The following is a 113,056-nucleotide window of genomic DNA, read 5'->3' on the forward strand; positions in this document are numbered from 1 at the left end:
GTGCGAATACATGCATGGACAGGGTTAGCTACCCAAATAGAGTCCGAATATACGCACGCATCAAACTTTTTACTGGGTCACAAACGTGTTGCTTAACAGGAGGAGTCCATATACGGGATGACGGGGGTGGTGGGTGCCGGGTTATGGTCTACATGAACACCTATTAAGTCCTCGCGGCCCCTTCCCGGTCATCGCGGCGCAGGCCGCGATCTCCCACTATGACTGACTCGGGTAGCATTTGCGCACCAAGGCGGTAGCCCAGGGAGATCCCGACTTTCGTCGGGACGACGGGGGGCATCATTGGCGCAGCCAACGGTTGCTCACCGCTTTAATTTCCCTGCGTTGCTCAAAATTTGATAGGGTGGCAAAAAAACACAAGGGAACTCACAAATGAAAAAAACACTGATTGGACTGGCGTTGGGGCTGGTATGGGGTACTGCTGCGGCAGCGCAGGATGTTGAATCACTGGTCTCTGAGGTGGAGCCCAAGGTGATTGAATGGCGTCATCATTTTCACGAATTTCCAGAGCTGTCTAACCGCGAATACGATACCGCCAAATACATCACCGAATTTTTGCAGACACTGGATGTGGAAATCACCACCGGCGTGGCCAAGACCGGCGTAGTGGCTGTGCTTGATAGCGGCCGTCCGGGTCCGGTAGTGGCGTTGCGCGCTGATATGGATGGCCTGCCGGTAGAAGAGCGTAACGACCTACCGTACAAGTCCACCCAAACCGGTGAGTTTGACGGCAATACCGTGCCGGTCATGCATGCCTGTGGGCATGACACCCACATGGCCATGCTGATGGGCGCGGCCAAGGTGCTCTCGCAGATGAAAGATAAACTGCACGGCAAAGTGAAGTTTATCTTCCAGCCAGCCGAAGAAGGCGCACCGCCAGGAGAAAAAGGTGGCGCGGAAGTGATGGTTAAAGAAGGCGTGTTGAAAAACCCAGATGTGGATGTGATTTTTGGTTTGCACATCAATGCCAACACCGATATCGGCAAAGTACGCTACACACCCAAAGGGGCCATGGCCGCGGTCGACCCGTTTAAAATCGTGATCAAAGGTAAACAGGCCCACGGTGCCTATCCATGGAAAAGTGTCGACCCTATCGTGACTGCTGCCCAGATGGTGATGTCACTGCAAACCATTGTCAGCCGGGAAATTAAGGTGATCGATAGCGCTGCGGTGGTCAGTGTGGGCTCGATCCATGGCGGCAACCGTTCCAACATCATTCCTGAAGAAGTGGAGTTGGTGGGCACCATTCGCACCTTAAGTAAAGAAGCCCGTGAGCATATCTACGAAGCCATGGAGCGCAAAGTGCAGGGGATTGCCAATAGCATGGGCGCTAAAGCCGAGCTGACCCTGCCGCTGGATTACAGCTATCCCATTACCTTTAACGATCCGGCACTCACCGCGCAGATGCTGCCCACATTAAAACGCACTGCGGGCCAGCAAAATGTACTGCTGTCTAAGCCGGTCACCGGTGCCGAAGACTTTTCATTTTTCCAAGAGCAGGTGCCCGGGTTGTATCTGTGGGTCGGCGGCAAGCCGTTGGATGTGTCGGTGGAAGATTCTCCGGCGCACCATACGCCGGAATTTTATGTGGATGACAAAGGCATGAAACTGGGGGTCAAATTGTTGACCAACATGACCCTGGATTACATGCAACAGGCTCAAAACTAGTTCGACGAGTCTTCTTTTTGTTCGCCTGCCGGTGTCACGGTGGGAGCATCCTGATGCACTTCGGGGCTCTCACCATACTGCTCACCGGTATGGCGATGCCGGCCAATCACATACAACACCAGGTAACCGGCAATGGCCGATACCAGTGAGCCGGCTAAGATCCCCACCCGTTCATCAAACATCCGGTTGACCCCGGACTCTTCAAACGCCAGCGCGCCGATAAACAAACTCATGGTAAAGCCCACGCCACATAGCAGTGAGCAGCCGTAGATATGCTTAAAGTTTATGTCCTCCGGCAATTTGGCCAGGCCCAGCTTGACCACCAGCCAGCAAAAGGCAAACACCCCAATCTGCTTGCCCACCACCAGGCCTAAAAAGATCCCAAAAGTGACCGGGTGAAAAATCCCCTCGGGGCGGATCTCACCAAAATTGATACCGGCATTGGCAAAGGCAAAGATCGGTAAGATGGCAAAACTGACCGACGCATTAAGCTCATGTTCCAGTTTAGTCACCGGGGAATGAGATGGGTCGTGTTTGGCCCGCATGGGGATAAAGGCGGCCAGCACCACACCGGCGAGGGTCGCGTGCACGCCGGACTTAAGTAGCGCAACCCACAACACCAGCCCAACCAGAATATACGCCGGCAAATCCACTACATTACGCCGGTTCATCAGCCATAACACCACCAGACAGCCGGCCGCGATTAATAGCGCGGTTTCGGTGATATTGTTGGTGTAGAACAACGCAATAATTAAGATGGCACCGATGTCATCGATGATGGCCAGGGTGACCAGAAAAACTTTTAAACTGGCTGGTACCCGGCTGCCCAACAAGGCCAGAATACCCAACGCAAAGGCGATATCGGTGGCTGCCGGTATCGCCCAGCCAGACATGGCTTCGCTATCCCCCCAGTTGATCCACACATACACCAGCGCCGGGATGGCCATGCCGCCTATGGCACCAGCCGTAGGCAGCACAATTTCTTTGGGATTGGCCAGCTCGCCTTCACACACTTCACGTTTAAGTTCTAAGCCTACGTGAAAAAAGAAAATGGCCATCAGGCCATCATTGATCCACAACAGTAAGGGTTTTTCGATACCCCAGCTGCCGGCGGCAATGATCACCGGTACTTCAATAAGTTGGTTGTACCAGTACTCGAGTGGCGAATTGGCCACAATCAGGGCCAGTACCGTGGCCGCCATTAATACAATACCCGCCGAGGATTCGCGTTTTAAAAATTCGGTTACCGCCTCGTTAAGCTGTTGGACTTCTTCTTTCAAACTCATGCTTCACTCTCAGTCTTAAAATCGAGGCCGCCGGGTGGCGGCAAGTAGCCGGAACGATGTCACCTGTTAGTGATTGTTCAGCAAAAACAATGATTGATTAGTACTCTTACGAAAATTTGCCGCGATGGTGCGCTTAAGCTGCGGAAAAATACCAAAAATACTGGTTTTGATATGATGATCGCGGCAGGTAGGCAGGGCTGGCCGGCACTGGGCAGACGCAACATCGCTGGCCATTTTGTGGGCTTCGCCGGCATTTTGCGCTACAATCGGGCGCCTTCACGCACACCGGGTGTCAGCGCCTGGCGACTGCGGCTTATTCTTGATTTTGATTGTTACGGGGACGCACAAAAAATGGCAAAAGTTGCAATTGTGATGGGGTCGACCTCCGACTGGCCGACTATGCAGCAGGCAGCGCGCATGCTCAAAGATTTTGGGGTTGAATACCACGCCCAGGTGGTCTCAGCGCACCGCACACCTAACTTGCTGGTGGAGTTTGCCGAAACGGCCGAAGAGCAGGGGTACAGCTGTATCATTGCTGGTGCCGGCGGGGCAGCGCACTTGCCAGGTATGCTGGCAGCGCACACCCATCTGCCGGTATTTGGCTGCCCGGTCAAATCAAAAGCGTTAAACGGGCTGGACTCACTGTTATCCATCGTGCAAATGCCTAAAGGCGTAGCGGTAGGGACGCTGGCCATCGGCGAAGCTGGTGCCGCCAATGCCGGGCTGTTGGCAGCGCAGGTTGTGGCGCTGCAGGAGCCGGCGGTACGCGACGCCATCAAAGCCTTTCGGGCCAAACAAACCGAGACAGTGCTGGCCAGCAGCACACTGGAGCTGGACTGATGCGTATTTTGGTATATGGCGCCGGCCAGTTGGCGCAGATGATGTATCTGGCCGGCGCACCACTTGGCATTGATGTGCAGGCGGTGGAAGTTAAAAATGATAGTGTGGTCCACCCGGTCAGCAAACGGCCGCTGGATCAAACGTTGATCCAGGCCATCGAGTCAGCCGATGCGTTAACCGTAGAATTTGAGCATGTGCCAGAGCGGCTGCTTGAACAGGCCGCCAAAACCGACAAGCTGATGCCCTCCATGGATGCCATTTTGGTAGGAGCCGACCGCGTCCGCGAAAAGCAACTTCTCGAATCGCTGCATATTCCAAACTGTGCTCATCGCATTGTTACTGACCTGGCCCAACTGGATGAGTGCGTCAGCGCGCTGGGTGAGCGCCTGATCATCAAAGCCAGCCGTGATGGCTATGATGGCTATGGCCAATGGCGATTGCACGCTGCCAAAGACCTGCCCGCACTGAAGCAGGATCTGGCCGGTCTGGATTTGAAAACAGTGCCGCTGGTGGTGGAGCAAATGCAGGCCTTTGAGCGTGAAATATCGCTGATTGGCGTGCGCAGCCAAACCGGTGATATCAAAGTGTACCCGCTGGCAGAGAATCTGCACCATAAAGGCCAGCTGCATGTGTCGGTGGCCCCAGCGACACATACCAGTGCGGCAGTGCAACAGCAGGCCGAAGCCATCTTCACCAAGTTGGCCGAAGGCATGCAGTATGTCGGTGTACTGGCAGTGGAGCTGTTTCAAACCGGTGATGACTTGCTGGTCAACGAGCTGGCGCCGCGGGTGCACAACTCAGGTCACTGGACATTGAGCGGTGCCACCACTAGCCAGTTTGAAAACCATCTGCGCGCGCTGGTGGGCCTGCCGCTGGGAGATACCCAGGCGCGTGAGCCGGCAGCCATGGTTAATATCATCGGCTGCGGGTCGTTTTCCCGTGAGCTATTGAGTATCCCAGGGTGCCATTTGCATTGGTACGGCAAATCGGTGCGCAAAAAACGCAAAATGGGCCACATCAATCTGACCGCGCCCAGCTATCGTGAACTGGGTCAAAAGCTGGCGCAGCTGGCCGACTACGTGCCTACCGAAGCCTTTCCGCATCTGGCCGACGAAGCCCGCCGTTTAAGCGCGATAAAATAGTCGCCGGCATAATACTTGACAGCGACCATTTGGCCGCTACAATACGCCCCGCTGCTCGCCACTCAAGGCATGCGGGTAGCGTCTTTTCTTAGTGTGCCGACTTAGCTCAGTTGGTAGAGCAACTGACTTGTAATCAGTAGGTCGCCAGTTCGATTCCGGCAGTCGGCACCATTTTCTTTGCAAATATCTTGTCACCCGCCGCATCCGCGCTAGTATAGACATAAGGTCTTATTGGAGCGCTTCAAATGCGTGCTATCTCTCTGTTTTTATTAAGTGTTACACTGTTTAGCCAGGTTGTCTTTGCGGCCGCCACGGTAACGGTCGACGATCCCTATATTGCCGCCACTTTTACCAAAGCCACCTCGGCGGCCGGCTATGGCACATTGCATAACAATGGTAGCGAGTCGGTGGTGCTGATTGGGGTCAAGGTAGCCAGGTCGGTGGCCGCCGCGGCCAGTTTGCACCGCACCACCATCGAAGATGACATGACCAGCATGCGGGCATTGCCGCAGGTGGAAATCGCCGCTGGTGACCAGGTGGTGTTTGAGCCGGGTGCCCGACATATTATGCTGACCGGCTTAGTCGGTCCTTTGCAGGCGGGCCAGACTATCCCGCTGACTCTGATATTTAAAGATGGTACTACCCAGCCGGTGGACTTTGCCGTGCGAGCAGCAGACGCTCATGCGCATCGGCACCATGAAGATCATTGAGGCCGGCTAAACCAAAACCAGATGCCTGGTGTACTATCTACTCACAATGATTTATCTAAAAAAATCATCGCAAAAACACAAGGAGCGCATGATGAGCAAAATTGATATCGGTATTTCAGAAGCTGACCGCAACACAGTGGCAGAAGGCTTAAAACATCTGCTGGCAGATACCTACACCCTGTATTTGCAAACGCACAATTTTCACTGGAATGTATCCGGCCCGCAATTTCGTACATTGCACCTGATGTTTGAAGAACATTATACCGAGCTGGCCACTGCTGTGGATGATATTGCCGAGCGGATCCGGACCCTGGGCGTAGTGGCGCCAGGCACTTATAAAGCATTTGCCGAGTTAAGTTCCATCACAGAAGTTGAAGGGGTACCGGAAGCCACCGAAATGGTGCGTCTGCTGTGCCATGGCCATGAACAGGTGGTTAAAACCAGCCGCGACGCGCTTAAGCAGGCTCAGGAAGCTGAAGATGAATCATCGATTGCATTGATCTCGGATCGCATGCGCATTCACGAGAAAACCGCCTGGATGCTGCGCGCGACGCTGCCTAACTAAGACCGGAAACCACGATACCATGATGAAAAAAATGACGTACATCGCCCGTGTGGCAGCGCTGAGCACTGTAGTCTGCAGTGCCAGCGGCTGGGCGGCCGATAGCGAACTGCAGGTAAAAGAACTGGCCACCGGATTGAAAAATCCCTGGGGCATGGCATTTTTACCCTCTGGTGACCTGCTGCTGACCGAGCGCGCCGGCCAGGTTCGCAAATATTCGTTTGATGAGGGCTTGAGTGATCCATTGGCCAATGCACCTGCTGTGCAGGCGGTGAACCAGGGCGGCATGCTGGATGTGGCCATTGACCCGGAATTTGCCAGCAACCAGACCATTTATCTGTGTTACACCAAGCAGGGCAGTAACGGTAACAGCAGTGCGGTGATGCGCGCCAAGCTGGACGGTAATAGCCTGACCGACAATCAGACCATCTTTGTGGCCAAGCCTCTGGTGGATAACGGGTTTCACTTTGGCTGCCGACTAACGTTTGATGCGCAGAACAATCTGTATGTGGCCATGGGCGACCGCTATAAGTACATGGATGAAGCGCAAAACACCGATAACCATTTTGGTAAAATTGTGCGCATTCGCCGTGACGGCAGCGTGCCGGAGGACAACCCGTTTGCCGACGGCGAGGCACCTGAGGTGTTCACGTACGGCCACCGCAATGTGCAGGGTCTGACCACCCACCCGCAAACCGGTGCGATTTGGGCCATGGAGCACGGGCCTAAAGGCGGTGATGAAGTGAACCTGCTGGCAAAGGGCAATAACTATGGCTGGCCGGCTATCACCTATGGGGTGGATTACGATGGGACAGTGATTTCAGATAAAACCCATCAGGAAGGCATGGAACAGCCGGTTCTGTACTGGGATCCGTCTATCGCGCCCAGCGGCATGGCCTTTTACGATGCTGACACCTTTGCTGACTGGCAGGGTGATTTATTAGTCGGTGCGTTAAAATTCACCCATCTGCGCCGGATCGAAATGAACGATGGCCAGCCGGGCGAGCAGCACGAATATTTGCGCGATCGTAATGAACGGATCCGCGATGTGGAAGTGGGCCCCGACGGTTTGATTTATGTATTGACCGATGCCCCCAAAGGTAAGTTGCTGCAGCTGTCGCCAGCCAACTAGCTAATTAATTTCTGATGTTCAAAACCGCGCTTTTTCAGCGCGGTTTTTTTATGGCTTTATGGCCACTGCGCCCCCGCGTCTGCGGTACAGCGGTGATCTGGCCACGCTGGCCTGACAGTACCAACCTGTGATACCCGGCCTGGCGAGCCACCACGGCCAGCCAGGCTCTTAAACTTCCCATGCAAGGCGGCCGGGTCGCGCTGTTTATTATTCTCTTCCGGCCAGATGGGTTAACCCAAGGAGATTGATATGCTGCGTTCAGGTTTAGCCGTACTTCCCCTGGCCTTATTGAGCTTAGGCTGCCAGGCCGATAACCATGCTACTGATCACGCCACCGACCATGCTAGCGCCTCACTGACAGTAGAGATGACCAATGTGCAAACCGGCCAGTCGGCCGGCAGCGTGAAATTACACGATCATGAGCATGGTCTTGTGCTGACGCCCGACTTGCAAGGGCTCGATACCGGTGGCCACGGTTTTCATGTGCATGAAAACCCCAGCTGTGACACTGCGATGAAAGACGGCGAAAAGGTGCCCGGTGGTGCGGCTGGCAGCCATTATGATCCGCATAATACCGACAGTCACGGCGTTCCCTGGTCTAAAGACAGCCACTTAGGCGACTTGCCGTTACTGTATGTCGGTGAAGAGGGGCAGGCCACCCATCCGGTAATTGCTACCCGTTTAAGTGTGGCAGATGTCAAAGGCCGGGCATTGATGGTGCATGCCGACGGTGATAATTATGCTGATGAGCCGGAAAAACTGGGCGGCGGCGGTGCACGGGTTGCCTGTGGGGTGATCCGCTAAGCCGGCTGGCTGTGAGGTTAGCCTTGAACGGGCAGGCCAGCCGGCCTGCCCTTAATAATGAGAATTACTGATTAGTGCTGGTTTGCTCGCTGTCCTGATAGCGCTCAAACCAGGCCACAATGTTGCCAACCTTTTCAATCAGGTGAGACGGGCGTGCCGCAATGCCATGCGAGGCACCCGGGATCCGCACCATGGCTGCATCCACCCCTTGCAGGCGCAGTGCCTGATAAAACTGCTCTGATTCGCTGATGGGAGTGCGGTAATCCGCTTCGCCGGTTAGCAGCAGCGTTGGGGTAGTGACATTGCCCACCAGTGACAGCGGCGAATGTTCCCACAGATGATCAGCCACTTCCCACGGTTTGCCCGGCATCCAGTATTGAGAAAAATACGGGTAGGCATCAGCAGTCAGGGCAAAGCTCATCCAGTTGATCACAGGCTTGGCAACCACGGCCGCAGCAAAGCGGTCAGTTTTACCGATGGACCAGGCGGTCAGCACACCACCACCGGAGCCGCCGGTGATAAATAGCTTGTCTTTATCCACATTGCCTTTGGCCACCACCGCATCAACCACATCCATCAGATCCTGATAATCATCCGACGGATAATTGTGGTGGATCATGTTGCCAAATGCTTCACCGTACGACGAGCTGCCCCGAGGGTTGGACCATACCACCACATAACCCTGCGCCGCCATCAGTTGCACTTCCATGGCAAAGTGCGGGCCATACGCGGCATGTGGGCCACCATGAATTTCCAGGATCATGGGGTATTGTTTGCTGGCATCAAATTCAGGCGGGTAGGCCACCCAGGCATCAATGGGGGTGTCGTCGCCGCTGGCTTTGATCGGCAGATGTTCCACCCGCGCCAGTTGCAGATGCCCCAGCGCGTCTTCGTTTAACTGCGTGACCACCCGTTGCTTACCCTTGGCAGAGACCAGGGCAATATCGGCCGGGCGTTGCGGATTGGCGGTAGTGATGGCCAGAGTACCGTCACTGGCCAGCGCGAACTGGCCGGACGTGTAAGGACGGCCCAATGACTGCCCGCCTAAGCTCACATCCAGTTTGCGTATGTCACCCTGCAGGCTGGCCCGCGCCAGGCGGGTATGGCCTTTGTCATCATAAGCAAATACCAGTGACTTGCTGTCTTTGGCCCAGACAAAATCGCCTAAGGAGCGGTCCAACTCACTGGTCAGCCGCGTGTGTTTGCCACTGTCTAAATTCATGACCACCAGATCGCTGTTTTGATACGACTTTTTGCGATCGTTTAGCTGAGTAAACGCCAGATATTTGCCGTTTGGACTCAACTTAGGATTGCCTTCCGGGCCTTCCATACTGGTGACCTGTTCCACCTGACGGCTGGCAGTATCAACCTTAAATAGGTCGGCGCGCAGCGGATGCAGAGCAAAATCGGCCTGGCGATCTGCCGCAAAATACACCGCTTTGCCATCGGACGAAAAGCTTAAAGTGCCGCTATTGGGATACTCCCCGGTGGTCAGCTGGCGCGGGGTACCGCCGGCCAGGGGCAGCAAATAAATCTGGTTGTGACCATTTTGCAAATAACCGGCCCCATCCGCCCGATAATTGGTTTTTTCGATATATTTGGCTGATTCGGCCCATTTGGCGCCATCGGGTTTGCCGGGCATGTCGGTGAACAAACGGGCCGGCTGACTGGGGGTAAACGCGGTAAAAGCCAGTTCGGTGCTATCGGGCGACCACACCACATTGGCCGGGCTGTGCTGCAGATTGGTCAGGCGTGCCTGTAGGCCAGAGTCCAGATAATGTACATACAGCTGGGCACTGCCGCTCTGGTCACTGACAAACGCCAGCTTCATGCCATCAGGAGACAATACCGGTTCGCGGATATTGCCAGCGTCGGCCAAAAAGGGCCGGTGCTCAGCACTGTCGATATCAATCTGCCACAAAGCCGAGGTGGTGCGATCCTGCATGATGTCCATGCTGCGGCGCACATAGTACAGGGTGCTGGCATCTTCGCTGAAAAATGGCGAGGCCGCATATTCGATGTTAAACACATCGGCATACTGCAAGGTGGTTGGCAGTTGATGATCATCCGCCACAGCCAGGCTGCTTAGCAAGGTGGCGCTAAGCCCCAGGCAGGTTGCTTTTAAACCCATAATAGATCCTTGTTGTTGATGTTATTTATCCGCCGCCGGGCGCGGCGCATCATAGGCGCGGCCTTTGAGTGACACCCGGCCACGCAATATATCCTTGAACATCACCCAGTCGCCCAACAGGCTATAACCGGGATAAGTGAATGTTGCCGGGCGGTTTTTTTCAAAAAAGAAATGGCCCACCCAGGCACAGCCATAGCCTATTACGGGCACCAGTAGCAATCCAGCCCACTGTTGACTCAGCATTACCCAGGCCAGCACCGCCAGTACCAGCCAGGAGCCAATAAAATGCAGCCAGCGGCAGGTGGGGTGGGTGTGCTCCGACAAATAATACGGATAAAAATCGCGAAAACGCGAAAAGTGCGGTACAGCAGCCATGAGCATTACCTGACATGTGAACAGATTGTTAATCGTAAAAGGTCGCGGGGCCTAATGCAACGGCGCATCGGCTTGTTTTTTGATGCAATTACCCCATATCATCAGGCAACTTTACGCAATTGATAGGCACTCTTTTATGGACACATTCGGGCAAACAAATGTGGTAGATATCACGCCGGAAAATTTTCAACAGGTGATCCTGCAGCAATCCCAGGAAAAACTGGTGCTGGTGGACTTTTGGGCAAGTTGGTGTGAACCCTGTAAAGATCTGATGCCGATGCTGGAAAAGATAGCCGGTGAATATACCGAGCATATGATCCTGGCGCGGGTAGATTGTGAAGCCCAGCAGGAGATCGCGGCGCAATTTGGGATCCGAAATCTGCCCACGGTAATGGTGGTGCAAAATGGTCAGCCGGTGGACGGCTTTGCAGGAATGCAAGGCGAAGCGCAGATCCGTGAGATGCTGAGCAAATATCTGCCGCAACCTGGCGATGCCGAATTGCAGCAAGCCCTACAACTGGTGCAAGCCGGCGATTACCAACAAGCATTTCCACTGGCTAAACAGGCTGTGGATGTGAATCCGGACAACATTGACGCGCGCTATACCTACATCGATTGTTTGATTGAAACCGGCTCGCTAGCCCAGGCTAAAAGTGAGCTGAGTGAAATTCGCATGGTAGATCAGGACCAGCGCTACCAGGCGCTTAACGGCAAGATTGAACTGGCCGAGCAGGCCGCTGACTCGCCCGAGCTGCGCCAGCTGGAAGAAGCCGTGGCGGCCAACCCGGATGATTTGCAGTTAAAGATTGATTTAGCCGTGCAGTTGCAACAGGCGCATAAGGTCGATGAAGCCTTGCCATTACTGCACAAGGTGTTGCTGACCGATTTGAATTTTGGTGATGGCAAAAAAGTGATGCTGGATATGATCAATGCGCTGCCCGATGGTGACCCGCAAAAATCACTTTACCGGCGTAAAGTCTACAGCCTGCTGTATTAAGCGTAGGGCTAGCGGGCGTTAGGGATTGAAGCCTTCCGCCCGCAGCCATTTGAGCGCGGAAAAATAACTGTCGAAATACTGGCGCTGATAGTTGGCCAGCGGGCCATCAGCCTGGTGGTCAGGATGAGTACGCTCGATTTGCGCACGCTTGACCATGCCCATGTCCAGCACATAGGCTGAACGCTGCAGCCCGCGCTCAATGCAGCGGTTGATTGCGCTGGCCAGCAGCTTTTGACATTCCGGGGTGGTTAATACCCAGCGGCGCCCGTCCAGTAACGCCGCCCAGGGCGCATTATCAAAACTGCGGATAACCACTGTCAGCTCCTCTACCAATGCCTCGGTGGTGGCCAAATTCCACGCCCCGGTGGCATACACTTCCAGCATATTGCCTGACTTATCCAGTGTGTACTGACCATAACTTGGAAATCGCATCCTGCCTCGCTAATTTTAGCCAACCCAACTCACTTGCTACTGATTACAGTGTATGCTTTTTTTGCCGGGCTACCATTGTTCCTTAGGCTACTTTGTTAAACCATTTTTTGCTAAGGTTAAAAAAATGTTTACAGAGCGCCCTTATGTACCAGCAGTATTATCAGCATTTTCTCGACGCCCACCCCGGTCAGCAGCATTTTGCCTGCCACAGTCATTATTATTGGCCAGATGTTACCCGCCAGGCCATGCTGGATTACTGGGACGACAGCGCCCGTTACGCGGATGACAAGTGGAGCCACTTTTTTAGCCATGCGGTACCGGCGGTACAACAGGCCATCAGTAGTCACCTAAACACCGGCCAGCCTGAGCAAATTGTGTTTGCCCCCAACACCCATGAACTAGTGATGCGACTGTTCAGTTGCTTAGATACCAAGAGTACGCCGGCGGTGTTATCCACCGACAGTGAATTTCACAGCTTTACCCGCCAGGCGCAGCGGCTGGTCGAAGACGATGCTATCGCGCTGACCCAGATCCCCACCTTGCCGCTGGCCAGTTTTGCCGAACGCTTTGGCGAGGCAATCCGCTCGCGCCGCTGGGATATGATCTTTATCAGTCAGGTATTTTTTAATACCGGCTTCGGCGGCCATGATTTGGTTGAGCTGGTGCGCCAGGTGGAGGATCCTGAGACTCTGATTGTGATCGACGGCTACCATGGTTTTATGGCGCTGCCTACCGATTTGGCGCCTATCGCTGACCGGGTATTTTATTTGGCCGGTGGCTACAAATATGCGCAGGCCGGCGAGGGTGTGTGCTTTGCTCATATACCGCCTTCTTGCCGTGCGCGGCCGGTGTATACCGGCTGGTTTGCTGAATTTGGCGCGCTGGACCAGCCGCGCCGGCAGGCCGTCAGTTATGCTGACAACGGTATGCGCTTTGCCGGTGCCACCATGGATTATTGCGCCTTGTACCGGCAGCGTGCGGTGTTTGCCTGGCTCGACAGCCTGCAGCTGGATGTGTCGGCCATCGATGCCCACGTCAAACAGGTGCAGGCAGCCTTTTTGTCGCAGCTGGAGACGCTCGATCATCGCCACCTGCAGCGTGCTAATCTGGTAGTCGAGGCGCCTGCGCAGCGCGGCCACTTTTTAACCTTCACGCTACCTGATACGCAAACTTGTGCCGACCTGGCCGGGCGCTTACACCAGCACGGGATCCTGACTGATTACAGGGATGCACGCCTGCGCTTTGGGTTTGCGCTGTATCATAGCCCTGATAAGCTGGATCTTGATCCCATCAGACATTGCTAAGGACGCCAATGGACGCATTTTGGATCGCACTGGCCCTGGTGCTGGTCATCGAAGGCATCGGGCCGCTGTTATTTCCCAACCGCTGGCAACGATTGTTACGCCATATCAGTGAGTTGCCCAGCCAAGAGTTGCGCCAGGCTGGCGCAGTGCTGGTCACCGTCGGCGTACTGTGCGTATTTTTACTGACCGCTTGAAGGTTATCGCTTTTTTTGAAGCAAATTATAGCGGCTAATATTGGCTGCCTATCAAGCTAGTGGCTGCGCGTGATTGCGCATAAAATACACACAAAACAGATGATCCCTGCGACCGATCTCTGGTAGAATCCCCGCCTAATTTTTTTACACATTCGATTCATGGCAAAGAACGTAGTGGTACTTGGCACCCAATGGGGTGACGAGGGTAAAGGTAAGGTTGTAGATCTTCTCACAGACCGGGCAAAATATGTGGTGCGCTATCAAGGTGGCCATAACGCCGGTCATACTCTGGTAATCAACGGTGAAAAAACAGTATTGCACCTGATCCCATCGGGTATCTTGCGCGATAATGTGACCTGTATCATCGGCAACGGCGTGGTACTCAGCCCGGAAGCCTTGATGACCGAAATCGCCATGCTGGAAGAGCGTGGGGTACCGGTACGCGATCGTTTGAAGATCAGCGAAGCCTGCCCGCTAATCCTGCCTTATCATATTGCGCTGGATGTGGCGCGTGAAAAAGCCCGTGGCGCCAAAGCCATCGGCACCACCGGCCGTGGTATCGGACCTGCTTACGAAGACAAGGTGTCGCGCCGTGGTCTGCGCGTAGGCGATCTGTTCAATGCTGAAGATTTTGCCACCAAGCTCAAAGAAGTGCTGGATGTGCACAATTTCACTCTGACCCAGTACTACCACGAAGAGCCGGTCGATTTTGATAAGACCTACCAAGAAGCCATGGCCGTGGCGGATATTCTAAAATCCATGGTGGTTGATGTCACCGATACCCTGGATAAAGCCCATAAAGCCGGCACGCCTATTATGTTTGAAGGCGCGCAGGGCACGTTGCTGGATATCGATCACGGCACCTATCCGTATGTTACCTCGTCGAATACCACGGTGGGTGGTGTTGCTACCGGTGCCGGCTTTGGCCCGCTGAACCTGGACTATGTGCTGGGTATCGTTAAAGCCTATACCACGCGTGTCGGTTCTGGCCCGTTTCCTACTGAGCTGGCCTGTGATGTGGGTCAGCATCTGGGCGAAAAAGGCCATGAATTTGGTGCCACTACCGGACGTAAGCGCCGTACCGGCTGGTTTGATGCGGTCGCCATGAAACGTGCGGTACAGATCAACTCGATCACCGGCTTGTGCCTGACCAAACTGGATGTGCTGGATGGCCTGGATACCCTGCAAATCTGTGTGGGCTACAAAGATGCCGACGGCAATGTGAAAGATGTACCGCCGATGGCTGCCGACGGTTATGACGCAGTCACCCCGGTATATGAGAGCATGCCTGGCTGGTCAGAAAACACCTTTGGTGTGCAGGACTATGACGGTCTGCCAGAAGCGGCTAAAAAATACATCAGCCGGATCGAACAGATCACCGGCGTGCCGGTAGATATCATTTCGACCGGCCCGGATCGCAACGAAACGATCGTTTTGCGTCATCCCTACGACGCGTGATCACACTTTATCCATAAAGTTATCCACAGCCTGCCCCCGGTAGGCTGTGGTTTTTTTTAGCTGGTGGATTTTGCTTGCTTTTCCCCCGCAAACCCGCTTTGATATGACTTCGGTTTAGTTTTTGTTCAACCACCATGATGCAATCTGTACCTACCCCCGCGGCTGTCGAGCCGGCATTACCCGTCCCTGAACTTGATGCGTTGCTGACGCCACTAACCACCAGTTTTGCCAGTGGTAAAACCCGCGATATCGAATGGCGAAAAGGCCAGTTAAAAGCGCTCAAAACCCTGTTGCAGCAAGAAGAGGAAACTCTGCAGGCCGCTCTGCAAGAGGACTTGGGCAAGTCTGCAGTAGAAAGCTGGGCCACTGAAATTGGCTTTTTGTTGGGTGATATTAAACATACTGTCAAACACCTCAAACGCTGGGCAAAACCGCGTAAGGTGGCGACCCCGTTAGTTGCGCAGCCAGCCCAAAGTTATGTGCTGCCAGCGCCGCTGGGCTGTGTGTTAGTACTCGGTGCATGGAATTATCCGTTGCAGTTATCCCTGGCGCCATGCATTGCTGCGTTGGCTGCCGGTAACTGCGTGGTGTTGAAACCGTCGGAGCTGGCACCGGCCACTTCCGCCGCGCTGAAAAAACTTATCCCCAGGTATCTTGACAATGGCGCGATCGCTGTGATCGAAGGTGGCAAGGCGATCAGTAGCGATCTGTTGGCGCAGCGCTGGGATCATATTTTTTATACCGGCGGCGAAGCGGTGGGCAAAATTGTCATGCGCGCCGCCGCACAACACCTGACCCCGGTGACCCTGGAACTTGGCGGTAAAAGCCCCTGTCTGGTGGACCGTTCGGCCGATATTGCCATCACTGCCCGGCGAATTGTGTGGGGTAAGTGGCTCAATTGCGGGCAGACCTGTGTGGCCCCCGATTATGTGATTGTGGAAGAATGTGTCAAAGACGCGCTGCTTAAGGCGATCAAAGCCGAGATCCGTGCTCAGTATGGCAAGCAGCCATTGCACAGCGCAGACTACGGCAATATTGTGAATGCCCGCCATCTGGCGCGATTGCAGGGTTATCTTACGGATCAGAATGTCTGGCTGGGTGGCGAGGTGGACGAAACACGCCCGGCCATGGCCCCCACAGTGGTGCTGGATCCGTCCTTAGATGCTCCCCTTATGCAGGAAGAAATCTTTGGCCCAATTTTACCGATCATCGGTACTTGCCGTATCAGCGACAGCCTGGCTCTTATCAATGCCCGGCCAAAGCCGCTGGCCCTGTATTTATTTTGCGCCGATTCCAAGGTGCAGCAGCAAGTGCTCAACCAAACCAGCGCCGGCAGTGTCTGTGTCAATGACACCATGCTGTTTATGACCAACCCGGACCTGCCATTTGGCGGCGTAGGAAACAGCGGCATGGGGCGCTATCATGGCCAGGCCGGCTTTGATAACTTAAGCCATCTGAAAGCGGTAATGCATCGCCGCTTCTGGCCGGACATCAAATTACGCTACGCGCCGTTCAGTCAGCTGAAACAGGCGTTGCTGCGCAAAATTTTATAAGGAGTTTTTATGCCTGCCCCGTTTCACTTAGCCATTCCGGTGGATGATCTTGATGCTGCGCGTGCTTTTTACGGCGACACATTAGGCTGTGCCCAAGGGCGCAGTGATAAGCAGTGGATTGACTGGAATTTTTACGGCCATCAACTGGTCACCCATCAGGTGGCGCAGATGCCAGACTGGGCCGGTCAGAACGGGGTCGACAGCCATGCAGTGCCAGTGCCGCATTTTGGCGTGGTGCTGGACATGGCACAGTGGCAGGCACTGGCTACCCGCTTAGAACAGGCTGCCATCGAGTTCATCATCGCGCCCTACATTCGCTTTGCCGGCCAGCCCGGCGAACAAGCCACCATGTTTTTTTGCGACCCGGCCGGCAATGCGCTGGAATTTAAAGCCTTCGCCCAGCCGGATCAGCTATTTGCCAGCTAACCAATCATAATCATGCTGGCCACCAAATAGGCGACCAGGGTCAGCCCGCCGCCAAGCAGGGCATAGGGTAACTGCGTGCGCACATGGGTCAAAAGGTCGCAGCCAGCGGCAATGGATGAGACCGCCGAGGTATCTGAGATGGGCGAGCAGTGATCACCAAAGATCCCGCCGCCCAAAATCGCCGCAATCACCAGCGACGGTGGCAGGCCCAGTGCCTGGATCAGCGGCACGCCGATGGGAATAAGGATGGCAAAGGTGCCCCAAGAGGTGCCGGTGGTAAAGCTCATGACCGCCCCGGCCAGGAACAACATGGGCACAATCAGCACCACGGGCAGATATTCACCCACTACACCAGACACAAATACGCCGGTGCCCAACACCTTCAAACTGGAGCCTAAGGTAAGCGACAGCAGCACGATAGTGACCAGCGGCAGCAGTTCGCCCATGCCTTTAAAGCCGACCTTCACCGCTTCCTGATGACTGAAACGACCATGCCCCAGCAAAAGCAGATAGGCCACCGCGGTGGCCAGCATGGTGGCATACAACACTGATTTACTGCCACTGCCTTGCGCCAGCGAGCCGTCACCGGTCCAGAACATAAAGCCCACCATGCTGGTCACCATCACCAACAGTGGCACCACCATAAAGCGCGCCAGGGTAGCCGGCTGGCTTTCCAGCGTGGTTTCTTCCTGCTGACGGCGCTGCTCTTCCACCGCCATGGGGCCATGCACCTTGTCACGCACAATGGTGTACACCACGATGGCCAGGGTAAACAGGGCATAAAAGTTCAACGGTACGGTGCCCCACAGCACGCTGACCGCTGACTGCTCCAGCTCGTAGGTTTCCAGCATACCCAGCACAAAGGCACCCCAGCCGTTAAGCAGGATTAGGATACACACCGGCGCACTGGTACTGTCGATGATGTAAGCCAGCCGGGCCCGGCTCATCTTGTATTTGTCGAACAGACCACGGGCGAAGATCCCCGACGTCAACACACTTAAATTGGACTCGATAAACACCGCTATCCCGGTGGCCATGGTCAGGCCACCCACCTGACGACGGCTGCGCGCCACCCCTTTACCGGTCAGCCAGTTAACCATGGCCGAAACCCCGCCAGAATCGCGGATATAGGCCAGTAGCGCGCCCACCAGTACCGAGAACAACAAAATACGGGTGTTGCCAGGACTGGCGGCCACTTCAATCACCCGCTCCATCGAGGTGATGGGGGCCAGCCACACTGCACCGCTTTGTTGGACCAGCAGCAAGGCTTCGGCGCATAATACCGCCAGCAGCAAGGCCATGATCACTTCTTTTTTCCAAAACACGACAGCAATGGCCACAAGAGGCGGGATTACCGACAGCCAGTCCATAATGAGATCCTGCATTTATATTGGGATGGCAGCGATGCACGGGCCGGCTGGGCGGCACATCGCCAAAACGAAGGCGGTATGATACCCGAGCCGGTGCCATTTCGCGATGACTGTAGGCGGTTTGCCGGTCAGGCTGTATTTCTTTTAACGCGCGGCTTGCGTAAGATTGGCCGCAATGCTGTTGCCGGAGCCTCTATTGTGCGTACTGTGTTTTTTTGTTTATTGATGCTGATTACCGGTGTGACGCAGGCGCAAAGCCCCACACCCGCCCAGCAGATTGGTCAGAAGTTGATCCTGGACTTTCGTTATTTTTGTGCCCAGGGCACCTCTTCGGCCGCCTGTCGCACCCCGGTCACTACCTTACCCGACCAGCTCAAAACGCTGTTACAGGACTACCAGATTGGCGGGGTCATTTTATTTGGCCAGAATATCGAATCTCGCGAACAGGTGCTGAGCTTAAACTATGCGATGCAACAAGCCATGGCAGGCAATGGCCGGCCGCCGCTGTTTATCGCCATCGACCAGGAAGGCGGCCGGGTGGCACGCCTGCCTGATAGCATTACCAGCCGTTTTGTGGGCAACATGGCCATTGGCGCCAGCGCACCAGCCCGGCAGGCCTATTTTGCCCGCCAGGTGGCCGGGCGCACCGCCAGTGCCCTGAAACTGCTGGGCTTTAATACCAATTTCGCCCCCTCAGTGGATATCAACAGCAACCCGGCCAACCCGGTGATCAATGTGCGCAGCTATGGCGAGTCGCCGGCGCTGGTAGCTGAACTTGGCCAGCTGACCGTGGCACAGATGCAGCAACATGGCATTTTAAGCGCCATCAAACATTTTCCCGGCCATGGTGATACCCATGTGGACAGCCACAGCGGCTTACCGGTGGTGACCCACGCGCAAGAACGCATCGAGCAGGTAGAGTTGTTGCCGTTTAAACAAATTCTGGCCAGTGAGACCCCGCCGGCGATGGTAATGACCGCGCATATTCAGTATCCGGCGCTGGATGACAGCACCCTGACCAGCCGCGATGGTGAGCAAATCATTGTACCGGCGACGCTGTCACAGCCGATTCTGACCGGCGTACTGCGTGAGCAGCTCGGCTATACCGGCCTGGTGGTCACCGATGCCATGGACATGGCGGGGATTGCACAGTTTTTTACCCCTGAGCAGGCCCTGACCCAAACGTTTTCTGCCGGCGCGGATTTGGCGCTGATGCCGATGCCAGTGCGCACCCCGGCTGATATTGAGGCACTGACAGCGGTAATAAAGCGGCTGGCGGCAAAACTGGACAGTGGAGAACTTGACCCGGCAGCCACTCAAGCCTCACTGGCCCGCATCGCGCGCACCAAGGCACAGTTTAAGATTGGCCAGTGGGTGAATGAAACATTATCTACCCGGTTAAGCCAGGCCGCGGTATTGCCCCGCCCGGCGGATGCCAAAATCGAGCAGGCCCTGGCCCGGGCTGCGCTAACCGCAGTCAAGACTACCCCAGACACCATACCCCTTAACACCGCCGGGCGCTGGCAGGTACTGATGCCGGATACAGCGCGCTGCGACGCATTTGTTCAGGCGGTGTTACAGCGACAGCCCAAGCTGCCAATACAGTGTCATGCGCTAACCAGCCTGCCGGCCACCGCGCTGCCAGCGCTGGATGCACAGGATGTGGTGATCATAGGCGATATCAGCCCGCAGCACAGTGTGGCAGAAATGGGCGGGTTGGACAGTAACAAAGAAGTTTCCGGGCGGCTGTCGGTCAGCGAGAGCCAGGCCTATGCCCGGCGCCTGCTGCGGCATGCCCGGCAACAGGGCGCGACCGGGGTATTTGTGGCAATGCGGGCACCGTATGCTGCAGCGGATTTTGCACCCGTGAGTACACTTAGCCTGGCCACCTTTGGCTATAATGTGACAGTCAATGAACGCGGCCAGGCCAGTGGCGCGGTGTACGAAGCGCTGGCCGATGCGTTATTAGGCAGGCAGGCGCTTACCGGCGCGGCACCGGTGAGTCTGGCGCGCTAAGCTGCCCCTGTACAAGGTCCACCACCGTGGTTCCCAATACTGCCCGGCTTGGTTGCTGAGCGCGGGCCATCACAAAAACTGCGGGGGTGGCGGGCAGAAGCGTATTTGCCAGCGGCGTACTGAGTTGCAGCACCGGCCAGTCAGTCTCGATGGTAAGTAAGTTCTCACTATCTATAAAATAACTGATCCCCTGGCGCAGATAGGCCAGATAGCTGGCGGTGGTCAGGGTTTCAGGCTGTTGCACCTGATGCCCGCGTCGCACCAACAACTGCTCGCCCTGGCCATCCAGATCGATAAAGCCGCCTTGCTCCTGTAAATCTCCCAGCGCCATAATCTGCGGCCAGTCGGCCTGGGTGTTGATGCCAATATCGGCAAACCAGCGTGCGCCGTCATCCTCTACTGCCACATGGCGCAGCAATACATCGTAAAGACCATTTTCGATATTGGGCGGCAGCGCGGTATACCCGCTGACCGGGGGCAGCGCGGCAGCACCCGGTAGCAATGCCAGTAAGGCGCGGTGTAAAGCAGTGACAGCCATCTGACGGGCGGTGCATCGGGCCGGATCATTATAGGCAGCGCCACATTCTATTAAAATGGTGGGGCACAGAGCGGCACACTGGTCACCAAAACAGCGCGCTGAATAGCTATCCACATAGCGGGCCAGCGCCGCATCAAAATGGTTACGCAGTGTTTCAGCCAGTGCTGCAATGAGCTGCTGGGCATGGTGTTCATGGGCGGTGGCTGTGTGGGCGTCATTTGCTGGTGGCGCATAAAACGCCAGGGTCGAGGGCGCTTTGCTGTACGCGCCGGCCCGGTAATAGCGGCTCTGGTCATGCAGGTTAAACGCCAGCTGGGGGCGATGACGCTTGAATTGTTGCCATAAGATGGCCGCTTCGGGGCTTTGTACCGCGCGGGCATCGCGGTTGATATCAATGCCCTGGGCATTTTCGCGGGTGTGCGCAGCCGCGCCGTCGGGGTTGAGCATTACCAGCATCACGATTTTGCACTGGGTTTGCCAGCCGGCCGGGGCCACTTCACCAGGCTGGCTGGCCAGCAGATGCAGCCAGTCCAGCACCGCCGCGGTGGTGGTGGGCTCATCACCGTGCATTTGGGTCCAGCCAAACAGGCAACGCGGGCCGTGGCCGATACTTAAACAATGAATAGGCCGGCCCTGATGCGAGTGGCCCACCAGCGTCATCTGCATCGCATCACACTGACTCAGCCGGGCCAGCACCGGCTCAATATCAGCATACTGGAGCGTCGGCTTATCCAGTTCCGGCCAGCGATAGTGTGCATAATGGTGCTGCAGCGCGGTTAGATAATCAGTCATGTGCTTGCTTTGTGGGTAAAGGCTTACTTACCTCATTCATCAGGTAAACAATATGGTTGTAAGGAATGCCGGCAGCGCGGGATAGGCCCAGTTCGCAGGTGCGGCTGGTACTAAACCCGCGGCGACACTCGGCCGGCAGCTGTTCTGCCAGACCATGTAGCGCCGCTTGATTCAGCTCAGGCAGAGTAAAGCCTTTATCTCCGGCAAAGCCGCAACAGGCAATATCGTCCGGCACCACCACTTGCTTAGCCAGCTGCCGGGCCAGTTGCAGCAGCGCTGGCGCCTGGCCGCTACGCTGGCTGGCACAGGTGATATGTAATGCCACCGGTTCCCTGGCCGGGGTGATGGCCAGCCGCGGCAAAACAGTGTGCAATAAAAAGCTGCTTAGCTCCTGCACCGCCGGCGAACTGCTGCCCTGCAGTGCCAGGGCGCAGGCACTGGTATCGGCCACCACTGGCCAGCGCCCCTGCTCACTGGCCGCGGTCAGTGCAGCACGCACATCCTGCTGACATCGCTGATGCGCCGCCAGGTTGCCCTGGCTGGCAAATGGCTGGCCGCAGCACAGCGCCGATTGATTATCCGGATACACCACTTCGATACCGGCCTTATTACACACCGACACCACCGCCTGGGTTAGCGGCGGTAAGGCGTTATTGCCCAGCATGCGATTGGGGCAGCCCACTAGATACACCACTTTGTCGGTAAAAAGCTGGCTGGGTGCCGGCCGTGCTGGGGCTGGTGGCGGCAGCACAGCCAGAGGCGCTGGAAGCTGTGGCTGCCAGCGGCTGGGGGTAAGTTGCTTCACCGTATGGCCGGCGCGTACCGCCCAGCGGCCGATGGCCAGACTGCCGGCAATATGCTGGCTGGCCCACTGCCGCGCCTGAGGCTGACGGCGCGCCCGGCGGGCTTTGATCCACGCCCCGGTGTCGATATTTACCGGGCAGCGGCTGGCGCACATGCCGGTGGCCGCGCAGGACTCGTCACCCAGATAGGCAAAATCATCCTCGATACGCGCCCGCTGCGGCGCGGTCAGGCTCACCGCACGCCGCTGCAAAGCAATGCGCTGGCGCGGGGTCAGGGTCAAATCCCGTGACGGGCAGGCCGGTTCACAAAAGCCGCATTCGATGCAGGCATCCACCATGGGGTCCACCGCCGGCAGATGCTTAAGATGGGACAGATGTGTCTGCGGATCGGCGTTAAGGATCACGCCGGGATTAAGAATGTCGGCCGGGTCGAGCATTTGTTTAAGCCGTTTCATGATGGCTACCGCCGGTTTGCCCCATTGTTGCTCTAAAAAGGGCGCCATGTTGCGGCCGGTTCCGTGTTCGGCTTTTAAGGTGCCGTTGAGCTCATCGCTGACCAGCGTGCTGACCGCCTGCATAAACTGTGCGTAGCGCTGAATATCGGCTGGCTGGGTAAACGCCTGGGTAAACACAAAATGTAGATTGCCGTCCAGTGCATGGCCAAAAATGATCGCTTCGTGATAGCCATGGGTTTGCAGTAAGCGGGTGAGCGCAGCGATGCCGCTGGCCAGATCGGGCCGGTCAAAGGCCACATCTTCGATGATCACGGTTGTGCCGGCTTCGCGTACTGCGCCCACTGCCGGAAACAGCCCCTTGCGAATAGCCCACAGATGTTCAACCACGTCAGCATCGTGGCTAAAAGGCTGCAGCGCCTGGCAGGTGGGGGAGTCGGTTAACAAATCGGTAAGCTGCTGTGACTGGCTAGACAGCTGCCGGCCACCCTCGGCGCTGATTTCCACCAGCAAGGCCACCGCCGTATCGGTGATAGGCTGCTGCGTGTAATCATGCAGCAGCGGTTGCACCGCGCGCAAGGCCCGGCTGTCCATCAGTTCAATGGCCTGAGCACCCTGGCTGGCCAGCGTATCGAGCACAGCACAGGCGGCATCAGCACTATCAAACAAAAACAGCCCGGTGGCGCGATGGGCGGGCACCGGCACCGTGTTAAGCACCACTTCGCCGATAAAGCCTAAGGTTCCTTCTGAGCCCACCAGCAGATGACTGATAATGTCTACCGGCTCATCAAAATCCAGCAGCGCCTGCAGACCATAGCCCATGGTATTTTTAAGCCGGAACTGATGACGGATATGCGCGCACAGTGCAGCATCAGCCCGCACAGAATCGCGTAATTTTTGCAGATTACGTATTAAATCCCGGTGTTGGGCATAAAAATTGGCTACCGAGGCGGGCTGGCGGGTATCCACCAGGGTGCCGTCGGCCAGCACAAACTGCATGGCCGCCAGCGTATGATAGCTGTTGTGGCGCACCCCACAGCACATGCCCGAGGCATTATTGGCCACGATCCCACCGATTTTGCAGGTATTGATAGACGCCGGATCCGGGCCAATTTTGCGCTGATACGGGGCCAGCAAACGGTTGGCCTGCGCACCAATCAGCCCTGGCTGCATAGCAATACGCTGGCCGTTGTCCAGCACGGTGGCTTTTCGCCAGTGATGAGACAATAAAATCAGCACCGAATCGCTGACCGCCTGGCCGGACAAGCTGGTGCCGGCAGCACGAAAAGTGACCGGCACCAAAAAGCGGCAGGCCAGCTGCAATACCTGGCAGACCTGGGAAAGGGAATCGAGTACCAGCACCCGGCGTGGGGTCAGATGATAAAAGCTGGCATCGGTGCTGTAGGCCAGCCGGCGGGGCAAATCATCGACGATCTGCTCATGGCGCAGTATGGCGGTGAGCTGCTCACTAAAGGCTGCCCAGTGCTCCCCGACAGAATAGGTTGGTGCCACGTACTTAACATCCCGACTGTTATGATGTGACCATTTAAAGAAACTTTTGCTGCGCAGGCAACCGTTTTTATTCGGTGTCCGGGTACAACAGATACGGCCGGCGCTGCTGTTTAAACGCGGCTAAGCCGGGTTGCCAGCTGGCTTTCAGGGTGGCCAAATCAGTGCCATTTTGCAGGGCTTTGCGAATAGCATCGGTTCCGGCCAGCTTGTCAAAAAAGTCCGGCCGAGTGATTAGCGCGGTATCATTGGCGGCAAACTGGGCATATACCTGGTAGAGCGGTCGCAAGTCGAACCCTTGGATAGCACTGTTGCGTAAATCCAGCGCCATCAGCTCCTGACCGGCCAGTTTGGGATCTGGCGCACCCTCGGTGGGGGCCGGGGTAAGGGTTAAATCCCCCAGTCGGATCTCAGGATGGCCCAGTAGTTGAAACGGGTAGGGCGTACCACGTCCGACACTGACGGTGGTGGCTTCAAACAGGCACAAAGACGGGTACAAGCGCACCGCGGTGGCGTTGGGTAAATTGGGGCTGGGGTCGATAGGCAGCGCATACGGCTGGGTGCGGGTGTACCCGGGCATGGTGATGGTTGTCAGATCCAGCTCATCGGCGGCGTTGATCCAGCCTTCTCCGCGCATCATCAAAGCCAGCTCGGCCACCGTCATACCGTGCAACAAGGGAATGGGATCCACCCCCACAAACGATTCAAAACCTGGCTGGCGCACCGGCCCGGCTACATAGGCCCCATTCGGGTTGGGCCGATCCAGTACCACCACCGCCGTGTCCCGTTCGGCGGCAGCTTCAAGCACATAATGCAGGGTACTGATATAGGTATAAAAGCGGGCGCCCACATCCTGGATATCAAACACGATAGTATCTACATCGCTGAGCATATCCGCCGACGGTTTTTTATGCGGGCCGTACAGTGACACCACCGGCAAACCGGTCTGGGTATCGATATTATCTATCACCGCCTGGCCGGCTCCCAGTTTGCCACGAAAACCGTGTTCCGGCGCCATCACCTTGATCACATTGATTTCTTCGGCCAGTAAAAAGTCCACCAGATGTTGCTCACCCACCCGGGAGGTGTGATTGACCACCAGCGCCACCCGTTTATTTTGAAGTAGTGGCAGGTATTGCTCTGGTTGCTCGGCACCCACGGTCACTGCGCCGGCTGGGGAAGGCAGGCTGGCGGTGATGCCCACCAATAGCAGCATCAAAAATCCGCACAAAGAAAAACGCTGAGGTCGCATAGATCACTCCGGTTGATGGCGGGCCAGTGCCGGGCTTAACCGGCCGGCGCTGGCGTCTAAAATAGCCTGGGCCTCCTCGGCGCTGCTGTGGGTCAGCAGCATCAAGATGGCCGCCTTAGTTTGCTGACCGGCTGCGTGCAAAGCCTGCTCAGCCTGTTCGCGGCCACAGCCGGTGGCCTGCATCACAATACGCAGCGCCCGGGCTTTTAGTTTTTGATTGCTGGCCTGCACATCCACCATCAGATTTTGATAGGTTTTGCCCAAACGGATCATGGTAGCGGTGGACAGCATATTTAATAGCAGTTTTTGCGCGGTACCGGCTTTTAAGCGGGTGGACCCGGTCAAGGCTTCAGGGCCCACCACCGGGCACAGCGCCAGCTGCGCGTCGGTGAACACTGGCGAGTCGGGCGTGCAGGCAATGGCGATAGTAGCCGCACCGTGCTGGCGAGCGTGGCTAAGCGCACCGCACACATAAGGAGTGCGGCCGCTGGCAGTCAGGCCCACCACCACATCGTCCGGCTGCAGCGCAATGGCATCAAGATCTGCTGCGCCTTGCTGTTCATTATCTTCGGCGCCTTCCACCGCATGTTCAATGGCAGTGCGGCCACCGGCAATCAGGCCCACCACCAGCCCATCGGGCACCGAAAAGGTGGGCCGGCATTCAGCAGCATCTAAGATCCCTAACCGGCCGCTGGTACCGGCGCCGGTATAAATCAGCCGGCCGCCGCGTTCTAACCGCGCCACAATCACATCCACCGCGGCTGCTACCTGCGGCAGAATGGCGGCAATGGCCGGCGCCACTTTGTGATCCTCGGCGTTAAGCAAGGTGACAATATCCAACGCCGAACCCTCATCGATATGCAGGGTATCCGGGTTGCGTCCTTCTGAAATAATGGTGTCGAGCTGGCTAAGCAGGTCGGAAGAAGTGGTGGGCATAAGCAAGGCTCATCGGGTTGTGGGTAATCAGGTAGCGGCAGTATCCGCTGCCCGCGCTCGGGTTGCAAGAGGGGCGCGGATTGCCGGCAGCCAGGGCCTCCCTGAACCGTCGAATCATGCTACTATGAGCGCCATCAATGAGCCAGATGCAGGTTACGGTGAGCAGACAAACACAGGCAATCATTCACGCTGACGCCATACTTCATAATTTTACCCAGTTGCAGCAACTGGCGCCGCACAGCCAGACCATGGCGGTGGTTAAAGCCGATGCCTATGGCCATGGCGCGGTGAATGTGGCGCGCATTCTGCGCGGCCGGGCACCGGCGTTTGCGGTGGCCATTACCGAAGAAGCGGTCAAATTGCGCGAAGCCGGCGTCACCGAGCCCATTGTGGTGCTGGAAGGTCCACATCAGGAACATGAATGCCTGCTGGCGCGTCAGCAACACCTGATTTTAGTGCTCCACGATGCCAGTCAGCTGGCGTGGGTGCGCCGGCAATGTGCCGCTACACCGCCAACCTTGTGGCTTAAAGTGGATACCGGTATGCATCGATTGGGCTTTAGCCCGGATGCTGCCCGGCAGGTGTGGGCAGACAATCAGGATCTGTTTGGTCAGGATTGTGTGCTGGTTACTCACATGGCATGCGCCGATGACCCCAGCCATGCCATGACGAGTGAGCAATTAAGCCGCTTCGCTGCGCTGGTGGATAGCACTGGCTTGCCGGTCAGCGTGGCCAATTCACCGGCGGCTTTAGGCTGGCCGCAAACCCATGGGCGCTGGAACCGGGTGGGGCTGGGCATGTTCGGCAGCAACCCGCTGCAACAGGCACACACCATTGAATTGCAACCGGCCATGACCTTACGAGCCGCTGTCATTGGACTGCGTCAGGTGCCAGTGGGCGGCGCGGTGGGCTATGGCCAGGCCTGGCAGGCGCAGCGCCCCTCGTTAATTGCTACCGTGGGGATAGGCTATGCAGATGGCTACCCGCGCCATTGCGGCAATGGCACCCCGGTAGTTATCCGTGGTCAGCGCGCACCGCTGGCCGGGCGGGTGTCGATGGACATGCTCACGGTGGATGTAACTGATGTGCCGCAGGTGGCCATCGGCGATAGCGTGGAGTTGTGGGGGGAGCAACTGCCCATTGATGAAGTGGCCGGCCATGCCCAGACCATTTCTTATGAATTAATGACCCGGGTTTCGCCGCGGGTACCTCGGGTTGTACGCTACCGGTAATCCGGCTGGCACGCTGGCCGGTATCTATTTGTTTGATATTGGGCTGTTATGCAACCAAGTGACATTATCTCGATGGGCTTTATCGCCAGCCTGTGTGCCAGCCTGGGCACGGCGGTGGGCTCATTGGGCGTGTTTGCCATTCGCCGTTTATCCCGGCAGATGGAAGATGGCTTATTAAGCCTGGCCGCCGGCATTATGTTAGCCGCCACCTTTTTTTCGCTGTTGCTGCCTGCTCTGGAACATGCGGCCAATGATTATCAATCTTCACTGGGCGGTGCGCTGGCGGTAGCCGGCGGGACCTTTTTAGGCGCGGCTATCTTATTTGCCATTCACCAGTATGTGCCCCACGAGCATTTTTTATCCGGCCGTGAAGGCGGCGATACTTACAAGCTGGGCCGTATCTGGCTGTTTGTCACCGCCATTACCTTGCATAATTTTCCTGAAGGACTGGCGGTAGGCGTGGGCTTTGCCGGCGGCGAAGTAAAAAATGGCGTGACCCTGGCTATTGGTATCGGTCTGCAAAATATTCCCGAAGGCCTGGCGGTGGCGGTGGCCCTGATGTCGGTCGGCTATTCTGCCGGTCGCTCGGCCGGGGTAGGGATCGCGTCAGGGCTGGTGGAGCCAGTGGGCGGCTTATTAGGCGCCGTGGCGGTATCCAGCGCAGCGGTGATTATGCCCTGGGCACTGGCATTTGCTGCCGGCGCCATGCTGTTTATCATCAGTGATGAAATCATTCCCGAAACGCATAACAACGGCAATCAAAACCTGGCTACCTTTACCTTATTGGGCGGCTTTATCGGCATGATGGTGCTGGATAACGCGCTGTAGCGCACCGGATCGGTAAATTCACCGTTTAAAGCTAACCGACTGAAAATTAGCCAAAAGGATAAGGGCGCTTCAGCCTGTCCTTGGGTATAGTAAAGATGATTGTGGTGCCTCGGGCACGCTGGCTTTGGTAAGGATGCTAAAAGTCATCAAGGATAACCGTTCATTCTGTGGTTTTCACAGTGTTGCATCTGCAAGACAGTTTCCTGTTTCGAATATCAGCCCCCAATCATCCTCATATTCCTTCCCGGCTTCGGCCGGGTTTTTCATTTTTGCGCATAAAAAAACTGCCCGCAGGCAGCTTTTTGTATTGATGAATATAGCCGCTTAATTTTGCGGCTGCGCATTATCTGGCATCGAGACCGATTCCGCCGGCGCTTTAGGCCCGTAGCGGTCGGGGCGATGATTTAACGATAACACCATATTCAGGCACACCGCCGCCAGCACTGAAATCACCACCAGATGCCAGTCGATAAACAGCAAGGCTGCCAGCAGGATAGTGGTGTCTACGCTCAGCTGAAAGGTTCCGGCTTTGAGGTTGTATTTGGCCTGAAGAAAAAACGCCAGAATGCCCACTCCGCCAAGGCTGGAGGTATGCCGAAACATGATAAGCATGCCCACACCAATCAGCATGCCGCCAAATACTGCGGCAAATAACGGATTGACCTGGGAGATATCCACATAGCGGGGCACCAGGTCGGATAACACCGACACCGTGGTCACCGAAATAAAGGTGTTGATGGTGAAGCGCTTACCAATTTGCGTCCAGGCCAGCGCGTAAAACGGCAGGTTGATGATAAAAAACAACTGCCCGAATTCCAGGTCAAACACATGCGTGCCTAACAACGCCAGCCCGGCTGCGCCGCCAACCATCAGGTCCTGGGCCTGAAACAGGTGCACGCCAAAGGCCACAAATAGTCCTGCGCAGACAAGCGCAAAAAGGTCTTCAACAAAACCATGATGTGTTTTCTGCATATGACTAGATACCGAAGTTGAGCAAATCGGCGGCAATTATACGTGACTGGCCAGGGTATGTGAGCCTGCCCGGCGATGTTCAAAATGGTGCAATCCACCGCACCGGTAGGTTAACTTTACAAGTTATGATGGTGCGGTTACGTAACTGTAGCCAGAATGTGAAAATGACCGATTTCGGAGGCTAAGCGTCTACCAGTACATCGCCGATAAACTCGGCTTGAGGAAACAGCGCCTGGGCGTAACTGGCGTTGGAGGATAGATAACGCCGGGTTAGCCAAATTTCCACACTGTCATTGGCTTCGGTAAACAAAGTCAGACATTCGGTGGATACCTGAATGCGACAAATATGCTGTTTGGGCACCAGGGTGGCAAACCCGGACGACAGCCGGGATAAACTGTTGTGCCGCACACCCACAAACCGATCCAGGTCGGTTAACACGTAAGCCGGCTGGTTCAGGCGGGTCGAGCGCATCGCCCACAGGTTAATCAGAATGTACAGGCAAAAAACACTACAACTGATACTTAAATAGACAGACATAGGCTTGTCCTCTTCATCGTGAAGAAAACCCTGCGCCTTTGTATTACCACAAGTGCGCCAGCACATTCTCATAATGCGCGTTAACAAATTATATACAAGATGTGGCGACCTGAATATACCGCTTTGGTCTAATAGCGATAAAAGGCGCGCAGCGTGGCTAAAAAATTAGCGCGATCAGGCGGCCACCTGGCACAGCTGGGCGGCAGGTTCGGCACTAGCCGCAGTGGGCTGGCAGGTAAACGGGATATCAGCCAGGCGCAGGCTGAAAAACGCTTCTACAGCTGGCGCATACACCGGGTCAAAGCGTAAGCAAGGTAAGGCGGTGATGCCATGGGCGGTATGGTGCACCATTAACACTCCTGCGTCACGACACATCACCACTTGCTGGATGGCAGGAATAGGGATATCGACCTGACTAACGCGTAGCCTGCCTTTGCTCATCGCCAGATGATTCCAGGGACTGTTCTGACGGCTTTCGGGACCGGGGCCGGCCATCTGCCGGCTGACCAGGCCGTAGGCAAAACCCACTAACAGCAGCGCAGCGCACCAGGGGCTAGCCAGCCCGCAACACAATAGCCCCACGGTGAGCAGGGCCACCAGATACGGACGCTGTCGCTGCAGGGTCCCGCACAGCTGGGTAGATTGGGTGAAAAAGGTAGTCTGTGTCATGCTCTGCTCCCTGGCGCAGGGCGGCATATGCACACTGTTGGCCTCGACTCTAGCCACTGCTACCCTTAAGACACTGATACAGTAACCTGTTGACCTGGCGCCGGATACTGTACTTTAGACCAAGTTTTTACCGTGCGATTATTTTGACCGGCGGCGGTGCAGCTCGTACAGCTTGGCAGTTTTTAAAAATGCATACATGGCATCAACCGTGGCTTGTACCAGGCCGCGATGGCCGGATAAAAAGCGCTTGCGCAACACATATTCTTTAAACCACATCAGCGGGAACACTGTGTACAGCTTAACCAGCGAGGCGCGTTTACCCTGGTCAAATTTTTGTTGGGCGCCCAGCGACGAATAGCTATTTTGTTTTTGCATGTAGGTGGCCAGATCATCATAGCCATGATGCACAATGCAGCCGGGGATCTTTTGCACCGGGCCGTCCACTGTAACATTTTCATGCACCAGGCGGTCGGTGGGATAGCGGGTCAGACTTTTTTTGAATACTCGCACAATCGAGCGTTTGTGTGAGGCCGGGTGCATCCTCCCCCCCATAAACAGATCGTCAAAATACACCCGCAAGCCAGCCGCCTGGCCATCATCCACCGCTGTCTGAATGGCTCTAGCCACCGCTGCTGGCACTATTTCATCGCCATCTAAGTTAAAGCACCACTCATTGGAGCACTGCTCCATGGCAAACGCTTTTTGCCGGGCAAAGCCGAGCCAGGGTTGATGAATCACCCGGGCGCCATGACGCTTGGCAATGGCCACTGTGTCATCGGTGGAGCCGGAATCCACCACAATGATTTCATCGAACTGCTGCACCGACGCCAGCACATCAGGCAGATGGTCTGCCTCGTTGCAGGTGACTAAAAAAACACTGACCGGCGTGCTCATGACTTGGAAGACTCTTGACCGGTCGGCACGCCCTGCAGACTAAGCGCGTGCAAGGCGGCGTATTTGTGAAAGGCATATTGGCCTAGCACCACAGCCATAAAAAACCCCTGGCGGCCGTCCAAAAAGCCGCCGCGCAACAGATACTGCTGTAAAAAGTCAGTGCCAAAGCGCAGGCAGGCATACGCCAGCGAGCTGCGTTTACCACGGGCGTATTTTTCCGCCGCCAGAATGCAGGCATATTTTAAATGCTTTTCCTGCAAATGCTGGTAGGTACGCCAGCTAAAATGCTGTAAGGGCTGGCTGAGAGTGCGGACCTTGGGATTGGCAATTTGCAACACTTCGTGCACCTGCGAGTTTTTAAACTGCGCACCGTCGCGGTTTAAAAACAATTTGCCTTGCGGGGTCGAATAACGGCCATGGTTGAGCGGTTTGCCAAACAAAAAGGTTTGCCAGGGCAGGCGGATGATATTGCAATCCAGCTCGGGCTCGCTCAGCACAGCATCAATCTCATCTTTAAGCGCCTGAGTGATATTTTCATCGGCATCCAGATTTAACACCCACTCATGCCGGCATTTTTTTAATGCCCGGTTGCGCTGTGGGCCATAGCCTGGCCAGTCTGTCACATACACTTCATCGGTGAAGCGGCGACACAATTCGGCGGTACCATCGGTACTGCCCGAGTCCAGGATCACCAGCTGATCGACCCAGCCGGCCAGCCCTTCCAGGCAGGCTTCGATACGGTCAGCTTCGTTACGTACAATCAAAAAACAAGAAAGAGGGCGTCGTGTCATGTTGGTTCAGTGTGCAGCAGAGCCACCGCCAAACAGCAGCCCGGATTGGTAATGGGCGTAAGTGTGGCACAGCTTGAACCTGTGGATCAATCAGCTAGCCGGCGTTTTGTGCAGGGTATTTCAACGCCTTACGCTGTGCTTTGGTTAATATTTGCGGGCTGGCCACCGGTTTACCCTGTTTATCAAAAAAGGGCGAATGGGTGTGAGTACCGGTCAGTCGTGCCGGCACCACCATTTTGGCGAACCGCCACATGGTGCTCAGTAAGCCATGGCTGTGGGGCTTCGGCGAGCCCAGCGCTGACTCTGTGTGTACTACCGCCAGACGCTGTGGAAAATCCTCCGCGAGGCGGGATTTATCCATAAATGCATCTATCAGCCCGACAAATGCCAGTGCCTGGGTGGGGAGGGTATTGCCAATGGGGGTCTGGCAGCAGCGGGTATACCAGCGAAAAAGCCCACGCTCGCTCAAGCGCATCAGTGCAATGTGCTCATGGCCCTGGCTGATGGTGACCCGGCTGGACGCCACCTGCACAATCCGGGTACCGCCCTGGGCATCCAACACAGTTTCCCCAGCATTGAGAAAGCGGGCAAAGGCCTGGCAGTCTTTGCAATAACACAACACGCGACTGGCCGTGCCGCTGCCACTGATATGGCCCTGGACAGCCTGGCAGCGGCAGGCGAGCGGGTGGTGCATCAAGTTACTCCATTAATGGTGGTTGCCATCTGGCTAGTCTTTAGGCTCCCACAGTTCAATGGGGTTACCTTCCGGATCGTTGAGCCGGGCAAAGCGGCCATTGGGATACTGTTCGGGATCTACGGTCACCTTTATACCCTGCTCTTGCAGTTGTGCGATCATGGCATCTAAATCATCGACCCGAAAATTCAGCATCCACACTTTATCGTGGTCACCAAAATACTCTGAATCTTGTTTAAACGGCGCAAAAACTGTCGGGCCAGCATTCTGCTGCCAGACCGGCGCTTCATAACTGTCTGGCACCAGGTTGATCCCCAGATGTTGTTCGTACCATTTTGCCAGCGATTTGGTGTTTTTGGCGCGAAAGAAAAAACCGCCAATGCCGGATACTTTTTGCATAATTTTGCCTTCTATATAATTTAGCCTAATGACCCGTTGAATATGAGTAATAGGTGCGGTTTGACGTCAGTCGGGCCAGGCCTTTGACAATACGGTAAACTGACCAGATAGCCACAGCGATAAGCATCAGGTAACCGATTAAAATCACCGCCAGCAGGATACTGAGCAGAGTGAGTGCCAGGCCCACCCAAAAGACTTTGATGATATTGGCATAATGATCTTCAAAGCCGGTTCCGGCGGCATCACTTTTTTTGACCATGGCCCAGATAGCGCCGGCAATCCAAAAAATTCCTGTAAATAAGCCCAGAAGCATTAATACATATGCCACCATGGCGTGGGTTTTGGCTGCTTCCTGCTGCGGGCTGAGCGCCAGGCCGGACGGTTGCTGTGACGATGGCGAGGGTACCTCTGACATAGATAAATTCCTTTATTCTTCAGTAAGTAACAAAATTGCTGCTAAACAGATTTACTAAGATAGAGGATCTGACGGGCAGACGCCAGTATAACTTTTGACCACCTGAGCTGCCGCGGAAGGCGGACTGACGATCAGGGTTTAGGGTTGTCTTTCAGATCGGCCCGCGCCAGCGCTAATACCTTGGGATCCATCGGCGGCGGGGTAGGGTCGATATAGGTCGCCAGCTGGTCTGCCAGATAGGTGAGCGCGGCGATCCGGGCGCTGGGTTTATGGTCACACGCCACAATGTGCCAGGGGCAGACCGGGGTATCGGTGCGGCTAAACATATCATCGATGGCCAGCTGATAGTCGGCGCGCTGACGACGGTGGTAAAAATCTGCTTCGGTCAGTTTCCAGCGCTTGTGCGGGTCGGCCAGTCGGGCGGCAAATCGCGCAGCTTGTTCATCGGCACTGATATGCAAAAACAGTTTGATCAGAATGAGGCCGTCGTCGACCCACATGCGCTCGGTATGCTGAATTTCATGATAGGCGCGCTGCCAGGCATGCTCGTTGGCAAGGCTGCTCACCCGCTCTACCAGCACCCGGCCATAATAGGAGCGATCGAATACCGCCCAGCAACCAGGTGGGGGTAAATTGCGCCAGAATCGGTACAAATAATGCCGACCCTGCTCAGTGGCGGTAGGCGGGCCGTAACTGTGCACCCGCACTCCCCGTGGGTCGAGCATGGAGGTCAGGCGCCGGATAGTGCCGCCTTTGCCAGCGGCATCCCAGCCTTCCAATACAATCAGTACCCGGCGGGCTTGTAGAAAACAGGCCTGGTGTAAATGGCTCAAGCGGCGCTGGCACACCTGCAGCGCGCGGCTGGCCGCCTCGCCCTGATAATGCTTGGGTGCGGGTGCCTGGTCTAGCTGGACCGGTGGTTTACGCTGGGTTGCACACATTGATCGCTCCCCCTGCCGATTAGCCGACAAAAAACTCCCGCTGGGTATTCGCCTGAGTGCTGTTGGCCAGATACAGGGTCTGGCGGGCCAGTGCACAAAGATACTGTTCATACCCGTGAGGATTAAAGTTATCCGAGTGAATGTTCATAAACCCATGCTGCATGGTGGTTTGCAGTAACCGCACATTGGGGGTGGCTTGCAAGGTGGATAGCAGGGCGCTGACCGGAAAGGCTTCTTCGTGCTCGGGAAAAATCAGGGTCATCGGAAAGGCTGGCGTGATGGTGGTGTAGTGGCGTATTTGCGAGCCGTAAAACCCCACCGCCGCCCGCACCCGGGCCAGTGAACCATGGTAAGATGCCCTCCAGATGGCCGCTGCACCGACACTAAAGCCGATTAAAAATATGGGTTCGCTGAGCGCCTGGACATCCATGCATAATTGCTGGGAATAGCGGGCCAGCCCGCCGCGATCGCAAAAGGTAGTGTAGGCCTGGGCTTCATTGCGAAAGCGCATAAATTCACCCTGGTACGGGTCGATAATCTTAACTGGCCCAGCCAGGCGCGAGGCCAGCCGCTGTAGCGCCGGGGTACAGCCAAAAATGTCACTGGCAAGAAGAGTCAGCATAGCAGGTTATTGCGCCATCATAGCAGTCGGTGGATCCGGCAGGCAGCGCTGCCGGACAGGATATTTTTAGCATAGCCAATCCTGGGCGATTGTGAAAAGTTCTATGCTGAAGGAGCGGTCAGGCTGCGTTCGGCCCGTATTTCGCCAATGTGGTAATAGGCTATCACTGCATCAATAAGCCCATTTTTTGGGTAATACCATTCGCTGACCGCCAGCGAAAAATCCTGTTGGGTGGCGGTGTAGCGCACGCAAGAGTGGGTGGGGGTGTAAATTTCATCGTGCAGTTCAAACTGCTGGCCTAAAAATTTATCCCGGTTGGCGTTAACCAGCGCCAGATAGGCCTCTTTGCCTTTGATTTCACCAAACGGGCTGGTGTGACAAAAGGTAGGAGTAATAGGCAGCGATTCAGGTTCGCCACGCTGCCAGCAGTCAAACCACTGCTGAACCAGTTGCTGCATCTTTATCGCCTCACAAAGTTGCCGGGTTACTCAGAGTGTAGCGCAATCCGGTTGCCTTCTGAGTCAATTACGATGGCACGTTGACCAAAGGGACCAATTTCATGCGGTGGTTGCTCGATACTACCGCCAAACTGACGAACATTGGCTACCGCCTCGGCCAGCCGACCATTCACATTCAGATAGATCAGCGGGCCCTGGGTGGAAGGCTTGTGCTCGTCGCTTTCAAACAGGCAGCCGGCCACATCGGTGTCGCCGTGGGCAAAAACCGCCACGCCGGGAAATTCTTCTTTGACGTCCATTGCCAGCACAGCCTGATAAAAAGCGATGGCACGGTTTAACTGCTCTACCGGTAAATCAAACCACACAACGGTATGCGACATCATGGCCTCCTTAGAGTGAAAATAAGGTGAAAAATGCCAGCATAGCAAGACTGGACAAAACTACCAGTGGCCTTGAGCGACCTAGTGCTGTTTGGTGTAAAGATGGCCTGCTACTGACACGCCTTGGCGCTGCAAGGTACACGCCTCGGTATACACAAAGCCGAGCTTACCTAACACCCGGGCCGAGCCGGTATTGCCGCTAAATATCTGGGCCACTAATTGCCGCGCTGGTGGAAAGTCTGGCTGGTTGAGCATCAGCTGCAAAGCCGCAGTGGCAATCCCCTGGCCCCAATACGCCTGGCCTACCCAGTAGCCGATTTCATAGCAGGCAAGCGTGGTGGGCTGGTTGTCCGGACAATATGGCCAGTAGCACACACAGGCCACAATGAGCTGATCGCGCACCACAGCATACACATGCTTGCCAGGCAGCAGGGCAAAATTGCTGATCCAGCTGCGGGCTTCTTCAACGGAGCAGGGGTGGGGAATACTGGTGGTCCAGCGCGAAACCGCTTCATCGCCTATCAGGTCAGCAACGCGCGCGGCATCCTGCAGAGTAAATTTTTGTAGCTGCATTACCACATCCTTGTTTATAAATGCGCTGAGTTTGGATGGCGAGGCTAGCGACTAAAGGCCAGCCAGCACTGCACCAGCGCAATGGCCGCCACCGCAATCAGGTTGAGTGCTTTAAAGCGTTTAAACCGTTGTACCTTAGGGTCATTTAAGGTGGCAAACACACCGCTGTGCAGTGCTTGTTGCAAATTGGCGTTAGTTGACAGTGAAGCCTTGCCCTGAATATCTGTCCGGGTAGCCTGGGCCCATTCTTCTGGGTATTGCTTGGCCAGATAGGTACACAGGCGGCTAAACAAACTAAGCTGCAGGATCAGCAACAGCAGGATCAGCCCCACAAAAATGGCAGAGACCATAGGTTTGTCCTTCAAAGTGGCCGTCCCGGCCGATTTAAACAGTCAATTCAGTATGCCAGCAATGCCGGCAGGCGCATACCAGAATCCGTGTGCGCGGGTGGCGCGACCCGCAAAAACTTAATCAATGCCCCACCGCATTAGAAAAGGCGTTGATAATCACCACCCCGGCAATAATCAGCACAATGCCGATAATAGCCGCAACATCGGGGATTTGCTTAAACCATAACGCGCCGGCGACCGTGATCAGCACAATGCCGGCGCCGGCCCAAATCGCATAGGCGATGCCCACCGGAATGGATTTTACCACCACCGATAAATAATAAAATGCGATGCCATAGGCAATCACACAGACCGTACTGGCAGTGGCATTATTAAACCCGTCGGAGGCTTTAAGTGCCAGGGTACCAATGACTTCAGAGACGATAGCAATTGCCAGATACATCCAGGCCATATCGATTCCAGAAAAGGTGAACAGGGTAGTAGGTCAATATACCCAATCCAGCGACTTTTGGCATCTTTGTCACGCCCTGGACATCGATGGCGTAGGCTTGTCTGTCTGGCTGGTTGGACTGACCAATCCAGTCAATAGCATGCTGCCGGCGATACGGTGGGGGATGCGGGTGGTCCAGCGCGACACTTCACGATCGCCGGCCAGCGCTAAAACAGCGTCAGCATCAGTGAGCGCGAACGGGCGCAAGTGTAGCAGCTGATGCTTACACAACAGGTTGTCGGATCTTGATATTGGCCATCTTCTTAACCTGAATGCGGGTTTAAGAATACGACTTATTGATAGCTTCGTCGCGGTCAATAAAATCAATCTGGGTGCGGCTGGCTTTGCCTTCGACCAGAATATGTTTGTCGTTGAAAAATACCAGAGGTGACACCCCGTATCTATGATGCAGCTGGCGTGCTACCTGCGGGTGCAGGGTGACGGTAAATGACGCGGTAGCGTCATCTGCTGCCCTGGCGGTTAACGCTACCCTGCCATCCTGGTAAATGCTGGTGGAAATAACCTTGAACCTGTATGTCTGAGATTTTACATCAGACTTGCTTTGCTTCATGCGTAGATGATTGCCTGCTTTGGATGTTACAGGTTGGGTCGGTGCCAGCACCGGCGGCGTAAGCACCACAGCGGCAGAAGGCGCTGACGCCTGTGGCTGAGTGGGATGAGATGTACAGCCACTTAGTATCACTACCAGAAACAAACGCGCATTTTCATCAGATGATCCTTACTTGGCTTAAAATAGTCGGGTGAGGATAGAAAAGAGGGCCCGTAGTGCAGTCATCACTATGCCATAGCCCACCCGAGTAACAGCGTGGCGGCGCCGGATTGGCAGTAACTCGGCGATAACGGCCTGGCCTTGATGGTGTAGGCTGGCTCGCCACAATACACAGGCGTTGGTTTTCAACTGGTAGCGGCTGTTGCCGATGGTAAAACGGGGCCGGTGCCACGGCCAGAACCACAAGCAGCGGCTTAACCAGACCTGCTGAGCGCTGCTGATTCTCAAGCGTGTGGTCAGGCGATCGTACGACGCAGTAATCAGTGTATCGTCTAGCTGATGCTGACAGGTCTGGAGGCGACTAAAAGCCATTACGACACCATGTAGGAGACCACACTGCTGGTCAGGCACAACATCCCGGCCACTTCGATTTTAACGCGGCGCCGCGGTGCCGGACGACCAGAACGCGGTGCAGCGGCCGTTGGTTCGTTGGTATCGGGTAAAAACGCGAAGCCCATCAAGCCAAAACCTGCGGCCGACAGTGCAAACATCACATCCGGCACAACTGTCAGACCGAGTAAACTGATTGCTGTGAGGATCGCCAGGCTCATGCTTGGCAGATAGTGTTCAGAGGTAGTCATAAATTCGCCTTTTCCCTGGCTATGGTGGTGAACAACCCGCCTGCCATCCTGGCAGCTTTTGCTGTTGCTCGATATTTGTGCTTTACCTTACAGGGTATGGAGTAGAACGCAACCTTTTGTATCGTCAGTGAATAAAGCCATTATCCCGGCTAGGGGGCGGGATTACTTTCCCACACCGTCACCCCGGTGTAGGCCGGGGTCTCCTTTTCACACCGTCACCCCGGTGTAGGCCGGGGTCTCCTTGGAACACTGTGATGTTTCAACCACCGCGCTATCTTGCTCTTACTTTTTCTTTTTCAGCACCATAAACAACACGGCTGCAAAGACAATAAAAAAGATAACGCCAATATCCAGCAGTAGCTCAATCACGCTGTCCATCAATTCCCCCGTTGCTACCTGTAAAGTGCATTATGACCTGTTTACGATAGTCATCCCGCCGTGATCAAACTATGCTCAAGGACCATAACGCGGTGGCGGCGGTTTGAGTGGGGCCAGCAATAAATATATGAGCCAGGAAAACCAGGAGATAAAAAGCACCGCCAGGATCCAGGCTGCTTTTTCGGCGCCTGCGTTGCGTTTGGATAGTGCAATGCCAACAATCGGCACAGCCCACAACACTAGAAGGATGAGCATCTCTAGACCACCTACCTGCATACATAACTCCTTGTTATCTTATCGTTTTCCATAAGCCGCAGAGCCCTCGGCGAGGATTACACTGCCTTGCCATCATCTTCCCCGGCTACTTGACGAGAATTCTCAGCATCCATCCCATCAGGCACTGCCCGGGCGTAAAACGCGATACTTCCGGCATAGACATCCATCAGAATATGAAACGCCATCGCCACCAAAATGCTGTCAAAATAGATATACACCGCGCACAAAAATGCGCCGACACATACGGTTCTACACGCATATTTCCAACCAAGATACACATGCCAGGTGCCAAACAAAAGACTGCTGACGGCCACTGCGACAAGCGAATGAGCGTGCTGGTCAATAAAGCTGTACACATACCAGCGAAAGATCAGTTCCTCGCAAATTCCGGCAGTAACAGACACCAGCCCAGTAAACAGCAGATATTCTTTACGCGTACCGGGCAACAATCGAATAAGCGCAGGCCCGCCACTGCGAAAAGACTCTGCCACCTGACGTTGCAAGGTGTCATTACGTTTTATGGAGGCAACGGCATAGATCAGGTAGGAAATAAAGGCGATGCCAATCAAAAGCGCGAATATCGCTTTGCCGCCAGAGTCAGGCAGCATAGCCGGCGCGCCGACCGTTAGCGCGCCTTGCCAAAAACACACCACTAACAGCGCGGTGGCCTGCCATAACACCGCGGCAAGCTGAATATAGTCGGTGCTTTTGGGTCTAGGCTTGCCGCTGTCCAGTAGTCGATCGGCCACCGGTACCAGCACTATCACTGCTAGCAGTATCATCTCCATAATATGCATATATCGACTCCTGAATGGCAGCAGGCTGGATAGCCCCAAAGAACAAGCTGTTGATTTAATATACAGGGAGCGGGGCAGGATACAAATAAGGCAGGTCTTGTGTGACAACACCTGTAAATACAATGAGGTTGAGCCCGGAAAAGAGTTAGCCAGAGTGCGCTGAAGATTTTGCCGGATATCAAAACAGAGTGATTATTCAACAGCCAAAAGCCAGGTGAGCGTCATTACAATCAGAATAGCGGCTCAGGCCTGCTGTTTAGCCCAAGCAAAAATAGGGATAGCACACAAAGCGACAAACAAGCCGAATAGCATCGCCTGTCCCTTATCAATATGAACAAAAAAGCCAATTAAATTAAACACTACAGCCGTGGCAACAACAAAGATTGTAAATATCAGTAAAAATATTCGGTATTGCGGTGTACCCGAAGCGATTGTCATGTAAGCCTCAACCTTATTGTGCGGCTTTTTAAATATGGCTTACAGCATGCGGCCAATCAGTCGGCAGCCAACTATGTTCAAGGTCTGTTTTTATGACTTATTGCTATTTACAGGTAAATGCTGATGACTTGCCACAGCGCAGCAACCAATTAGGCGATATTGAGCCTGTTAACATCTTTTTTTACCACCAGCACAAGCAAGAATATCAGTGCCAGTGGCGGCACCAGAGCGGTAAAAAAGCCGATTATTGCAGTCAGCACCGGGCGCTGGGTTTTACGCTTGCCCAGGTAATAGCCCAGCGCAGCCATAATAATTGCCAGTACAGCAATTACCTGGCCAAACAACGTGGCATTAATTTCCATAAGATAAATTCCTTTTTAGATAATTAAACAACAAGTTTCCGCCAGTATTCAATCGCATTGAACCACAGCAAACCGGAGTAACTGAAAGTTACTCGACGTTATTTGGCCGGCCAGGCCGAGGCCGCCGAGCACGCCAGCGCTCATACTGTCCATAAAAACGATCTTTAACGATAAACGCTTGAAACTACCAACACGCAGTAAAGCACCGTATTTTCTTACGCACCTGCCATCTTAAACAAAAACAACACAAACCCGGCGCCAGACAGCACAGCCAACACAAGCATGATCTGCAGTGTTTTTGATTGTCGCGCTGATTGTAAAAAAGCCAGGTCGTTTAACAGCCCCAGTGCGATGAGCAAACTGGTTATTTTTTCATTGGGTTGCTGGTCTTTCATGTCACATCCTTTTGTTTCGGTAAGTTCCCTGCACAGCCAGGATAGTTACCCCCTTGCTGCGACTTCTGGTGATCGTCAACTGTTAGGTAAATGATTATCCCTAACCCGCTACCTGCCTAACGAGAAATAACAGCATCCCGCTCCAACACCCAGCAGCGCGGATGGTGGGTAAAGCCAATCTTTTGGTAATACTCATTAGCTGCCGGGGCTGCCAGCAAAATCAGTTTACACTGCGGCCCCAATTGCTGCTGTGTCACAGTTTGCAGCATTTTGCCAATGCCTTGATGCTGGTGGGTTTCAAGCACCGCTAAGTCCGATAAATAACAGGCATAGTGAAAGTCTGTCACACTACGGGCGATGCCTACCAGGGTGTCATGCTCCCAGGCGGTGACCAGTAAATTGCTGTTCTCCAGCATGCCGCGGATACACGCAGCATCCTCGGTAGGGCGGCGCTGGCCCAGGCTTGAGCCTTTAAGTACCGCCAAAAATTGTGCGGTACTGATGGGTTGATTAACCTTATACTGGATGCTCATGAATCGCTCTGGTTATCTTCACTGCAGGTCCGATAGATTGTTGTACCGCTTTTTGCCGGATAATACACCGGCTCCAGAAAAAATAGGGACCGAACAGCGTAACTCAAGAGTTACTGATACAACACCGACACCACTTTATTGTGCTGATCGAGATCGATGGTACAGCTGACCAGATGAAACGTCAGTTTGCTGGAGTGCACAATGCGGGCCCCCCGGCCGGATTGCTCCACGGTAAATTGTGACAAATTGGCTGTGCTGAGCTGGCGCACCACAGTGCTATAGGCATGGCCTTCATCAAAATTGCTGCACAAAAAATAAATTTCTTTTCTGGCTTCGTTGGCATAAAAGGCAAAAAACGCGATCACCATCAGGCACACCACCCCGACACGGGTTCTGGTACCGACCGAAGAAGCGTGAGCGTCTGTTTGACGGGCGGCGCTCATACCAACACGCCGTTAAACAGCATCCCAGGTAAGAAGAAGCTGACGGCTAGGGCGCCTGATCCGGCCAGCGCCAGGGGCAGTACACAGAATCCCGCCTGTAGAGCAAATACCGCCGGGGTGGCTGACGCACTTTGCCGCAAAGCAAGACTGGCCAGCACCATGGCCTGTTTGAGCTTTTGCAGCTTGTCCATCACCCATAAGAGCAGCGGGGTGCAACTGGCAGCCACCAGTGCAAACGCGATTTCCATACCACCAAAATTGATCAAAAATGCAATTTCCAGAAGGATGCCTGCGCCGATTAGCATACACAGGCCCACCGCAAAACGCTGAAGAGGGGTTAAATCATTCCATGATTTCATTATTGTCTTCCTTTAAATAAAAATTTTCAGCCCGGCAAGCCGCTACCCTGCGAAGCTAACCGGCCTGACTCTTACCTTTTAGTAATAAGTCGTGCAGCACGCTCGCTACCCCTTGGCGAGCTGCGCAACAGTATCTTTTTAGCCAGCATATTGGCTGGTGTGTTCAATCCAGCGCATCACCGGGGTCACCCACTGCGGCCTGGGCAGATAAAAGGCCCCGTGGGACTTGCCGGTACTGATGGCTATTTCTGTGAAAGAACGAACCTGGTCACTGCGCTGGTGCAAAAACTCACACGAACCGACCTGGTCAGACGTTTCAAACACCGACAACACATCGCCATAGAGCTGAAGATCAGCGGTATCTTTTACTAGCCCGGCACACCCGGCCAGGATCACGGTTTTGAGGTTGTCCAGTTTCAGTTCATTGGCCGCCATAATGCTAATGGCACCGCCCCGGGAAAAGCCCATCAGAGTAATGTTTTGCGGCTTTACCCCGGCGGCAATCAGTTGCTGCACATCCTGCGCTAACTGCTGAGCAGCGGCGAATGGGTCGGTCTGCGCTGGTCGGTGATAAGCGATCAGGTTTCCCTCAGCACCGGCTAGTGTTTTGGTGATAAGCGGAAAATCGTAAATGCCCCACACCGCATGTTCGGGCTTGGGATTGGTGCCCTCGACAATGTAGCCATGTGAATAGAACACATATTTTTCATCCGGGTGGATGTGAGTCGGAAATGCATCAAAAAGCATACCTGCGAAGCTTTGTGCGCTTAGCAGCAGACACACCAACCCAAGAAGAAATTTTTTATCCATGGTGCCCTTTGGTTTCCTTCGCACGAGATGAATAGTCTGAACGAAATTAGTTCTTGCCCAGAGATGTCGTCTATATAGTCTAGGATGACTCCAGCCCTTCATACCATTGTTGGTAAGGCGTGTTTTTGGCCAGGTAGCGATTGTAGTCTTTTGCGCCATCCTGCCACCATACCGGCCCGCGCTCACCCAGTGCCACCTTGGCCTTATCGACCGCTTGTCGTGCGGCGGCTAGACGCTCTTCATCGTCTGCCGCCTTGGCGGCTTTGACCTCACGGCGGGCATCCATTAATTCTTTAACCAGTGCTTCACGCTTGGCTTCTGGCAGGTTCGGGTTGGTCATGCGCCATAAGCGCCCCTTAACCACCATATAGCGCCCATCAGGCGTCACCGGGTGCTTCATCGTGAGTCGGCCTTTGCATGGCGCCCGATAATCGGATCTTTCACGAGCGACCGCGGGCGACCCGGGAATGCTCTTCCATCGAGATAAGCAGTGCTAGAATCCCGGAAATACCGATAACCACAATCGGCGCTACCGCAAACGAGGCAATAGCCAGATTTGTCTCCATGCCCTTGTTGTAAAATTCTACGCCGATGCCGACTAACACCACGAATAGCAAAACATAGCCGATAGCGGCAAAAAATCGGGTATAGGATAATAAAGTTTTAAAATTTTCGGTTTGCACATTTTTGTACGGTATCACTGGGAACTCCTTGTCTAAAATACCGGGCGGTAAGTAGGAATTAACTTACCGCAATTTATGCTTTGTGGCTATTGATCAGCGATGCCATCCGCATCCTCACTGGTAACCCTATACGAAAGAAGCGTAGAAAGAAGCGCCAAGATTCAGGCAACTGTCTGGTAACCAGATATCACAAATTTTGGGAAAACTTACAAACCGGTACTACGCCCCCGCCATCTTATACAGAAAGTAAAAAAAATCCGGCAAAACCACTCAGGCCGACAATCAGCATGATGGTTAGGGCTTTTGATTGTGCCATTGATTCAACCAATGCCACTTCTGTTTGCATTTTTACCAGATCGGCGGCGTCAGAAGACTCATTCAGGCGGGGTTTGTTGTGCTTTTTCATATGACTTCCTTATACAAACAATCCAATTACAGACAGGAGGGCAGCCCTTACTGCCGGGCCTTTATTGTTATGCCTCTTGTTTAGCATGTGACTTTTTGGGCCCACACACCAAGGTTTCTTCGCCAAGATGATAAACATTGTTGATGGCCACATAGGTACCCGACACCACGCCGGAAACGGGTAGCAAAATCAGCCCGCTGATGGAGTAAAAGGTATTGGTATCTTCGAACCCATTGATCACCTTCAATGTTTTACGGTCCGAGGAAATTTCGCATCGATTAACCTTGGCGGTATCGATTTCTGGCACCACCATGCAACCGCTTAACAGCAGAGCAAGACAAAGCAGAGAAAATTTCATAAAAAATTCTTTTTTTTTAGTGGCTGTGAGATTAGCACACAATGCAAAATCAACCGCCGGGTAAAATGTTTCAAAACATAAAAAGTGCGCAGTAATGAGAGGATAAACAGAAGGAAGAAAGCAGTATGAAATGCATTAAATTATTGGGGTAACGTGCGAATCAACAGTTTTGATAATATGAAAACCACTATGCCAATCGCAATCGTCCAAATGGGAATGAAAATAAAGGCGAGTGCAGATGTCGAAGATCCGGTTGCCGATTTACCAATGTCGAAATACATCACCATGTGAAAAAAGCAGTGAATGATTAATATGGCAAGTACCGCATGAAAACTACTATCTGTGGTAAGTCGATTTTCAACTCGCTTGTTGAATATCGCTGCAGCGAAAATGATAGGAAGGATATTCCAAAACACGAAAATATCGAGATCAAAATCCATAGCAGCAAAGGTAAGGATAGACAGTAGCGCAAGTATGAAATTCATGTTCTTCCTCGATGAAATAGTCAGATTCCTTGTAGTTGTAGTGCTAGAATTAACAGATACGATCTATGCACGTGTTGCAATTCAACTTAAAGAGGTTCGCTACACACCTTTAGCTAGTAACGGCGAAGAGGCAGACGTGGTGTGCTGTGAATATCGATATACAACATCGAAAACTTCACATACCACCAGCATATTTTTGGTCGGCACCAAATCAAATTCACCAAGCTCACGTTTATAGTATTCCCAGTGAACCCTGCGCCAATAGTCAAGGCTTTTATCGCCTTCTCCCTCTATCGCAGCGTATTCTTGTGTAATGTTAATATAAGGGACCACCTCTACACTTCTGGTTTGGATAATACAAACCGCTTGCCCTGACCAGTCTGTGATTACATTTAAATCCTCAACGCTTGGCAAAGCTGCTTTGCGTTGTTCGTACCATGCAAGAGAAGGCGTGGTCGCTCTCTTGATACCTTCCAGAACTAACTTTGCACAGGCATTTGCGTCAGTTTTGTTGTCACAAAAATACCAGTAAGGCAAAATTTTATATTTACTATTTATACTTTTAAAATAAGCCTTGCATATTTCTGTAATAGATTTGTGCATAATATTTTTTATCGTTGCATTGGCCGATGATTCCATACTGCACTAGCCGAAATATTCGGGTTATCTGAGTTTGGTCAATCTTAAATTTGTAGCGCTTTGAGAATTCTATTCAATAAACCTTAGTTCGAGTTAAAGCATGTAACTTTTAAATAAGGGGCGCAAGCACTTAGAATATAATGGCGAAGCCGCCCCCGAAAACGGTATGGGTTTAAAACACCCTGCGAGATAAAGAATGATTATGCGTAATAAATGTTGCACTTGGGAGTTGATACTAAGCATTCGGTTCTTCACATTCGCTGCCAATGAGCTGGATACTGACTTTTGAAAACAATATTGAAATAATCTTCCGACTCTAGATTCCTACTTTTTTACCATAGTAAAAAAATAGATTGCTGCGAAAAGCGAACAGCATAAATATACGCAGAAAAACAGTAACAGGATGCCAAAAGCGAAAACTGAGTACACGATTTGGTCGCTATACTCCTTCAATGGAATCTCAAGGTCTACCCCGAACAATGGTAGAGCGTTCATAAACAATAAATAAGTTATGAATGCTCCCAAAATACCTCCGGAAGTACCAACTTTCGCTGACTTCTCATATAAATGTGGTTTCAGGTTAAGTTGGCTCTTTATCGCTTTAATAAAAATAACCTATACCTCGAGAATGTATAACGCCCGCATAACGGGCAAAAATACGTAGGCTACAATACCAAGCGAAGCGCAGGGAGCCTACGTATTTTTGTCCCCAGCGAGCGCAGCGAGTGGTTAATGCGTTTGTTATACGCAATATGCTTAGATTCTAAAATGCCGAAATACAGTTTTTGCTATTTTTAGCATTAGAAGCGTTAACAACACAATTGAGAATAGAAAGGCAGCTATAAATTGCAATGTTTGCGAAAGCGGAATATTTGCTTCTCTGATTGGGGTATTCATATCTATCCCAAGATAACTACCCAAAACATGAGAAAATACTACCAGCACAGAAACAAATAGCATAACAAGCAAAAGATAAATGAAAGTTCTGGCGCATTGACCAAACTTTGTCTGTGCGGCATCAATCCGATAATTAAAACTCATTATCTCTAGTTAACCTTGATTGCGTATAACTTTTAAATAAGGGGCGCAGGCATGTGGGGCATAATGGCGAAGCCGCCCCGCATGTATGCGTCCCAGCGAACGTAGTGAGTGACTTGATTTTTTTGTTAGGTGCGAATTACAAACAAACATACGTACTGTCATTTATTACTTTGCCATCAGGGTTTGTCCACATTAACTTAGCGTTATAAGCCAGCGGGGTTCCATCATGTATTGCTGCAAGAAGACTAATACTGTTTCCAGGTGGAAGTTTAGGTGCTGGAAGCTTTTCATCGACGTCTGACGCTATTAAAGGACTGGAATCATTTGGCGACAATAATAGTTGAAAGTTTACATTAAGAGCATCAACCGAGCTAATGTTTGTGACAACAAAATTATGGCTGCGACCTGATGAAATTAAGTCTAATTTAAGCCTAGCCGATGATTTAGCATTATCTTCTTTAACTAGAACCTCAAGCTGCTTCTTTGCCAGTTCAGAAGTGGCTTTTTGTAGTTCGTTACTTTCTTTTTGCAGCTTTCTCTGTCCATTCCAAACAACCAAGCTAATAAAAGCAGCGATACATGCGACTCCGACTGATAACATTTCATAATAGGTCATTGATACGTCCTTGTTGTTTTCTTTAGCACTAGCACCTAACAATTTACTAGATCCCCAATCGGTCTGATTCCGCAAACCGAAACGGGGCTTTTAATTTTTGTAGTGGCCACAGATTACGCCATAACCTCCCAATGCAAAAGTGAAAATCCACTGTGGGGTAGTTTGCTCATGAATTAAAAGCACCAAACCGCCTAAAAAATTTTGGTGGTGTACTTTGCTCATGGTATGGACCAAAACCCGTCCAATGGCCAGTATGTTTTGTGAAATGTAGCCGGTAAGCTATTTTTATTTTTCGCTGCCAATGAAGTCCAAGTTTATCGCTGCTCTCTACAAATACATGGTTATGAAGCGTTATGCTAAGCGTACCATCGAAACCTATCTCACCTGGGTAGCCGACTATATTCGCTTTCATCAGTTTACCCACCCGAAGCAGCTAAACGCGACACACGTGGAAGCCTACTTAACCCATCTGGCGGTTAGGCGCAAAGCTGCGGCATCCACACAGGCCACAGCCCTGAATGCACTGGTGTTTTTGTACGCCAGATATCTGGAAGACCCTTTGCCGCAGGAAATGAATTTTGTGAATAGCGGGCGCGAGCGCAAGTTGCCGGTGGTACTTACGCAGCAAGAAGTAAAAGCGTTGCTGGGGCGGGTGAGCCAGCAACATTATCTGGCTGTGGCCATGTTGTATGGCAGTGGCCTGAGACTCATGGAGTGCGTGCGTCTGCGTGTGGGGGATATCGATTTTGACTACAAATGCGTGCGTATCTGGTTTGGCAAAGGTGGCAAGCACCGGGTAGCCACTCTGTCAGAGTCGCTGATTCCGCTGCTGGAAACCCACATCACTAAAGCCACTGAACTCCTGGAGCGGGATGTGCGGGTGCCCGCGTTCGCCGGTGCTTGGTTACCGCACGGTCTGCGTAAAAAATACCAGGCCCGCAACCGTCATTTGGAATGGCAATATCTGTTCCCTTCGCATAAGTTGAGTATCGATCCGGAAAGTGAGCAGTTGCGCCGGCATCATATCGACGAAAAGCAAATTCAGCGGGCAGTGCGCCGGGCAGCCAATGATGCGGGTATTATTAAACATGTCACGCCGCATACGCTGCGTCATTCTTTTGCCACTCACCTGCTCCAGTCTGGTGCCGATATCCGTACTGTACAGGACCAGCTCGGCCATGCCGATGTGCGCACCACCCAGATCTATACCCATATTCTGCAGCAGGGTGCGCATGGGGTGGTCAGCCCGTTATCCAACCTTATTTTGTAGGCAATAAAAAAGGGCCCGCAGGCCCTTTTAATCATCGCGAGCGGTTACACCCGCTCAAAGATGGTGGCGATGCCCTGGCCTAAGCCAATACACATGGTCGCCAGGCCAACAGACTTATCGTTGGCTTCCATCAGGTTAAGCAAAGTGGTGCTGATCCGGGCGCCTGAGCAGCCCAGCGGGTGGCCCAGTGCGATGGCGCCGCCGTTCAGATTTACCTTCTCATCGTAGGTGTCCAGCCAGCCCAGCTGCTTAATGCACGATAGAGCCTGTGCAGCAAAGGCTTCGTTGAACTCGGCCAGTTCGATGTCTTCCATGGTCATGCCAGCACGCTTAAGCGCTTTTTTGGTGGCCGGGACCGGGCCAAAGCCCATGACCGCAGCATCACAGCCGGCCACCGCCATGGCACGAATTTTCGCGCGCGGGGTCAGGCCCAATGCTTTGGCTTTATCAGCCGACATCAGCAGCATGGCCGCGGCACCGTCAGAAATCGCCGACGAGGTGCCCGCAGTTACTGTGCCGTTAACCGGGTCAAATACAGGGCGCAGATTGCCTAATGTCTCCACCGTGGTTTCCGGGCGGATGACTTCATCATAATCCACCATCTTCAGCACGCCGTTTTGATCATGGCCTTCAATTGGCGCAATCTCATTGGCCCAACGGCCTTCTTCGTGAGCCAGCGCAGCGCGCTGGTGCGAGCGGGCACCAAAGGCGTCCTGCATCTCACGGGTGATGCCATTCTGGCGGCCCAGCAACTCGGCGGTCATACCCATGTTGCCTGAGGCTTTGGCGGTGTATTTGGCCAGCCCGGGGTGAAAATCCACATTGAAGGTCATCGGCACATGGCCCATGTGCTCCACACCACCGATCATAAACACATCACCGTTACCGGTCATGATGCCTTTGGCGGCATCGTGCAGCGCCTGCATGGAGGAACCACACAAGCGGTTTACTGTGACCGCCCCGGTGGAGCGTGGGATCTTGGTCAGCAGCTGCGCATTACGCGCAATGTTGAAACCCTGCTCTTTGGTTTGCTGCACACAGCCCCAGATGATGTCTTCAATCTCGGTGGGGTCCAGGTTTGGGTTACGCGCCAGCAACTGGCTCATCAGCTGCGCTGATAAGGTTTCGGCCCGCACATTTCTAAATACGCCACCCTTAGAGCGCCCCATGGGGGTACGTATGCAATCGACTACTACCACATCTTTCATAATGTTCTCCTTGGGTTACGCGAAATACGATTTGCCGTCGGCGGCCATTTGGCGCACGCCATCGGTGACCTGGTACAGTTCGCCCAGGTGCGCATATTTATCAGCCAGTTCTACAAAATTGCTCAGGCCCATGCTCTCAATCCAGCGGAACACACCGCCACGGAACGGCGGAAAGCCCAGGCCATACAGCAGTGCCATATCGGCTTCGGCTGCGCTACCCACAATATTTTCTTCCAGGCAACGAATGGCTTCGTTGGCCATGGGGATCATCAGGCGGGCGATGATCTCTTGTTTATCAAATTCTTTACCGTCAGCTGCATGCTGCTTCACCAGTGCATAAGCCTCGTCAGCGGCTTCTTTGGTGGGGCGGCCGCGCTTGTCGGTACCGTAGGCATAAAAGCCTTTACCGTTTTTCTGGCCCAGACGCTTGTTGTTGTACATCAGCGTCACCGGGTCATTCTCGATGGCCTGCATGCGCTCTGGGAAGCCTTCGGCCATCACGCCAGCTGCATGATTGGCGGTGTCCATGCCAACCACATCCAGCAGGTAGGCCGGGCCCATCGGCCAGCCAAAGTCTTTTTCCATCACTTTGTCGACGCGGGCAAAGTCAGCGCCATCCAGCACCAGTTTGCTAAAGCCAGCAAAGTACGGGAACAATACACGGTTGACCAAAAAGCCCGGGCAGTCATTAACCACAATCGGGGTTTTACCCATCTTCAGGGTGGCCGCAACTACCGCGTTTACCGTGTCATCCGTGGTTTTTTCACCGCGAATGATTTCTACCAGTGGCATCCGGTGGACCGGATTGAAAAAGTGCATGCCAACAAACCGCTCGGGTTTATCCAGACTCTCGGCCAGCTTATTGATAGAGATGGTGGAGGTGTTTGAACAGATGATGGCGTCATCTGCCACGGTTTGCTCGGTTTCTTTTAATACCGACGCTTTCACCTTTGGATTTTCCACTACCGCTTCAATGACCAGGTCGGCATCTTTTAGCGTGCTGTACTCTAAGGTCGGCGTGATGGCATTCAAGGTAGTGGCCATTTTCTTGGCATCAACCTTACCGCGCTCCATGCCTTTGCCTAATATCTTGGCTGCTTCTTTTAAGCCTAAGTCCAGCGCTTCACGGTTGATGTCTTTCATCACCACCGGCGTGCCTTTGACCGCACTTTGGTAAGCGATACCGCCACCCATGATGCCGGCGCCCAGCACGGCGCTTAAGTTAATTTCTTTACTGGCGGCTTTGGCCATTTTTTTGCCTTTGCCTTTTACCAGCTGGTCAGCCAGGAAAATACCAATCTGCGCCTGGGCTGCATCGGTTTTGGCCAGCTTCACAAAGCCCTGGTTTTCCAGTTTCAGCGCACCGGCGCGATCCTGGCCGGCAGCTTTTTGCACGGTTTCAACCATCAGGTGCGGTGCCGGGTAATGTTTACCGGCTTTGGCTGCTACCATCGCCTGGGCAGTAGAGAAGCTCATGGTGGCTTCGTTTTGGTTCAGGCTCAGCGGGGCTTTTTTCTGCTCGCGACGCGATTGCCAGTCAAGCTTTTCAGCTGCTGCATCTTTTAGCATCGACAACGCCGCATCGCGCAGCGCCTCAGGGGCTACCAGCGCGTCAATGGCGCCTTCGTTCAAGGCTTGCTGGCCACGGCGTTCTTTACCGGTGGTCATCCACTCCAGGGCATTGTCAGAGCCAATCAGGCGTGGCAGACGTACGGTGCCGCCAAAGCCAGGCATCAGGCCCAGTTTAACTTCAGGCAGGCCGATGGCTGCGCTGGTATCAGCAACACGCAGGTCGCAGGCCAGGGTCATTTCACACCCGCCGCCCAGGGCAAAGCCATTGATGGCTGCAATGGTGGGGAAGGGCAGGTCTTCAAAGCGGTCAAACACCTGCGAGGTTTTCGCAACCCAGCTTAGCACTTCGTCATCCGGTGCATTGAATAATTCGGTAAATTCAGTGATATCCGCACCCACAATAAACGTGGACTTGGCACTGCGTACCAGCAGGCCTTTTACCTCGCTACGCGCTTCCAGCGCCGCGATGGCATCGTTTAATTCACTTACCGTCTGACGGTCAAATTTATTCACTGAACCTTTGGCATCAAATACCAGTTCAGCAAAACCATCGTCCAGCAGCGACACTGCCAGACTGTTGCCTTCGTATATCATTATCATCTCCTTCGGCGATGGCCGGGTTGCTAATGAAGAGCCAGGTGAACCCGATAACTGTTCCGCTGTCCTACATTAACGCGTTAGGGTGGGTTGATTTTTGACAAACCAAACAAAAAATTCAACAAAAATTCAAACGCGCGTTTCAATTAGTTACACAGATGGCGTTTTTTTGCCGCAATTTCAAGGCTCACAGCGCACGATAAATTGTCACAGGCGCAGTCCGAACGGCCCGCTACAACGTACCAGAATAGGCCGGTCGGCGGCCCTTGGCAATGGGCGTGACATCAACATTAAATCTGCTGTAAACCCCATTGCACAGTGGGGCAGTTCAGACTATTTTGTTTGTCTATACTTATTTATTACCTGCTGCGCAGGTTCAGGGCGGGTCAGGCAGCCAGGGTGGCTGATGATTGTCAGCCGGTTGGTCCACGCAGCAGATCGCGCTGACCGCCGCGCGTTGCGCCAGGCTGGGTTTAAAGCGCTCATCTTACTGTCATTTGTCCGGGATGGTATTCATGCAGTTTTGCAGTTCAATAATTTTGCAGCCCCTGGCCCGCTTCGTGGGGCGGGTGCGCCAGCGGCTGTCTGTTCGCACCGTATTGCCCGCGCTGGCGGTGCTGGTCACCCACAGTAGCGCCGCCACCGTGCTGCCTGATGCAGGTCAGTCGGTGGCTCGCGAGCAGTTTGAGTATTTTGAGCAACAGCTTCGTAAGGTGCCCTACACCGAGCTGGACCAGCTGGCGACCCGCTATGCGCATTTGCAGTCTTACCCCTTGTACCCGTATCTGGAACGCCAGCGGTTGTACCGGCAGATGGATCTGGTGCACCGCAGCCAGATAGAGCAATTTTTATCCCGCTATGCCGGCGAGCCGGTGACCTATGGCATGCGCTCGTCCTGGCTACGCTATCTGGCCAACAAAAATGCCCGCAGCGCATTTTTAGCCAATTATCGTGATGGCCTGGGCGCCACCATTACCTGCCAGTATTTGCAGTATCAGTTGGCCGAGGCCAAGAACCCGGCCTACTGGTTGGAAAAAGTGGCACCGCTATGGCTGAGCGGGCAATCACAGCCAGATGAATGCGATCCGGTGTTTCGTCAGTGGCAGCGTGCCGGCATGCTCACCGATGAGCTGGTGCTGGGGCGCATCGAAAAAGCCGCGATGGCCGGCAACCCGCGTCTGATCCCTTACTTAAAACAAAAGCTGCCAGCGTCGTTGCAGTATCTGGCCGATCGCTGGGTGGCAGTGCGTAACAACCCGGCCTATGTGCTCAATTTTTCCCGCTTTCCACTCACCCAGCGCGAGCACGAAAAGGCCATTTTGGCCTACGGCATCAAGCGCCTGGCCTGGCAGGATAACCAGCAAGCCGCAGCTGCGCTGGAACATTATGCGGATAAGCGGGTGTTTAAAACCGCCGAGCAGCGCCAGATCACCCGGGCTATTGCCTTAAGTAAAGCCATTGATGATACCCCGGATGCCGGCAGTTGGTTAAAACGCGCGGATGAAGCTGGCGCGGAAGAGGATGTTAAACGTTGGCACATGGCGTATCTGTTGCGCCAGCGCGACTGGCAGGGCGTGCTGCAATTAATTAATACTGCACCGGCGCAGCGTCGCCGGGATGATAATTTTATGTACTGGCAGGCTCGGGCATTAGAAGCGCAAGGTTTTCATGAGCAGGCGGTGGAGCTGTATCAGGACTTGGCCGGTCAGCGCCACTATTATGGCTTTTTGGCCAGTGCCCGGCTCGGTCAGGCACCCACCTTACGTCACACGCCTACGCCGGCTAACGCATCGGGTCGCCAGGCGGTGATTACCCAGCCCAGTGCCCAGCGTGCCTATGAATTTTTGCAGCTGGGCCGCCAGTTGGAAGCGCGCCGTGAATGGTATTATCTTATTACCCATATCGACACCCCGCAGGTCAAAGATGCCGCGCTGCTGGCTAACGACTGGGGCTGGTATGATCAATCCATCATCAGTTTTTCACGCAGTGGCCATTTAAACGATGTGGAAAAACGCTTCCCGCTGGCCTACGCCAGTGAGTTTAATCGCATGGGCGAAACCTACGATGTGCAGCCGGCGTTCGCCATGGCCATCGCCCGTCGGGAAAGCTCATTTATGGTGGATGCTGTGTCGCCGGCCGGGGCCACCGGCCTGATGCAGCTGATGCCTGGAACAGCACGCTATCTGGCTGCGCAAAACAAACAGGGCGCACTGGCCCGCAATACCTTGTTTGAACCCGAGCAGAATCTACAGTTTGGGGTGCAGTATCTGCGCTATCTGGCAGATAAGCTGGGCAACAATCCGGTGCTGATTTCGGCTTCTTACAATGCCGGCTGGCGCAAGGTGCTGGAATGGCTACCGGCTGATCAGGATGTGCAGACCGATATCTGGATTGAAAATATTCCGTATAAAGAAACCCGCCACTATGTCAAAGCAGTGATGGCGTACCGCTACATTTACGAACAGCAGCTGGGCAATTCCAGCGCGCTGTTCGAGCAATTGGCCGGCAGCGCCATCCCGTCTTCACAACGCATTGATGATAAACGCCAAAGCCTGCGCCTGGCGCCAGAGTAGCCTGGCGCCGGCGGGCGGCAAAAATTCTGCAGGCATGTTAAGCTAGCCGGATAACAGGCTCTGGCGAGGTGGCTGAATGTGTTTTAGCCCGCCCTATCGCCGTTGTCGCTGGCTGGTAACCAAGCAAGAGGTTTTATGACAATTTTCAATGACACCTACAAAGCGCATATCGATGAGCTTCAAAAGCGCACCGCCGAGGCGCTGCAGCGCGAGGGGCTCGATGGCCTGGTGATCCACTCAGGCCAGGGTAAGCGCATGTTTTTGGATGACAACTACTACCCGTTCAAGGTCAACCCGCAGTTTAAAGCCTGGGTGCCGGTGGTGGATAACCCCAACTGCTGGCTGGTGGTGGATGGCAAGTCCCGGCCCAAACTGATCTTTTACCGGCCGGTGGATTTTTGGCATAAAGTGCCGCCAGAGCCGAATGATTTCTGGACCGAACATTTTGACCTGATTATGTTGCAACAAGCCGATGCGGTGGAAAAGCATCTGCCGTACGACAAACCGCGTTATGCCTACATCGGCGAGTACATCGAAGTAGCCAAGGCGCTGGGCTTTGATAATGTGAATCCGGACCGGGTGCTGCATTATCTGCACTATCAGCGCGCCTACAAAACTGATTATGAACTGCAGTGCATGCGCGAAGCCAACAAGCTGGCAGTGGCTGGCCATAAAGCTGCGGCTGAAGCATTTCATGCTGGTAAAAGCGAGTTTGATATCAATCTGGCGTATGCGGCGGCCAGCCGTCACGGTGACAACGATGTGCCGTACAACAGCATTGTGGCGCTCAACGAACATGCAGCGATTTTGCATTACATGCAGTGTGATACAAAAGCGCCGGCCTATAACCGGTCATTTTTGATTGATGCCGGTGCAACCTTCCACGGTTATGCGGCGGATATCACCCGTACCTACAGCCGCGAGCAGGACCGTTTTGCCGATTTGATTGCGCGGGTGGACAAAGTCACCGTAACGCTGGGCGAAGCACTGAAACCCAATGTGGGCTACACCGATATTCATCTGCTGGCCCATGACGGCATTGCGCAGATCCTGCATGATGTGGGGCTGGTCAATCTGCAGCCGCAGGATATTGTGGATAAGGGCATTACCCGCACCTTCTTCCCTCATGGCATTGGCCACTTCCTGGGCTTGCAGGTACACGATGTGGGCGGCCAGTTGAATGATGATCGCGGCACACCTAAACCGTCGCCGGAAGATCATCCGTTCTTACGCTGCACCCGTCTGGTGGAGCCGCGTCAGGTGTTTACCATTGAGCCAGGCCTGTACTTTATCGACAGTCTGCTGGCTGATTTAAAAGCCTCTGAGGCGTCCAAGTACATCAACTGGGATACGGTGGACTTGTACCGCCCCTACGGCGGCATCCGCATCGAAGACAATATCATCGTGCATCGTGACAAAAACGAGAACATGACCCGGGATTTGGATCTGTAACTGCCGCCAACCCGATACGCACAGACAAAAAAAGCTGGCAGATTCCTCTGCCAGCTTTTTTTATGCCTATACCCTGTCAGAAGGGCAGGTTGAAGGGTTATTTGGTTCGTGCCACCGCCAGGTGGGCCAGCCCAATCAGAGCCTCTTTATACGGCGAGTCCGGCACCGGGGCCAGGCTGTCGATGGCCAGCTGCATTTCCTGCATCGCACAGTCGCGGGTGTAATCCAGCGCGCCGGTATCAGCCATAATAGCCTGAATTTTTTTTAATTTAGACAGGCCATTGGCTTCTTCGATGGCAGTTTTGATAAGGTCACTGTCGGCCGCATCCGACGCATTCCACATGGCGTATAGCAACGGCAGGGTCGGTTTACCTTCAGCCAGATCGTCACCGACATTTTTGCCCATCTCATCGGCATCGGCCGCATAATCTAAGATGTCGTCGGCCAGCTGAAACGCGGTGCCTAAGTGCTTGCCATACTGCTGCATGGCCTGTTCCATCTCTTCTGGCTGGTCGGTCAGTACGGCTGCCAGTTGGGTGGCCGCCTCAAACAAACGTGCGGTTTTGCCGTAAATCACGTCAAAATAGCGTTGTTCGGTGGTTTGCGGATCGTTGCAGTTCATCAGCTGCAGCACTTCGCCTTCGGCAATCTGGTTGGTGGCCTGGGATAAGATATCCATCACCCGCATGCGATCAAGGCTTACCATCATCTGAAATGAGCGGGTATACAAAAAGTCACCTACCAGCACGCTGGCCTGGTTACCAAAGATGGCATTGGCAGTTTCGCGGCCACGGCGCAGGGTCGATTCATCCACTACATCATCATGCAGCAGGGTCGCGGTGTGAATAAATTCAATAATGGCAGCCAGCGTATGATGCTGATTGTTTTGAATATTCATGGCACGGGCAGCCAGCACGCTTAACAGCGGGCGCAGCCGTTTACCGCCACTGTTTACAATGTAAAAACCGAGCTGATTGATCAGCGATACATCAGAGTCTACCTGTTGCTGAATCAACTGATTCACTGCCTGCATATCATCAGCAGTCAGTGCCCGGATTTGGTCTAAGTCCATATGCATTGGCAAAAATAACGCAGGTACATGGGTTTGCCGCTGATTGTACCTGATTCACTCGCCGCTGCCACCAGATTGTCGCAAAAAGCTGTCACTGACCGAGATTCTTTGTTCAAGCCAGGATAAGAGCACTTTGAGCTGTGTTGATCAGCCATGCGGCAGCAGCACTAACCAGCGGTGCATGGCGCGATCCGGCTGATCAGAATGCTGATCGCACTGATCATCAGCAGACATCTGCGCCAATTTGTTGTGAATTTTTGTGTATAAAAACCCCGGCTTGTGCTAAATTTTGCCGCCATAAACTGCGGATTGCACAGGGATCCCGGCCTCGGATGAAAAATAAGCAAAAATTGCTGCATGTGGGGTTGTGATTACGGGATGTTTCACGTACAATTCGCGCCCTGTTTTTTGAATTGAAGCGTCAAGTGACGCAGAGCGGAGTAGAATATGTACGCGGTTTTCCAAAGTGGCGGTAAACAACACCGTGTGGCTGAAGGCCAGACCGTTCGTCTAGAGAAGATCGAAGTCGCGCCAGGCGAGACTGTTGAATTCGATAACGTATTGATGGTTAGCAATGGTGACGATGTTAAGATTGGCACCCCTTTAGTTGCTGGTGGTAAAATTACTGCTGAAGTAGTACAGCACGGCCGTGGCGATAAGATCAAAATCGTCAAGTTTAAACGCCGTAAGCATTCCCGTAAGCAAGCGGGTCACCGTCAGTGGTTCACAGAAGTGAAAATCACTGGTATTAACGCATAATAGGAGCACGATTCCATGGCACACAAAAAAGCTGGTGGTAGTACCAAAAACGGTCGCGATTCCGAAAGTAAACGCCTTGGTGTTAAGCGCTTTGGCGGTGAAAATGTTCTTGCTGGTAACATTATCGTAAGACAACGTGGTACTCGTTTCCACGCTGGTAACGGTATCGGCATCGGTAAAGACCACACGTTGTTTGCACTGCAAGACGGTAAAGTTCAGTTCGATGTGAAAGGTCCAAAGAACCGTAAGTTTGTAAGCATCGTAGCTGAATAAGCGCGAACGCTTTTTCGCCGACAAGGCTAAAAAAAACCCCGCGCCAGCGGGGTTTTTTGTTTGCATAGGTTATTCACGCCTGCTGCGTCCTGCCGGTATCGAGAGAAAGATACTGTTGTTGTGTAAACTTAACGTTCGCAAAGGTTGGCGAGCGGTAAGCATCTTGCCCGTCAGAGGCAAAACTGGAAAAAAATTCCGGAGTATTAAATGAAATTTGTTGATGAAGCTGAAATTCGTGTTGAAGCTGGCGATGGCGGCAACGGCGTAGTTGGCTTTCGGCGTGAAAAATATGTGCCCAGAGGCGGGCCCGATGGTGGCGATGGCGGCGATGGCGGCCACGTGTACCTGGAAGCGGATGAGAACCTGAACACCCTCATCGATTACCATTTTGAACGTTTTCACCGTGCTGAGCGCGGCAAAAACGGCCAGGGCAGTGACTGTACCGGTCGCGCTGGTGCCAGCCTGACCCTGAAAGTGCCTATCGGTACCCGGGCCACCGATGTGGAAACCGGCGAAGTGTTAGGCGACTTAACCCGTCATGGGCAAAAGCTAAAAGTGGCTCAGGGTGGTTTCCACGGCTTAGGTAATGCGCGCTTTAAAAGCAGTACTAACCGTGCCCCGCGGCAAAAAACCAATGGTAGCCCGGGCGAGATCCGTAATCTGCGCCTGGAGCTGATGCTGCTGGCCGATGTGGGTTTGTTAGGCATGCCCAATGCCGGTAAGTCGACCTTTATTCGCTCGGTCTCGGCAGCCAAACCTAAGGTAGCCGATTACCCGTTTACCACTTTGGTGCCTAACTTAGGTGTAGTGCGTCAGCACGCCCAGCGTAGCTTTGTGATTGCTGACATTCCCGGATTGATCGAAGGCGCGGCCGAAGGCGCCGGGCTGGGGATCCGCTTTTTGAAGCACTTAGAGCGTTGCCGGGTGTTATTGCACTTGGTGGATCTGATGCCAGCCGACGGCAGCGATCCGGCGGACAATGCCAGAACCATTATCAGTGAACTGGAAAAATACAGCCCCAAACTGGCCGACAAGCCACGCTGGCTGGTATTTAATAAGGTGGATCTGCTGCTGGAAGAAGAAGTGGATGAGCTGGTCAAATCGATCACCGAAAAGCTCGAATGGGATGGCCCGGTATTCCACATTTCGGCATTCCAGAAGCTCAACACCACTGAGCTGTGTAACGAGGTGATGAAGTTTATCGAGTCGCTGCCGGCAGAAGAGCCAGCACCGTTAGATGACAACGAGACCGAGTTTAAGTGGGATAGCTACCACAAAAACACCCTGGCAGAAGCTGATCAGGATCTGGACGATGATCTGGATGACGATGACTGGGACGAAGATGATTACGATGTGGACGTGGAATACCGCCGCTAATCATAATTAAGGAGTGTGTCAGTGAAGATTGCCATGATTGCTGCGATGGCGGGTGACCGGATTATCGGGGCTAATAACAAGATGCCCTGGCACCTGCCGGCCGATCTGAAGCATTTTAAAGCCTGTACCCTGGGTAAGCCGGTGGTGATGGGCCGCAAAACCTACGAGTCTATTGGCAAAGCACTGCCCGGCCGGCCCAATATTGTGGTGACCGGTCAGGCTGACTATCAACTGGACGATGCGTCGGTAGTCACCAGCCTGGAAGAAGCGCTCGACGAGGCTGCACACCAGGCCGGCGATGCCGAAGAGATCATGATCATTGGCGGTGGCACACTGTATGAAGCCTTGATGGACCGGGCTGATACCTTGTACCTGACCTTTATTGATGCGGATTTTGATGGGGACACGCGGTTTCCGGATTTTACCGAGCGTGGTCAATGGCAGGAAGTGGCCTGTGAAACCCACGATGCCGATGACAAAAACCCTTACCCCTATCAGTTCGTGACCCTGACCCGGGGCCAGGTATAAGCTTCGACTGACCAACTCGCACAAAAAAGCCCGCAGCATGCGGGCTTTTTTTATTCTTATCCTGTCACACGTAGATTGGGTGTTACCGGCGCTCAGGGCTGTTACCGGCGCTTAGGGCTGTTACAGGCGATCAGGGCTGTTACCGGGCAAGCAGCCCTCCCTGGTGTAAATTATAGCTAGTACGGTTGATGGGGTAAGCCAGCCGGCTTATTCACCCATATGCTCAAACAGGCTTTCCAGGGTCAGGCCCTGATGGCTGAGCATATCGCGCAGCCGGCGTAAGGCTTCTACCTGGATCTGGCGAACCCGTTCGCGAGTCAGACCAATTTCGGCGCCTACATCTTCCAAAGTAGAAGGCTCATAACCCAGTAGGCCAAAGCGGCGGGCCAACACTTCGCGTTGTTTGGGATTCAGTTCTTCTAACCATCTGACAATATTGCACTTGATGTCGGAGTCCTGCAGATTTTCTTCCGGGCTGTATTCAGCCTGGTCGGCCAGAATATCCAACAGGGCTTTGTCATTGTCACCACCGATAGGGGTGTCCACCGAGGTGATGCGTTCGTTTAGTCGCAGCATCTTGGTCACATCTTCCACCGGGCGCTCCAGCGCGCTGGCAATTTCTTCGGCGGTGGGTTCATGGTCCAGCTTTTGTGCCAATTCACGGGCCGCACGCAGATACACATTCAGCTCTTTGACCACATGGATGGGCAAGCGGATGGTCCGGGTTTGATTCATGATGGCCCGTTCGATGGTTTGACGGATCCACCAGGTTGCATAGGTGGAAAATCGGAAGCCACGTTCGGGATCAAATTTTTCGACAGCGCGGATCAGGCCAAGGTTGCCTTCTTCAATCAAGTCGAGCAGAGCCAGCCCACGGTTATTGTAACGCCGGGCAATCTTCACCACGAGGCGCAGGTTGCTCACAATCATGCGTTTACGCGAGGCATCACAGCCTTTAAGCGCACGCCGGGCAAAGTACACTTCTTCTTCGGCGGTCAGCAGAGGGGAAAACCCGATTTCGCCAAGATACAGTTGGGTGGCGTCCAGGTTTTTAGTTGGTTCTTCCTGGGCAACGAAAGCTTCTGAGGCATCATCGTCCATGGATTCGGTTAGGGTTTCTTCTTTCATGTCGATATCGTCGATTACTTCGATATCATCATGGCTTGATTTGTTTTGTGCGGTTTTCATTTTTCCCACGACAGCATCTCCTGCGTAAATTAAATTACCTCAATAGTTCTCCTTAATGCTTCTAATAATTATTTATTGTTATTGTGTGGGCAGATAACGCAGTGGGTCTAACGACTTGCCCCGGTACCTGACTTCAAAGTGAAGCTTTACAAGGTCCGTGCCACTGTTCCCCATAGTGCCTATTTTTTGCCCTGCACTAACCCATTGCTGCTCCTCCACAGCAAGAGAATCATTGTGCGCATAAGCACTTAAAAAGCTATCGGTATGTTTAATGATTATCAGGTTACCGTAGCCCCGCAGGCCATTGCCTGCGTACACCACTTTTCCGTCAGCCGCTGCTTTCACAGATGTTCCTCGGGCGGCAGAAATGGCGATACCTTTGCGTCCGGTGGCGTTGCGGTTAAAGGTGCTGGTCACCTTGCCCTGCGCCGGCCAGACCCAGTGTTTTACCCTGTCAGGAAATTGTCGCCGTGGCGATTTTTTGACGTTCGACGACGCCTTTTTGACAGGAGTAACCGACTGGTTGTTAACATTATTTTCACTTTCACCATACGCCTGCTTGGCAGGCCGGTCAACACGTTTTTTCACCGGCGTAGGCGTTGTCGGACCAGCCTTTTTAGGGGGGGCTGAAACCGGTGTCGGGGCCTTTACCCGCGCGGTTTGCGGCGGGGTCAAACGGAGCTGCTGACCAGGGTGAATGTTATAAGGTGGTGACAAATTATTATAACGGGCCAGGTCCTGATAATCCTGATTGGCGTACCAGGCGATGGCAAATAAGGTGTCACCTTTCTCTACGGTATAGATATCGCCCGCATAATGAAAATCTTGAGGTTCGGGCTGGCTGTTAAGAGTCACCACCGGGGCAGGGGTATGCGGGGCGCTGCACCCAGCCAACATCAGACTGGCGCTAAACAGCAGTGCCCGGGTCAACCGGGCTCGCTGCAACCAGGCAGCGGCAGGACAACACACTCTGCGCTGCATGTAGTGTCATCCTTTGACGATAAGAAAAGCCACCACGACCAGGGCAACCACTGCCCAACCGAGGATCTCGACATACTGGCGCAACTTGGCTTCCATGGCCTCACCGCCCCAGCGCATTAAGCCGGCAACTAAAAAGAAGCGAGCGCCACGGCCCACAGCCGACGCCAGAATAAACGGCAGCATCGCCATCTGCATAAAGCCGGCGGTAATGGTAAACACCTTATAGGGGATAGGGGAAAAGCCGGCCAAAAACACCACCCACACCCCATAGGCTTCAAACCAGCCAGTGGCCTGGGCCATTTTTTCGCTGTAGCCGGCCGAGATGATCAGCGGCTCCAACCAGGCTTCAAAGGCAAAATAGCCCAGGATATAACCGCCGATACCGCCAAGTACCGAGGTCAGCGTGGTCAAAAAGGCAAAGTACCAGGCCCGGCTGGGCTGAGACAGCGCCATGGGGGCCAACATCACATCAGGGGGGATTGGAAAAAACATGGATTCAGCAAAGCTCAGGCCGCCCAAATACCGGCTGGCATGACGGTGCCGTGACCAGCGGATGGCCAGGTCATAACAGGGCTGAAAAATTTTCACAGAAGATCTCCTGCAACCAGGGGGACAAAGCGCACTGACTCCACTTGTTGGGTTTGCAGTTCGCCGTCCACCCGGTCGATACACAGCAGGTGTTGTTGCTCGTCACCCACAGGAATAATAAGCCGGCCACCGTCTTCTATCTGATCGAGCAAATCGTCCGGAATGCGGCTGGCCGCCGCGGTTACGATGATCGCATCAAAAGGCCCTTTGGAAGCCCAGCCCTTCCAGCCATCGCCGTGTTTCATGGCGATATTGTGCAGATCCAGCTGGTTCATGCGCCGCTTGGCCTGAAACTGTAAGGACTTGATGCGTTCAACGCTGAAAACCTGATTGAATAATTGTGCCAAGATGGCAGTCTGGTAGCCCGAGCCTGTCCCAATTTCCAGCACCTTGCGCGGATGGTTGGCCGCGCCTAACAATAATTCGGTCATCCGCGCCACAATATAAGGCTGGGAAATGGTCTGGCCCTGACCAATGGGCAGGGCGGTATTTTGATACGCTTTGTGGCGCAAGGCATCGGGCAAAAACAATTCGCGGGGTGTCGACGCGATTGCATGAAGTACCTGCTGATTTCTCACTCCTTCCTGGAAGAGCAGTTCAGCCAGTGTTTCCCCTTTTCTCGATGTTCTCATTACGGTGCTTCTATCCTGCAGAATCAATCCAAATAATGCTGTTATTTGCTCAGCCAGTCTTTCATTTCATCCAGGCTCTGGTGGGCGGTCATATCCACATCCAGTGGTGTCACCGAACAATAGCCGTTGGCGATGGCATGAAAATCGGTGCCCTCTGAGGCGTCCTGCTCGGCGCCGGCCGGGCCATACCAGAAGATCGGGCGGCCAAACGGATCAGTGGTTTTGACCATGCCTTCGGCGCGATGGCGGCGTCCCTGGCGGGTCACTCGAGTGCCGGCCAGCTCGCTGTACGGCACATCAGGCACATTGACATTAAGAATCTGATTACTGGCCAGCGGATGCTGTTGCAGCTTTTCAATAATATCCACCACCACCTGGGCAGCGGTTTCAAAATGCTCGCCATCGTGGCTGGTTAGCGACACTGCAATGGCCGGCAGGCCCATGTAACGGCCTTCGGTGGCGGCTGCCACAGTGCCCGAATAAATCACATCGTCGCCTAAGTTAGCGCCGTGATTGATGCCAGAGACCACCAGGTCGGGTTCTTCCTGCATAAAACAGTTCACCCCCACATGCACACAATCAGAGGGCGTACCATTGACCGAATAAAAGCCATTGTCCAGCTGCTGAATGCGCAGCGGCTGGTGCAACGATAAGGCATTACTGGCCCCGGAGCAGTTGCGGTCCGGCGCAATTACCGTCACATCGTGCTGCTCGCTTAACGCGTGGTACAGCACATTGATACCTTTAGCAAACACACTGTCATCATTACTGAGCAAAATCTTCATGGAGTCTCCGTTAATCCGATGCTGAGTCAGGCAGGCCGGTGGTCAGGCATTCGCGCAATACCGAGGTGGCAAAACAGCCACTGGGCAAAGAAAAACAAACAGTTAATGTATCACCTTGCGATTGCCATTCAAGATTTTCCGGCCAGATTTTTAGCGCCCTGCGCTCATGTTTTAAGTCGGCACTGGCTAAAAAGTCTGTCGCCTGGGCATATTGGTCAGCCACTGCCTGTTCCAGCCGTGCCGGTGCCGCGCTGGTCGGCAGCTTGCCGGCGCCCCATAGCGGAGCCGACGGGCTTAGATCGCGCGCCTGATAGCGCTGGCCAACACTGGCATCAGTGCCATCATGTATAAAAAAGCTGTTGGAGCCGCATAGGATCACCGCATCGCCGGTGAGCACCTGTTCAAACAGGCCATCTTGTAGCCGCTGGCTAACACACTCGTTGAATATGAAGCTGCGCAGAGCCGACAGCGCCATGGAGCGTTTATTACGGTTACGAATGGTTTCGCCGGCTACCATGCGGGACGCCAGCTGCAAATTGCCGCCTTCCTGGCGCTCGCCATTTTCATCAAGGCGCACCATGCCAAAGCGTTGCTCGCCAAAATAATTGGGCACGCCGGTCTTATTTATCAGGCCTAAACGCGCCTCTACCGCCGCCACATCCGACACCTCACGCAAGGTTAAGGTAAAGCGGTTGCCTTTGAGCTGACCGGTTTTCAGCTTTTTATTGTGGCGGGTCTGGGTCAGCACCTTGACGCCGGGCAGGGCGAAGGAGCTAAAGTCAAAGTCGGCTTTGCCCGGCGCATGCAGGCCAAACCACTGGCGGGTTACCGCATATTTGTCTTTGCGCCCGGCATAGGTCACCGCGCGCAGCGGCAGACCGGTGAACTTAGCCAACGCCTCAGCCACAAAAGCCGTATTAGCATTGGTTTTTTCCACCAGGATCAGCTGATGTTCGCCGTCACCGGATAGCGGAAAACCTAAGTCTTCCACCACCACAAAATCTTCGGCATGCTGTTTGATGATGCCGCTGGCCTCGGGCGCGCCATGTAAGTAAGCCCAGTTGGCAGTTGATAACATCATACTGGCTGCCTGGTTTGCAGCAGCACCACCGCATGGGCAGCGATGCCTTCTTTGCGCCCGGTAAAGCCCAGCTTTTCGGTGGTGGTGGCTTTCACATTCACCGCGCCAAGCTCGCTCTGGCATAGCCCGGCGATGATCTGGCGCATGGCATCAATGTGCGGCGCCATTTTAGGCGCCTGAGCAATAATGGTCATATCGGCATTGCCCAGCTGATAGCCGTGCTGAGCCACCAGGCTCATCACATGGGCCAGTAATTGTTTGCTGTCAGCACCGGCATAGGCTGCATCGGTATCCGGAAAATGCTTGCCAATATCGCCTAACGCCAGGGCGCCTAACAGAGCATCACATAACGCGTGCAGCAACACATCGCCATCGGAGTGGGCCAATAGGCCTTGTTCATGGTCTATGGCTACGCCGCCGATAAAAATCGGGCCGTCGCCGCCAAATTTGTGTACGTCATAGCCGTGGCCAATTCGCATGGTGGTACCTCTTACGCTAGTCGGTCTGCCCGGCTGGCCAGATAAAACTCTGCTAAGGCCAAATCTGCCGGGCGGGTAATTTTAATGTTGCCGGGGTTGCCCTCTACCAGCGCTACCGCATAACCGGCGGCTTCCATGGCGGAGGCTTCGTCGGTGATCGTCAGCCCCCGGGCCAGGCCGTCGCTTAATGCCTGGCGCAACTGGCCGGTGTGAAACAGTTGCGGGGTGAGCGCATGCCACAGGCCATCGCGGCTTTCGGTGCGGGCAATACAAACCGGATCTGCGCCACTCACTGCTCGCTTCATGGTATCGCGTACCGGGCTAGCCAATATGGCCCCAGCGGTGTGCGGGTTGTGGCGACTCGCCAGTAAGGCATCTACATCGGCTGCCTCCAGACAGGGGCGCGCCGCATCATGAACCAGCGCCCAGCTGTCAGCCGGTAGAGTCGATAAGGCCTGGAGCACCGAATCAGCGCGCTCGGCACCGCCGGTGACCACTTCCAGCCAGGGCGCGCGGGCCATCGGCAACTGCGCAAAATACGGATCGTCAGCGGCAATGGCCACCACTACCCGGTCAATCTGCGGGTGCTGGTGTAAGCCCGCCAAAGTGTGTTCTAAGATTGTACGGCCGGCCAGGGTCAGATATTGTTTGGGCCGGTCGGCTTGCATCCGGCTGCCGATACCGGCCGCCGGAACCACGGCAATCACAGGGGCTTGGGTCATCATTACTGCTGTTCTGCGGGTAAAATACGGTAAAAAGTTTCGCCTTGCTTGATCAGGCCCAGCTCATTGCGGGCGCGCTCTTCGATGGCTTCTAGGCCGATTTTCAAATCATCGATATCGGCTTCCAGTAAGGCATTGCGCTGGGCCAGATTGGCATTTTGCCGGGCCTGACGCTCGACTTCTTTTTGCAGGGCCAGATAGTCAGGAATACTGTTTTTGCCCAGCCATAATCGGTACTGGAGTAAGCCCAGCAAGGCCAGTAACACCAGGGGAACCCATCTTCGCTTCAACACAACCTGTACCTGTTATTCAAAAAATGTGATGGCATGTACGTATCAATGCACACTGCAAAAACCAAGTTTACATGGGCTGGGCAGGGATACCAACAGCAATCCGGCAATAATCCGATGCTGCCATGCTGTCCATTACCGGTGATTCGCCGTGCCTGCAAGCCGGCTGACCGCATAACGCAAGTTTAATGTTTGTTAGCACAGGTCCGGGAGGCCGCCAAAACGCCAACTTTTCTGTCAGCCAATCGCCACGTCAATAAAGCGCAAAATTGTAAGCAAAAACTCACCCAAATTACGTATCACTGAGCATACTGTGTGCTATAGCCACTGCTACACCTGAGTTTTACCCCTCCACATCCGGCCAGCAATGAAATCACCTCGCGTTAATCCGATTTCATCGACCTGTAAGCAGCGTCTCGCATGGCTTTGAGAAAAATAGCGTAGCTAGTAAAAAAGTCGTGCTTGGCCGGCATAATTTGTGTGCTAGTATCCGCCCATCGGTGCCGCCGGCGCTGATCTGTAACCGGCCTAAGCCAGTTAAAAGGCCAACAAGCGATCAAAAAGTGGACATAGCGATTTCGCTTGCACAGGAAGCAGATGAAAACACGGTATGCTTTTGCGAACACGCTACGTATTTTTATAACTATTATTTTTTGAAAGGCGAGCAATGCTTAGTAACGAAGAACTCAATACCCTATCTTCTATTCGCCAGCGCATTCGTGATCACTACCGGATTGACGAGTCGGTGGCAATCGATCAAATTTTACCAATTGCCGAGGTAAACCCGCGGGCCCGCAGCCGGGCCTGGGAACGCGCCCGTAAAATGGTGCTCAAAATCCGCCGTGAGCAACAAGGCCATGGTGGGGTGGATGCCCTGCTAAATGAATATTCACTGTCTACCGCCGAAGGGGTGGTATTGATGTGTCTGGCCGAAGCGCTATTACGGGTTCCGGATGAAGAAACTCAGGATGAATTGATCCGCGATAAATTATCGCAGGGCAAATGGACCCCGCACTTAGGTAATTCTGAATCCTTATTTGTGAATGCCTCGGCCTGGGGCCTGCTGCTGACCGGCAATATGGTCAACTATGCCGACAAGCGCAAATCCGAACAATTTGGCTTGCTTAAACGTACCCTGGGCCGCCTGGGCGAGCCGGTGATCCGCCGCTCAATGAACATTGCCATGCGTGTGATGGGCCGTCAGTTTGTCATGGGCGAAACCATCGAAGATGCGGTGGAGCGGGCCAAGGAAAAAGAGAAAAAAGGCTACGTGTATTCGTACGATATGCTGGGTGAAGCGGCCCGCACCATGAAAGACGCAGAGCGTTTTTATGACTCGTACGCTCATGCGATTAAAATCATCGGTAAAGCCGCCGGTGGCCGCGGGCCGAAAAAATCGCCGGGTATCTCGGTTAAACTGTCTGCCTTGCACCCGCGCTTTGAGTTTTTGCAGCGCGACCGGGTTTTAAAAGAAATTCCGCCCAAGCTGAAAGCGCTGTGCATGATGGCCAAAGAGTATGACATCAAGCTCACTGTGGATGCTGAAGAAGCTGACCGGCTGGATATATCGCTGGATATTATCGAAGAAGTGTTCCGTGATGAAGACTTAGGCGATTGGACCGGATTTGGTATGGCAGTACAGGCTTACCAAAAACGCGGCCTGCATGTGATTGACTGGATCCGTAAGCTGACCCAGGAAACCGGCCGGACCATGATGGTGCGTTTGGTAAAAGGTGCCTACTGGGATACCGAGATAAAGATGAGCCAGCAAGCCGGTGTGGATACCTTCCCGGTATTTACCCGCAAATCCTCTACCGATGTGTCGTTCCACGCTTGTGCGAACCGCCTGCTGGATTACCGCGACACCATCTACCCGCAGTTTGCCACGCACAATGCCTACTCGGCATCGGTGATCCTGGAACTGGCCGGCGATGATAAGAATGGCTTTGAATTCCAGTGTCTGCACGGCATGGGCGACACCTTGTATGACCAGGTGGTGACCGAAGATAAAATTCAGTGCCGGGTGTATGCCCCGGTTGGGGATCATGAAGATCTGCTGGCCTATCTGGTTCGTCGCTTACTGGAAAATGGTGCGAACTCCTCGTTCGTGAATGCCATCGTGGATGATGAAAAGCCAGTGGAATCCCTGCTGGAAGATCCGGTGGAAAAAACCCAGCGCCTGAAAAACCGCTATAACAAGTTCATCAAGCCACCGCGCGAACTGTACGGTGATGAGCGTGAAAATTCCCATGGTCTGGATTTGACCGACCACATCGCGGTCAATGCCCTGCACCACGAACTGGAAAAATGGAATAAGCATTATTCCATCAGTGAGGGCGATATCCCTGAAGGTGGCACCGCAGTGCGCAACCCAGCTGATCACAGCGATATTGTGGGCTACCACATGTATGCCAATCAGGAAGACATGCGAAAAGCACTGGATACTGCCGCTGATGCTTTTGATGGCTGGGCAAAACGTTCCATGGATGACCGCGCTGAGATTCTAGAGCGCACTGCCTTCGCCCTGGAACGCCACATGGGTGAACTGATCGCTATCTGTATCCGCGAAGCCGGTAAGGTAGCGCAGGATGGTATCGATGAAGTGCGTGAAGCGGTAGACTTTTTACGTTATTACGCAGCCCGTGCCCGTGAGCTGGATGAGGATCAGCGTTATGTGCCGCGTGGTGTGGTGCTGTGTATTTCGCCGTGGAATTTCCCGCTGGCCATCTTCACCGGCCAGGTGGCCGCAGCGCTGGTTACCGGTAATACCGTAGTGGCCAAGCCGGCCGAACAAACCAGTCTGGTAGCTAAACGCTGTATTGAAATCATGCGCTCGGTAGGCTTGCCGGACGATGTATTGCAGCTGTTGATTTGCCCGGGTAAAGGCGTGGGTGAAACCCTGCTGCCAGACGAGCGCATCAAAGCGGTGATGTTTACCGGTTCAACCCAGACTGGCTCGCTGATCTCGCGTACCCTGGCGGAACGGGGTGGTGAACAGGTACCGCTGATTGCGGAAACAGGTGGCCAGAACTGTATGATTGTGGACTCTACTGCCCTGCCTGAGCAGGTAGTGGATGACATCGTACACTCCGGCTTTCAAAGTGCCGGCCAGCGCTGTTCGGCGCTGCGGGTATTGTATGTGCAGGAAGACATTGCCGACAAGCTGACCACGATGCTCATCGGGGCGATGAAAGAGCTGCAAATCGGCGATCCGCTGTATCTGAAAACTGATGTGGGCCCGGTGATCGACCAAAAAGCGCTGGATAGCCTGCAGAAGCATGAAGAATACATGAAAGATCATGGCAAGTTGCTGCACCAGTGCCCGCTGCCAGAAGGGGCCGAGAACGCCACCTTCTATCCGCCAACTCTATATGAGATTGAAGGCATTGATGTGCTGGAGCAAGAAACCTTTGGCCCGGTCATCCATGTGATCCGCTTTAAAGGTGACGAAATTGAATCTGTGGTAGAAAAAGTCAACAGCACCGGCTATGGCCTGACCATGGGTATTCACTCGCGTATCGAAGAGCGGGCGTACCATCTGGCGGCATTAAGCCGGGCCGGTAATGTGTATATCAACCGCAATATGATCGGGGCAATTGTCGGTGTGCAGCCCTTTGGTGGGCGTGGCTTATCCGGTACCGGCCCTAAAGCGGGCGGTCCTAACTATCTGCCGCGTCTGATGATGGAGCGGGCCACGCCTAAACCATCACGGGTGGAAGACTTAGAGCATCTGGATAGCGCACTGGCCGGTGATGACAACGCCCGCCAACATGCGGCCGACCTGATGGACCAGGCATTGGCTGTAGAAGCCAAGTGGCGCCATACGGCGCTTAACGATCGCATCTCGGCTGTACGCCAGTTGCTGGCCAAAATTGCCAAGGTGGATATCGTTGACGAGCTGGCCGATGACTTGAATCGCACCCTGGCCACATCGCGCCAGCAGCTGATTCAGATTGAACGCCGCTTAAAAGAAGCCAAGCAGTTGCCAGGGCCTACTGGGGAGTCGAACAAACTGTATCTGGAGCCCCGTGGCATCATGGTTTGTTTTGCTGATAAAGGGGTATCGTTTGAATACTGGACCCTGTCGGTGGTAACCGCACTGGCAACCGGCAACGTGGTGGTGTCCGTGGTGTCTGATTTATTCTACGAAGAGGCCAAGGAATTCCAGAAAAAATTCAATAAATCGGGTGCACCAGAAGGGGTGTTCCAGGTGGCGAAGCTGGAAAACTTAGAAGCCTTGCTGATGGATGAAGATCTGGCCGGTGTGGTGGTGGATTCACACACCGAACGGACTGCACAGATCTCGGCGATGCTGGCGTCCCGTGAAGGTGGCCCCATCATTCCGGTGATCACAGCTGAATATAATGACAATATGATTCAGCGGGTCATGACAGAAAAAACCATCAGTATCGACACTACAGCGTCAGGCGGTAATACCTCTCTAATGACCCTGGTCGAAGATGAGGAATAATCAGGCGCAAGTCTGCTAACAAAAAGCCCCGCTCGACGCGGGGCTTTTTTTATGTCTGTGATATCAGTAACTGTTACCAAACAGCAACAGCGTGCAGGCTAGGCCCACTCGCTGTTGCGACTGCGCTTTTTCGGCAGATAGGTCAGGATGACACCCAGCAGAATACCGGCGCCGGCCACCATACCACCGCGGGTAAACCATTTAATCATTTCATCTTTTTCCTGATTTTCCAGGGTGGTGGACAATTGCTTTAATTCCCGCGCCTGCTCACCGGTTTCAGTTTTCAGGCTGTTGAGCTCCTGGCGCGCGTCGGCCAGTTGCTGTTTCAGGCGGCTGTTTTCTGATTGCAGACCCTGCAGGCTAGCCTGGCTGTCGGCCAGGCGCTGGCTTAAAATAGGCAGCTGTTCGGCGCGCGACATCTGATCGCTGACATACCGACTTTCTACCCAGCCGGTGCGGCCTTCGGTATGTTCTTTTATTTTCATAAACTCGGCATCACGATTATTTTCCAGGATCGTGATGGGGGTACCGGCTTCCACACTGCCTAAGATCCGGTAATTTCTGCCGGCACCCGAATGCATGAAAATATACAGCTCGTCTTTAATATAATGGGAGGACGAGGGCTCCATGTCCGGCGTATCCTGAAGCGCGAAGGCCTGAGAAGAAAATGCAATTGCGGCAACCGCAAGCCACTGTCGAAACATAAAGTATCCGTTATGAATTAACCAAACCAAAATTGGCAGAAACTGTGAAAACCATTTGCCGGCGTTAACACCGGTCGTTGAGTCAGTCTGACCACCCACTCTTTTGCACGTTAGAGAGCAAGCATCGTGCCGCTTGCTACCACAGCCAATACTGTAACCTGCCGGCATCCGAAACGGTAGGGGCTAAGTGAAATTCGCCGCCATTTATCTGCATTGTGATTGCTAAACACCCCTTGCGCGGGTATGGTGACACACACTTGCAATTACCATCACGCCCTTGTGTTTCATGGCTGAAATTGAATTAAAATTTATTTGTCAGGACGAGGCCATTCAGGCTTTTGATCAGGCGGTGGTCCCGGCGCTTTCCCAACTGGGCATGAGTATCAGCACCCCGCGCCAGCTGACCCTGCAAAATACCTACTACGATACTTCCGAACATGATTTTCAACAGCGTAAGATTGGCTTTCGGGTGCGTGGCTGTGATGGCCGCTACGAACAAACCCTGAAAACCCAGGGCACCGTACGCGGCGGCCTGCATGAGCGGGCCGAGCACAATATTGACCTGCCCCAGGCTGAACCGGATTTGACCCTGTTTGACGCCTCGGTCTGGCCGCGGGGCTTGCGGGCTGCCGATTTGAATGCGCGCTTGCAGGCGCAGTTTTCCACCCATTTTACCCGCACGGTGTATGACATAAAGTTTGAGGGCAGCGAGGTGGAGCTGGTATTAGATGTTGGCCAGGCAACCACCGACAAAGCCGAATCACCCATCTGTGAGATTGAGCTTGAGCTTAAGGCCGGCCCGGTGGCAGCGCTGTTTGATATTGCCGAGGTGATTAACAGCATTCTGCCGGTGCGGGTGTCGGATGTGTCCAAAGCCGCCCAGGGCTATCAGTTACTCAATGGCGTGACCGCTACGGTGCGACCACTGCCGGAAGTGCTGCCGCTGCCCGCCGAAGTGGCCACCGAAAAAGCTTTCATTGAATCAGCGCAGCTGGCGCTGGCTCACTGGCAGTATCATGAGCATATGTATTTGCAAACCGGCTCGCTAAAAATGCTGGCCGAGGTGGCTACCGCGGTGCGCTTATTGCTGCAGTGTGTGTCCTTGTATTTGCCGGTGCTGCAATGTAATCAGCTGCTCGAGCTGCACCGTCAGCTGATGCACTATGTGCCGCGCTGGGCATGGCAGGATGATTTGCAGTCACTGCGTTATGTGGTGTCGAAAAAGAGCCTGTTTAATAAATGTTTGACGCGCTACCCGGCGGTGCAAAGTTATCTGCAGGGGCGTAAGGCCGGTATGCTGCAGGCCCATGATCCACAAACCTTGCTGTTTGATACCGAGTCCACTGCCATCAAACTGGCCACCACCCGGCTGTTGAACGACAAGCCCTGGCAGCAGGAATCCACCACCTATGCCATGCCGGTGATTGAACATGCCAAGGGTTGGTTGTCGCAGGGCTGGCAGACCGTGCAGCAAAGCATGGTGTCGGCCAATACCACTGCCGCGGCCAATTATATTGCGGTGGAAGTGGTACTGCGCCAAACTCTGTTAAACGGCTTTTTGCTGGCCGATTTGTTCAACGGCGAGTGGCGCGCTTTTCGGGCCCCCTGGCTGGATATTTTGACCGGTATTGATGAGTTAAAAGCCCTGATATTGCTTAACACCCTGGTCAGCGAGGCTGAGGTGGAAGAGCGCGAGGCCATCGCCAGCTGGGTGAAAGACAAAAAGCACAGCCTGCTGGTGGTAATGGATCGCACCCGTCAGGTGGGCATGCAGGGCGATACCTACTGGTAATGGCCATGGTCTTTTTAAATATCCAAGGATGTTCGCATGGATGATAACAACATCTGGACCCTGTACGCGTTGGTGTCGCTGGTCGGATTATGGCTGGTGGCACTGAGCCTGTTTTGGGTGCGCCGGGAACAGCTGCAGCGCGCTGGCTGGCTGGGCGCGGCCTTACTGTGCTGGCCATTGCAGCTGCTTGACGAAGTGGTGCGTTTTAGCCCGCCCGCCTGGCAGGTGCTTGCCGGACTTACCGATTTTATCCCGGTGCTGGCAGTCAGTCTGGCCTACCGGGCGTTAAAGCCGGCGCTGGTAGCCAAGGGTATTGCCTCGGTTCGCTTATCATGGCTGCCGCTGGCCATCTGCGTGCTGGCTCAGTTGCCGTTTGCCTTAAGTGGCGCGGCTGAAAAACAGCAAATTCTGGCACTGGCCCCTATCGGCCTCCCACTGGATTTTTGGCCGGTGTACACCAGTGCCATGCTCAGCAGCTTTGCCGTCCTGGTGCTGGGGCTTATCACCATTGAGCTGGTGCAAACCTACCATCATTATTTGCCCGAGCAGGTGGTGGACCCGCAGGAATATCGACTGCGCGGCGTGACCGGCGCCTATATTCTGCTGGTGGCCGTGGGCATCATCGCGGTATTGCTGATTACCGCCGTCACCTTTGGCTTTTTAGCCGTGGACAGCTGGCCCACCATTGTGACGGTGATGCTGGCAGCCGCCAGTTTGCTGGTCCTGGTGGTGTTATGCCGGCCGCAATCCACCTCGCCGTCGGTACTGGATTACGATCGCCTGGAAGCCCGCCGCGCGCCGCAGGTCGACATGCGTGATGCGCTAACCCGTGCCGAAGCCGTGATTGCTCAGCAAAGTGTATTTACCAAGGTCGGCCTGACCATCAACGAAGTAGCGGTGCGGGCCAGGGTGGATGCCACCACGCTGGCCATTGCCCTGCATCTGCTGGAGGACAAAAGCTTTCGCCAGTATGTATTTGGCTTTCGGCTGGAATTTGCGCGCAAAGTGTTGCTGCGCACCGATGCCAATATTGCCGGGCTGGCCAAAAAGCTCGGCCTGCACTCAGAGCAGTTTATGGGTAAAGTGTTGGTCAATCATCTGCGCAAACTGCGCTAGCTGAAGGCATCGGCCAGAATGTCGGCGGTAAAGGTTTTGCGTAAATAAAAGCCGCGCGGACGGGTGCGGATCAGTTGGCCGTCCGGGCCCATGGCTTCGGTCAGCGCGCTGCCGTTGGCTGCCTTGGGTCGGATATGCAGCGCCTGACCATGGCGCGCCGTGATTTTTTCCACTTCCCCCAGTACCACCATTTCGGTCAACTCTTCCCAGTCTTGTTGCAACACCGCATCCTGTTGCGCGCTGGGCTGCCATAAACAAGCCGTGGCGACCCGCCGCTCGGCCACCGGGATGTGGCGTTCCCCTTCTACCGGCAACCACAACACCTGGCCCAGTTTGTTGCGCACATTACTGGCCTGCCAGGTAATGCCTGGCGGCTGTAACAGTGGCGCATAACACACATAGGTGGTTTCCAGCGGACGCAAGGCTGCATCAATGGGAATAGTTTTAAGCTCTACCCCCAGGGTGGGAAAGTCCTGCTGCGGACGGGAGCCGGCAGTGGCGCCTAACCACAACTCCAACAACTGACCCTGCCAGCCTTTATGCCGCTGCAAATTGGCCGGCACCCTCACCCCGGCCATGTCGGCCAGCTCGCCCAGCGATAAGCCGGCAATGCGCTGGCAGCGCTCAAGCAGGTCGGCCACCGAGGTTGGCGGTGTGGTCGGATGTCGCACAGGTCACCTTTGTAATGTGAGGTCGGGGCTGCAGTGTACGTGGCCTGCACGCGAATGAAAAGATCCACGCCGGGCTGGCAAAATGCGCGCGCATCATTAATGCTTTGAATGGGCAACAGATTATGGTCAAATGCAAAGTAACATAAAAATTAAAGGTGCCCGGGAGTCTACGTGATCGATGCCGACGGATTCCGTGCGAATGTGGGCATAGTGATTTGCAACAAAATAGGACAAGTGTTTTGGGCAAGACGTTATGGTCAACATTCATGGCAGTTTCCACAAGGCGGAATTGATGAAGGGGAAACTGCAGAGCAAGCGATGTACAGGGAGTTGCATGAGGAAGTCGGGTTACGCCCCAATGATGTGTCTGTCATGGGAGTTACCCGCAACTGGTTGCGCTACAAGCTGCCAAAGCGGCTGATTCGCCAGGGGAGCAACCCGGTCTGTATTGGCCAGAAGCAAAAATGGTTTTTGCTACAACTCACCTGTCAGGATGCCGATGTGGATGTGCTCAAATCGGGCCATCCGGAATTTGATGACTGGCGTTGGGTCAGTTACTGGTATCCGGTGCGTAATGTGGTGTCATTTAAACGTGATGTCTATCGCAAAGTGATGAAAGAGTTTGTGCCACTGGCGATGCCGCCAGGCGGTAAACCCGTTCAGACCCAGCAGGCCAAACGGCCGCGCAAGCGGCGCCGGGGGTAACACAGGAGAGGTGATGCGTGGCTAACCAGGGCAGTATGCTCACAACGCTTAAGCGGATCGTTCAGGAGGTCAGTCAGATCCCGGAACTCGATCAGGCGTTGTTGCGCGTGGCCAGCCGGGTCAAAAAAGTCATGCAGGTCGACTCCTGCTCCATTTACCTGGCCGATTATGACGCCCAGGATTTTGTGTTAAAAGCCACCGACGGCCTCGACCCGGATGCGGTGGACCAGGTTCGCATTGGCTTTGCCGAAGGCTTGATCGGCCTGGTGGGGCAGCGCGAAGAACCACTGAACATTGAAAATGCCCCGGAACACCCGCGCTTCAAACATTACCCCGAAGTGCGCGAAGACAATTACAAAGCCTTCTTGGGGACCCCGGTGATCCACCAGCGCAAAGTGCTGGGGGTTATCACCATGCAGCACACCCAGCTGCGCTATTTCAACGAAGATGAAGAAGCCTTTTTGGTGACCCTGGCAGCGCAGCTGGCGCTGGAGATCACCAATGCCGAAATTCGTGGCGCGCTGACCAATAACAGCAGTGTTGTCAGCCGCGGCCCGCAGCAAAAAAATGTTATGGGGATCGCCGGCTCACCGGGGCTGGCCATCGGCCATGGGTTTTCCACCGACTCCACAGTGGATTTACGCCGCCTGGTGGTAAAGCGCGCCGATGACCTGGCGCGTCAGGTACAAATTTATCGCAAGGCAGTGGAAATCACCCGCCGGCAGGTGGATGAGCTGTCCAACAGTTTAGAAGATGGCATCCCGGATGATGTAAAAGCCATTTTTCAGCTCTATCATCATCTGTTGGATGCCAACAGCTTAGGCCGCGAGGTGGAAGCCAAAATTCAGCAGCACTGGTGCGCTGGCTCGTCGCTAAAAATGGTGGTGGAAGATTATGCTGCACGCTTTGCCAACATGGATGATCCCTACATGCAGGAGCGGGCCATCGACATCATTGATTTGTCGAATCGGATCCTGACCAATATCCTGCTGGAAACCAAAGGCCATGATGCACGGGCGCCCATCGCCGAACGCGACAGTATCCTGGTGGCCGAAGAAGTCTCCGCCACCATGCTGGCTGAATTTCCGCGTGAATTTTTAAAAGGCATCATTTCTATTCGCGGCTCCAATAATTCCCATGCAGCCATTCTGGCCCGGGCCATGGGAGTACCGGCGGTAATGGGCTGTCAGAATGTGTCGCCCAGCTTGTTGGAAGGCAAAGAAATCTTGCTCGATGGTTATTCCGGCGAAGTCATCATCGCCCCGGAGCGGCATATCCGTTCAGGCTTTGTGCAGCTCGTGGAAGAAGAAAATCTGTTATCAGAGCGCATTGATGCTGAGGCCAGCCAGCCCTGTGAAAGCCTGGATGGCTGCCGTATGGCGCTGTTGATCAATGCCGGCTTGTCGGTAGAGATTGAAACCATGGCCCGCAGCCAGGGTAATGGCATTGGCTTATATCGCACCGAAATCCCGTTTATGCTGCGCGAAAGTTTTCCGTCAGAAAAAGAACAAATCAAGCTGTATCGCGAGGTGCTTAGCTGTGTGCCCGAGCAGCAGGTGACCATGCGTACCCTGGATGTGGGCGGCGATAAACCGCTGCCGTATTTTCCTATCAATGAAGAAAACCCGTTTTTGGGTTGGCGCGGCGTGCGCCTGACTCTGGATCATCCGGAAATCTTTTTGGTCCAGATACGGGCCATGCTTAAAGCCAGCCTGGGGCTGGATAATCTGCAAATCATGCTGCCGATGATTTCCTCGGTCAATGAAGTTAAAGAAGCCACCCGGTTGATAGATCAGGCCTTTTTTGAAGTGCAGGATGAGGTCAAAGACCAGGGCGGCCTGGTACGGCCTAAAATTGGGGTGATGCTGGAAGTCCCCTCAGTGCTTTATCAACTGCCGCAACTTGCCCGCCATGTGGATTTTTTCTCGGTGGGCAGCAATGATCTGACCCAGTATTTACTGGCGGTGGATCGCAACAATACCCGGGTGGCCAGCCTGTATAACAGTTATCACCCGGCGGTGCTGAGCGCCTTGTACGACATTGTGCGCCAGTCTGATGGCAACCAGATTCCGGTCACCGTGTGTGGTGAAATTGCCGGTGAGCCGGGCGGCGCGATTTTACTGATGGGCATGGGCTATCGGCGCTTAAGCATGAATGCCCACAACCTGCGCAAAATCAACTGGGTCATACGCAATGTGAACCTGGTGGAAGCCCGTCATCTTCTCTCCTGCGCCCTGACCGCTAGCACCCACCAGGAAGTGTATGCGCTCATCAATCACTATCTGGAGCAAAAAGGCTTGGGCGGCCTGATCCGCGCCGGTTCCTGAGCGCAGTCAGTTTGCCTGTCGTTCCGACAGAATATTTTATCTGAATCAGCCCCCCCGGCCGGCCAATCTGTGGTAGGCTGAGCGCGCATTTTGACCGGCGCGCGCACTGACTTGCATAAATATATGGGCTGCGCCCGGCACGATCTCACTGGCACATCGTTGGAAAACATATGGAACCGCTGTATACAATTGTAACCTGGTGCCTGGGGCTGGGCTTGCTGGTGGGCTTTTTAGCCGGCATGCTGGGAATTGGCGGCGGCCTGATTATTGTGCCGGCCTTGTCCTTTCTGTTGGTACATTATTTAAAGCTGGATACCGGCCTGGTGATGCCGATAGCGGTGGCCACCTCGTTATCCACCATCATTTTTACCGGCACCTCTTCGGCGCTGGCCCATTACCGGCTGGGCAATATTAATCTGCGTGTGGTGGGCTATGCCGGCATCGGTATTGCTGTGGGTGCAGTGGCCGGGGCTCAGTTTGCCAGCAGCATTTCCGGCCATTTGCTGAAAAATATTTTTGCGGTGCTGGTGATGCTGATTGCCGCGCAAATGGTTTTTGGCAAACGCGAAACATCGCGCCATCACGCCGGACCGGTCATCTTAGGCGGCATCGGCGCTGGCACCGGCTTTATCAGCGCATTGATGGGCATTGGCGGCGGCGCGCTGCTGGTACCAGCGCTGGTCTGGTTTCAGGTTAATATTCGCCAGGCGATTGGCTGCGCTGCGGTCAGCGGGCTGGTGATTGCGGTGTTTGGCAGTGTGAGCTTTGTGTTGGCCGGGCTGGGTAATCCCGCTTTGCCAGAGCAAGCGCTGGGCTTTATCTTTTGGCCAGCAACCTTAGGCATTGTGGCCACCTCGGTGTTTACCGCTGGTATGGGGGCCCGGCTGGGCCAGCGCATGGACACTCAACTTTTAAAAAAGGTACTGGCGGTGTTGCTGGTACTGGTCAGTATTCGCATGATTGCAGGAATTGAATAACCCATGACGGAAAATAGTTTTTTGGTGTTTCCGAACATCGATCCCATCATTTTTAGCTTAGGCCCGGTGCATGTGCGCTGGTACGGGCTGATGTATCTGATTGGCTTTGTGGCGGCCTACCTATTGGCACACAAGCGCCTGGAACAAACCCGCTGGACCAAAGAGCAACTGGCCGATTTGTTATTCTGGGCGTTTGTCGGGGTAATCCTCGGCGGCCGTGTGGGCTATGTGCTGTTTTATCAGTTCGAGGTGTTTTTGGCCGATCCGCTCTATCTGTTTAAGATTTGGACCGGCGGCATGTCATTTCATGGTGGCTTGCTGGGGGTGCTGGCGGCGCTGGCCTGGCAGGCCAAACGCATGCAGGCCCGCTTTTTGGAACTGGGCGATTTTGTTGCCCCGCTGGTGCCCATCGGCTTAGGGGCCGGGCGTATTGGTAACTTTTTAAATGCCGAATTATGGGGCCGGCCCACCGATGTGCCCTGGGCGATCATCTTTCCTAATGCCGGCAATGAGCCGCGCCACCCCTCGCAACTGTATGAATTTGCTTTAGAAGGCGTGGTGTTATTTGTGATCTTATGGCTGTATTCGGCACGGCCTCGCCCGGTGGGCGCGGTCAGCGGGCTGTTCTTGTTAGGCTATGGGACGTTTCGCTTTATCGTGGAATATTTTCGCCAGCCGGACGCGCACATCGGCCTGTACGATGTGGGCTTAAGCCAGGGGCAGTTATTGTGTGTGCCGATGATTGCGCTGGGCCTGATTTTGATGGTTCAGGCGTATCGCCGCGGGGCTATCTCGCCGGCCGTCCGGCCTGCGGATAAATCGTCGGCAGCCAAACAGCCCGGTCAAAAAAACAAATCCCGGTCAAAATAGCAGGTAGGGGTATGAAAGAATATTTACAGCTGATGCGCCACGTGCGCGACAATGGCATTGAAAAGCATGATCGCACCGGAACCGGTACCTTCAGTGTATTTGGCTACCAGATGCGCTTTGACCTGCAAGATGGCTTTCCCTTGGTCACTACCAAAAAGTGTCATCTACGCTCCATCATTCACGAGCTGCTGTGGTTTTTAAAAGGGCAGACCAACATTGCCTACTTAAAAGAAAATGGTGTGTCGATCTGGGATGAGTGGGCCACCGACGAGGGTGAACTGGGGCCGGTGTACGGCGCGCAGTGGCGCAGCTGGCCGGCACCCGATGGCAGCACCATTGACCAGATTGCCCAGGTGATTGAGCAGATTAAAACCAACCCGGATTCACGCCGCCTAATTGTCAGCGCGTGGAACCCGGCGGTGTTGCCCGACAGCAGCCTGTCTCCTAAAGAAAATGCCGCGGCTGGCCGACAGGCGTTGCCGCCGTGTCACACCCTGTTTCAGTTTTATGTGTTAGACGGCAAGCTGTCCTGCCAGCTGTATCAGCGCAGCGGGGATGTCTTTTTGGGGGTGCCGTTTAATATCGCCAGCTACGCGTTGTTAACCATGATGGTGGCGCAGGTGTGTGACTTACAGCCGGGTGAGTTTATTCACACCCTGGGCGATGCCCATTTGTATTCGAATCATCTGGAGCAGGCTGACACCCAACTGGCCCGTGAGCCGTATGCGCGGCCCACCATGCACATTAATCCCCAGGTCAAAGATATCTTTGGCTTTTGCTTTGAGGACTTTACCCTTAAAGACTACCAGGCCCATCCGCATATCAAAGCCCCGGTCGCCATCTAGCTAACCTATCCCGCCCCGGCCGGGGCGGGTGTACCGGTTTGCTCAGCCCGGGCTATCTCGCCGCGCAGGCTGCGTAAAAACAGCAAGCCGGGGATGACCATCAGGGCGGTGAGCACAAAGAATACACTCCAGTTGCCGTTTAACGCATCCACCAGCCAGCCACTGGCGCCTGCCAGAGTGTTTTTGCCCGCCACACTCAACGAAGCCATCAGCGCGTACTGGGAAGCCGAAAATGCGCGATTACACATTAAGCTGATAAAAGCCACCATGGCCACGGTACTCCAGGCCGAAGTAAAGCCGTCGATGACAATGGCTGCGGCAAACAGGGTTTTGTCCGGGCCGGTGGCAGCCAGCCAGGCAAACATCAGATTACTGCTGGCCATGGCAATTCCGGCAATCATCAGGCCGCGATAAATGCCATAGCGGATATTCATCATACCGCCGATGATGGCAAAGACAATGGTCACCCACCAGTTAAGCAGCTTGGAATAAAAACCAATGTCGGTATTGGAAAAGCCCACCTCTTTGTAAAACACAATGCTCATGCGGCCCAAAAAGGCCTCACCCAGCTTGAACAAAAAGATAAACATCAATATCGATAGCGCCAGGCGCACCCCGTTGCGCCTGAAAAATTCGCTGAACGGTTCTTCTAACGTCACCCGTAGCCAGGCCCACATGGCCGGCAAGCCGCGGCTGCCGCCGGCCGCCTGCTGGTAGCGCAGATAGGCCTGCTGCTGCACACTGTCGCGGTCCACCTGCGGCTCTTTGGCCAGCAGGGTGAACAGGCTGATACCGGCCATCAGGCCAGCGAGCAACAAATAGATATCAGCCCACTGCCAGCCGGGCAGATCGGCAAAGATAAACGGCACCGCGCCCAAACCGCCATAGCCGGTCCACCAGCCGGCGGTGGCTAACGACGAGCCAGCCGACAGCTTGTCTTTTTCATGATCGGCAATCACATCGATGCGATAGGCATCCACCGCAATATCCTGGGTGGCAGAACAGATGGCAATAAGCAGAGCGAGGGTGGCCAGGCTGGCCAGATTTTGCTGGATATCCAATTGCGAGATGGCCACACAGCAAGCCATGATGGCCAGCTGCATAGTAAAGATCCAGCCGCGCCGCTGGCCTAACGCCAGCGGCCGTAACCGGTCAAGCAGCGGCGACCATAAAAAATTGATGGAATAGACACTGAAGATGATGCCGAACAGACCAATACCGGTGCGGCTTAGGCCTTCGTCAGCCAGCCAGGCCGAGATCACCGAGCCGATCATCACAAACGGAAACCCGCTGGAAATGCCAAATAAAAAAATGCTTAACAGACGACGATCGCGATAAACGCGCAGATACTGTGAGTAGGACATGGATAGGCCGGGTTAGTGGCAGACACTCCCGAGCCAATACCTCAGCTGTGGGAGCGTGCCTTTATTAAGGACGAATTCCCACACAGTCTATCGGACAACGGCCATGGCCTTCAAGAAAACCGGCGCACGCCTGCAATTCATCGATAAGCTCATTGTCGTACATCAGCTTATGCGCGTCCCAATAATGGATCTGATGAAGCAAATGCCAGAATACCCGCTCTTTATGGGTATAGGGCTGTTCGAGATGATAATCAACCTGGCTCCACTCTTCTAAAACATCCCAGAAGAACAATTCCAGTTCACTATATCCGATCAGACTTCCCCAATAACCGCGCAGGTAATAACAAAGCTGTTTCGCTTTTTCATCGATAAAGAAAGTAACGTTCACTAGGCCTTCGCCGGTGCGTTGATTTAACTTACTCAAGTATAGTGGGTAATCCAGTTTTGTCACATTACGTTAAAGTTAACCTGAACTACGCCGGCAAATCCAGCGAAAAATAGTTATGTTCTTATAAGTTACCAGCCCAGGTGGCGGGTCCAGCCGTGGATCTCCCGACCCAGCCGGCTGGCAAACGGCGAAGCCTGACCCGGCGTGCTGCGCAGGCTGCTCAGCTGCACCGGCAAATCGCGCTGACGATAATGCAGTTTTAAGCCGGTGCTGGCCGCCACCCGCCGGGCCTGACTGGTGTGGGCCGCCCAGCGGTTGGTCAGGCCGCCGGCGATATCCAGCACGGGTGCCTGAGTCTCAGCAATCCAGCGGGTGACTTGTTGATTGCGCTCCAATTCAGGCCAAAAGGGCGCTACTACCACCAGGGAGTCGGGCGTGGGCAGTTGCTGAGCAGCACTGAGCTCAAGCACTTGCGCTGCGACCATGCCCTGGGTAATTACCAGCCGATAGCCCGGTTCATCGGCGATGGCATCAAATACGGCGGCGGTCGTTTTAGCCACTACCTGCGCCCAGTCGGCCGGTTCTGATTGGCCGTCGCTGGCAGCAGGCTGAGCATCTTTTTCAGCAGCTGGCTGGTGACCCGGTAGCGCCTCAGCAGAAGCAAGTGGCACCACCAAAGTATGCCAGCCCCATTGCTGTAACTGCGCAGCCAGCGCCTGGCCAGTTTGCAGGGTCAGCCCCTGGCGTGCCGGCTCCACAAAAATCATCGCCACCCCACGGCTAAGCGGCACCGCCGAGGCAAAGCGCAGCGCTGTGTACTCAGTCTCGCCAACAGTGTAGGTGAGGCGTTGATGGGCCAGATAACGTTCCTTGAGCGTTTGGCTAAGCGGGCTGGCCAGCGCAGAGCTGAGCCAGACGACCATAAGCCATATACCGATTATGTACTTCACCCTGGGTTACCTGTGCTGCTGTCTGTGCTCAGGTTATCGGCAAAATGGCCGGATTATTGAGGCCGGATTGTGGAAGCTGTGTTGATGAACAGCAGAGCGCGCCGGTATTAGCCGGCGTCCACATACTCCGGCAGCGCTAGGGGCGCGGGTGTGTGCGTACTAAACGGGATGGGGGTGGTAAAATGGCTCCACTGTTGGGTATCTGGGTGACGGATGATCAAAGTCTGGGCATGCAACTGCAGGCGCGGTGCCATGGCAAGGGCTTCTGGATGCGCGTACAGACGATCGCCCAAAATAGGATGACCCAGCGCCAGCATATGCACACGCAGCTGGTGAGAGCGGCCGGTCACCGGCTTTAGCGCCACCAGGGTGCTGTCAGCCTGGCGCTCTACTACCGTGTAATAGGTCAGCGACGGCTTGCCGGTTTGCTGGCAGACCATTTGTTTAGGCCGGTTGGGCCAGTCACAAATCAGCGGCAAATCCACCATGCCGGCGGGCTGGCGCATACAGCCGTGAACCCACGCAAAATAGCGCTTTTGGGTTTGGCGGCTGGCAAACTGGTGCGACAGATAGCGGTTGGCGGCTTTGCTTAAGGCCATGATCATAATGCCGGAGGTGGCCATATCCAGCCGGTGCACCACCGAGGCGGTGGGAAACACCCGCTGCACCCGGGTGATCAGCGCATCTTTATGCGCGGCGGCTTTGCCCGGCACACTGAGCAGCCCGCTGGGCTTGTTAGCCACCACAATCGCATCATCCTGATACAAAATATTCAGATATGGCGACTGCGGCGGATTGTACACAAACGACGGATTGGCCATTATGGATTGTTCACCACGATGCGTAGCGCATCCAGTTGTACCTGGGCATCATCAAATGCCGCATCCAGCGCTTCGCGTTGTTGCTCGATAAACGCAATCTCACTGTCGCGAATGGCCGGATTGGTTTGCTGCAACTCACGCAAGCGATCGGCTTCCTGATTCAGGGTGTGCTGCATTTGCTGACGCGCGCCCTGCAACAGGCTCTGGCCTTGGTTGTCGGCCAGCTCGCGAGCGGTGTCGATTTGCTTTTTGACCGGTGTTTTTAACGCGCTGATAAGCTGCTGGGCAATTTTTTTGTTGGCCCGGCGGGTTTTATCAAAGGTGATATCCGACGGCTCGCCCTGCGCATCAATACACAGCTTGATGGGGGTCGGCGGCAAAAAGCGCCCGGCCTGCAACTGCTTGGGCGCATTGACCGACAAGGTGAATAACGCTTCTAACCAGTACGCGCCTTTGGGCAGACTGCGATCGCCGATAAAGCCCAGGCTGGCTTTGCCGATGGTGTCGGTGAGGATCAAATCCACCGCGTTATGAATAAGCGGATGATCCCAGCTTAAGTAATGCACATGCTCCAAGGTGGTGGCCACCCGGCGGCGGAAGGTCACGGTCATGCCGTCCGGGTCCAGCCCCGGCAGACTGTTAACCATGGACTCGCCCGGCGTTAGCACAATACAGTCATTGCCTTTGTCATCCTGATTAATGCCGATGGCATCAAACAGCCAGTTGGCAAAATCCGCCAGAGTCAGATTAGCATCCTGAGCAATCAGCTCATCCACCAGTTCGTCGACCTTGCCTTCACCAGAAGCATTGAGCTCCAGCAGGCGGTCGCGGCCCTGTTCCAGCTGCGCAGTCAGGCTGGCATTCAGTTCTTGGGTGGTGCTGACTAAATCGTCTAAGTTGTCGCTGTCCTGCGGTACCAGCAGGCACTCCTGCAACTGATCAGCAACCTGCTCGTACACGCCAGTACCAGTGGGGCAGGTTTTGCTAAAGGCATTGAGGCCATCGTCATACCAGCGTACCAGCACAGCCTGAGCAGACTCTTGCAGGTAGGGCACATGGATAGCGATATCTTCGCGCTGGCCAATCCGGTCCAACCGGCCGATACGTTGCTCCAGCAAATCCGGGGTCATGGGCAAATCAAACAGCACCAGGTGATGAGCAAACTGAAAATTGCGTCCTTCTGAGCCAATCTCGCTACACAGCAAAATCTGTGCGCCATCTTCCTCGTCGGCAAAAAAGTGCGCGGCCTTATCGCGCTCCACAATGCTCATGCCTTCATGAAACACCGAGTGGCGGATGCCGGTGCGCTGGCGGATGGCTTCACCCAGTTGCTGCGCGGTGACCGCGCTGGCACAAATCAACAGTACTTTATGTGGTTTGACCTTAGGTAAAAAGTCCAGCAACCATTCTACGCGCGGATCTAAGTCGGTCCAGGTGTCCACCAAGGCGGGCTGGCGCTCGGGAAACAGCATCTCATCCAGGCTGTCGCTGACCTCCAGCATGTCTTCATAGACCTCTGGCAACGCCAGCGGGTAGGTGTGCAGCTCTCGGCTGGGAAACCCGCTGATACTGGCGCGGCGGTTACGAAACAGCAGCCGGCCGGTGCCGTGGCGGTCAATCAGTTCATGCAGCAAGGCTTCACGGGCACTGGCATCGGTCAGATTATCCCAGTCGGTGTGGCTGTGCGGAGCCAGTTCGGCCAGGCGGGCTTTTTGGTCATCACTCAATGCCTCATCGCTTAACAGCGGGCTTACCGCCTCGGCCAGTTCGCTATAATGCGCTTCTTCGTCCAAAAAGCTGGCATAACTGTGAAAGCGCGCCGGGTCAAGCAGACGCAGGCGCGCAAAATGGCTTTCATGGCCCAGCTGGTCGGGCGTTGCGGTTAACAGCAGCACGCCGGGGATGTGCTGAGCCAGGGCTTCAATACGCTGGTATTCGGCAGAAGGTGCGGTTTCTGACCAGGCCAGATGGTGCGCTTCATCCACTACCAGCATATCCCAGGAAGCAGCCAGCGCCTGCGCATGATATTTGGGATGATCGCGTAAAAAGTCCAGCGAACACAGCACCAGCTGTTCTTGTTCGAACGGGTTGTCGTCGCTGTCAGCTGCTTGTTCGCAGCGGCTTTCATCAAAGATGGAAAAGGCCAGATTGACCCGGCGCAGCATTTCCACCAGCCACTGATGCACCAGCGAGTCGGGCACCACAATCAGTACCCGCTCAGCACGGCCAGTTTTGATTTGCTGATGAATGATCAGCGCTGCTTCAATGGTTTTACCCAGACCGACTTCATCGGCCAGCAGTACGCGTGGGGCATGACGGCCGCCAACCTGCGAGGCAATGTGCAGCTGATGGGGAATAAGCTCAATGCGCGCACCGCCCAGGCCAATAGTGGCCGAGCGCTGATAATCGCTCATGTGGGTCAGGGCATTAAGACGCAGGTCAAACCATTTGGGAATATCATGCTGCAGGCTGAACAAGCGCTGTTGCGGCTGATTAAGCTGGATATGATGGTCCAGCAGGGTTTCGGGCAAGCGTGCCATCTCGCCGGTATCCTGACGCGGGCCATGATAGATCACTACCTGCTGGGACACTTCCATCTCTTCGATGGTCATGCGCCAACCATCCTGACTGGTGATGGTATCACCCGGTTCAAAGGCCAGGCGGGTAAGCGGCGCGTCGCGCTTGGTGTATTTACGGTTGTCACCGGTGGCCGGAAAAAACACTTCTACCGAGCGGCTATCCTGATTGATGATAGCACCCAGCCCTAATTCTGATTCGGTGTTGCTTAGCCAGCGCTGGCCGACAGCGTATTCGCTTGCTGAACTCATGATACCTAGCTGCATGTTTAAAAATGGGGGCAGTATTGTACTTATCCGGCCCCGCTGAATAAAGTTCACTTTGCATAAGATTGGCCGCCGGCGCTGCTTTTAGCCCTATTTAGGGGGCTAACTGCTTGCCAGCAAAAAATAATTTACACAATTTGCGTGATAAAGCCGGCAAACTGGATTATGGTGAAAGTGTACGTCGATACGGCACAAGGTGGGTCGTAGTGTTCGGCCCTAAAACTTTGTGGTTGTTAATTGCCCGTCAGCTTTGCCGACGCGCCAGGTATTGCCAACCGGAGTGAAGGATGCTTAGAAAAAAATCTACTGCCACCAAAATATACGTCCTCGATACCAATATCCTGCTACACGAACCGCACGCATTTCTCTCGTTCAAAGAACACGATGTCGTGGTCCCCATGACTGTGCTTGAAGAACTCGACTACATCAAAGACAGCAAAAAAGATGTGGCCAGAGATGCCCGGGTGTCGATTCGGGCCATGGAAGACTTACTGCACGATGCCACACCCGAAGATATGCTGGCCGGGGTCAGCTTAGAAGGCTTTGGCGCCGGCAATGATGCCCCCACCGGCTCGCTGTCGATTTTTTCTGATCTGCGCATGACCGAGTCGCAGCAAAGCTTTACCAGCAACGAAAATGACAACCGCATCATCAATGTGGCGCTGCATCTGCAAAATACCTATGCGCCGCAACAGGTGGTGCTGGTGACCAAAGATTTGAACATGCGGCTTAAGGCCAAGGGCGCGGGTCTGGCCCATGTGGAAGATTATCGTACCGACCAGCTGATCAGTGATATTAAACATTTGTCCCGGGGTTATCATGAATTTGAAGGCGATTTTTGGTCGCAGGTGCGCTCGGTGGACAGCCGCACCGAGGGCCGTGACACCATTCATACCCTGCCGCGTTCGATACTCCCCGATGCGTATGTAAACCAGTTTTTACTCGATGACTCCAAGCATTTTGCCGGCTTGATTGAGTCGGTGAACCAGGATCATATTGAGCTGCTGGATTTGGGCTATGAGCGCCTGATGGGCCGCCATGCCTGGGGCATCAGTCCCAAAAGCATCGGCCAGGCCATGGCGCTGCATGCGCTGCTGGATGCCCACATCGATCTGGTGATCCTGACCGGCCCGGCGGGCAGCGGTAAAACCCTGCTGGCGCTGGCGGCGGCGCTGGAAATGGTGATCGAAAAAAACATGTACGACAAAATCATTGTCACCCGCAGCACCCCGGACATTGCCGAGTCCATCGGCTTTTTGCCCGGCACCGAGGAAGAAAAGATGGCGCCGTGGCTGGCGGCGATTACCGACTCGCTGGAAGTGCTGCATAAACATGATGAGCATGTAAACAGCTCCATGAATTACATCATGGAAAAAGCCAATATTCAGTTTAAGTCGGTAAACTTTATGCGGGGGCGCAGCATTCAAAATGCCATCGTGATTTTGGATGAATCGCAAAACCTCACCGCGTCACAATTAAAAACCATCATTACCCGCTGTGGCGAGGGCACCAAGCTCATCTGTAGCGGCAACCTTGCTCAAATCGACAGCAATTATTTGTCGCCGGTGACTTCGGGGCTGACCTATCTGGTGGAAAAATTTAAAAACTTTTCCGGCAGTGCCACGATCAATCTGGAAGGCGTGGTGCGCTCGCGTCTGGCACGCTTTGCCGAGGAGCATTTGTAACCAAAAAAGTCATAGCCGCAGCGCGCTGCGGCTAGATTTTTTCCACAGTATAATGGCGGTTGGCAATGGCTGCGCGGCTGTCCGGTGCAATCTGGCCAAAGGGTAGCTGGGCCGGGCCGGTGGGCTCATACAAGATATAGGAAGTACCGTCCACCTCTACGGTGTCATCGCCCTGACGTGGGGTTAGCGCTACACCGAGTAATGCATGCTGCGGCAACAGGATGAGGATCATCGGCGTGTCGGGCAAAAAGCCCCGGGCAATGGCGGCGGTCAATACCGATTTGCTGTCACAATCACCCTGATTGTGGGCCAGCAGGCCGGCCGGCGGTAAAAAGCCGGCGCCATTGGTTTGCGAGCGATCTTCTAAGGTATCGTAGGGAATGCTTTGTACCCAGCTCAGCAAAAAATCAAAATACTCACGGGCATCAGACTGGCTGGCAATATTGTCATAAATGGCCTGCGACAGCGGGATCAGCGGCTCCTGATATTCGCGGATAAAGCGGATGTGGTCAGGTTTAACCGCTTGCTGGTTATATACTGTGGTATAGCGGGTGTAATAATGGTCGCGAAGGTATTCATCAAATGCAGCTTGTTGCACCTCACGCAACTGGTCACTGATGGCCTGGTTGCGTGCCTGACTGGGTGAGCGTACCGCAATTTTTATGGCATCCTGCTGCTGGCTGAGGGTTACCCGGGCTTGTTTGGGATCAATCGCCTTTGCAGCTTTCATCATCTGCACATACACATACCGCTGGGCCAGTGCCGGCGAATAATTATGTTGCTGGTGAGGCAGGCTACTTAAGGCTTGCTTTGATAAGGCAAAGGCCAGGCTACGCGGTGAGCCGTCATTCGGCTGCCAGCGATATTCATAGGCGATCTGTTCAGACGTTTTTTGTGCAGAAAACGCCAGCTGAGCGGCCACACAGGCGCTGCTTGCGGCTATCAGCCAGCCCCACAACACAACTTGGAAGTACCACCGACGCAACATGCCAGCCCCTTAGTGAATGCCTGTCTGGCATAGTAGGGCTTTTGGTCGGCAAAGGCAAAAGCGCTGGTTAGGGGGTGTACCAGTCCATTTTTGACTGCAGCGAGACCACCGTGCCCACAATCACCAGGGTTGGCGGACGCAGGGTGGCAGTCTCCGGATTGCTGGTGATATCGGCCAGGGTGCCGGTCGCCACTTTTTGGCCTGGCAAGGTGGCCTGCTGTACCAGCGCGATAGGCGTATCCGCCGGCAGGCCGTGTTCGATCAGCTTGCTGCAAATAATTGGCAGCCCGGTCAGGCCCATATAAAACACCAGGGTCTGGTTGGTATGCGCCAGAGCCGGCCAGTTTAAATCAATGGTGCCATCTTTTAAGTGGCCGGTGGCAAACACTACCGACTGGGCATGATCGCGGTGGGTCAGCGGAATACCGGCATAGCTGGCGGTGCCACTGGCCGCGGTGATCCCCGGGACCACCTGAAAGTCGATGCCTTCGGCCAGTAATGTTTCAATTTCTTCGCCGCCGCGGCCAAAAATAAACGGGTCGCCGCCTTTAAGGCGTACCACCCGATTACCCTTTTTGGCCTCACTGACCATCAGTGCATTGATATCCGGCTGGGGCAGCGAATGGTGACTTTTGGCTTTACCGACATAAATTTTTTCGGCATCCCGGCGCACTAATTCTAAGATTGGCTTAGACACCAGCCGGTCATAAATCACCACATCGGCTTTTTGCATCAGGCGTAACGCGCGAAAAGTCAGCAAGTCCGGATCGCCGGGGCCAGCGCCCACTAAATAAACCTGGCCTTGCACCTCAGTGTCGTTTTCAGCGGCGCTGAGCATGCGTTCAAACAGTTGCTCGGCCTCGTCATCGCGGCCTTTTTCAATCAGCTCGGCCACATCGCCATCTAATACATCTTCCCAAAAATAGCGCCGGGCGGTAACACCGTTGAGGCGCTGCTTAACAATGTTACGGAATTTTTCGCTAAAGCGCCCCAGTCGGCTGATATTGGCCGGGATCACTGATTCCAGCTTTTGCCGCAAATAGCGTAACAATACCGGGGCCACGCCGCCGCTGGCCATGGCAATGGTGACCGGCGAGCGATCGATAATCGAGGGGGTAATAAACTGGCACAGCGGGGTGTTGTCCACCACATTGACCAGCACCTGGGCTTCTTTGGCCAACTGATAAATGGTGGCGTTGAGTTGCTCATCGTCGGTAGCCACAAAGGCCATGTCGGCCTTATTGAGGTCCTCGTGTTCAAACTTGCGCTGAACGAGGATGACCTGCGGGTGGTCGGCATATCCCAGCACGGTATTGCACATCCAGGGCGCCACCACGGTAACCCGGGCCGGGCTTTTTAAGATCAGCTCCAGCTTGCGCGCGCCCACTTCCCCGGCACCCACAATCAGAACATCAAGATCTTGTGCATCCAAAAAAACAGGAAAATAACGCATGGATTCGCGGCCACCACAAACAATAAAAGCGTCATTTTGACGCTTTTATAAAAAGATGAGAAACAACAAAAACCGCTCTCATATTGCTAACGGTTATATTGCCCTTTTATTTTTGCCTTAAGAGCGTTTGGGTCCGCGCTTTTTCGGTGGCTGATCGCTCCACTCACGCAGATTCAGGCGCTGGCCGGCAACCCGTGCTTTGCGCAGGACATCGCGGGTTTGCTCTGGCATACCATCTGGCAGATCTACGGTGCTGAAATTATCATAAATTTCAATCGCACCGATATTCTTGCTCTTCAGGTTGGCTTCGTTGGCGATGGCGCCGACGATATTGCCCGGCTTGGCCCCATGCACATGACCCACCTCGATACGAAAACGCTGCATGCCAGCTTCTGGCTTGCTGCTGCGGCCACGCGGTTTTTTGCGCTCGCCACGCTCGCCTTTACCATCGCGGCGCGTATCGTTATCACGACGCGGCGGCTTGCTGTGCAAGTCCGGGCGGTCGGATTCTTTGAGCAACAACGGCTCATTGCCTTGGGCCAGCTGGATCAGCGCGGCAATCAGGGTTTCCGGATCAGCTTCGGTCTCAGTTTTCAGCGACTCCACAATGGGCATCAAGGATTCGATGCTGTCGCTGGAGCAGGCTTCTACCACCGACTGTTTAAACTTCGACAACCGGGTTTCATTCAATTCATTAATCGACGGGATGGCCATCGGCTCAATGGGCTGGCGGGTGGTCTTTTCGATTGCAAACAACATGCGCTTTTCACGGTGCGAGATAAACAAAATCGCATCGCCGCTGCGTCCGGCACGGCCCGTCCGGCCAATGCGGTGCACATAAGATTCTGTGTCGTAAGGCACATCATAGTTGATAACGTGACTGACACGCTCAACATCCAGACCGCGGGCTACCACGTCGGTGGCTACCAGAATATCAATTTTACCCTGTTTCAGCTTTTCTACCGTACGCTCACGGGCATTTTGCGGAATGTCACCATTGAGTGCTTCCACATCATAACCGCGGGCAGCCAGTTTATCCGCCAGTTCCACCGTGGCGGTTTTGGTGCGCACAAAGATGATGGCGCCATCAAACGGCTCCACTTCCATGATCCGAGTCAGCGCTTCGAGTTTATGATGGCCGGCCACCTGACAATAACGCTGACGGATAGTCGAAGCCGTCGAGACTTTCGAGGCAATCTTTACATGCTTAGGATTGTTCAGATAACGCTGGGTGATTTTTTTCACCGGTCCGGGCATGGTGGCAGAAAACAGCGCAGTCTGACGTTCGGTCGGGGCATTCGATAAAATGGTTTCCACATCATCGATAAAGCCCATGCGCAGCATTTCGTCGGCTTCATCCAGGACCAGGAATCTCAGCTGGCTCAGATTCAGCGTTTTACGGTTGATATGGTCAATCACCCGGCCCGGGGTGCCCACAACTACCTGCACACCACGTTTTAACTGGCGAATTTGGTTGTCGTAGGATTGCCCGCCGTATACAGGTAACACTTTGATCTTCTGAGAGAAGCTGGCGTAAACCTGAAAGGCTTCAGCAACCTGAATGGCCAGTTCGCGGGTGGGAGCTAACACCAGCAATTGCGGATATTTAGCATCGGCATCAATATTGGCCAGCATGGGTAAAGCAAAGGCTGCGGTTTTTCCGGTCCCTGTCTGTGCCTGCCCTAACAAATCGTGGCCTTCCAGTAGCAATGGGATACTTTCAGCCTGAATCGGTGAAGGTTTTTCATAGCCAACTTTTTCTAGCGCTTGCAGAAGAGGTTGGGGTAAGTTGAGGTCTTTAAATGTCAAATCGACAGTAGTGGTCATTCACGATCCTGATGGGTAAGGCAGAGTCAGTAGCACAAGACGTGGTACTGGCGTTGTTGCAAAACCACCATTATAAGCCATCCTGACAGCAGATACCATGCAAATGCAAGTCTGTTTGTTAAGTTATCAGCCACACTACAAAATCTTTGCTGGCATATTCGCCGGCACGCGATAAACTCAAAACAAAAGCGTGCTCCAATCGTTAAAATTAACAGGTGTATAGGATGAAATTATCTACAGTGAGTAAATCGGTGTTCGCACCCCTGTGTGTGGCACTGTCAGTGTCGCTGGCCTTAGGTGGCTGTAGCGGCAAATCCATGGACGAACACTTGGACTCCGCCCGCAGTTATGCCCAGCAGCAGGACACCGAAGCGGCCATTATTGAATATAAAAATGCCATTCGGCTCGATCCGCAAGCGGCTCAGCCGCGCTTTGAACTGGGTCGGTTGTATTTAGCTGCTAACCAGTTTGAAGCCGCTGAAAAAGAGCTCAATCGCGCGCTGGAGCTGGGCCATTCGCCGTCAGAGGTAGTGCCATTTTTGTCGCAGGCCTACCAGCAAACCGGTGCCGAAAATGCGCTGGTCAATATGGATTACAGCCTGGAAGGCATGGACAGCAATCAGCAGGCCCAGGTGGCGTATTACAAACTGCAGGCGTTTGCTCAGCTAGAAAAAGAACAGCAGGCGCGTGAGCTGATTGACGCCATTGGTGAGCTGGACACCGATTCGGTGTACAAACCGTTGGGGCTGGCATTTAGTGCGATTTTGGATGAAGATTTTGAACAGGCGCTGGTGCAAACCGAAGCAGCTGCCAAGATTGCGCCGGACAATCAGGATGTATTGTTACAACAAGCCAAATTATATGCGCTGACCAAGCAGGCGGAAAAGGCCATTGATGTGTATCAGCGTTATGTGGCTGCTTATCCCGAAGATGTGACCAAACAATTTGCGTTAATCAGTTTGCTGGTGGAAAACCAGCAGATGGAAGAGGCGGCGCCGTATCTGGCCAAGCTGCTGAAAAAACATCCCAACAATGGTTTGTTGAATCAATATCAGGGCCTGGTGGAAACCTCCCGCGGTGATTACGACAAAGCCCTGAAACATTTAGAAAAAGCCATTCAATCCGGGCAAACAGGGCCGGCTGCCCGCCTGATTGCCGGGTTTGCCGCCTATCAGCTTAAAGATTTTGCGGCGGCCAGCCAGCATCTGTCGATGATTGCCTCTAATCTGCCAGACAACCACGCCGGCCTGCGTATGCTGGCCGACAGCCTGCTGCAGTTAGGCGATAACGAAGAAGCCACCGATGTATTAAGCCGCATGGATGGTCAGGGCGACAAAGACGCTGCGTTGTTTTCCAAAGCCGGCTTTCAGCTGCTGCAGGAAGGCAACACGGTTGAAGCGCAAAAAATGATTGAGCGTAGCAGCGAACTGAGTACCGAGGCCGAAGATCTGGCCCGCCTGGGGATCCTGCAGCTTTCCATGAATGATGTGGAAGGCATGGTTAACTTAGAAAGTGCGGCGGCGCAGGCTCCGGACAGTGTGGCTACGCAGAAAACCCTGATCTCGGCCTATATCCGCACCGGGCAGCTCGACAAAGCCCGCGAGGTGGCGGGACAGTGGATGCAAAATGCGCCGGATGATGTGGCCCCGTATCTGTATTTGTCAGAAGCCGAAGTGGCTGAAGGCAACACCGACAAGGCACTGGCCCTGCTGGATAAAGCTGAGGCGCTGGACAGTGACAATCGCATGGTCAAACTGGCCCAGGCCAAAGCCTATATTGTGGCAGGTGACTATGCCGATGCCGATCCGCTCTTAACCCGCCTGTTGGCCAATAATGAAGCCGATACGCAGGCGTTGTCATTACTTTATGCGTCGACCAAACAGCAGGATAAACCGGTGACAGCCATTGAGCAGCGTGCTCGCAAGGCGCTGGTAAATCACCCGGACAATGCGTCATTGCGCATCGGCCTGGCCCGCTTGCAAATGGCTGAACAAGACTTTGCTACGGCGCTGGATACGTTAGGACCGTTTAAAGCTGACAAAAGTGCGCCCATGGCATTCTGGCCGTTGGAAGGCCAGGCGCTTATACGCACCGGCGCGATGAACAAGGCCGAGCAGCATTATAAAAAATGGGCATCTTTGTATCCGGCCGATAAAGCCGCGGTATTAGGCAAGCTGATGCTGGATGATGCTAACAATCAGCGCGAGTCAGCACTGCAAACCATCGAGCGCTTTTTGGATAAACGCCCAGATGCTCAGATTGAAGTGTTAAAAGCCTATTTTCTGGCGCTGGAAAAACAGATAGAACCGGCTCGCGAGGTGCTGACCAGTTTGCCAGAGAAGGTCCAGGCGGTGCCATTTGTGCGCGGGATCAACGCCCGCTTATTATTGCTGGAAGGCAAGGCTAAGGAAGCGCTGGCGGATGCCAAAGCTGCCTATGGCGAAGATGCTAACCCGAAAAATGCCATGCTGGTGATTGCCAGCTATCAAAACAGTGGCCAGAAACAAGCCGGCTTTGACTTTTTAGCAGATCATTATGCCAAGCATCCGAATGACCTGAATGCGGCGGTGTTGTATGCCGAGCGGCTGATCACAAAAGACCGCGCCAAAGCCAAAGAGGTCTACCACACCATTATGGAGCAGTTGCCGGATAATTTTGTGGTGTTGAACAACTTAGCCTATCTGCATCTGGAAGACGGCCAGCTGGATAATGCCGAGCCGCTGGCCCGGCGCGCAGTCGAGCTGCGGCCAAAAAGCGCCAACGCGGTGGACACTCTGGCTCAAATTCTGATTGCCCGCGACCGCGTGAACGAAGCAGCCGGGTTATATGATCAGGTCAATGTAGAGACCATCCGCGATGACGAGGTATACCTCAATTATGTGGAAATTCTGATCAATACCAATCAGCACCAGTTGGCCCAACGCCGCCTCAACGCCCGCGAATTTGCTCAGGCGTCGGCGCAGCAGCGCGCCAACCAGCTGCGCCAGCTACTCTAACCGGCGCTCAGCGAGAGGCACGGTCTGCGCCGACTTCCTGGCGCAGCCGGTGCAGTTCATCCAGCACATCCTGTAAGGTGGGTTCGGCGTCTTCGGCATCGGCCGCGGCCGCCGCCCGTGCCTTTGCATTTTCATGCTCCATGGTGTTGACCACGATGCCGATCACCATGTTCAAAAAGGCAAACGCAGTAAAAAAGATAAACGATAAATAGTACAGCCAGCTCATGGGATACACTTCCATGGTTTCGTACATGACATCGGTCCAGTCTTCAAAGGTCATGACCCGGAACAGGGTCAACAAAGAGATGGTGATATCGCCCCACAACACCGGGTTGATAGCTTCAAACAGGGTACTGCCAATGGCGGCATAGATGTAGAAGATGATAAACATCAGCAGCATTACATAGCCTAACTGGGGCAGAGCTTTAACCAAGGATACCAGCAAAATGCGCAGCTCCGGGATGATGGAGATCATGCGTAGCACCCGGAACACCCGTACCAGCCGGCCCACCACTGCTAATTCGGCATTATCCGCCGGGATCAGCGAGACCACCACAATCAGAGTATCAAACCAGTTCCAGAAGCTTTTAAAAAAGTTTCGTTTGCGCCGCTCGGCCATAAAGCGAATACTGATTTCGGTTAAGAAAAACAGGCTGATAAACCAGTCCAGCACCAGTGTCAGACTGGTCAGCGGGGTCGGCAGTTCGTAGGTTTTTGCCCCGACCAGCAGGGCCGAGATGATGATCACCGAGATCACAAAGGTTTCAAACAGTTTATTGGCCCGAATGGCCTCGAATTTGGATTGTAATACAGCAGCTTGCGTTGACATAGTGGTTATACAGTGAGGTTGAGAACGACCGCGGCGCATTACCGCGAGGATACGTTAGGCAGATAAAATAAACTAAAACCGGCGGCTGGACGAGCCTGATGGCAGCCGGGCAAAGAAAAAAGGCACGGTAAGCACCGTGCCTTTTTTAGGTGCGTAGCACCTGGGGCAGGCCTAGCCCTGTGCCGGCTGGCCGGCCTGATTACCAGACTGATTGGCGGGCTGGGGAGCCTGCAAGCCCTGGTTGATCATTTTGACATCTTTCTCGGTCAGGGTGCCGGCAGCTTCTTTTAAGCTGACCACCGCCTGGATAAAGTCATAGCGGGCACTGGCTAAGTTGCTGCGGGCGTTGAACAGGTTACGAGTGCTGTCTAACACATCCACAATGGTCCGGGTCCCTACATCAAAGCCGGCTTCGGTGGCTTTTAACGCACTTTGCGCTGAAACCACGGCCTGCTCCAGCGCACGGATACTGGAAATCGCGGCTTTAACATCATTAAACGAGCTACGCACCGACTGCACAGTCTGGCGGTAGGTTTGTTCCACCTGCTCGCTGGCCGCAATAAAGTTAAACTTGGCCTGGTCGGTCTGGCTGGATACCCGCAGTCCCTGGAAGATGGGGATATTCAGATTGACGCCCACACTGTAGTCGTTCAGCCACGGCGTTTCAAAATCAATGCGGTCGCCGGTGATATCATTTTTGGTGCGGTTGGCCTGTGCTGATAACCCTAAGGTAGGCAGGTGGCCGGCCCGGGCGCTACTGATATCTTCTTTAGCAATGTCCAGCGCCAGACGGTTTACCAGCAATGCCAGGTTGCTGTCTTCGGCAAGTTCTAACCATTCGTCGGCTTTGCTGGGCGTGGGCATAGTGGCTGAGAACGAATCTTTGTCCAGCGGGTACAAGCGGTCATGGTATTTGCCGGTGATCACTCGCAGTGCTTCTAACGCCAGTTCCACCTGGTTTTCGGCCTGAATTTCCTGGGCCACGGTGCTGTCAAAGTTGGCCTGGGCTTCGTGGACATCGGTGATGGCGGTCAGACCCACTTCAAAGCGCTGTTTGGTTTGCTCCAACTGGCGCTCGATGGCGCGTTTTTCGGCGCGGACAAATTCCAGATTGTCTTTGGCGCGCAGCACGTCAAAATAGCTGTTCACAGTACGTACAATCAGCTGCTGCATGGTGGAGGCCAGTTGGGCATCGCTTTGCTCGGCCACTTTTTCGGCCCGATTCAGGCCCACCCAGTTAGCATGATCATACAGTGACAGGTTCATGCTGATGCCGTATTGCATGGTTTCATTATCGGAATCAATAACCACCAGTTGCAGGTTGTCCTGGTCAGAGCCGGCAAACTGGGTGTTTTCGCGGCTGCCTTGCTGGTAGCTGACTGCGCCGGAGATTTGCGGCAGCAGATTGGCCCGGCTGATAGGGATCCCTTCATAGGCGGCATTGCGTTGGGCCTGGGCACGGTTTACCACCGGGTCATTGGTCAGTGCTTGCTGGTAAACCTGCAATAGATCGTCGGCCAGCGCAGAAGTGGTTGCGCTCATGCCGATGACAAGCGACAGAAGTGTTCGTTTCATTAATCCGCCTTCCTGTTTTTAATTTGCGTCGTTAACGACTGCTAAAGGTTGTCAAGTGTATGAAAGTCAAATGCAATTCGGTAGTCCAATAAAGTTACAGAGCGTATTTAACTGTAACAGAATGTGATAGCTGTCCCGCCGAGCCTGTTTGTGGCCGAGGCTTTTGCAATATTCATGCGCAAAAGCGATGCACAGTGATCCTGGTCTACCGGTTGCCACCCAAGTGCGCTGCCCGTGTGTTGGTTATTGCGCCTACACCTATTATTGTTTGAGTCATAGTATCTTCTTTACATGCAAAGGTGAATGTAAATGAGCAAGAAAATACCTAAGTTCAACGTAGATGATGTCAAAATTCAAAATATCCAGCCTTTGTATGATGGCTTTTTTAAAATGCAGCGCTATGAATTTGTGCACCGGTTATACAACGGGGGCTGGAGTGAGGTGGTCAAGCGAGAAATTTTTGAGCGGGGCCATGCGGTGGCGGTCTTACCGTACGATCCTACCACCGAAGAATTTGTGTTGATTGAACAATTTAGGATTGGCGCGGTGCCTACCAGTGACCATCCCTGGCTTATTGAAGTGGTGGCCGGTATCATTGAAGAGGGCGAAACACCGCAGGATGTAGTGCATCGAGAAGCTAAAGAAGAAGCCGGCATCAGCTTGAGCCACCTGACCGCGGCCACCTCGTATTTAAGTAGCCCCGGCGGCACCACGGAACGATTACATATTTACATGGCCCAAACAGATGCCACCCAGGCCCACGGCATCCACGGGCTGGACACCGAATCGGAAGATATCCGGGTACACCGGGTGGCCGAGACTGAGGCGCTTGAATGGTTGCAAAATGGCCATATAGACAACGCCGCAGCGATCATTGCGTTACAATGGTTTTTTATGAACAAACAACAACTACTCGACAGGTGGCAGTCCTCGTGAAAAAAGATGTTGCGTCAAGCCAGCGAAAATATGTGCCGCACCTGCCCAGTATGCAGGCGGTGTGTGAGCTCAACTATCGGCACTTTTTACAGGTGTTGCCCGATTGCGATACCGCCGATCTGCGTTACGACTTTACCATCAAGCAGGCGCTGCGCTATCGCATCACCATCACCGAAACCGCCCGCTATACCACCACGCTGACCATGGAGCAGCTCAATGCTCATTCGCCGGCCTATCTGAAACCGGCCATGACAGTGCGCCTGTACCATGATGTGCGCTTAGCCGAGGTGATAAGCAGCCAGCACACCGGCGCGTTCGCGCCCTCGTATGCTTACCCCAATAACAAGATGCGCCAACGTAACGAAAAACAGATGGTGAATCTGTTTTTGGCTGAGTGGCTGGCATTTTGTCTCAAACATCGGCCCCGGGTTACCAGCGAAGCCTGATGCGGCTGGTCCAGCTATCCGACTGCCATTTGCTGGCCGAAGCCTCTCGCGCCGGCTATGGTGGCATCCAGCCGTACGCCAGCTTACAAAAGTGTGTGGCGCTTACCGCCAGCTTGGCCCCGGATGCGGTGGTACTGACCGGGGATATCAGTGGCGATAACAGCGCCGCCAGTTATGCCCACTGCCAGGCTATACTGTCTGCCGGGCTGGGCGATATCCCGTGGCGGGTCATCCCGGGCAATCATGATGTTAATGCCCGCTTTGCCCTGGCGCTGGGCCATGCTCAGCTTAGCGCTGGCCAGCCCTGGTCCATCGGGCGCTGGCGGCTGCACGGGCTGGATACCTGTGATCACGCCAGCGGCGGGCGCCATGCCGGCGGCTTTATCCAATCTACCCAGTTAAGCCGGATTACCCAGGCCATTGCCCAGGCGCCCGATGCCTATCATTTGCTGGCCATGCATCATCCGCCCCTGCTGTCGCACAGCTGGATGGATCGGCACAAGCTGGCCAACCCCGGCTATTTTGAACACTGGCTCACCACGACCCCGGCTATTCGGGCGGTGTTGCACGGTCATCTGCATCATGCTGGCCAACAAACGCTGAGCCAACGACCAGTGTGGGGAGCACCCTCCACCTGCTGGCAGTGGGCCATGACCGCGGAGTTTGGCCTGGCCGACACCGCACCCGGCCTGCGCATTATTGAGCTGCCGGATGATGGCCAGCTCACCACCACAATCAGGAGAATTGCATGACGCATGTGCTGTATCTGCACGGTTTTTTAAGCTCACCCCAATCTCAAAAAGCCCGCCTGACGGTGGACTGGTTTGCCCGACATTATCCGCAGGTGACATTACATGTGCCGCAGCTGACCAACCAGCCCAGCGCGGTAGCCGACCAGCTGGCAGACTATCTGGCTGCGCACCCAGAGGTGCTTGCCGATGGCCTTAAAGCCATTGGCAGCTCCATGGGCGGATTTCTGGCCACCCATCTGGTGGAGCAGCACGGGGGCCGTGCGGTGCTGATAAACCCGGCGGTCCGCCCGTACGAACTGTTGCTGGATTATCTAGGCGAGCACACCAATCCCTATACCGAGGAACAATTTGTGTTACAGCCGCAGGATATGCACAGCCTGCAGGCGTTGGACACCCCATTGCTGGCTGCGCCACAAGCGTACCGGGTGATGCTGCAAACCGGTGATGAAACCCTGGATTACCGGCAGGCCGAAGCTAAATATCAACACGCCAGCCTGGTAATAGAACATGGCGGCGACCACAGCTTTGTGGATTATGCTCGCCACCTGCCTGAGATTGCCGCATTTTTGCTGCCGGACCAGCCGGCCAGTTAACCTTGGACAAACACGCACGGGGCAAATTGCCCGGCGTTGACAGTCCTGATACTATCGTCTTCTGGCCTAAAAATGTTGGGCGAGATCGCTGTAGCCCACGGGCTACGCGGGCGGCACTGTGACTCTTTGTGAAGTAATAAAAAAAGATATGACAAACAATTATAATTCTGAAGCAATTGAAGTACTTAACGGACTAGAACCCGTTCAGCGCCGGCCGGGTATGTATACCGATACCATGCGTCCCAATCATCTTGGTCAGGAAGTTATTGATAACAGTGTGGATGAAGCCCTGGCCGGGCATGCCACCAATATTAAGGTGATTTTGCACGAAGATCAGTCACTGGAAGTGACTGATGATGGCCGCGGCATGCCGGTGGATGTCCACCCGGAAGAAAAAATCTCCGGGGTCGAACTCATTATGACCAAGCTGCATGCCGGCGGTAAGTTCTCCAACAAAAATTATGCCTTTTCCGGTGGTCTGCACGGGGTGGGTATTTCGGTGGTCAACGCGCTGTCCAGCAAAGTTGAGGTGACTATCCGCCGTGATGCGACTGTGTATCAGATTGATTTTGCTCATGGCGATAAAACTCAGGATTTACGGGTTATCGACAGCTGTGGCAAGCGTAATACCGGCACCCGGGTGCACTTTTGGCCCGACCCGCAATATTTTGACTCGGCCAAATTCTCCGCTTCGCGCCTGATCCACAATTTACGCGCCAAAGCAGTGTTGTGCCCCGGTTTACGCATTAAATTTGATAACAAGGTCACTAAAGAGACCTATGAATGGTATTTCGAAGATGGTCTAAAGGACTATTTGTATCAGGCGGTGGAGCAATACCCGACCATTCCTGAGGATGAGCCGTTTGTAGGCGCTTTTAGTGGCAATACCGAGGCGGCCGACTGGGCAGTGATGTGGTTGCCTGAAGGCGGCGAGCTGGTCACCGAAAGCTATGTGAACCTGATTCCCACAGCCCAGGGTGGTACCCATGTTAATGGTTTGCGCCAGGGCCTGCTCGAGTCCATGCGCGAATTTTGTGAATTTCGCAATCTGTTGCCACGCGGTGTCAAACTGAGCCCGGATGATATCTGGGATCGCTGTACCTATATTTTATCCACTAAGATGCAGGACCCGCAGTTTGCCGGCCAGACTAAAGAACGGTTGTCCTCGCGCCAGGCCTCGGCATTTGTGTCCGGAGTGGTCAAAGACGCCTTCAGTCTGTGGCTGAACCAGCATACCGCCATCGCTGAAAGTCTGGCCGAGATGTGTATCAGCAATGCCCAGCGCCGCATGCGTCAGAATAAAAAAGTGGCGCGTAAAAAAGTCACTCAGGGGCCGGCATTGCCGGGGAAGCTCACCGACTGTTCGTCGCAGGATATAAACTATTCTGAGCTATTTTTGGTAGAAGGTGATTCAGCCGGAGGATCGGCAAAACAAGCCAGAGATCGGGAATTTCAGGCTATCATGCCGCTGCGCGGTAAGATTCTAAACAGCTGGGAAGTGGATTCTTCGCAGGTGTTAGGCTCGCAGGAAATTCATGATATTTCGGTGGCGCTGGGGATTGACCCGGGCTCTACCGACTTAAGCGGACTACGCTATGGCAAGATTTGTATTCTGGCCGATGCTGACTCAGACGGCCTGCATATTGCAACCTTGCTGTGCGCGCTATTTGTGCGCCATTTTACGACGCTGGTAGAGCAGGGTCATGTGTATGTGGCCATGCCACCATTATTTCGTATAGATGTGGGTAAAGAAGTGTTTTATGCCCTGGATGAAAGTGAAAAACAAGGCATTTTAGATCGCATTGAAGCCGAGAAAAAACGTGGCAAAATCAATGTGCAGCGGTTTAAAGGCTTGGGCGAGATGAACCCGATGCAGTTGCGGGAAACCACCATGGACCCCAACACCCGGCGGCTGGTACAGCTGACCGTGGAAGATGCTAGCGACATGCTGGAACTGATGGATATGTTACTGGCGAAAAAGCGCAGTGGCGATAGACGGGCCTGGCTGGAAAGCAAGGGCGACAAAGCAGAAGTTATTTAATATCAGCTGGCAAGGCTGGTGAGAAATTATTACCGGAAATCGAACCTCTATGGAAAAATCAGCTTCACCTGATAAAGATAATTCGCAGCCTGTGCCCTTTATTGCTGGCATCGGCTCATCAGCGGGCGGTATTGAGGCCTTGATCAGCCTGGTTTCCAACCTGCCTGAAGATGTAAATGCGAGTTTGGTGATTGCCCAGCATCTATCGCCCAGCCATAAAAGCCAGATGTCAGATATTCTGGCTCGAGAAACCAAATACACCGTCAAAGAAATCAGCCAGAATATGGTGGTGGACAAAAACACCGTCTATGTGGGCCCGCCCGGCTATCACATTGTGTATCGTGACGGCCGTCTGAAACTGGAAGAAAAGCCTGAGGAAATCTCGCCCAAGCCTTCTGTTAATATTTTATTTGAATCACTGGCCGAAGAGCTCGGTGATCACAGTATTGGTATTGTGCTGTCAGGCACCGGCAGTGATGGTTCGCGTGGATTGCGCACCATCAAAAGTGCCGGCGGTTTTGCCATTGTGCAAAGCCCGGAAACCGCCAAATATGATGGCATGCCCTCAGCGTCGCTTAAAGCCGTGGAGGTAGACCGGGTATTGTCACCGGATGAGATTGGTCAGGAAATCGCCTCGTTCACCAGCAATATTGTGGAAAGTTTTTTCCCGAAGTCCGATGAAGATCGTGACCGGCTGATGAATGAGATGTTTGATGTGGTGCGTGAAACCACTAAAATCGATTTTAGCTTTTACAAACCTTCCACCTTGCTGCGTCGCGTTAACCGACGGCTTATAGCCACTGACAATGATAACTTGGATAATTATCTTAAGCAGCTGAAAAAAGACCCGGACGAAGTGCAGGCCTTGTCCAAAGAACTGCTGATCTCTGTTACTAACTTTTTCCGGGATAAAGAAGCCTTCAAATCGGTGCGCAATTTTGTAGCAGACATCGTCGAAGGCAAAAAGCGCGGGGAAAACCTGCGCGTCTGGGTAGCGGGCTGCGCCACCGGCGAAGAAGCTTACTCAATCGCCATGCTGTTTTTAGAAGAGCTCAACCGCCAGGACAAAGAACTGACTCTGCAGGTGTTTGGTACTGACATTGATGAGCAGGCCCTGGCTATCGCACGCAAAGGTAATTATTCGGCACACTCTGTCAGCAGTGTTGATTCGGCTTTAGTTGAAAAATATTTCAAGTTTGAAGACGATGCCTATCAGCCCAAAAAAGCGCTACGCGATGTCATCACCTTCTCGCGTCAGGATATCACCCGGGATCCGCCCTTCTTGCATCTGGATATGATTTCCTTTCGCAATGTAATGATTTATTTTAATACCGAGTTGCAACAGCGGGTGTTGTCGTTATTCCGCTATTCACTGGTGGACTCCGGTATTTTATTTTTAGGCAAATCCGAATCCATTGGCCTCAAAGAAGAATATTTTGTGGCTGTGGACCGTCGCAGCCGGATTTTTAAAGTTAGCGAAACTTCTAAGCGCCCGGCCGTGCCGCGCATGCTTAAAGGGGTAATCACCCCCACTCGCGCCAAAGAATCAACCTCCAGCAGTTATGAGCGGCTGTTTAATGAAACGCTGATCAAAGAATTTGGCCCGAGTATCCTTATTAATTCGCGCTTTAATATTCTGCATTCGCGGGGCGACCTGCGCGCGTTTGTGAAATTTCCTTCTGGCGCGCCCGAGCTGAACCTGTCTAAGTTGATCACTTCTGAATTTTCCGCTGAATTGATTTCTGCTTTCAATAAAGCCAAGCGTGATGGCGAAACCATTACCAGCCGGCCCCGGCAGGTGGCTGAGGACCCAGATCATTATTATAAGTTGTCAGTGGTGCCGCTGGACCAGAACGAAGCCGATTTGTTTATCGTCAATTTTCGCAACGCCGACGCTGAACACACCGAGATCAATCAGGACGAATACGACACCGAAAATGCCGATGTGGCCGAGCTCATTGCAGCCCGCGAACAGTTGCAAACTCTGACCGAAGAAATGGCCGCCTCGGCTGAAGAAATGCAGGCGCTGAATGAAGAAGTGCAGGCCGCCAATGAAGAGCTACAAGCTAACAATGAAGAGCTCGAAGCCACCAACGAAGAATTGCAGGCCACCAACGAAGAGCTGATCAGCGTTAATGAAGAAAGCATGCGCAAATCTGCTGAGTTATCGGCCATTAACAGCGAACTGGAAAGTGTGTATGACACCCTGGACTTTCCATTGTTTATCTTTGATGAGAATTTAAAACTTAATCGCACTAACGATGCGGCCAATCGCAAATATCATCTCAATAATGGCATTTACCATAAGCCTATTTCGCAGTTGAATCTGCCAGAATATTTTATCGACATTGATAACCGGCTTAAATCCACCATGAAAAGTGGTGGTAAGCTCAATATCATCATCAAGCCCAGCGAACGGGAAACGCTGAACCTGTTCATTACCCCGTTAGTCAATGCCAAAAACAAAACCACTGGGGCCATCCTGGTTATTATTGATAACTCTGAGCTGGTTAAAGCCCATGAAGATGTGGAGAAAAACCAGGACCAGCTGTTGTCTATCATGAATAATTCCTTGTCGGTAATAGCCTTAAAAGACAGTTCTGGCCGCTATGAGTTTGTCAATGCACGGTTTGAAGAGATCTTTGACCTAAGCGCTGATGAGGTGCTGGGCAAAACCGACAACCACCTTTTTAGCCGCGAAGTGGCCCGTAGCCTGCGCGAAAAAGATTTGGATACCATGCGCTCTCTGGCGCCAGTGCGCACGGTAGATGAGTTTGAAGCGGATGGCGGTCGCCAGGTGCTTGATGCGGTGCGGTTTCCGATCTTTGACAGTGATGGCACCGTCAAATCCATTTGTACTCAGGCTAATGATATTACTCGGGCTCGCCATGCTAATGAGCAGCTTAAACTGGCCGGCAAATTGTTCGATCGCAGTGGCGAAGCCATCCTGATCACCGATGAAAGCAAAAAGATCATCACCTCTAATGAGGCCTTTACCGAACTGACCGGTTTTGAGCTTAATGAACTGATGGGTAAAAGCCCGCGGGATCTGGCTGCCGATGAGCACAGCGAATCTTTTTTTGAGGGTATTCGCGCCCAGTTGGATGAACATGCTTATTGGCAGGGCGAGGTCATTAACCTGGCCAAGGATGGCAGCACCCTGACCTTGTGGCTGACCATCAACGCAGTAAAAGATGCCGAAGGCAAGCACATAAATTATGTGCTGAGCTACAGTGATGTCAATGAAATCAAAAGTGTGCAGCGAAAAATTGAATTTTTGGCCACCCACGATGAGCTGACCAAGCTGCCCAACCGCAATGTGCTGATGGAGCGGCTGGAACTGATGTTGAGCAATGCCCGGCGTCAGGATTATTTAAGTGCCGTGGTCTTTTTTGACCTGGACGACTTTAAAAAGATCAATGACAGCCTGGGCCACAATATCGGTGATCTGCTGTTAAAACAAGTCACCCGCCGTTTGCAAAAATGCATTCGCGATACCGATTTGCTGGCGCGCATGGGGGGCGATGAATTTGTGGCGATTTTGCAGGCGGACACCATTGATGAGATTGACCAGATAGCCAGCCGCATCATCAATACTATTAATGCACCGTTTGAAATCAACGAGCATACGCTGTTTGCCTCGGCCAGCCTGGGTATCGCAGTGTTTCCCGAAGATGGTGAAGACAATTTTACCCTGCTTAAAAATGCCGATACTGCGATGTATCGTGCCAAAGAGCAGGGCCGCAATCAGTATCAGTTTTTCACCGAGGAAATGAAGCAGGAAGCCGACAATAAACTGGATATCGAGCAGGCGCTGCGCGATGCGCTGGTTAAAGGCCAGTTTCATATTGATTTTCAGCCGCAGGTGGAAGTGGCCTCTGGTGCCATTGTGGGTGTAGAAGCGTTGCTGCGCTGCACAAATGAGGCATTAAGAGACACCTCGGCCTTACGCTTTATTGAAGTGGCTGAAAAGGGCCGGCTGATTGAAGAGGTGGGCATTCACGCCATTGAGCTGGTATTTGAGCAAATGCAGGCCTGGCGCAAAGACAACGTGCAGTTGCCTAAGGTGGCCATCAATGTGTCGGTCAAGCAGTTAAAAGACGAGCGCTTTGCGACTCGCTTAGAGCAGCTAATGAAAAAATACAGCATTGCGCCTCGCAGCCTCAAACTGGAAATTACCGAAAGCGCACTGGCTGAACGCATCGATATTTTGCTGGCCGAATTGAATAAACTTAAAAATATGGGCATTACCCTGAGTGTCGATGACTTTGGGGTAGGCCATTCATCGCTATCGCAGCTGCGCAAATTGCCGATTCAGGAAGTGAAGATTGATAAAAGCTTTATCAAAGGTATCGCGGATAACGAAGATGACCGCGCGGTAGCGCTGGCCATTATCCGTATGGCCAATGCCATGGGTTTGCAGGTGATTGCCGAGGGTGTAGAGACTGAAGCCCAGCTACAGGTGCTTAAAGAAGAAAATTGTGAAATTGTGCAGGGTTTTTATTTGTATAAACCCAAAGGCAGTAATCAGTTAGCCGATATGCTGTCGGTGCAGCCCAGCAATGTCTTGGCAGATTAATAATAGATTCTAAAACAGGAAATCGCATGGATGTAGAGCAGTTACTAGCCAATTGTGAAAAAGAGCAATTGCACTTATCCGGACAAATCCAACAATTTGGCGCGCTACTGGTGTTTGATGAAGCCTCATTGACCATCACTCATGTGAGCAGCAATATCGACCTATTTACCCGGCGCAAGGCCAGTACCCTGGTGGGCGATACCATCAATACCCTGAGCTGGCTGACCGAAGATATGCTGGCCGGCCTGGATAATCAGCCTGGCCAGCGCAGTGTGCATTTTCATCATGAGGTAGACGGCCAACAGTGTCATGTACGGCTGATTCGCAGTGAGGGGGCGGTGGTAGTGGAGCTGGAACATGAGAGTCCGGCCTCCAACATTCCCTATCTCGCTCTGGAGGCGGAGCTTTACCCACCGTCCTCTAGCAATTGGGAGGAGCAGGACTACTTCAATCAACTTCTAACTACGTTAAATAGCATCTTACCTTTTCAGCGACTGATGCTTCATCGATTCGAATCAGACTGGTCAGGCGAGGTGGTAGCAGAATCCGGCAGTGATGAAATGGAAAGTTATGTGGGGCTGAAATTTCCCGCATCGGATATTCCCGACATCGCGCGTCGTCTTTATTTCCAGAATCCCTCAAGAATTATACCCAATGTGGATGAATCACCTGCTGACATTGTTGGGTTAAATGATTCGCCTCCGGACTTAACCTGGTCTGATTTACGTAGTGTGTCGCCAGTACATATTCAATATCTCAAAAATATGCAGGTCGGCGCGTCATTTTCAATCCCGCTGATTATTTCCGGTAAACTTTGGGGGATCGTAGCATGTCATGATCCCAGCCCACTTTTTTTAGATTTGCAGACTCGCAACACGGCTGAAAAGTTGGTGCGACATTTTTGCACTTTGTTTAACACCTATCGCTCACGACAGCGGCTAGCATTGCTTTCCTCGGTTAATGATATTGTAGATCGCATCGCAAATGTTATTAAAAATGATGATACTGAGCAAAGCTGTCAGCAGCTTGCAAATATGCTCAAAGACGAGCTGAATAGCTCGACCACCGCTGTCTTTTTCAATGATACCTGGCACCAGGCCGGGCAAAAAATAGATGAGGCCTTGTTAGAGAAACTGGACCGCCAGATAAAGAATGATTTCTCCGACTATATATTTGCTACTCAAAATGTCATGGAGCAGTACGGTGAAGATTTTTCGGATGATAGCATTCGTGGGGTACTGGCAATCAAACCTAATTTCGAAACGCGGGCCTTGCGGTGCTATTCGTTTCGATTGCCTGAAGCCCAGTATACCGAATGGGCCGGCAATCCGGACAAATCTTTGCAAAAAGCAGACAGTGCGGGAGTGCTTACGCCACGGTCCTCTTTTAAAAAATGGACTGAAGTACGGGGGGAAGCCTGTGGCGAATGGAGCAAGAAAGACCAACTGCTGGCTAAAAAAGTTCGCGCAGTAATATTAAGTCGAGCCGATAAATTTTTGCTGTAACCCCAAAATCATTGCTGCTTATCAGGCAGCATATACGCATGCACGGTTGCGGCCATTGGCTTTGGCCTGATACAACGCCTGGTCAGCTTGCTGCAACACCTGCTCCCAGTGGTTGACCTGGCTGGCCTGAACCACCGCAACGCCAAAGCTGGCCGAGGTACGAATGGTGTCATTGTCATCTTCATACGGCTGAGCGGCGATAGCTTGCCGGATCCGCTCTGCCACCGCTAGCGCTGTGCTCTGGTCACAATCAGCTAGCACCAAGGCAAACTCTTCGCCACCCAGGCGATAACAATGTTCATGCTCGCGGGTCACTGCCCGTGCCACCTGGGTGATATGCACCAGCACATTATCGCCCACGGTGTGGCCGTAGGTATCATTGATAGCTTTGAAATAGTCCACATCCAACACCACAATGGCCAGAGGTTGGCTGTGCTCTGCGCAGCGTTGCAACAGCTTTGGCGCGGTTTTTTGCAGGCCATGGCGGTTCAGCCAACCGGTCAGGTTATCGGTAATGGAAAAGCGGTGCAGGGCTTGTTCTTTTTCCCAGGTAATTAAAAACGCAAACCCCATGGCCATGGCAATCAGATATACCACCATAAACAATGACCCGGATTCAAAAATCACGTCATTGCTAAGCAGGGTGATACCCACCTGATCCAGTAACAAGGCTACCGCACGCAACGTCAGCTGAAAAATATGCACACTTAATATTGCGATCAGAGGCAGTACGCCGATGGCATCGTGGCGTTGATGTTTTTGCCATAGCAGCCGCACGCTGGCGAGGCTGAGCACCAGTAATATCGGATGCATAAACAAAATGCGATATTCGATGCCGGCTTGCGCCAAAGGGGTTAAATGTAAGATAAACGCCAGCACACTGGCGCCCAGCACAGTGGCATAAGCAGGTTGTTTGCGTACATAGCGGGTGATGCCGCTTAACACTAAAGCATGGCCAGCCACAAAAAACGAGTTGGCTAACGCAGGTAACAGCCAGGTATCGGGCAGCGCATAGATGCTGAGGGCCGCAAAACAGCTGCACAAACAAAATGCAAAAATGCCGCCAAACCAGTCGGCAATGGCGGTGTCCCGGGGACTGGTAAAAAATAACGCCAGCATGGCCAGGCTCATTAATATACTGATAAGCAGGGTGCATACCAGCAGAGTAAAGCTATCCAAACAGACAATCCTTTGTCAAAAAACAGCTAAAATGGCGCGGGTGTTCTTCCCGAATGATGACTCACTAAAATGCATGAGTGGGCAAAAAAATGCAACAAAAAAATGGCTTGCATAGGCTGAAATCGGGGTTTCACAGTCGATACAGTGCGCCAGGCTGAACAATCTGCGGCTGTTTGCGTATAAACCGGTCTGCTGTTGATGTAAGGATTATAACGTGACTCAGGCTGTGCTTTCTTCTGCCACCCAGGCCATTTTGTTTGACCATGATGGCACACTGATTGATTCTGAAACCAGTCATTATGAGTTATGGCACCGCTTGTTACAGGGTCATGGTGTCGAGCTGTCGCGGGCATTTTACAATGACACCATGGCCGGCATTCCGGTGGCGCAGGAAGCCGAGGATCTGGTGCACCAGTTTGGTTTGTCTGTTCGCGCGGCTGACCTGGCCGAACAAAAACACCAGGCCACCCGGCAGTTTTTACAGCAGCAGGCGTTTGCCCTGATGCCGGATGCCACAGCCACGCTGCAGCGCTGTGCCGGGGCGGGTTACCGCCTGGCCATTGTGACCGGGGGCAGCCGCCTGGCGGTGGAGCGCACCTTGTCTTGCTATGGACTGCACCATCTGATCGAAACGGTAGTAGCCGCTGAGGATGTCAGGCAGGGCAAGCCAGCCCCTGAGTGTTATCAGTTGGCGTTGTCGCAGATGCAGCTAACACCGCAGCAGGCGGTGGCCGTGGAAGACACCATGCATGGGGTACAGGCAGCTCGGGCGGCCCAGCTGGCATGTGTGGCGATCCCGGGGCCCAACAGCCAAAATCATGATTTCAGCCAGGCCAGTGTGCAGCATCGCTCATTGGCCGCATGGCTGGCCTGCGAATGGCCGGCCAAACATTGAGATTGAATTTTACCCGATGATCGCCAAAAATACGCGTTCATTGTATTAACCGGATAGCAAGCTTGGCGGTATTTCGATTTATAGGCTGGCTGATTAGCCTGCTGCTGTTGACTGTTGTAGTGTTGGGGATCTTAGTCATAGACCTGCGGCCCGCAGTGCAAGCCGATGCG

The 113,056-nt window shown here is 53.9% G+C and carries 111 protein-coding genes and 1 tRNA gene (1 of these 112 cut by a window edge); 43 read left to right on the top strand and 69 right to left on the bottom strand.

Annotated elements, in window-relative coordinates:
* Nucleotides 1-390: 390 nt before the first annotated feature.
* Nucleotides 391-1,686: an amidohydrolase gene (locus ACTUJZ_RS05320; protein ID WP_463635254.1), complete on the top strand. Its 1,296-nt coding sequence runs from the start codon at nt 391-393 to the stop codon at nt 1,684-1,686.
* Here the strand turns inward: ACTUJZ_RS05320 and nhaA are convergent.
* Nucleotides 1,683-2,972, bottom strand: coding sequence for a Na+/H+ antiporter NhaA (gene nhaA / locus ACTUJZ_RS05325; protein WP_463635255.1), 1,290 nt, complete (start codon nt 2,970-2,972; stop codon nt 1,683-1,685). The two genes, ACTUJZ_RS05320 and nhaA, sit on opposite strands and share 4 nt — an antisense overlap.
* A gap of 351 nt (nt 2,973-3,323) precedes the next feature.
* Between nhaA and purE the strand changes: the two genes are divergently transcribed.
* The 7 genes from purE (at nt 3,324) to ACTUJZ_RS05360 (ending at nt 8,162) form a co-directional block, all read left to right on the top strand.
* Nucleotides 3,324-3,812 (top strand): 5-(carboxyamino)imidazole ribonucleotide mutase, encoded by a 489-nt coding sequence (purE, locus tag ACTUJZ_RS05330; RefSeq protein ID WP_463635923.1) that lies wholly within the window; start codon nt 3,324-3,326, stop codon nt 3,810-3,812.
* A complete protein-coding gene (locus tag ACTUJZ_RS05335) occupies nt 3,812-4,954 on the top strand; it encodes a 5-(carboxyamino)imidazole ribonucleotide synthase (protein WP_463635256.1) in 1,143 nt (380 codons plus the stop codon). Before purE ends, ACTUJZ_RS05335 begins: the two co-directional genes overlap by 1 nt.
* A gap of 95 nt (nt 4,955-5,049) precedes the next feature.
* Nucleotides 5,050-5,125 (top strand) — tRNA-Thr (locus tag ACTUJZ_RS05340).
* Nucleotides 5,126-5,199: 74 nt separating this feature from the next.
* Nucleotides 5,200-5,664, top strand: coding sequence for a copper chaperone PCu(A)C (locus ACTUJZ_RS05345; protein ID WP_463635257.1), 465 nt, complete (start codon nt 5,200-5,202; stop codon nt 5,662-5,664).
* Between the two features lie 91 nt (nt 5,665-5,755).
* Nucleotides 5,756-6,229, top strand: a complete 474-nt coding sequence (locus ACTUJZ_RS05350; protein WP_463635258.1) for a Dps family protein — start codon at nt 5,756-5,758, stop codon at nt 6,227-6,229.
* Nucleotides 6,230-6,248: 19 nt separating this feature from the next.
* Complete coding sequence (locus ACTUJZ_RS05355) at nt 6,249-7,358, top strand: PQQ-dependent sugar dehydrogenase (protein WP_463635259.1); 1,110 nt, start codon at nt 6,249-6,251, stop codon at nt 7,356-7,358.
* A 252-nt stretch (nt 7,359-7,610) separates the two neighbouring features.
* On the top strand, nt 7,611-8,162 hold the full coding sequence (locus ACTUJZ_RS05360; protein ID WP_463635924.1) for a superoxide dismutase family protein: 552 nt from the start codon (nt 7,611-7,613) through the stop codon (nt 8,160-8,162).
* Nucleotides 8,163-8,226: 64 nt separating this feature from the next.
* Here the strand turns inward: ACTUJZ_RS05360 and ACTUJZ_RS05365 are convergent, their stop codons facing one another.
* Both ACTUJZ_RS05365 and ACTUJZ_RS05370 read right to left on the bottom strand, forming a co-directional pair.
* The gene (locus ACTUJZ_RS05365) at nt 8,227-10,293 is read right to left on the bottom strand and encodes a S9 family peptidase (RefSeq protein ID WP_463635260.1); all 2,067 of its coding nucleotides are present in this window, start codon (nt 10,291-10,293) and stop codon (nt 8,227-8,229) included.
* 21 nt (nt 10,294-10,314) lie between these two features.
* Nucleotides 10,315-10,668: an Mpo1-like protein gene (locus tag ACTUJZ_RS05370; RefSeq protein ID WP_463635261.1), complete on the bottom strand. Its 354-nt coding sequence runs from the start codon at nt 10,666-10,668 to the stop codon at nt 10,315-10,317.
* A gap of 136 nt (nt 10,669-10,804) precedes the next feature.
* On the opposite strand from ACTUJZ_RS05370, the gene trxA reads away from it, so the two are divergent.
* Nucleotides 10,805-11,665, top strand: a complete 861-nt coding sequence (trxA, locus tag ACTUJZ_RS05375) for a thioredoxin (protein WP_463635262.1) — start codon at nt 10,805-10,807, stop codon at nt 11,663-11,665.
* An 18-nt stretch (nt 11,666-11,683) separates the two neighbouring features.
* Here trxA and ACTUJZ_RS05380 read toward each other — a convergent pair whose 3' ends face one another.
* The gene (locus tag ACTUJZ_RS05380) at nt 11,684-12,097 is read right to left on the bottom strand and encodes a hypothetical protein (protein ID WP_463635263.1); all 414 of its coding nucleotides are present in this window, start codon (nt 12,095-12,097) and stop codon (nt 11,684-11,686) included.
* Nucleotides 12,098-12,240: 143 nt separating this feature from the next.
* Here ACTUJZ_RS05380 and ACTUJZ_RS05385 point away from each other — a divergent pair, with 143 nt between their 5' ends.
* From ACTUJZ_RS05385 to ACTUJZ_RS05405, 5 genes are all read left to right on the top strand, one after another.
* A complete protein-coding gene (locus tag ACTUJZ_RS05385; protein ID WP_463635264.1) occupies nt 12,241-13,401 on the top strand; it encodes an aminotransferase class V-fold PLP-dependent enzyme in 1,161 nt (386 codons plus the stop codon).
* A gap of 8 nt (nt 13,402-13,409) precedes the next feature.
* On the top strand, nt 13,410-13,595 hold the full coding sequence (locus tag ACTUJZ_RS05390; protein ID WP_463635265.1) for a DUF2065 domain-containing protein: 186 nt from the start codon (nt 13,410-13,412) through the stop codon (nt 13,593-13,595).
* Between the two features lie 159 nt (nt 13,596-13,754).
* A complete protein-coding gene (locus tag ACTUJZ_RS05395; protein WP_463635266.1) occupies nt 13,755-15,053 on the top strand; it encodes an adenylosuccinate synthase in 1,299 nt (432 codons plus the stop codon).
* A 137-nt stretch (nt 15,054-15,190) separates the two neighbouring features.
* The gene (locus ACTUJZ_RS05400) at nt 15,191-16,606 is read left to right on the top strand and encodes an aldehyde dehydrogenase family protein (protein ID WP_463635925.1); all 1,416 of its coding nucleotides are present in this window, start codon (nt 15,191-15,193) and stop codon (nt 16,604-16,606) included.
* A 9-nt stretch (nt 16,607-16,615) separates the two neighbouring features.
* Nucleotides 16,616-17,032: a VOC family protein gene (locus ACTUJZ_RS05405; protein WP_463635267.1), complete on the top strand. Its 417-nt coding sequence runs from the start codon at nt 16,616-16,618 to the stop codon at nt 17,030-17,032.
* On the opposite strand, the gene ACTUJZ_RS05410 is transcribed toward ACTUJZ_RS05405, so the two are convergent.
* A complete protein-coding gene (locus ACTUJZ_RS05410) occupies nt 17,029-18,402 on the bottom strand; it encodes a Na+/H+ antiporter NhaC family protein (RefSeq protein ID WP_463635268.1) in 1,374 nt (457 codons plus the stop codon). The genes ACTUJZ_RS05405 and ACTUJZ_RS05410 overlap by 4 nt on opposite strands.
* Before the next feature lie 78 nt (nt 18,403-18,480).
* Here ACTUJZ_RS05410 and ACTUJZ_RS05415 point away from each other — a divergent pair, with 78 nt between their 5' ends.
* Nucleotides 18,481-20,418, top strand: a complete 1,938-nt coding sequence (locus tag ACTUJZ_RS05415) for a glycoside hydrolase family 3 N-terminal domain-containing protein (protein WP_463635269.1) — start codon at nt 18,481-18,483, stop codon at nt 20,416-20,418.
* On the opposite strand, the gene ACTUJZ_RS05420 is transcribed toward ACTUJZ_RS05415, so the two are convergent.
* The 4 genes from ACTUJZ_RS05420 to murQ all read right to left on the bottom strand — a co-directional run bounded on the left by ACTUJZ_RS05420 (nt 20,384) and on the right by murQ (nt 26,700).
* On the bottom strand, nt 20,384-21,748 hold the full coding sequence (locus ACTUJZ_RS05420; RefSeq protein WP_463635270.1) for a M14 family zinc carboxypeptidase: 1,365 nt from the start codon (nt 21,746-21,748) through the stop codon (nt 20,384-20,386). The two genes, ACTUJZ_RS05415 and ACTUJZ_RS05420, sit on opposite strands and share 35 nt — an antisense overlap.
* A complete protein-coding gene (locus ACTUJZ_RS05425) occupies nt 21,741-24,515 on the bottom strand; it encodes an FAD-binding and (Fe-S)-binding domain-containing protein (protein ID WP_463635271.1) in 2,775 nt (924 codons plus the stop codon). Before ACTUJZ_RS05425 ends, ACTUJZ_RS05420 begins: the two co-directional genes overlap by 8 nt.
* A gap of 67 nt (nt 24,516-24,582) precedes the next feature.
* A complete protein-coding gene (locus ACTUJZ_RS05430; protein WP_463635272.1) occupies nt 24,583-25,764 on the bottom strand; it encodes an exo-beta-N-acetylmuramidase NamZ family protein in 1,182 nt (393 codons plus the stop codon).
* Between the two features lie 3 nt (nt 25,765-25,767).
* A complete protein-coding gene (gene murQ / locus ACTUJZ_RS05435) occupies nt 25,768-26,700 on the bottom strand; it encodes an N-acetylmuramic acid 6-phosphate etherase (RefSeq protein ID WP_463635273.1) in 933 nt (310 codons plus the stop codon).
* A 158-nt stretch (nt 26,701-26,858) separates the two neighbouring features.
* Between murQ and alr the strand changes: the two genes are divergently transcribed.
* Entirely contained in the window at nt 26,859-27,932 is a 1,074-nt protein-coding gene (gene alr, locus ACTUJZ_RS05440; RefSeq protein ID WP_463635274.1) for an alanine racemase, read from the top strand.
* Nucleotides 27,933-27,980: 48 nt separating this feature from the next.
* The gene (locus tag ACTUJZ_RS05445) at nt 27,981-28,760 is read left to right on the top strand and encodes a ZIP family metal transporter (protein WP_463635275.1); all 780 of its coding nucleotides are present in this window, start codon (nt 27,981-27,983) and stop codon (nt 28,758-28,760) included.
* Nucleotides 28,761-29,084: 324 nt separating this feature from the next.
* Here ACTUJZ_RS05445 and ACTUJZ_RS05450 read toward each other — a convergent pair whose 3' ends face one another.
* The 35 genes from ACTUJZ_RS05450 to ACTUJZ_RS05620 all read right to left on the bottom strand — a co-directional run bounded on the left by ACTUJZ_RS05450 (nt 29,085) and on the right by ACTUJZ_RS05620 (nt 48,336).
* Nucleotides 29,085-29,732: a YitT family protein gene (locus tag ACTUJZ_RS05450; protein ID WP_463635276.1), complete on the bottom strand. Its 648-nt coding sequence runs from the start codon at nt 29,730-29,732 to the stop codon at nt 29,085-29,087.
* 181 nt (nt 29,733-29,913) lie between these two features.
* The gene (locus ACTUJZ_RS05455) at nt 29,914-30,270 is read right to left on the bottom strand and encodes a hypothetical protein (RefSeq protein ID WP_463635277.1); all 357 of its coding nucleotides are present in this window, start codon (nt 30,268-30,270) and stop codon (nt 29,914-29,916) included.
* Between the two features lie 174 nt (nt 30,271-30,444).
* Entirely contained in the window at nt 30,445-30,939 is a 495-nt protein-coding gene (locus ACTUJZ_RS05460; RefSeq protein WP_463635278.1) for a hypothetical protein, read from the bottom strand.
* Nucleotides 30,940-31,077: 138 nt separating this feature from the next.
* Nucleotides 31,078-31,833: a glycosyltransferase family 2 protein gene (locus tag ACTUJZ_RS05465; protein WP_463635279.1), complete on the bottom strand. Its 756-nt coding sequence runs from the start codon at nt 31,831-31,833 to the stop codon at nt 31,078-31,080.
* Nucleotides 31,830-32,624, bottom strand: a complete 795-nt coding sequence (locus tag ACTUJZ_RS05470) for a glycosyltransferase family 2 protein (protein WP_463635280.1) — start codon at nt 32,622-32,624, stop codon at nt 31,830-31,832. Before ACTUJZ_RS05470 ends, ACTUJZ_RS05465 begins: the two co-directional genes overlap by 4 nt.
* A 94-nt stretch (nt 32,625-32,718) precedes the next feature.
* Nucleotides 32,719-33,318 carry a DUF6151 family protein gene (locus ACTUJZ_RS05475; protein ID WP_463635281.1) on the bottom strand — a complete coding sequence of 200 codons (600 nt, stop codon included), beginning with the start codon at nt 33,316-33,318 and terminating at the stop codon, nt 32,719-32,721.
* 33 nt (nt 33,319-33,351) lie between these two features.
* Nucleotides 33,352-33,717, bottom strand: a complete 366-nt coding sequence (locus tag ACTUJZ_RS05480) for a VOC family protein (protein WP_463635283.1) — start codon at nt 33,715-33,717, stop codon at nt 33,352-33,354.
* A gap of 25 nt (nt 33,718-33,742) precedes the next feature.
* On the bottom strand, nt 33,743-34,132 hold the full coding sequence (locus ACTUJZ_RS05485) for a DUF4870 family protein (RefSeq protein ID WP_463635284.1): 390 nt from the start codon (nt 34,130-34,132) through the stop codon (nt 33,743-33,745).
* Between the two features lie 131 nt (nt 34,133-34,263).
* Entirely contained in the window at nt 34,264-35,073 is an 810-nt protein-coding gene (locus tag ACTUJZ_RS05490) for a polyphosphate kinase 2 family protein (RefSeq protein WP_463635285.1), read from the bottom strand.
* A 19-nt stretch (nt 35,074-35,092) separates the two neighbouring features.
* Nucleotides 35,093-35,695 (bottom strand): dienelactone hydrolase family protein, encoded by a 603-nt coding sequence (locus ACTUJZ_RS05495; RefSeq protein WP_463635286.1) that lies wholly within the window; start codon nt 35,693-35,695, stop codon nt 35,093-35,095.
* A 101-nt stretch (nt 35,696-35,796) separates the two neighbouring features.
* Nucleotides 35,797-36,153, bottom strand: a complete 357-nt coding sequence (locus tag ACTUJZ_RS05500; RefSeq protein ID WP_463635287.1) for a nuclear transport factor 2 family protein — start codon at nt 36,151-36,153, stop codon at nt 35,797-35,799.
* A 26-nt stretch (nt 36,154-36,179) separates the two neighbouring features.
* On the bottom strand, nt 36,180-36,533 hold the full coding sequence (locus ACTUJZ_RS05505; protein ID WP_463635288.1) for a VOC family protein: 354 nt from the start codon (nt 36,531-36,533) through the stop codon (nt 36,180-36,182).
* A gap of 81 nt (nt 36,534-36,614) precedes the next feature.
* Complete coding sequence (locus ACTUJZ_RS05510; protein ID WP_463635289.1) at nt 36,615-37,106, bottom strand: GNAT family N-acetyltransferase; 492 nt, start codon at nt 37,104-37,106, stop codon at nt 36,615-36,617.
* A 44-nt stretch (nt 37,107-37,150) separates the two neighbouring features.
* Nucleotides 37,151-37,456 carry a hypothetical protein gene (locus tag ACTUJZ_RS05515; protein ID WP_463635290.1) on the bottom strand — a complete coding sequence of 102 codons (306 nt, stop codon included), beginning with the start codon at nt 37,454-37,456 and terminating at the stop codon, nt 37,151-37,153.
* A 121-nt stretch (nt 37,457-37,577) separates the two neighbouring features.
* Nucleotides 37,578-37,907, bottom strand: a complete 330-nt coding sequence (locus ACTUJZ_RS05520; protein ID WP_463635291.1) for a DMT family transporter — start codon at nt 37,905-37,907, stop codon at nt 37,578-37,580.
* Nucleotides 37,908-37,976: 69 nt separating this feature from the next.
* The gene (locus ACTUJZ_RS05525) at nt 37,977-38,153 is read right to left on the bottom strand and encodes a hypothetical protein (protein ID WP_463635292.1); all 177 of its coding nucleotides are present in this window, start codon (nt 38,151-38,153) and stop codon (nt 37,977-37,979) included.
* A 73-nt stretch (nt 38,154-38,226) separates the two neighbouring features.
* Nucleotides 38,227-38,517, bottom strand: a complete 291-nt coding sequence (locus ACTUJZ_RS05530; RefSeq protein ID WP_463635293.1) for a hypothetical protein — start codon at nt 38,515-38,517, stop codon at nt 38,227-38,229.
* A 177-nt stretch (nt 38,518-38,694) separates the two neighbouring features.
* Nucleotides 38,695-39,048, bottom strand: a complete 354-nt coding sequence (locus ACTUJZ_RS05535) for a hypothetical protein (RefSeq protein WP_463635294.1) — start codon at nt 39,046-39,048, stop codon at nt 38,695-38,697.
* Nucleotides 39,048-39,317, bottom strand: a complete 270-nt coding sequence (locus ACTUJZ_RS05540) for a hypothetical protein (protein ID WP_463635295.1) — start codon at nt 39,315-39,317, stop codon at nt 39,048-39,050. Before ACTUJZ_RS05540 ends, ACTUJZ_RS05535 begins: the two co-directional genes overlap by 1 nt.
* Nucleotides 39,318-40,027: 710 nt before the next feature.
* The gene (locus ACTUJZ_RS05545; protein ID WP_463635296.1) at nt 40,028-40,768 is read right to left on the bottom strand and encodes a CPBP family intramembrane glutamic endopeptidase; all 741 of its coding nucleotides are present in this window, start codon (nt 40,766-40,768) and stop codon (nt 40,028-40,030) included.
* 243 nt (nt 40,769-41,011) lie between these two features.
* The gene (locus ACTUJZ_RS05550; protein ID WP_463635297.1) at nt 41,012-41,206 is read right to left on the bottom strand and encodes a hypothetical protein; all 195 of its coding nucleotides are present in this window, start codon (nt 41,204-41,206) and stop codon (nt 41,012-41,014) included.
* Nucleotides 41,207-41,355: 149 nt separating this feature from the next.
* Nucleotides 41,356-41,568 (bottom strand): hypothetical protein, encoded by a 213-nt coding sequence (locus ACTUJZ_RS05555; protein ID WP_463635298.1) that lies wholly within the window; start codon nt 41,566-41,568, stop codon nt 41,356-41,358.
* A gap of 215 nt (nt 41,569-41,783) precedes the next feature.
* A complete protein-coding gene (locus tag ACTUJZ_RS05560; RefSeq protein ID WP_463635300.1) occupies nt 41,784-41,963 on the bottom strand; it encodes a hypothetical protein in 180 nt (59 codons plus the stop codon).
* Nucleotides 41,964-42,079: 116 nt separating this feature from the next.
* Nucleotides 42,080-42,496 (bottom strand): GNAT family N-acetyltransferase, encoded by a 417-nt coding sequence (locus tag ACTUJZ_RS05565; RefSeq protein ID WP_463635301.1) that lies wholly within the window; start codon nt 42,494-42,496, stop codon nt 42,080-42,082.
* Between the two features lie 110 nt (nt 42,497-42,606).
* Nucleotides 42,607-42,939 (bottom strand): hypothetical protein, encoded by a 333-nt coding sequence (locus ACTUJZ_RS05570; protein ID WP_463635302.1) that lies wholly within the window; start codon nt 42,937-42,939, stop codon nt 42,607-42,609.
* Nucleotides 42,936-43,298, bottom strand: coding sequence for a hypothetical protein (locus tag ACTUJZ_RS05575; RefSeq protein WP_463635303.1), 363 nt, complete (start codon nt 43,296-43,298; stop codon nt 42,936-42,938). Before ACTUJZ_RS05575 ends, ACTUJZ_RS05570 begins: the two co-directional genes overlap by 4 nt.
* A 138-nt stretch (nt 43,299-43,436) precedes the next feature.
* Nucleotides 43,437-44,108, bottom strand: a complete 672-nt coding sequence (locus ACTUJZ_RS05580; RefSeq protein WP_463635304.1) for an alpha/beta hydrolase — start codon at nt 44,106-44,108, stop codon at nt 43,437-43,439.
* Between the two features lie 79 nt (nt 44,109-44,187).
* On the bottom strand, nt 44,188-44,508 hold the full coding sequence (locus ACTUJZ_RS05585; protein ID WP_463635305.1) for a hypothetical protein: 321 nt from the start codon (nt 44,506-44,508) through the stop codon (nt 44,188-44,190).
* Between the two features lie 40 nt (nt 44,509-44,548).
* Complete coding sequence (locus ACTUJZ_RS05590; protein ID WP_463635306.1) at nt 44,549-44,809, bottom strand: hypothetical protein; 261 nt, start codon at nt 44,807-44,809, stop codon at nt 44,549-44,551.
* A 217-nt stretch (nt 44,810-45,026) separates the two neighbouring features.
* Nucleotides 45,027-45,197 carry a hypothetical protein gene (locus tag ACTUJZ_RS05595; protein ID WP_463635307.1) on the bottom strand — a complete coding sequence of 57 codons (171 nt, stop codon included), beginning with the start codon at nt 45,195-45,197 and terminating at the stop codon, nt 45,027-45,029.
* Between the two features lie 67 nt (nt 45,198-45,264).
* Entirely contained in the window at nt 45,265-45,555 is a 291-nt protein-coding gene (locus ACTUJZ_RS05600; protein WP_463635308.1) for a hypothetical protein, read from the bottom strand.
* 140 nt (nt 45,556-45,695) lie between these two features.
* Nucleotides 45,696-46,040, bottom strand: a complete 345-nt coding sequence (locus tag ACTUJZ_RS05605) for a hypothetical protein (RefSeq protein WP_463635309.1) — start codon at nt 46,038-46,040, stop codon at nt 45,696-45,698.
* 99 nt (nt 46,041-46,139) lie between these two features.
* Nucleotides 46,140-46,679, bottom strand: coding sequence for an ASCH domain-containing protein (locus ACTUJZ_RS05610; protein WP_463635310.1), 540 nt, complete (start codon nt 46,677-46,679; stop codon nt 46,140-46,142).
* Between the two features lie 756 nt (nt 46,680-47,435).
* Nucleotides 47,436-47,720, bottom strand: coding sequence for a hypothetical protein (locus tag ACTUJZ_RS05615; RefSeq protein WP_463635311.1), 285 nt, complete (start codon nt 47,718-47,720; stop codon nt 47,436-47,438).
* Between the two features lie 136 nt (nt 47,721-47,856).
* Entirely contained in the window at nt 47,857-48,336 is a 480-nt protein-coding gene (locus tag ACTUJZ_RS05620) for a hypothetical protein (protein ID WP_463635312.1), read from the bottom strand.
* A gap of 301 nt (nt 48,337-48,637) precedes the next feature.
* Between ACTUJZ_RS05620 and ACTUJZ_RS05625 the strand changes: the two genes are divergently transcribed.
* Nucleotides 48,638-49,606, top strand: coding sequence for an integron integrase (locus ACTUJZ_RS05625; RefSeq protein WP_463635313.1), 969 nt, complete (start codon nt 48,638-48,640; stop codon nt 49,604-49,606).
* A 44-nt stretch (nt 49,607-49,650) separates the two neighbouring features.
* Here ACTUJZ_RS05625 and fadA read toward each other — a convergent pair whose 3' ends face one another.
* On the bottom strand, nt 49,651-50,814 hold the full coding sequence (fadA, locus tag ACTUJZ_RS05630) for an acetyl-CoA C-acyltransferase FadA (RefSeq protein WP_463635314.1): 1,164 nt from the start codon (nt 50,812-50,814) through the stop codon (nt 49,651-49,653).
* A gap of 15 nt (nt 50,815-50,829) precedes the next feature.
* Complete coding sequence (fadB, locus tag ACTUJZ_RS05635) at nt 50,830-52,980, bottom strand: fatty acid oxidation complex subunit alpha FadB (RefSeq protein ID WP_463635315.1); 2,151 nt, start codon at nt 52,978-52,980, stop codon at nt 50,830-50,832.
* Between the two features lie 518 nt (nt 52,981-53,498).
* On the opposite strand from fadB, the gene ACTUJZ_RS05640 reads away from it, so the two are divergent.
* Together ACTUJZ_RS05640 and pepQ are read left to right on the top strand one after the other, a co-directional pair.
* Nucleotides 53,499-55,556 carry a transglycosylase SLT domain-containing protein gene (locus ACTUJZ_RS05640; protein ID WP_463635316.1) on the top strand — a complete coding sequence of 686 codons (2,058 nt, stop codon included), beginning with the start codon at nt 53,499-53,501 and terminating at the stop codon, nt 55,554-55,556.
* A 135-nt stretch (nt 55,557-55,691) separates the two neighbouring features.
* The gene (gene pepQ, locus ACTUJZ_RS05645; protein WP_463635317.1) at nt 55,692-57,008 is read left to right on the top strand and encodes a Xaa-Pro dipeptidase; all 1,317 of its coding nucleotides are present in this window, start codon (nt 55,692-55,694) and stop codon (nt 57,006-57,008) included.
* A gap of 97 nt (nt 57,009-57,105) precedes the next feature.
* Here pepQ and ispB read toward each other — a convergent pair whose 3' ends face one another.
* Nucleotides 57,106-58,080: an octaprenyl diphosphate synthase gene (ispB, locus tag ACTUJZ_RS05650; RefSeq protein WP_463635318.1), complete on the bottom strand. Its 975-nt coding sequence runs from the start codon at nt 58,078-58,080 to the stop codon at nt 57,106-57,108.
* 447 nt (nt 58,081-58,527) lie between these two features.
* Here ispB and rplU point away from each other — a divergent pair, with 447 nt between their 5' ends.
* From rplU to folA, 4 genes are all read left to right on the top strand, one after another.
* Complete coding sequence (rplU, locus tag ACTUJZ_RS05655; protein WP_463635319.1) at nt 58,528-58,839, top strand: 50S ribosomal protein L21; 312 nt, start codon at nt 58,528-58,530, stop codon at nt 58,837-58,839.
* Nucleotides 58,840-58,854: 15 nt separating this feature from the next.
* Entirely contained in the window at nt 58,855-59,112 is a 258-nt protein-coding gene (gene rpmA / locus ACTUJZ_RS05660) for a 50S ribosomal protein L27 (RefSeq protein WP_463635320.1), read from the top strand.
* 207 nt (nt 59,113-59,319) lie between these two features.
* Nucleotides 59,320-60,489: an Obg family GTPase CgtA gene (cgtA, locus tag ACTUJZ_RS05665; RefSeq protein WP_463635321.1), complete on the top strand. Its 1,170-nt coding sequence runs from the start codon at nt 59,320-59,322 to the stop codon at nt 60,487-60,489.
* Between the two features lie 33 nt (nt 60,490-60,522).
* Complete coding sequence (folA, locus tag ACTUJZ_RS05670; RefSeq protein WP_463635926.1) at nt 60,523-61,017, top strand: type 3 dihydrofolate reductase; 495 nt, start codon at nt 60,523-60,525, stop codon at nt 61,015-61,017.
* 207 nt (nt 61,018-61,224) lie between these two features.
* On the opposite strand, the gene rpoS is transcribed toward folA, so the two are convergent.
* The 9 genes from rpoS to ftsB all read right to left on the bottom strand — a co-directional run bounded on the left by rpoS (nt 61,225) and on the right by ftsB (nt 67,766).
* Entirely contained in the window at nt 61,225-62,205 is a 981-nt protein-coding gene (gene rpoS / locus ACTUJZ_RS05675) for an RNA polymerase sigma factor RpoS (RefSeq protein WP_463635927.1), read from the bottom strand.
* A 78-nt stretch (nt 62,206-62,283) separates the two neighbouring features.
* Nucleotides 62,284-63,186 carry a peptidoglycan DD-metalloendopeptidase family protein gene (locus ACTUJZ_RS05680; protein ID WP_463635322.1) on the bottom strand — a complete coding sequence of 301 codons (903 nt, stop codon included), beginning with the start codon at nt 63,184-63,186 and terminating at the stop codon, nt 62,284-62,286.
* 6 nt (nt 63,187-63,192) lie between these two features.
* Complete coding sequence (locus ACTUJZ_RS05685; protein ID WP_463635323.1) at nt 63,193-63,774, bottom strand: YqaA family protein; 582 nt, start codon at nt 63,772-63,774, stop codon at nt 63,193-63,195.
* A complete protein-coding gene (locus tag ACTUJZ_RS05690) occupies nt 63,771-64,406 on the bottom strand; it encodes a protein-L-isoaspartate(D-aspartate) O-methyltransferase (protein ID WP_463635324.1) in 636 nt (211 codons plus the stop codon). Before ACTUJZ_RS05690 ends, ACTUJZ_RS05685 begins: the two co-directional genes overlap by 4 nt.
* 41 nt (nt 64,407-64,447) lie before the next feature.
* The gene (gene surE, locus ACTUJZ_RS05695) at nt 64,448-65,191 is read right to left on the bottom strand and encodes a 5'/3'-nucleotidase SurE (protein ID WP_463635325.1); all 744 of its coding nucleotides are present in this window, start codon (nt 65,189-65,191) and stop codon (nt 64,448-64,450) included.
* A gap of 10 nt (nt 65,192-65,201) precedes the next feature.
* Nucleotides 65,202-66,272: a tRNA pseudouridine(13) synthase TruD gene (truD, locus tag ACTUJZ_RS05700; protein WP_463635326.1), complete on the bottom strand. Its 1,071-nt coding sequence runs from the start codon at nt 66,270-66,272 to the stop codon at nt 65,202-65,204.
* Nucleotides 66,269-66,751, bottom strand: coding sequence for a 2-C-methyl-D-erythritol 2,4-cyclodiphosphate synthase (gene ispF / locus ACTUJZ_RS05705; RefSeq protein WP_463635327.1), 483 nt, complete (start codon nt 66,749-66,751; stop codon nt 66,269-66,271). Before ispF ends, truD begins: the two co-directional genes overlap by 4 nt.
* Before the next feature lie 11 nt (nt 66,752-66,762).
* A complete protein-coding gene (gene ispD / locus ACTUJZ_RS05710; protein WP_463635928.1) occupies nt 66,763-67,473 on the bottom strand; it encodes a 2-C-methyl-D-erythritol 4-phosphate cytidylyltransferase in 711 nt (236 codons plus the stop codon).
* A 2-nt stretch (nt 67,474-67,475) separates the two neighbouring features.
* Nucleotides 67,476-67,766 carry a cell division protein FtsB gene (gene ftsB / locus ACTUJZ_RS05715; protein WP_463635328.1) on the bottom strand — a complete coding sequence of 97 codons (291 nt, stop codon included), beginning with the start codon at nt 67,764-67,766 and terminating at the stop codon, nt 67,476-67,478.
* Between the two features lie 664 nt (nt 67,767-68,430).
* Between ftsB and putA the strand changes: the two genes are divergently transcribed.
* Entirely contained in the window at nt 68,431-72,234 is a 3,804-nt protein-coding gene (putA, locus tag ACTUJZ_RS05720; protein WP_463635329.1) for a bifunctional proline dehydrogenase/L-glutamate gamma-semialdehyde dehydrogenase PutA, read from the top strand.
* 98 nt (nt 72,235-72,332) lie between these two features.
* On the opposite strand, the gene ACTUJZ_RS05725 is transcribed toward putA, so the two are convergent.
* Nucleotides 72,333-72,938, bottom strand: a complete 606-nt coding sequence (locus ACTUJZ_RS05725; RefSeq protein ID WP_463635330.1) for a TIGR04211 family SH3 domain-containing protein — start codon at nt 72,936-72,938, stop codon at nt 72,333-72,335.
* A 286-nt stretch (nt 72,939-73,224) separates the two neighbouring features.
* Between ACTUJZ_RS05725 and ACTUJZ_RS05730 the strand changes: the two genes are divergently transcribed.
* Both ACTUJZ_RS05730 and ACTUJZ_RS05735 read left to right on the top strand, forming a co-directional pair.
* A complete protein-coding gene (locus ACTUJZ_RS05730; protein WP_463635331.1) occupies nt 73,225-74,730 on the top strand; it encodes a CYTH domain-containing protein in 1,506 nt (501 codons plus the stop codon).
* Between the two features lie 36 nt (nt 74,731-74,766).
* A complete protein-coding gene (locus tag ACTUJZ_RS05735) occupies nt 74,767-75,846 on the top strand; it encodes a helix-turn-helix domain-containing protein (RefSeq protein WP_463635332.1) in 1,080 nt (359 codons plus the stop codon).
* Here ACTUJZ_RS05735 and mutH read toward each other — a convergent pair.
* The gene (gene mutH / locus ACTUJZ_RS05740; protein WP_463635333.1) at nt 75,843-76,517 is read right to left on the bottom strand and encodes a DNA mismatch repair endonuclease MutH; all 675 of its coding nucleotides are present in this window, start codon (nt 76,515-76,517) and stop codon (nt 75,843-75,845) included. The two genes, ACTUJZ_RS05735 and mutH, sit on opposite strands and share 4 nt — an antisense overlap.
* A gap of 171 nt (nt 76,518-76,688) precedes the next feature.
* On the opposite strand from mutH, the gene rppH reads away from it, so the two are divergent.
* The 5 genes from rppH (at nt 76,689) to ACTUJZ_RS05765 (ending at nt 82,241) form a co-directional block, all read left to right on the top strand.
* A complete protein-coding gene (rppH, locus tag ACTUJZ_RS05745; protein WP_463635334.1) occupies nt 76,689-77,222 on the top strand; it encodes an RNA pyrophosphohydrolase in 534 nt (177 codons plus the stop codon).
* A 35-nt stretch (nt 77,223-77,257) separates the two neighbouring features.
* Nucleotides 77,258-79,549, top strand: coding sequence for a phosphoenolpyruvate--protein phosphotransferase (ptsP, locus tag ACTUJZ_RS05750; protein ID WP_463635929.1), 2,292 nt, complete (start codon nt 77,258-77,260; stop codon nt 79,547-79,549).
* 170 nt (nt 79,550-79,719) lie between these two features.
* Nucleotides 79,720-80,526 carry a sulfite exporter TauE/SafE family protein gene (locus ACTUJZ_RS05755; RefSeq protein WP_463635335.1) on the top strand — a complete coding sequence of 269 codons (807 nt, stop codon included), beginning with the start codon at nt 79,720-79,722 and terminating at the stop codon, nt 80,524-80,526.
* A gap of 3 nt (nt 80,527-80,529) precedes the next feature.
* Complete coding sequence (gene lgt / locus ACTUJZ_RS05760) at nt 80,530-81,396, top strand: prolipoprotein diacylglyceryl transferase (protein ID WP_463635336.1); 867 nt, start codon at nt 80,530-80,532, stop codon at nt 81,394-81,396.
* 11 nt (nt 81,397-81,407) lie between these two features.
* Nucleotides 81,408-82,241, top strand: a complete 834-nt coding sequence (locus ACTUJZ_RS05765) for a thymidylate synthase (protein ID WP_463635337.1) — start codon at nt 81,408-81,410, stop codon at nt 82,239-82,241.
* Between the two features lie 5 nt (nt 82,242-82,246).
* On the opposite strand, the gene ACTUJZ_RS05770 is transcribed toward ACTUJZ_RS05765, so the two are convergent.
* From ACTUJZ_RS05770 to rapA, 5 genes are all read right to left on the bottom strand, one after another.
* Complete coding sequence (locus tag ACTUJZ_RS05770; RefSeq protein WP_463635338.1) at nt 82,247-83,605, bottom strand: AmpG family muropeptide MFS transporter; 1,359 nt, start codon at nt 83,603-83,605, stop codon at nt 82,247-82,249.
* A 64-nt stretch (nt 83,606-83,669) separates the two neighbouring features.
* Nucleotides 83,670-83,993 carry a hypothetical protein gene (locus ACTUJZ_RS05775; protein WP_463635930.1) on the bottom strand — a complete coding sequence of 108 codons (324 nt, stop codon included), beginning with the start codon at nt 83,991-83,993 and terminating at the stop codon, nt 83,670-83,672.
* A 128-nt stretch (nt 83,994-84,121) separates the two neighbouring features.
* Entirely contained in the window at nt 84,122-84,916 is a 795-nt protein-coding gene (locus ACTUJZ_RS05780) for a DUF3530 family protein (RefSeq protein ID WP_463635339.1), read from the bottom strand.
* Between the two features lie 134 nt (nt 84,917-85,050).
* Complete coding sequence (rluA, locus tag ACTUJZ_RS05785; protein ID WP_463635340.1) at nt 85,051-85,764, bottom strand: bifunctional tRNA pseudouridine(32) synthase/23S rRNA pseudouridine(746) synthase RluA; 714 nt, start codon at nt 85,762-85,764, stop codon at nt 85,051-85,053.
* Nucleotides 85,764-88,592 (bottom strand): RNA polymerase-associated protein RapA, encoded by a 2,829-nt coding sequence (gene rapA / locus ACTUJZ_RS05790; protein WP_463635341.1) that lies wholly within the window; start codon nt 88,590-88,592, stop codon nt 85,764-85,766. Before rapA ends, rluA begins: the two co-directional genes overlap by 1 nt.
* Before the next feature lie 302 nt (nt 88,593-88,894).
* Between rapA and ACTUJZ_RS05795 the strand changes: the two genes are divergently transcribed.
* On the top strand, nt 88,895-90,292 hold the full coding sequence (locus tag ACTUJZ_RS05795; RefSeq protein ID WP_463635342.1) for a PhoH family protein: 1,398 nt from the start codon (nt 88,895-88,897) through the stop codon (nt 90,290-90,292).
* A 31-nt stretch (nt 90,293-90,323) separates the two neighbouring features.
* Here the strand turns inward: ACTUJZ_RS05795 and ACTUJZ_RS05800 are convergent, their stop codons facing one another.
* The 3 genes from ACTUJZ_RS05800 to ACTUJZ_RS05810 all read right to left on the bottom strand — a co-directional run bounded on the left by ACTUJZ_RS05800 (nt 90,324) and on the right by ACTUJZ_RS05810 (nt 94,560).
* Entirely contained in the window at nt 90,324-91,280 is a 957-nt protein-coding gene (locus ACTUJZ_RS05800; protein ID WP_463635343.1) for a hypothetical protein, read from the bottom strand.
* Between the two features lie 67 nt (nt 91,281-91,347).
* A complete protein-coding gene (gene cysG, locus ACTUJZ_RS05805; protein ID WP_463635344.1) occupies nt 91,348-92,733 on the bottom strand; it encodes a siroheme synthase CysG in 1,386 nt (461 codons plus the stop codon).
* A gap of 117 nt (nt 92,734-92,850) precedes the next feature.
* On the bottom strand, nt 92,851-94,560 hold the full coding sequence (locus tag ACTUJZ_RS05810) for a DEAD/DEAH box helicase (protein WP_463635345.1): 1,710 nt from the start codon (nt 94,558-94,560) through the stop codon (nt 92,851-92,853).
* A 224-nt stretch (nt 94,561-94,784) separates the two neighbouring features.
* On the opposite strand from ACTUJZ_RS05810, the gene prsT reads away from it, so the two are divergent.
* Nucleotides 94,785-97,556, top strand: a complete 2,772-nt coding sequence (gene prsT, locus ACTUJZ_RS05815; protein ID WP_463635346.1) for an XrtA/PEP-CTERM system TPR-repeat protein PrsT — start codon at nt 94,785-94,787, stop codon at nt 97,554-97,556.
* Nucleotides 97,557-97,563: 7 nt separating this feature from the next.
* On the opposite strand, the gene ACTUJZ_RS05820 is transcribed toward prsT, so the two are convergent.
* A complete protein-coding gene (locus tag ACTUJZ_RS05820) occupies nt 97,564-98,385 on the bottom strand; it encodes an ion transporter (RefSeq protein ID WP_463635347.1) in 822 nt (273 codons plus the stop codon).
* A gap of 171 nt (nt 98,386-98,556) precedes the next feature.
* A complete protein-coding gene (gene tolC, locus ACTUJZ_RS05825; RefSeq protein ID WP_463635348.1) occupies nt 98,557-99,960 on the bottom strand; it encodes an outer membrane channel protein TolC in 1,404 nt (467 codons plus the stop codon).
* A gap of 309 nt (nt 99,961-100,269) precedes the next feature.
* Between tolC and nudF the strand changes: the two genes are divergently transcribed.
* From nudF to ACTUJZ_RS05860, 7 genes are all read left to right on the top strand, one after another.
* A complete protein-coding gene (gene nudF, locus ACTUJZ_RS05830) occupies nt 100,270-100,896 on the top strand; it encodes an ADP-ribose diphosphatase (RefSeq protein WP_463635349.1) in 627 nt (208 codons plus the stop codon).
* 50 nt (nt 100,897-100,946) lie between these two features.
* Nucleotides 100,947-101,342, top strand: coding sequence for a DUF1249 domain-containing protein (locus tag ACTUJZ_RS05835; RefSeq protein ID WP_463635931.1), 396 nt, complete (start codon nt 100,947-100,949; stop codon nt 101,340-101,342).
* Complete coding sequence (locus tag ACTUJZ_RS05840; RefSeq protein ID WP_463635350.1) at nt 101,303-102,094, top strand: metallophosphoesterase family protein; 792 nt, start codon at nt 101,303-101,305, stop codon at nt 102,092-102,094. The genes ACTUJZ_RS05835 and ACTUJZ_RS05840 overlap by 40 nt, the downstream gene beginning before the upstream one ends.
* On the top strand, nt 102,091-102,687 hold the full coding sequence (locus tag ACTUJZ_RS05845) for a YqiA/YcfP family alpha/beta fold hydrolase (RefSeq protein ID WP_463635351.1): 597 nt from the start codon (nt 102,091-102,093) through the stop codon (nt 102,685-102,687). Before ACTUJZ_RS05840 ends, ACTUJZ_RS05845 begins: the two co-directional genes overlap by 4 nt.
* Nucleotides 102,688-102,835: 148 nt before the next feature.
* A complete protein-coding gene (gene parE / locus ACTUJZ_RS05850; protein WP_463635352.1) occupies nt 102,836-104,728 on the top strand; it encodes a DNA topoisomerase IV subunit B in 1,893 nt (630 codons plus the stop codon).
* A gap of 49 nt (nt 104,729-104,777) precedes the next feature.
* Nucleotides 104,778-109,307: an EAL domain-containing protein gene (locus ACTUJZ_RS05855; RefSeq protein ID WP_463635353.1), complete on the top strand. Its 4,530-nt coding sequence runs from the start codon at nt 104,778-104,780 to the stop codon at nt 109,305-109,307.
* A gap of 26 nt (nt 109,308-109,333) precedes the next feature.
* Nucleotides 109,334-110,812 carry a GAF domain-containing protein gene (locus ACTUJZ_RS05860; protein WP_463635354.1) on the top strand — a complete coding sequence of 493 codons (1,479 nt, stop codon included), beginning with the start codon at nt 109,334-109,336 and terminating at the stop codon, nt 110,810-110,812.
* Nucleotides 110,813-110,833: 21 nt separating this feature from the next.
* On the opposite strand, the gene ACTUJZ_RS05865 is transcribed toward ACTUJZ_RS05860, so the two are convergent.
* Entirely contained in the window at nt 110,834-111,991 is a 1,158-nt protein-coding gene (locus tag ACTUJZ_RS05865) for a GGDEF domain-containing protein (RefSeq protein WP_463635355.1), read from the bottom strand.
* Between the two features lie 214 nt (nt 111,992-112,205).
* On the opposite strand from ACTUJZ_RS05865, the gene ACTUJZ_RS05870 reads away from it, so the two are divergent.
* Both ACTUJZ_RS05870 and ACTUJZ_RS05875 read left to right on the top strand, forming a co-directional pair.
* Nucleotides 112,206-112,886, top strand: a complete 681-nt coding sequence (locus tag ACTUJZ_RS05870) for an HAD family hydrolase (RefSeq protein ID WP_463635356.1) — start codon at nt 112,206-112,208, stop codon at nt 112,884-112,886.
* Between the two features lie 62 nt (nt 112,887-112,948).
* Nucleotides 112,949-113,056, top strand: partial view of a hypothetical protein gene (locus tag ACTUJZ_RS05875; RefSeq protein WP_463635357.1) — the 5' end (the start) only. 1,179 nt of this gene lie beyond the right edge of the window; only the first 108 of its 1,287 coding nucleotides appear in the window; its start codon is at nt 112,949-112,951; its stop codon lies off the right edge, out of view.

The organism is Alteromonas sp. WD8-37 (genome assembly GCF_055326825.1).

What these genes read in the sequence shown, in the direction of transcription:
- ACTUJZ_RS05320 (WP_463635254.1), top strand. Translation starts at nt 391, where the DNA reads ATGAAAAAAACACTGATTGGACTGGCGTTGGGGCTGGTATGGGGTACT.
- nhaA (WP_463635255.1), bottom strand. Translation starts at nt 2,972, where the DNA reads ATGAGTTTGAAAGAAGAAGTCCAACAGCTTAACGAGGCGGTAACCGAA.
- purE (WP_463635923.1), top strand. Translation starts at nt 3,324, where the DNA reads ATGGCAAAAGTTGCAATTGTGATGGGGTCGACCTCCGACTGGCCGACT.
- ACTUJZ_RS05335 (WP_463635256.1), top strand. Translation starts at nt 3,812, where the DNA reads ATGCGTATTTTGGTATATGGCGCCGGCCAGTTGGCGCAGATGATGTAT.
- ACTUJZ_RS05345 (WP_463635257.1), top strand. Translation starts at nt 5,200, where the DNA reads ATGCGTGCTATCTCTCTGTTTTTATTAAGTGTTACACTGTTTAGCCAG.
- ACTUJZ_RS05350 (WP_463635258.1), top strand. Translation starts at nt 5,756, where the DNA reads ATGAGCAAAATTGATATCGGTATTTCAGAAGCTGACCGCAACACAGTG.
- ACTUJZ_RS05355 (WP_463635259.1), top strand. Translation starts at nt 6,249, where the DNA reads ATGATGAAAAAAATGACGTACATCGCCCGTGTGGCAGCGCTGAGCACT.
- ACTUJZ_RS05365 (WP_463635260.1), bottom strand. Translation starts at nt 10,293, where the DNA reads ATGGGTTTAAAAGCAACCTGCCTGGGGCTTAGCGCCACCTTGCTAAGC.
- ACTUJZ_RS05370 (WP_463635261.1), bottom strand. Translation starts at nt 10,668, where the DNA reads ATGGCTGCTGTACCGCACTTTTCGCGTTTTCGCGATTTTTATCCGTAT.
- trxA (WP_463635262.1), top strand. Translation starts at nt 10,805, where the DNA reads ATGGACACATTCGGGCAAACAAATGTGGTAGATATCACGCCGGAAAAT.
- ACTUJZ_RS05380 (WP_463635263.1), bottom strand. Translation starts at nt 12,097, where the DNA reads ATGCGATTTCCAAGTTATGGTCAGTACACACTGGATAAGTCAGGCAAT.
- ACTUJZ_RS05385 (WP_463635264.1), top strand. Translation starts at nt 12,241, where the DNA reads ATGTACCAGCAGTATTATCAGCATTTTCTCGACGCCCACCCCGGTCAG.
- ACTUJZ_RS05390 (WP_463635265.1), top strand. Translation starts at nt 13,410, where the DNA reads ATGGACGCATTTTGGATCGCACTGGCCCTGGTGCTGGTCATCGAAGGC.
- ACTUJZ_RS05395 (WP_463635266.1), top strand. Translation starts at nt 13,755, where the DNA reads ATGGCAAAGAACGTAGTGGTACTTGGCACCCAATGGGGTGACGAGGGT.
- ACTUJZ_RS05400 (WP_463635925.1), top strand. Translation starts at nt 15,191, where the DNA reads ATGCAATCTGTACCTACCCCCGCGGCTGTCGAGCCGGCATTACCCGTC.
- ACTUJZ_RS05405 (WP_463635267.1), top strand. Translation starts at nt 16,616, where the DNA reads ATGCCTGCCCCGTTTCACTTAGCCATTCCGGTGGATGATCTTGATGCT.
- ACTUJZ_RS05410 (WP_463635268.1), bottom strand. Translation starts at nt 18,402, where the DNA reads ATGGACTGGCTGTCGGTAATCCCGCCTCTTGTGGCCATTGCTGTCGTG.
- ACTUJZ_RS05415 (WP_463635269.1), top strand. Translation starts at nt 18,481, where the DNA reads ATGATACCCGAGCCGGTGCCATTTCGCGATGACTGTAGGCGGTTTGCC.
- ACTUJZ_RS05420 (WP_463635270.1), bottom strand. Translation starts at nt 21,748, where the DNA reads ATGACTGATTATCTAACCGCGCTGCAGCACCATTATGCACACTATCGC.
- ACTUJZ_RS05430 (WP_463635272.1), bottom strand. Translation starts at nt 25,764, where the DNA reads ATGCGACCTCAGCGTTTTTCTTTGTGCGGATTTTTGATGCTGCTATTG.
- murQ (WP_463635273.1), bottom strand. Translation starts at nt 26,700, where the DNA reads ATGCCCACCACTTCTTCCGACCTGCTTAGCCAGCTCGACACCATTATT.
- ACTUJZ_RS05445 (WP_463635275.1), top strand. Translation starts at nt 27,981, where the DNA reads ATGCAACCAAGTGACATTATCTCGATGGGCTTTATCGCCAGCCTGTGT.
- ACTUJZ_RS05450 (WP_463635276.1), bottom strand. Translation starts at nt 29,732, where the DNA reads ATGCAGAAAACACATCATGGTTTTGTTGAAGACCTTTTTGCGCTTGTC.
- ACTUJZ_RS05455 (WP_463635277.1), bottom strand. Translation starts at nt 30,270, where the DNA reads ATGTCTGTCTATTTAAGTATCAGTTGTAGTGTTTTTTGCCTGTACATT.
- ACTUJZ_RS05460 (WP_463635278.1), bottom strand. Translation starts at nt 30,939, where the DNA reads ATGACACAGACTACCTTTTTCACCCAATCTACCCAGCTGTGCGGGACC.
- ACTUJZ_RS05465 (WP_463635279.1), bottom strand. Translation starts at nt 31,833, where the DNA reads ATGAGCACGCCGGTCAGTGTTTTTTTAGTCACCTGCAACGAGGCAGAC.
- ACTUJZ_RS05470 (WP_463635280.1), bottom strand. Translation starts at nt 32,624, where the DNA reads ATGACACGACGCCCTCTTTCTTGTTTTTTGATTGTACGTAACGAAGCT.
- ACTUJZ_RS05475 (WP_463635281.1), bottom strand. Translation starts at nt 33,318, where the DNA reads ATGCACCACCCGCTCGCCTGCCGCTGCCAGGCTGTCCAGGGCCATATC.
- ACTUJZ_RS05480 (WP_463635283.1), bottom strand. Translation starts at nt 33,717, where the DNA reads ATGCAAAAAGTATCCGGCATTGGCGGTTTTTTCTTTCGCGCCAAAAAC.
- ACTUJZ_RS05485 (WP_463635284.1), bottom strand. Translation starts at nt 34,132, where the DNA reads ATGTCAGAGGTACCCTCGCCATCGTCACAGCAACCGTCCGGCCTGGCG.
- ACTUJZ_RS05490 (WP_463635285.1), bottom strand. Translation starts at nt 35,073, where the DNA reads ATGTGTGCAACCCAGCGTAAACCACCGGTCCAGCTAGACCAGGCACCC.
- ACTUJZ_RS05495 (WP_463635286.1), bottom strand. Translation starts at nt 35,695, where the DNA reads ATGCTGACTCTTCTTGCCAGTGACATTTTTGGCTGTACCCCGGCGCTA.
- ACTUJZ_RS05500 (WP_463635287.1), bottom strand. Translation starts at nt 36,153, where the DNA reads ATGCAGCAACTGGTTCAGCAGTGGTTTGACTGCTGGCAGCGTGGCGAA.
- ACTUJZ_RS05505 (WP_463635288.1), bottom strand. Translation starts at nt 36,533, where the DNA reads ATGTCGCATACCGTTGTGTGGTTTGATTTACCGGTAGAGCAGTTAAAC.
- ACTUJZ_RS05510 (WP_463635289.1), bottom strand. Translation starts at nt 37,106, where the DNA reads ATGCAGCTACAAAAATTTACTCTGCAGGATGCCGCGCGCGTTGCTGAC.
- ACTUJZ_RS05515 (WP_463635290.1), bottom strand. Translation starts at nt 37,456, where the DNA reads ATGGTCTCTGCCATTTTTGTGGGGCTGATCCTGCTGTTGCTGATCCTG.
- ACTUJZ_RS05520 (WP_463635291.1), bottom strand. Translation starts at nt 37,907, where the DNA reads ATGGCCTGGATGTATCTGGCAATTGCTATCGTCTCTGAAGTCATTGGT.
- ACTUJZ_RS05530 (WP_463635293.1), bottom strand. Translation starts at nt 38,517, where the DNA reads ATGAAGCAAAGCAAGTCTGATGTAAAATCTCAGACATACAGGTTCAAG.
- ACTUJZ_RS05535 (WP_463635294.1), bottom strand. Translation starts at nt 39,048, where the DNA reads ATGGCTTTTAGTCGCCTCCAGACCTGTCAGCATCAGCTAGACGATACA.
- ACTUJZ_RS05540 (WP_463635295.1), bottom strand. Translation starts at nt 39,317, where the DNA reads ATGACTACCTCTGAACACTATCTGCCAAGCATGAGCCTGGCGATCCTC.
- ACTUJZ_RS05545 (WP_463635296.1), bottom strand. Translation starts at nt 40,768, where the DNA reads ATGCATATTATGGAGATGATACTGCTAGCAGTGATAGTGCTGGTACCG.
- ACTUJZ_RS05550 (WP_463635297.1), bottom strand. Translation starts at nt 41,206, where the DNA reads ATGACAATCGCTTCGGGTACACCGCAATACCGAATATTTTTACTGATA.
- ACTUJZ_RS05555 (WP_463635298.1), bottom strand. Translation starts at nt 41,568, where the DNA reads ATGGAAATTAATGCCACGTTGTTTGGCCAGGTAATTGCTGTACTGGCA.
- ACTUJZ_RS05560 (WP_463635300.1), bottom strand. Translation starts at nt 41,963, where the DNA reads ATGAAAGACCAGCAACCCAATGAAAAAATAACCAGTTTGCTCATCGCA.
- ACTUJZ_RS05565 (WP_463635301.1), bottom strand. Translation starts at nt 42,496, where the DNA reads ATGAGCATCCAGTATAAGGTTAATCAACCCATCAGTACCGCACAATTT.
- ACTUJZ_RS05570 (WP_463635302.1), bottom strand. Translation starts at nt 42,939, where the DNA reads ATGAGCGCCGCCCGTCAAACAGACGCTCACGCTTCTTCGGTCGGTACC.
- ACTUJZ_RS05575 (WP_463635303.1), bottom strand. Translation starts at nt 43,298, where the DNA reads ATGAAATCATGGAATGATTTAACCCCTCTTCAGCGTTTTGCGGTGGGC.
- ACTUJZ_RS05580 (WP_463635304.1), bottom strand. Translation starts at nt 44,108, where the DNA reads ATGGATAAAAAATTTCTTCTTGGGTTGGTGTGTCTGCTGCTAAGCGCA.
- ACTUJZ_RS05585 (WP_463635305.1), bottom strand. Translation starts at nt 44,508, where the DNA reads ATGAAGCACCCGGTGACGCCTGATGGGCGCTATATGGTGGTTAAGGGG.
- ACTUJZ_RS05595 (WP_463635307.1), bottom strand. Translation starts at nt 45,197, where the DNA reads ATGAAAAAGCACAACAAACCCCGCCTGAATGAGTCTTCTGACGCCGCC.
- ACTUJZ_RS05600 (WP_463635308.1), bottom strand. Translation starts at nt 45,555, where the DNA reads ATGAAATTTTCTCTGCTTTGTCTTGCTCTGCTGTTAAGCGGTTGCATG.
- ACTUJZ_RS05605 (WP_463635309.1), bottom strand. Translation starts at nt 46,040, where the DNA reads ATGAATTTCATACTTGCGCTACTGTCTATCCTTACCTTTGCTGCTATG.
- ACTUJZ_RS05610 (WP_463635310.1), bottom strand. Translation starts at nt 46,679, where the DNA reads ATGGAATCATCGGCCAATGCAACGATAAAAAATATTATGCACAAATCT.
- ACTUJZ_RS05615 (WP_463635311.1), bottom strand. Translation starts at nt 47,720, where the DNA reads ATGAGTTTTAATTATCGGATTGATGCCGCACAGACAAAGTTTGGTCAA.
- ACTUJZ_RS05620 (WP_463635312.1), bottom strand. Translation starts at nt 48,336, where the DNA reads ATGACCTATTATGAAATGTTATCAGTCGGAGTCGCATGTATCGCTGCT.
- ACTUJZ_RS05625 (WP_463635313.1), top strand. Translation starts at nt 48,638, where the DNA reads ATGAAGTCCAAGTTTATCGCTGCTCTCTACAAATACATGGTTATGAAG.
- fadA (WP_463635314.1), bottom strand. Translation starts at nt 50,814, where the DNA reads ATGAAAGATGTGGTAGTAGTCGATTGCATACGTACCCCCATGGGGCGC.
- fadB (WP_463635315.1), bottom strand. Translation starts at nt 52,980, where the DNA reads ATGATATACGAAGGCAACAGTCTGGCAGTGTCGCTGCTGGACGATGGT.
- ACTUJZ_RS05640 (WP_463635316.1), top strand. Translation starts at nt 53,499, where the DNA reads ATGCAGTTTTGCAGTTCAATAATTTTGCAGCCCCTGGCCCGCTTCGTG.
- pepQ (WP_463635317.1), top strand. Translation starts at nt 55,692, where the DNA reads ATGACAATTTTCAATGACACCTACAAAGCGCATATCGATGAGCTTCAA.
- ispB (WP_463635318.1), bottom strand. Translation starts at nt 58,080, where the DNA reads ATGGACTTAGACCAAATCCGGGCACTGACTGCTGATGATATGCAGGCA.
- rplU (WP_463635319.1), top strand. Translation starts at nt 58,528, where the DNA reads ATGTACGCGGTTTTCCAAAGTGGCGGTAAACAACACCGTGTGGCTGAA.
- rpmA (WP_463635320.1), top strand. Translation starts at nt 58,855, where the DNA reads ATGGCACACAAAAAAGCTGGTGGTAGTACCAAAAACGGTCGCGATTCC.
- cgtA (WP_463635321.1), top strand. Translation starts at nt 59,320, where the DNA reads ATGAAATTTGTTGATGAAGCTGAAATTCGTGTTGAAGCTGGCGATGGC.
- folA (WP_463635926.1), top strand. Translation starts at nt 60,523, where the DNA reads ATGATTGCTGCGATGGCGGGTGACCGGATTATCGGGGCTAATAACAAG.
- rpoS (WP_463635927.1), bottom strand. Translation starts at nt 62,205, where the DNA reads ATGAAAACCGCACAAAACAAATCAAGCCATGATGATATCGAAGTAATC.
- ACTUJZ_RS05680 (WP_463635322.1), bottom strand. Translation starts at nt 63,186, where the DNA reads ATGCAGCGCAGAGTGTGTTGTCCTGCCGCTGCCTGGTTGCAGCGAGCC.
- ACTUJZ_RS05690 (WP_463635324.1), bottom strand. Translation starts at nt 64,406, where the DNA reads ATGAGAACATCGAGAAAAGGGGAAACACTGGCTGAACTGCTCTTCCAG.
- surE (WP_463635325.1), bottom strand. Translation starts at nt 65,191, where the DNA reads ATGAAGATTTTGCTCAGTAATGATGACAGTGTGTTTGCTAAAGGTATC.
- truD (WP_463635326.1), bottom strand. Translation starts at nt 66,272, where the DNA reads ATGATGTTATCAACTGCCAACTGGGCTTACTTACATGGCGCGCCCGAG.
- ispF (WP_463635327.1), bottom strand. Translation starts at nt 66,751, where the DNA reads ATGCGAATTGGCCACGGCTATGACGTACACAAATTTGGCGGCGACGGC.
- ispD (WP_463635928.1), bottom strand. Translation starts at nt 67,473, where the DNA reads ATGACCCAAGCCCCTGTGATTGCCGTGGTTCCGGCGGCCGGTATCGGC.
- putA (WP_463635329.1), top strand. Translation starts at nt 68,431, where the DNA reads ATGCTTAGTAACGAAGAACTCAATACCCTATCTTCTATTCGCCAGCGC.
- ACTUJZ_RS05725 (WP_463635330.1), bottom strand. Translation starts at nt 72,938, where the DNA reads ATGTTTCGACAGTGGCTTGCGGTTGCCGCAATTGCATTTTCTTCTCAG.
- ACTUJZ_RS05730 (WP_463635331.1), top strand. Translation starts at nt 73,225, where the DNA reads ATGGCTGAAATTGAATTAAAATTTATTTGTCAGGACGAGGCCATTCAG.
- ACTUJZ_RS05735 (WP_463635332.1), top strand. Translation starts at nt 74,767, where the DNA reads ATGGATGATAACAACATCTGGACCCTGTACGCGTTGGTGTCGCTGGTC.
- ptsP (WP_463635929.1), top strand. Translation starts at nt 77,258, where the DNA reads ATGCTCACAACGCTTAAGCGGATCGTTCAGGAGGTCAGTCAGATCCCG.
- ACTUJZ_RS05755 (WP_463635335.1), top strand. Translation starts at nt 79,720, where the DNA reads ATGGAACCGCTGTATACAATTGTAACCTGGTGCCTGGGGCTGGGCTTG.
- lgt (WP_463635336.1), top strand. Translation starts at nt 80,530, where the DNA reads ATGACGGAAAATAGTTTTTTGGTGTTTCCGAACATCGATCCCATCATT.
- ACTUJZ_RS05765 (WP_463635337.1), top strand. Translation starts at nt 81,408, where the DNA reads ATGAAAGAATATTTACAGCTGATGCGCCACGTGCGCGACAATGGCATT.
- ACTUJZ_RS05770 (WP_463635338.1), bottom strand. Translation starts at nt 83,605, where the DNA reads ATGTCCTACTCACAGTATCTGCGCGTTTATCGCGATCGTCGTCTGTTA.
- ACTUJZ_RS05780 (WP_463635339.1), bottom strand. Translation starts at nt 84,916, where the DNA reads ATGGTCGTCTGGCTCAGCTCTGCGCTGGCCAGCCCGCTTAGCCAAACG.
- rluA (WP_463635340.1), bottom strand. Translation starts at nt 85,764, where the DNA reads ATGGCCAATCCGTCGTTTGTGTACAATCCGCCGCAGTCGCCATATCTG.
- rapA (WP_463635341.1), bottom strand. Translation starts at nt 88,592, where the DNA reads ATGAGTTCAGCAAGCGAATACGCTGTCGGCCAGCGCTGGCTAAGCAAC.
- ACTUJZ_RS05795 (WP_463635342.1), top strand. Translation starts at nt 88,895, where the DNA reads ATGCTTAGAAAAAAATCTACTGCCACCAAAATATACGTCCTCGATACC.
- ACTUJZ_RS05800 (WP_463635343.1), bottom strand. Translation starts at nt 91,280, where the DNA reads ATGTTGCGTCGGTGGTACTTCCAAGTTGTGTTGTGGGGCTGGCTGATA.
- cysG (WP_463635344.1), bottom strand. Translation starts at nt 92,733, where the DNA reads ATGCGTTATTTTCCTGTTTTTTTGGATGCACAAGATCTTGATGTTCTG.
- ACTUJZ_RS05810 (WP_463635345.1), bottom strand. Translation starts at nt 94,560, where the DNA reads ATGACCACTACTGTCGATTTGACATTTAAAGACCTCAACTTACCCCAA.
- prsT (WP_463635346.1), top strand. Translation starts at nt 94,785, where the DNA reads ATGAAATTATCTACAGTGAGTAAATCGGTGTTCGCACCCCTGTGTGTG.
- ACTUJZ_RS05820 (WP_463635347.1), bottom strand. Translation starts at nt 98,385, where the DNA reads ATGTCAACGCAAGCTGCTGTATTACAATCCAAATTCGAGGCCATTCGG.
- tolC (WP_463635348.1), bottom strand. Translation starts at nt 99,960, where the DNA reads ATGAAACGAACACTTCTGTCGCTTGTCATCGGCATGAGCGCAACCACT.
- nudF (WP_463635349.1), top strand. Translation starts at nt 100,270, where the DNA reads ATGAGCAAGAAAATACCTAAGTTCAACGTAGATGATGTCAAAATTCAA.
- ACTUJZ_RS05835 (WP_463635931.1), top strand. Translation starts at nt 100,947, where the DNA reads ATGCAGGCGGTGTGTGAGCTCAACTATCGGCACTTTTTACAGGTGTTG.
- ACTUJZ_RS05845 (WP_463635351.1), top strand. Translation starts at nt 102,091, where the DNA reads ATGACGCATGTGCTGTATCTGCACGGTTTTTTAAGCTCACCCCAATCT.
- parE (WP_463635352.1), top strand. Translation starts at nt 102,836, where the DNA reads ATGACAAACAATTATAATTCTGAAGCAATTGAAGTACTTAACGGACTA.
- ACTUJZ_RS05855 (WP_463635353.1), top strand. Translation starts at nt 104,778, where the DNA reads ATGGAAAAATCAGCTTCACCTGATAAAGATAATTCGCAGCCTGTGCCC.
- ACTUJZ_RS05860 (WP_463635354.1), top strand. Translation starts at nt 109,334, where the DNA reads ATGGATGTAGAGCAGTTACTAGCCAATTGTGAAAAAGAGCAATTGCAC.